The sequence below is a fragment of the Prauserella flavalba genome (assembly GCF_003202235.1).
Taxonomy (GTDB): domain Bacteria; phylum Actinomycetota; class Actinomycetes; order Mycobacteriales; family Pseudonocardiaceae; genus Prauserella_A; species Prauserella_A flavalba.
Window position 1 is genome coordinate 1 of the sequence record NZ_MASU01000014.1, and the last position, 114,687, is coordinate 114,687.

101 protein-coding genes, 1 tRNA gene, 1 pseudogene and 1 riboswitch (1 of these 104 only partly in view) are annotated in these 114,687 nt (G+C 71.0%); of the genes and pseudogenes, 33 read left to right on the forward strand and 70 right to left on the reverse strand.

Annotated features, from left to right (window positions below):
* Positions 1-92: 92 nt before the first annotated feature.
* Positions 93-1,751: an IS4 family transposase gene (locus BA062_RS30920; RefSeq protein ID WP_425452904.1), complete on the forward strand. Its 1,659-nt coding sequence runs from the start codon at positions 93-95 to the stop codon at positions 1,749-1,751.
* A 34-nt stretch (positions 1,752-1,785) separates the two neighbouring features.
* Here BA062_RS30920 and BA062_RS30925 read toward each other — a convergent pair.
* Positions 1,786-2,445, reverse strand: a pseudogene (locus BA062_RS30925) (IS256 family transposase); the annotation flags it as partial.
* A 121-nt stretch (positions 2,446-2,566) separates the two neighbouring features.
* Between BA062_RS30925 and BA062_RS30930 the strand changes: the two are divergent.
* On the forward strand, positions 2,567-2,746 hold the full coding sequence (locus BA062_RS30930) for a helix-turn-helix domain-containing protein (RefSeq protein ID WP_110342666.1): 180 nt from the start codon (positions 2,567-2,569) through the stop codon (positions 2,744-2,746).
* Between the two features lie 11 nt (positions 2,747-2,757).
* Positions 2,758-3,252: a hypothetical protein gene (locus BA062_RS30935; protein ID WP_146240105.1), complete on the forward strand. Its 495-nt coding sequence runs from the start codon at positions 2,758-2,760 to the stop codon at positions 3,250-3,252.
* Between the two features lie 202 nt (positions 3,253-3,454).
* Here BA062_RS30935 and BA062_RS30940 read toward each other — a convergent pair.
* A protein-coding gene (locus BA062_RS30940; protein WP_370588921.1) for an IS3 family transposase occupies positions 3,455-4,626 on the reverse strand; the annotation gives its coding sequence in 2 pieces (ribosomal slippage) (positions 3,455-4,338 and positions 4,338-4,626; 1,173 coding nt in all).
* Between the two features lie 72 nt (positions 4,627-4,698).
* Here BA062_RS30940 and BA062_RS30950 point away from each other — a divergent pair.
* Entirely contained in the window at positions 4,699-5,241 is a 543-nt protein-coding gene (locus tag BA062_RS30950) for a site-specific integrase (RefSeq protein ID WP_110342670.1), read from the forward strand.
* 78 nt (positions 5,242-5,319) lie between these two features.
* Here the strand turns inward: BA062_RS30950 and BA062_RS30955 are convergent.
* A tRNA-Asn gene (locus BA062_RS30955) sits at positions 5,320-5,392 on the reverse strand.
* Positions 5,393-5,552: 160 nt separating this feature from the next.
* On the opposite strand from BA062_RS30955, the gene BA062_RS30960 reads away from it, so the two are divergent.
* On the forward strand, positions 5,553-5,804 hold the full coding sequence (locus BA062_RS30960) for a hypothetical protein (RefSeq protein ID WP_110342671.1): 252 nt from the start codon (positions 5,553-5,555) through the stop codon (positions 5,802-5,804).
* Between the two features lie 34 nt (positions 5,805-5,838).
* Here the strand turns inward: BA062_RS30960 and BA062_RS30965 are convergent, their stop codons facing one another.
* Genes BA062_RS30965 through dnaG form a run of 3 tightly spaced genes read right to left on the reverse strand, consistent with a single transcriptional unit; the run spans position 5,839 to position 9,090 of the window.
* The gene (locus BA062_RS30965) at positions 5,839-6,603 is read right to left on the reverse strand and encodes a trans-aconitate 2-methyltransferase (RefSeq protein ID WP_110342672.1); all 765 of its coding nucleotides are present in this window, start codon (positions 6,601-6,603) and stop codon (positions 5,839-5,841) included.
* Positions 6,604-6,628: 25 nt separating this feature from the next.
* Entirely contained in the window at positions 6,629-7,150 is a 522-nt protein-coding gene (locus BA062_RS30970; RefSeq protein ID WP_110342673.1) for a hypothetical protein, read from the reverse strand.
* Complete coding sequence (gene dnaG / locus BA062_RS30975; RefSeq protein ID WP_110342674.1) at positions 7,150-9,090, reverse strand: DNA primase; 1,941 nt, start codon at positions 9,088-9,090, stop codon at positions 7,150-7,152. The genes BA062_RS30970 and dnaG overlap by 1 nt, the downstream gene beginning before the upstream one ends.
* Positions 9,091-9,099: 9 nt before the next feature.
* On the opposite strand from dnaG, the gene BA062_RS30980 reads away from it, so the two are divergent.
* A complete protein-coding gene (locus tag BA062_RS30980; protein WP_110342675.1) occupies positions 9,100-10,026 on the forward strand; it encodes a sigma-70 family RNA polymerase sigma factor in 927 nt (308 codons plus the stop codon).
* A 12-nt stretch (positions 10,027-10,038) separates the two neighbouring features.
* On the opposite strand, the gene BA062_RS30985 is transcribed toward BA062_RS30980, so the two are convergent.
* From BA062_RS30985 to BA062_RS31025, 9 genes are all read right to left on the reverse strand, one after another.
* Positions 10,039-11,316: a serine/threonine protein kinase gene (locus BA062_RS30985; RefSeq protein WP_110342676.1), complete on the reverse strand. Its 1,278-nt coding sequence runs from the start codon at positions 11,314-11,316 to the stop codon at positions 10,039-10,041.
* 473 nt (positions 11,317-11,789) lie between these two features.
* On the reverse strand, positions 11,790-12,371 hold the full coding sequence (locus tag BA062_RS30990) for a carboxymuconolactone decarboxylase family protein (RefSeq protein ID WP_110342677.1): 582 nt from the start codon (positions 12,369-12,371) through the stop codon (positions 11,790-11,792).
* A gap of 49 nt (positions 12,372-12,420) precedes the next feature.
* Positions 12,421-14,190, reverse strand: coding sequence for a glycosyl transferase (locus tag BA062_RS30995; protein WP_110342890.1), 1,770 nt, complete (start codon positions 14,188-14,190; stop codon positions 12,421-12,423).
* Between the two features lie 14 nt (positions 14,191-14,204).
* Positions 14,205-15,317: a serpin family protein gene (locus BA062_RS31000; RefSeq protein ID WP_110342678.1), complete on the reverse strand. Its 1,113-nt coding sequence runs from the start codon at positions 15,315-15,317 to the stop codon at positions 14,205-14,207.
* A 28-nt stretch (positions 15,318-15,345) separates the two neighbouring features.
* Entirely contained in the window at positions 15,346-16,623 is a 1,278-nt protein-coding gene (locus BA062_RS31005) for a deoxyguanosinetriphosphate triphosphohydrolase (protein ID WP_110342679.1), read from the reverse strand.
* Positions 16,624-16,641: 18 nt separating this feature from the next.
* Positions 16,642-17,283, reverse strand: a complete 642-nt coding sequence (locus BA062_RS31010; RefSeq protein WP_110342680.1) for a YdcF family protein — start codon at positions 17,281-17,283, stop codon at positions 16,642-16,644.
* A gap of 7 nt (positions 17,284-17,290) precedes the next feature.
* Entirely contained in the window at positions 17,291-18,679 is a 1,389-nt protein-coding gene (locus BA062_RS31015) for a glycine--tRNA ligase (protein WP_110342681.1), read from the reverse strand.
* A 90-nt stretch (positions 18,680-18,769) separates the two neighbouring features.
* Entirely contained in the window at positions 18,770-19,429 is a 660-nt protein-coding gene (locus tag BA062_RS31020) for a class F sortase (RefSeq protein ID WP_110342682.1), read from the reverse strand.
* A gap of 2 nt (positions 19,430-19,431) precedes the next feature.
* Complete coding sequence (locus BA062_RS31025; RefSeq protein WP_110342683.1) at positions 19,432-20,469, reverse strand: hypothetical protein; 1,038 nt, start codon at positions 20,467-20,469, stop codon at positions 19,432-19,434.
* Positions 20,470-20,665: 196 nt separating this feature from the next.
* Between BA062_RS31025 and BA062_RS31030 the strand changes: the two genes are divergently transcribed.
* Positions 20,666-21,061: an ArsR/SmtB family transcription factor gene (locus BA062_RS31030; protein WP_110342684.1), complete on the forward strand. Its 396-nt coding sequence runs from the start codon at positions 20,666-20,668 to the stop codon at positions 21,059-21,061.
* Positions 21,058-21,489: a Fur family transcriptional regulator gene (locus BA062_RS31035; protein ID WP_210407049.1), complete on the forward strand. Its 432-nt coding sequence runs from the start codon at positions 21,058-21,060 to the stop codon at positions 21,487-21,489. Before BA062_RS31030 ends, BA062_RS31035 begins: the two co-directional genes overlap by 4 nt.
* 150 nt (positions 21,490-21,639) lie before the next feature.
* On the opposite strand, the gene BA062_RS31040 is transcribed toward BA062_RS31035, so the two are convergent.
* From BA062_RS31040 to BA062_RS31115, 16 genes are all read right to left on the reverse strand, one after another.
* Positions 21,640-22,365 carry a TIGR03943 family putative permease subunit gene (locus BA062_RS31040; protein ID WP_110342685.1) on the reverse strand — a complete coding sequence of 242 codons (726 nt, stop codon included), beginning with the start codon at positions 22,363-22,365 and terminating at the stop codon, positions 21,640-21,642.
* Positions 22,362-23,369 carry a permease gene (locus BA062_RS31045; protein WP_110342686.1) on the reverse strand — a complete coding sequence of 336 codons (1,008 nt, stop codon included), beginning with the start codon at positions 23,367-23,369 and terminating at the stop codon, positions 22,362-22,364. The genes BA062_RS31040 and BA062_RS31045 overlap by 4 nt, the downstream gene beginning before the upstream one ends.
* The gene (locus tag BA062_RS31050) at positions 23,370-23,786 is read right to left on the reverse strand and encodes a hypothetical protein (protein WP_110342687.1); all 417 of its coding nucleotides are present in this window, start codon (positions 23,784-23,786) and stop codon (positions 23,370-23,372) included. It lies immediately after the preceding gene.
* Entirely contained in the window at positions 23,783-24,619 is an 837-nt protein-coding gene (locus BA062_RS31055; RefSeq protein WP_110342688.1) for an isoprenyl transferase, read from the reverse strand. Before BA062_RS31055 ends, BA062_RS31050 begins: the two co-directional genes overlap by 4 nt.
* Complete coding sequence (gene recO / locus BA062_RS31060; RefSeq protein WP_110342689.1) at positions 24,552-25,415, reverse strand: DNA repair protein RecO; 864 nt, start codon at positions 25,413-25,415, stop codon at positions 24,552-24,554. The genes BA062_RS31055 and recO overlap by 68 nt, the downstream gene beginning before the upstream one ends.
* A gap of 97 nt (positions 25,416-25,512) precedes the next feature.
* Complete coding sequence (gene era, locus BA062_RS31065; protein ID WP_110342690.1) at positions 25,513-26,412, reverse strand: GTPase Era; 900 nt, start codon at positions 26,410-26,412, stop codon at positions 25,513-25,515.
* Positions 26,409-26,744, reverse strand: coding sequence for a cytidine deaminase (locus tag BA062_RS31070; RefSeq protein ID WP_110342691.1), 336 nt, complete (start codon positions 26,742-26,744; stop codon positions 26,409-26,411). The genes era and BA062_RS31070 overlap by 4 nt, the downstream gene beginning before the upstream one ends.
* A complete protein-coding gene (locus BA062_RS31075) occupies positions 26,737-28,065 on the reverse strand; it encodes a hemolysin family protein (RefSeq protein WP_110342692.1) in 1,329 nt (442 codons plus the stop codon). The genes BA062_RS31070 and BA062_RS31075 overlap by 8 nt, the downstream gene beginning before the upstream one ends.
* Entirely contained in the window at positions 28,062-28,613 is a 552-nt protein-coding gene (gene ybeY / locus BA062_RS31080) for an rRNA maturation RNase YbeY (protein WP_110342693.1), read from the reverse strand. The genes BA062_RS31075 and ybeY overlap by 4 nt, the downstream gene beginning before the upstream one ends.
* A gap of 97 nt (positions 28,614-28,710) precedes the next feature.
* Positions 28,711-29,757 carry a PhoH family protein gene (locus BA062_RS31085; protein ID WP_110342694.1) on the reverse strand — a complete coding sequence of 349 codons (1,047 nt, stop codon included), beginning with the start codon at positions 29,755-29,757 and terminating at the stop codon, positions 28,711-28,713.
* Positions 29,758-29,852: 95 nt separating this feature from the next.
* Complete coding sequence (locus BA062_RS31090; protein ID WP_110342695.1) at positions 29,853-30,221, reverse strand: histidine triad nucleotide-binding protein; 369 nt, start codon at positions 30,219-30,221, stop codon at positions 29,853-29,855.
* 381 nt (positions 30,222-30,602) lie between these two features.
* Complete coding sequence (locus BA062_RS31095) at positions 30,603-31,355, reverse strand: 16S rRNA (uracil(1498)-N(3))-methyltransferase (protein WP_110342696.1); 753 nt, start codon at positions 31,353-31,355, stop codon at positions 30,603-30,605.
* A complete protein-coding gene (dnaJ, locus tag BA062_RS31100) occupies positions 31,352-32,512 on the reverse strand; it encodes a molecular chaperone DnaJ (RefSeq protein ID WP_110342697.1) in 1,161 nt (386 codons plus the stop codon). Before dnaJ ends, BA062_RS31095 begins: the two co-directional genes overlap by 4 nt.
* A 40-nt stretch (positions 32,513-32,552) precedes the next feature.
* The gene (hrcA, locus tag BA062_RS31105) at positions 32,553-33,578 is read right to left on the reverse strand and encodes a heat-inducible transcriptional repressor HrcA (protein WP_110342698.1); all 1,026 of its coding nucleotides are present in this window, start codon (positions 33,576-33,578) and stop codon (positions 32,553-32,555) included.
* Positions 33,579-33,636: 58 nt separating this feature from the next.
* Positions 33,637-35,133, reverse strand: coding sequence for a CoA-acylating methylmalonate-semialdehyde dehydrogenase (locus BA062_RS31110; RefSeq protein WP_110342699.1), 1,497 nt, complete (start codon positions 35,131-35,133; stop codon positions 33,637-33,639).
* Positions 35,134-35,150: 17 nt separating this feature from the next.
* Positions 35,151-36,446 carry an aspartate aminotransferase family protein gene (locus BA062_RS31115; protein ID WP_110342700.1) on the reverse strand — a complete coding sequence of 432 codons (1,296 nt, stop codon included), beginning with the start codon at positions 36,444-36,446 and terminating at the stop codon, positions 35,151-35,153.
* A gap of 114 nt (positions 36,447-36,560) precedes the next feature.
* Here BA062_RS31115 and BA062_RS31120 point away from each other — a divergent pair, with 114 nt between their 5' ends.
* On the forward strand, positions 36,561-38,207 hold the full coding sequence (locus tag BA062_RS31120) for a PucR family transcriptional regulator (protein ID WP_110342701.1): 1,647 nt from the start codon (positions 36,561-36,563) through the stop codon (positions 38,205-38,207).
* Between the two features lie 35 nt (positions 38,208-38,242).
* On the forward strand, positions 38,243-38,620 hold the full coding sequence (locus BA062_RS31125) for an SSI family serine proteinase inhibitor (protein ID WP_110342702.1): 378 nt from the start codon (positions 38,243-38,245) through the stop codon (positions 38,618-38,620).
* Positions 38,621-38,682: 62 nt separating this feature from the next.
* Here the strand turns inward: BA062_RS31125 and BA062_RS31130 are convergent, their stop codons facing one another.
* Positions 38,683-40,929, reverse strand: a complete 2,247-nt coding sequence (locus tag BA062_RS31130) for a tetratricopeptide repeat protein (protein ID WP_110342703.1) — start codon at positions 40,927-40,929, stop codon at positions 38,683-38,685.
* Positions 40,930-41,077: 148 nt separating this feature from the next.
* On the opposite strand from BA062_RS31130, the gene BA062_RS31135 reads away from it, so the two are divergent.
* The 6 genes from BA062_RS31135 (at position 41,078) to BA062_RS31160 (ending at position 47,816) form a co-directional block, all read left to right on the forward strand.
* Positions 41,078-42,664 carry an NCS1 family nucleobase:cation symporter-1 gene (locus BA062_RS31135; protein ID WP_110342704.1) on the forward strand — a complete coding sequence of 529 codons (1,587 nt, stop codon included), beginning with the start codon at positions 41,078-41,080 and terminating at the stop codon, positions 42,662-42,664.
* Positions 42,615-43,457: a nitrilase-related carbon-nitrogen hydrolase gene (locus tag BA062_RS31140; RefSeq protein WP_110342705.1), complete on the forward strand. Its 843-nt coding sequence runs from the start codon at positions 42,615-42,617 to the stop codon at positions 43,455-43,457. Before BA062_RS31135 ends, BA062_RS31140 begins: the two co-directional genes overlap by 50 nt.
* Positions 43,458-43,470: 13 nt before the next feature.
* Positions 43,471-44,856, forward strand: coding sequence for a dihydropyrimidinase (gene hydA / locus BA062_RS31145; protein WP_110342706.1), 1,386 nt, complete (start codon positions 43,471-43,473; stop codon positions 44,854-44,856).
* Positions 44,857-44,865: 9 nt separating this feature from the next.
* The gene (locus tag BA062_RS31150) at positions 44,866-45,861 is read left to right on the forward strand and encodes a TIGR03842 family LLM class F420-dependent oxidoreductase (RefSeq protein ID WP_110342707.1); all 996 of its coding nucleotides are present in this window, start codon (positions 44,866-44,868) and stop codon (positions 45,859-45,861) included.
* A gap of 4 nt (positions 45,862-45,865) precedes the next feature.
* Entirely contained in the window at positions 45,866-46,828 is a 963-nt protein-coding gene (locus BA062_RS31155) for an alpha/beta hydrolase (RefSeq protein WP_110342708.1), read from the forward strand.
* Between the two features lie 193 nt (positions 46,829-47,021).
* Positions 47,022-47,816, forward strand: a complete 795-nt coding sequence (locus tag BA062_RS31160; protein WP_110340576.1) for a transposase family protein — start codon at positions 47,022-47,024, stop codon at positions 47,814-47,816.
* A 369-nt stretch (positions 47,817-48,185) separates the two neighbouring features.
* Here BA062_RS31160 and BA062_RS31165 read toward each other — a convergent pair whose 3' ends face one another.
* From BA062_RS31165 to BA062_RS31195, 7 genes are all read right to left on the reverse strand, one after another.
* Positions 48,186-49,418 carry a serine hydrolase domain-containing protein gene (locus BA062_RS31165; protein WP_110342709.1) on the reverse strand — a complete coding sequence of 411 codons (1,233 nt, stop codon included), beginning with the start codon at positions 49,416-49,418 and terminating at the stop codon, positions 48,186-48,188.
* A gap of 10 nt (positions 49,419-49,428) precedes the next feature.
* Complete coding sequence (locus BA062_RS31170; protein ID WP_110342710.1) at positions 49,429-50,253, reverse strand: siderophore-interacting protein; 825 nt, start codon at positions 50,251-50,253, stop codon at positions 49,429-49,431.
* Between the two features lie 162 nt (positions 50,254-50,415).
* The gene (locus BA062_RS31175) at positions 50,416-51,432 is read right to left on the reverse strand and encodes an aminotransferase class IV (protein WP_110342711.1); all 1,017 of its coding nucleotides are present in this window, start codon (positions 51,430-51,432) and stop codon (positions 50,416-50,418) included.
* Between the two features lie 56 nt (positions 51,433-51,488).
* Positions 51,489-53,006 carry an APC family permease gene (locus BA062_RS31180; RefSeq protein ID WP_245960089.1) on the reverse strand — a complete coding sequence of 506 codons (1,518 nt, stop codon included), beginning with the start codon at positions 53,004-53,006 and terminating at the stop codon, positions 51,489-51,491.
* A 130-nt stretch (positions 53,007-53,136) separates the two neighbouring features.
* Complete coding sequence (locus BA062_RS31185) at positions 53,137-54,066, reverse strand: LysR family transcriptional regulator (RefSeq protein WP_245960090.1); 930 nt, start codon at positions 54,064-54,066, stop codon at positions 53,137-53,139.
* Positions 54,067-54,184: 118 nt separating this feature from the next.
* Entirely contained in the window at positions 54,185-56,065 is a 1,881-nt protein-coding gene (locus BA062_RS31190) for an FtsX-like permease family protein (protein WP_110342712.1), read from the reverse strand.
* Positions 56,066-56,068: 3 nt separating this feature from the next.
* Complete coding sequence (locus BA062_RS31195) at positions 56,069-56,839, reverse strand: ABC transporter ATP-binding protein (RefSeq protein WP_110342713.1); 771 nt, start codon at positions 56,837-56,839, stop codon at positions 56,069-56,071.
* 127 nt (positions 56,840-56,966) lie between these two features.
* Between BA062_RS31195 and BA062_RS31200 the strand changes: the two genes are divergently transcribed.
* Positions 56,967-58,676, forward strand: coding sequence for a GMC family oxidoreductase N-terminal domain-containing protein (locus BA062_RS31200; RefSeq protein ID WP_110342714.1), 1,710 nt, complete (start codon positions 56,967-56,969; stop codon positions 58,674-58,676).
* Positions 58,677-58,689: 13 nt separating this feature from the next.
* A complete protein-coding gene (locus BA062_RS31205) occupies positions 58,690-59,316 on the forward strand; it encodes a TetR/AcrR family transcriptional regulator (protein WP_110342715.1) in 627 nt (208 codons plus the stop codon).
* Between the two features lie 105 nt (positions 59,317-59,421).
* On the opposite strand, the gene BA062_RS31210 is transcribed toward BA062_RS31205, so the two are convergent.
* The 5 genes from BA062_RS31210 to BA062_RS31230 form a co-directional block, all read right to left on the reverse strand.
* The gene (locus BA062_RS31210) at positions 59,422-60,969 is read right to left on the reverse strand and encodes a DHA2 family efflux MFS transporter permease subunit (RefSeq protein WP_245960091.1); all 1,548 of its coding nucleotides are present in this window, start codon (positions 60,967-60,969) and stop codon (positions 59,422-59,424) included.
* A 123-nt stretch (positions 60,970-61,092) separates the two neighbouring features.
* Positions 61,093-62,028, reverse strand: coding sequence for an SMP-30/gluconolactonase/LRE family protein (locus BA062_RS31215; protein ID WP_110342717.1), 936 nt, complete (start codon positions 62,026-62,028; stop codon positions 61,093-61,095).
* 9 nt (positions 62,029-62,037) lie between these two features.
* On the reverse strand, positions 62,038-62,700 hold the full coding sequence (locus tag BA062_RS31220; RefSeq protein ID WP_110342718.1) for a histidine phosphatase family protein: 663 nt from the start codon (positions 62,698-62,700) through the stop codon (positions 62,038-62,040).
* A gap of 1 nt (position 62,701) precedes the next feature.
* On the reverse strand, positions 62,702-63,454 hold the full coding sequence (locus BA062_RS31225) for an SDR family oxidoreductase (RefSeq protein WP_110342719.1): 753 nt from the start codon (positions 63,452-63,454) through the stop codon (positions 62,702-62,704).
* A gap of 81 nt (positions 63,455-63,535) precedes the next feature.
* Positions 63,536-64,723: a S8 family peptidase gene (locus BA062_RS31230; protein ID WP_110342720.1), complete on the reverse strand. Its 1,188-nt coding sequence runs from the start codon at positions 64,721-64,723 to the stop codon at positions 63,536-63,538.
* 222 nt (positions 64,724-64,945) lie between these two features.
* Here BA062_RS31230 and BA062_RS31235 point away from each other — a divergent pair, with 222 nt between their 5' ends.
* Complete coding sequence (locus BA062_RS31235; RefSeq protein WP_110342721.1) at positions 64,946-65,797, forward strand: hypothetical protein; 852 nt, start codon at positions 64,946-64,948, stop codon at positions 65,795-65,797.
* Between the two features lie 19 nt (positions 65,798-65,816).
* Here the strand turns inward: BA062_RS31235 and BA062_RS31240 are convergent, their stop codons facing one another.
* Positions 65,817-67,442 (reverse strand): acyl-CoA synthetase, encoded by a 1,626-nt coding sequence (locus tag BA062_RS31240; RefSeq protein WP_110342722.1) that lies wholly within the window; start codon positions 67,440-67,442, stop codon positions 65,817-65,819.
* 95 nt (positions 67,443-67,537) lie between these two features.
* Between BA062_RS31240 and BA062_RS31245 the strand changes: the two genes are divergently transcribed.
* A complete protein-coding gene (locus tag BA062_RS31245; protein ID WP_110342723.1) occupies positions 67,538-69,214 on the forward strand; it encodes a bifunctional 3'-5' exonuclease/DNA polymerase in 1,677 nt (558 codons plus the stop codon).
* 185 nt (positions 69,215-69,399) lie between these two features.
* On the opposite strand, the gene BA062_RS31250 is transcribed toward BA062_RS31245, so the two are convergent.
* Entirely contained in the window at positions 69,400-70,842 is a 1,443-nt protein-coding gene (locus BA062_RS31250) for an amidohydrolase family protein (protein WP_110342724.1), read from the reverse strand.
* A 139-nt stretch (positions 70,843-70,981) separates the two neighbouring features.
* On the opposite strand from BA062_RS31250, the gene BA062_RS31255 reads away from it, so the two are divergent.
* Positions 70,982-72,412, forward strand: a complete 1,431-nt coding sequence (locus tag BA062_RS31255) for a Na+/H+ antiporter NhaC family protein (protein ID WP_110342725.1) — start codon at positions 70,982-70,984, stop codon at positions 72,410-72,412.
* On the opposite strand, the gene BA062_RS31260 is transcribed toward BA062_RS31255, so the two are convergent.
* Positions 72,409-72,819: a DUF1304 family protein gene (locus BA062_RS31260; protein ID WP_245960092.1), complete on the reverse strand. Its 411-nt coding sequence runs from the start codon at positions 72,817-72,819 to the stop codon at positions 72,409-72,411. The two genes, BA062_RS31255 and BA062_RS31260, sit on opposite strands and share 4 nt — an antisense overlap.
* Positions 72,807-73,262: a cupin domain-containing protein gene (locus BA062_RS31265; RefSeq protein ID WP_110342726.1), complete on the reverse strand. Its 456-nt coding sequence runs from the start codon at positions 73,260-73,262 to the stop codon at positions 72,807-72,809. Before BA062_RS31265 ends, BA062_RS31260 begins: the two co-directional genes overlap by 13 nt.
* Positions 73,263-73,348: 86 nt before the next feature.
* Here BA062_RS31265 and BA062_RS31270 point away from each other — a divergent pair, with 86 nt between their 5' ends.
* Entirely contained in the window at positions 73,349-74,380 is a 1,032-nt protein-coding gene (locus BA062_RS31270) for a helix-turn-helix transcriptional regulator (RefSeq protein WP_110342727.1), read from the forward strand.
* Here BA062_RS31270 and hrpA read toward each other — a convergent pair.
* Complete coding sequence (gene hrpA / locus BA062_RS31275; protein ID WP_110342728.1) at positions 74,377-78,258, reverse strand: ATP-dependent RNA helicase HrpA; 3,882 nt, start codon at positions 78,256-78,258, stop codon at positions 74,377-74,379. The genes BA062_RS31270 and hrpA overlap by 4 nt on opposite strands.
* A 23-nt stretch (positions 78,259-78,281) precedes the next feature.
* Here hrpA and BA062_RS31280 point away from each other — a divergent pair, with 23 nt between their 5' ends.
* The 3 genes from BA062_RS31280 (at position 78,282) to BA062_RS31290 (ending at position 83,135) form a co-directional block, all read left to right on the forward strand.
* Entirely contained in the window at positions 78,282-81,323 is a 3,042-nt protein-coding gene (locus tag BA062_RS31280) for an AfsR/SARP family transcriptional regulator (protein ID WP_110342729.1), read from the forward strand.
* A gap of 91 nt (positions 81,324-81,414) precedes the next feature.
* Positions 81,415-81,951 (forward strand): carboxypeptidase, encoded by a 537-nt coding sequence (locus BA062_RS31285; protein WP_245960093.1) that lies wholly within the window; start codon positions 81,415-81,417, stop codon positions 81,949-81,951.
* On the forward strand, positions 81,951-83,135 hold the full coding sequence (locus BA062_RS31290) for a GH25 family lysozyme (RefSeq protein ID WP_245960094.1): 1,185 nt from the start codon (positions 81,951-81,953) through the stop codon (positions 83,133-83,135). Before BA062_RS31285 ends, BA062_RS31290 begins: the two co-directional genes overlap by 1 nt.
* Positions 83,136-83,181: 46 nt before the next feature.
* On the opposite strand, the gene BA062_RS31295 is transcribed toward BA062_RS31290, so the two are convergent.
* On the reverse strand, positions 83,182-84,345 hold the full coding sequence (locus BA062_RS31295; RefSeq protein WP_110342896.1) for a lactate 2-monooxygenase: 1,164 nt from the start codon (positions 84,343-84,345) through the stop codon (positions 83,182-83,184).
* A 96-nt stretch (positions 84,346-84,441) separates the two neighbouring features.
* Between BA062_RS31295 and BA062_RS31300 the strand changes: the two genes are divergently transcribed.
* A complete protein-coding gene (locus BA062_RS31300) occupies positions 84,442-85,470 on the forward strand; it encodes a DNA polymerase III subunit beta family protein (RefSeq protein WP_110342730.1) in 1,029 nt (342 codons plus the stop codon).
* The gene (locus tag BA062_RS31305) at positions 85,467-86,123 is read left to right on the forward strand and encodes a hypothetical protein (protein WP_210407050.1); all 657 of its coding nucleotides are present in this window, start codon (positions 85,467-85,469) and stop codon (positions 86,121-86,123) included. Before BA062_RS31300 ends, BA062_RS31305 begins: the two co-directional genes overlap by 4 nt.
* A gap of 26 nt (positions 86,124-86,149) precedes the next feature.
* Here the strand turns inward: BA062_RS31305 and BA062_RS40015 are convergent, their stop codons facing one another.
* Complete coding sequence (locus tag BA062_RS40015) at positions 86,150-86,293, reverse strand: hypothetical protein (protein WP_168214145.1); 144 nt, start codon at positions 86,291-86,293, stop codon at positions 86,150-86,152.
* Between the two features lie 224 nt (positions 86,294-86,517).
* Here BA062_RS40015 and BA062_RS31310 point away from each other — a divergent pair, with 224 nt between their 5' ends.
* Positions 86,518-87,132: a hypothetical protein gene (locus tag BA062_RS31310; protein ID WP_110342731.1), complete on the forward strand. Its 615-nt coding sequence runs from the start codon at positions 86,518-86,520 to the stop codon at positions 87,130-87,132.
* Between the two features lie 48 nt (positions 87,133-87,180).
* Here the strand turns inward: BA062_RS31310 and BA062_RS31315 are convergent, their stop codons facing one another.
* Positions 87,181-88,362 carry a PucR family transcriptional regulator gene (locus BA062_RS31315; RefSeq protein WP_110342732.1) on the reverse strand — a complete coding sequence of 394 codons (1,182 nt, stop codon included), beginning with the start codon at positions 88,360-88,362 and terminating at the stop codon, positions 87,181-87,183.
* 321 nt (positions 88,363-88,683) lie between these two features.
* On the opposite strand from BA062_RS31315, the gene BA062_RS31320 reads away from it, so the two are divergent.
* Positions 88,684-89,886 (forward strand): multidrug effflux MFS transporter, encoded by a 1,203-nt coding sequence (locus tag BA062_RS31320; protein ID WP_110342733.1) that lies wholly within the window; start codon positions 88,684-88,686, stop codon positions 89,884-89,886.
* Here the strand turns inward: BA062_RS31320 and BA062_RS31325 are convergent.
* Positions 89,854-91,077, reverse strand: a complete 1,224-nt coding sequence (locus BA062_RS31325; protein WP_110342734.1) for an NAD(P)/FAD-dependent oxidoreductase — start codon at positions 91,075-91,077, stop codon at positions 89,854-89,856. The genes BA062_RS31320 and BA062_RS31325 overlap by 33 nt on opposite strands.
* Positions 91,078-91,260: 183 nt before the next feature.
* On the opposite strand from BA062_RS31325, the gene BA062_RS31330 reads away from it, so the two are divergent.
* Positions 91,261-91,482 carry a hypothetical protein gene (locus tag BA062_RS31330; RefSeq protein ID WP_110342898.1) on the forward strand — a complete coding sequence of 74 codons (222 nt, stop codon included), beginning with the start codon at positions 91,261-91,263 and terminating at the stop codon, positions 91,480-91,482.
* Between the two features lie 56 nt (positions 91,483-91,538).
* A complete protein-coding gene (locus BA062_RS31335; RefSeq protein ID WP_110342735.1) occupies positions 91,539-92,201 on the forward strand; it encodes an O-methyltransferase in 663 nt (220 codons plus the stop codon).
* A gap of 190 nt (positions 92,202-92,391) precedes the next feature.
* Here BA062_RS31335 and BA062_RS31340 read toward each other — a convergent pair whose 3' ends face one another.
* The 9 genes from BA062_RS31340 to BA062_RS31380 all read right to left on the reverse strand — a co-directional run bounded on the left by BA062_RS31340 (position 92,392) and on the right by BA062_RS31380 (position 103,230).
* The gene (locus BA062_RS31340) at positions 92,392-93,141 is read right to left on the reverse strand and encodes a FadR/GntR family transcriptional regulator (protein ID WP_245960095.1); all 750 of its coding nucleotides are present in this window, start codon (positions 93,139-93,141) and stop codon (positions 92,392-92,394) included.
* Between the two features lie 46 nt (positions 93,142-93,187).
* The gene (gene glyA, locus BA062_RS31345) at positions 93,188-94,459 is read right to left on the reverse strand and encodes a serine hydroxymethyltransferase (protein ID WP_110342736.1); all 1,272 of its coding nucleotides are present in this window, start codon (positions 94,457-94,459) and stop codon (positions 93,188-93,190) included.
* Between the two features lie 7 nt (positions 94,460-94,466).
* On the reverse strand, positions 94,467-94,841 hold the full coding sequence (gene gcvH / locus BA062_RS31350) for a glycine cleavage system protein GcvH (protein WP_110342737.1): 375 nt from the start codon (positions 94,839-94,841) through the stop codon (positions 94,467-94,469).
* Between the two features lie 33 nt (positions 94,842-94,874).
* A complete protein-coding gene (gene gcvT, locus BA062_RS31355) occupies positions 94,875-95,954 on the reverse strand; it encodes a glycine cleavage system aminomethyltransferase GcvT (protein WP_110342738.1) in 1,080 nt (359 codons plus the stop codon).
* Positions 95,955-95,957: 3 nt separating this feature from the next.
* Positions 95,958-98,786, reverse strand: coding sequence for an aminomethyl-transferring glycine dehydrogenase (gene gcvP, locus BA062_RS31360; RefSeq protein ID WP_110342739.1), 2,829 nt, complete (start codon positions 98,784-98,786; stop codon positions 95,958-95,960).
* A gap of 49 nt (positions 98,787-98,835) precedes the next feature.
* Positions 98,836-98,935, reverse strand: a riboswitch (glycine riboswitch).
* 104 nt (positions 98,936-99,039) lie between these two features.
* Positions 99,040-99,807, reverse strand: a complete 768-nt coding sequence (locus tag BA062_RS40340) for a 3-oxoacyl-ACP reductase (RefSeq protein WP_110342740.1) — start codon at positions 99,805-99,807, stop codon at positions 99,040-99,042.
* Positions 99,808-101,178, reverse strand: a complete 1,371-nt coding sequence (locus BA062_RS40345) for an aldehyde dehydrogenase family protein (protein ID WP_110342741.1) — start codon at positions 101,176-101,178, stop codon at positions 99,808-99,810.
* Positions 101,175-101,885 carry a gamma-glutamyl-gamma-aminobutyrate hydrolase family protein gene (locus BA062_RS31375; RefSeq protein ID WP_110342742.1) on the reverse strand — a complete coding sequence of 237 codons (711 nt, stop codon included), beginning with the start codon at positions 101,883-101,885 and terminating at the stop codon, positions 101,175-101,177. Before BA062_RS31375 ends, BA062_RS40345 begins: the two co-directional genes overlap by 4 nt.
* Positions 101,866-103,230, reverse strand: coding sequence for a glutamine synthetase family protein (locus tag BA062_RS31380; RefSeq protein ID WP_245960096.1), 1,365 nt, complete (start codon positions 103,228-103,230; stop codon positions 101,866-101,868). Before BA062_RS31380 ends, BA062_RS31375 begins: the two co-directional genes overlap by 20 nt.
* Before the next feature lie 172 nt (positions 103,231-103,402).
* Between BA062_RS31380 and eat the strand changes: the two genes are divergently transcribed.
* Both eat and BA062_RS31390 read left to right on the forward strand, forming a co-directional pair.
* Positions 103,403-104,842 (forward strand): ethanolamine permease, encoded by a 1,440-nt coding sequence (gene eat, locus BA062_RS31385; protein ID WP_110342743.1) that lies wholly within the window; start codon positions 103,403-103,405, stop codon positions 104,840-104,842.
* Between the two features lie 151 nt (positions 104,843-104,993).
* Positions 104,994-105,416: a DUF6098 family protein gene (locus BA062_RS31390; RefSeq protein ID WP_245960097.1), complete on the forward strand. Its 423-nt coding sequence runs from the start codon at positions 104,994-104,996 to the stop codon at positions 105,414-105,416.
* A gap of 7 nt (positions 105,417-105,423) precedes the next feature.
* On the opposite strand, the gene BA062_RS31395 is transcribed toward BA062_RS31390, so the two are convergent.
* The 8 genes from BA062_RS31395 to BA062_RS31435 form a co-directional block, all read right to left on the reverse strand.
* Positions 105,424-106,488 carry an NAD(P)-binding domain-containing protein gene (locus tag BA062_RS31395; RefSeq protein WP_110342744.1) on the reverse strand — a complete coding sequence of 355 codons (1,065 nt, stop codon included), beginning with the start codon at positions 106,486-106,488 and terminating at the stop codon, positions 105,424-105,426.
* A 289-nt stretch (positions 106,489-106,777) separates the two neighbouring features.
* Positions 106,778-107,491 (reverse strand): SRPBCC family protein, encoded by a 714-nt coding sequence (locus tag BA062_RS31405; RefSeq protein WP_110342746.1) that lies wholly within the window; start codon positions 107,489-107,491, stop codon positions 106,778-106,780.
* Between the two features lie 95 nt (positions 107,492-107,586).
* Positions 107,587-108,441, reverse strand: coding sequence for an FAD binding domain-containing protein (locus BA062_RS31410; protein WP_110342747.1), 855 nt, complete (start codon positions 108,439-108,441; stop codon positions 107,587-107,589).
* Positions 108,438-110,879 carry a xanthine dehydrogenase family protein molybdopterin-binding subunit gene (locus BA062_RS31415; protein ID WP_110342748.1) on the reverse strand — a complete coding sequence of 814 codons (2,442 nt, stop codon included), beginning with the start codon at positions 110,877-110,879 and terminating at the stop codon, positions 108,438-108,440. The genes BA062_RS31410 and BA062_RS31415 overlap by 4 nt, the downstream gene beginning before the upstream one ends.
* Positions 110,880-111,425: a (2Fe-2S)-binding protein gene (locus BA062_RS31420; RefSeq protein WP_110342749.1), complete on the reverse strand. Its 546-nt coding sequence runs from the start codon at positions 111,423-111,425 to the stop codon at positions 110,880-110,882.
* Between the two features lie 251 nt (positions 111,426-111,676).
* On the reverse strand, positions 111,677-112,801 hold the full coding sequence (locus BA062_RS31425) for an XdhC family protein (RefSeq protein ID WP_110342750.1): 1,125 nt from the start codon (positions 112,799-112,801) through the stop codon (positions 111,677-111,679).
* Entirely contained in the window at positions 112,794-113,912 is a 1,119-nt protein-coding gene (locus BA062_RS31430; protein ID WP_210407051.1) for a vWA domain-containing protein, read from the reverse strand. The genes BA062_RS31425 and BA062_RS31430 overlap by 8 nt, the downstream gene beginning before the upstream one ends.
* Before the next feature lie 35 nt (positions 113,913-113,947).
* A protein-coding gene (locus BA062_RS31435; protein ID WP_110342752.1) for an alpha/beta hydrolase family protein crosses the window boundary here: on the reverse strand, positions 113,948-114,687 show its 3' portion. The gene runs 646 nt beyond the window's last position; 740 of the gene's 1,386 nt are visible here — the last part of the coding sequence; the start codon falls outside the window, past its right edge; it ends in the stop codon at positions 113,948-113,950.

A 114,687-nucleotide genomic window follows, 5' to 3' on the forward strand; every position in this document is an offset into this window, starting at 1 on the left:
TCGGGCGGGGCCTGTCAAGTGCTCCGCAGGTGTGTTGCGCGGCGAGGTGATCGAGGCTTCTGGTAAGGCAGGGATCGACCAAGATCATCCTGCTGCGAGAGGTCCCGTTGCGCGATCAGTGTGCCCTTTCTTCGTCCCGGCTCACCGGGGAGGATGCCCGATTCCGGATGGCGCCGGGGCATCTGGGCGAGTTGACTCGTTACCTCCCCGTGGAGCTCGTCGACGCCGTGTTGGCCGAAACCCGAACCGTGGAGCGGAGACTGCGGTGCCTGCCGTCTCGGGTCGGGGTGTACTTCGTCTTGGCGCTCACGCTGTTCCCGTCGTTGGGGTACTCGCGGGTGTGGGACAAGCTGACCGCCGGGCTGCGGAGTTATGTCCGCCTCTGCCCGAGTGAGAAGGCTCTTCGTGACCTCCGTCGGCGGCTCGGGCCCGCGCCGTTCAAGGCCTTGTTCGAGATCGTGGCTGGTCCTCTGGCGCAACCGACCACGGCAGGGGTGTGCTACCGGCGCTGGCGGACCGTCGCCTTCGATGGCTGCAGCGCGGTGAAGGTCCCCGACTGCGAGCGCAACCGCGCCTGGCTGGGGAGGATCCAGGCGCGGCTGGGTTGGGCGGGCTATCCCATGCTTCGGCTGATGACATTGTGCGAGACAGGGACGCGCGGCGTGCTCGGCGCCGCGTTCGGACCGATCAGCCAGTACGAAACCGGGTATGCACGCCAGTTGCTGCCGCTATTGGACGCGACCATGCTCGTACTAGCCGACAGAGGCTTCGACGCCGACGACTTCCTCGCCGACACCGCCGCGACTGGCGCCCAGCTCCTTATCCGTGTGACCGCCCGACGCCGGCCGGCGATCCTTGCCGCACTACCCGATGGTTCCTACCTGACCCGGTTGGGCCGCTTGAAGCTCCGCGTCATCGACGCGGAGATCACGATGACTGCGAGCAGCGGTGAACGGGTTGTGGAGCACTACCGGATCGCCACCACGCTGCTGGACTGCCGTCGTGACCCCGCCGAGACGCTGGTGCGGCTCTACCACGAACGGTGGGAGGTCGAGTCCGCCTTCTACGCCCTGCGGCACACCCTGCTGCGCGGAACCGTACTGCGGTCACACGATCCCATCGGTCTCGAGCAAGAACTGTGGGCCCAGCTCACCGTCTACCAGCTCCTACGCACGGCCATGGTCGACGCGGTGGAGTCCCGGCCAGGCTCCGATCCCGACCGCGCCAGCTTCACCATCGCTCTGGAGGCCGCGCGAGATCAGCTAACCCTTGCCGCGCCGGCACAAGACGCCGCGCGCGACGCACTGATCGGTGTCGTCGGCACCGCGATCCTGGCCGGTCTGTTGCCTCCTCGACGTCGCCGCACCAGCGCCCGAGCGGTCAAGGCAGGTCGCACCCGCTATCCCGTCAAACCGGATGAGCGTCGTCCCCGCCGCAGTCGCCCGATCACGAGCCTGGTCCTCATAGTCCGGCCCGCTCCTACCAGCCCACCGTCGACCAGATCAGACGACCCCGTAGATCGCCGCAAGGCTGTCCGCGGGACCAGGCCGATGGGCGCAGGGCACCGCAACCGCGTCTTCCACCTGATGTCCCGTCAGCCGGACCGTGTCTGGCGCCCGATCGAAGTCGCCGCGCACCTGGACGTCCCGAACATCGCGACGCAGATGAACCAATGGGCCACCGAAGGCGTGCTCCGCAAAGTCGGCTACGGCAAATACACCCTGGCCGACGAATGGAAAACAGCCCATTGACAGGCCCCGTCCCGGCTTAACTTCGTGGCCTTGCTCGGACGCCGCGGTTTTTCAGGTCGACCAGGACGCTCATCCAGAACTTCGCGCCCTCGCCGCCGGTACCGGCCCACAGCCCCAGGACGTCCCTGCGGCCGTCGACGGTGACCCCGATGGCCGCGTAGAAGGGCCGGTTCGCGACCTGGCCGTCACGAACCTTGACCACGATGGCGTCCACGAACACCGCCGCGTACACCGACTCCAAGGGCCGTGAGGCCCAGTCCTGCATCTCGGCGATCACCTTGTCGGTGATCCGGGAGATCGTTTCTTTGCTCACCGAGGCCCCGTAGATTTCCGAGAAATGAGCCGAGATCTCCCCAGTTGTCATGCCCTTCGCGTACAGCGACAGCACGACCTCGTCCACGTCCCGCAGGCGACGCTGGCGCTTCTTGACGATCGTTGGCTCGAATGTGGATTCCCGGTCACGTGGAACGTCGATCTCGACCTCGCCGACAGCATCCGAAACCACGGTCTTCTTCCGCGTTCCGTTCCGAATATTTGTGGACTCCCGATCCGAATCGACACGGTTCTTCTCGTGTCCGAGGTGGTCGGTCATCTCCTCGTTCAGCGCTGTTTCCAGCACGTTCTTCGTGAAGAGTTTCAACAGCCCGTCCGGGCCGGTCAGCTCCAGCCCACGGTGCCGCGCCTCGGCCACCATCGCCGCCGCAGCGGCCTGCTCCGGCGACAACCCGGATTCCGACTTCCTGATCTCCTTCTCTGCGCCCACGGCGTCAGATGCCATCACTCACAGTGCCCATCCCGCCGGACCTCAGCCCGGCGTGTCGGGCCAGAAACACCGTTCACGACACAGTCCCTACCTCGGCGTGCCGGTCAAGACGCTGTACGACTGGCGCACCAAAGGCTACGGCCCCGAGGGCAAACGAGTCGGCAAGTACGTGCCATACAAGCCAGACGACGTGATCGCCTGGTTCGAATCGCTGGACGATCACGCAGCTTGACAGGAGCGAAGATGGCACGACCACCAACGCCGGTCGGCACCTACGGGGTGATCCGGACGAAGCGGATCGCCACGAAGACGTGGGAGGCCACGGCCCGGTTCCGTATGGCTGATGGCCGGTTGAAGCGGGTCGGCCGAACGGGCCCGAGCAAGGCAGCCGCCGAGTCACGGTTGAAGGAGGCCATGGCCGAGCTGTCCGCCGAGGTACGCAGCGACGAGCTGTCCGGCGACACGCGCATGGCGAAAGTGGCCGACCTGTGGGTCAAGGAGTTGTTGCGGGAAGAGGCATTGGGCGATCGCTCGCCCAACACGGTGCGCCTGTACCGGGGGCAGCTGCGCAACTGGGTACTCCCCCACCTCCGCGAACTGCAAGCACGTGAGGTCACCGTATCGACCTGCGACCGGCTAGTGAAGAAGGTGCACGACGCGACCAGCTATGACAACGCGAAGAGCGTCCGTGCCGTGCTCACGGGTCTGTGGCCTATGCTGTGCGTCATGGGGCGATGACCGTCAACCCGGCGCGGTCCATCGGTCGGCTGGCTCGGGGAGAGCAAAAGGAGGTCGCAGCGCTCGACCTGGCACAGCGGTCGGATCTCCTCACCAGGCTGGAGACGCTGGCGCAGAAGAAGCAGACCGACAGCAGGGGACGAAGGCTCGGCGTTCGAGTTCATGAGCTTGGCCCTGTTCGTCGGACACATCGGGTGTGGGGTCAGTGGTGTTGGTCTGACTCCGTGTGCAGGGCTTCAAACGTGACGGGGCTGTGCATTCCGATGCGGGAGTGTCTCCGTTTCGGGTTATACCAGAATTCTATCCATTCGAAGATTGCGTTGGCAAGTTCCTCGCGGGTTTTCCACTGTTTAGCGTCGAGGAGTTCGAGTTGCAGGGTGCCCCAGAAGGATTCCATCATGGAATTGTCGTAGCAGTCTCCGACGGTGCCCATCGAGGCGAGCAGGCCGGCGGCCCGGAGTCGCTGGCCGAACGCCCAGGAGGTGTATTGCGCGCCGTGGTCGGAATGTAGGATTGTTGTCCCGGTTTCGGGGTTTCGGCGCAGGATGGCCATGCCGAGGGCGTCGGTGACCAGTTCGGAGCGCATGTGGTCGGCGATCGACCAGCCGATGATGAGGCGGGAATAGGAGTCCATCACCGCGGCGCAGTACACCTTCCCGTCGCCGGTGGGGTGCTCGGTGATGTCGGTGATCCACAGGCGGTTGGGCTCCTCGACGGCGAAGTTGCGATTGACCAGGTCGGTGGCTGGATCTGCGGCGGGGTCGCGCACGGTGCAGCCACGCCGGCGGCGCCGGTAGAGGCCCTGGATGCCGGCCTGTCGCATGAGTCGTGCGACCCGTTTGTGGTTGACCGGCAGGCCCAGCCCGAGCGTGAGTTCGGCGTGCACCCGCGGCCAACCGTAGGTGCCGCGGGACTCGGCGTGAATCTGGCGGATGTGCTTGAGTAACAATTCGTTCTCCTCGTCACGGGCCGAGGGCGGCCGGGTGGACCACTCGTAATAGCCGGAACGGGAAACCTTCAACACCCGGCAGGCCACCGCGACGTCAATACCGTCGTCGGCCAACTCACGGACCAGCGGGTAGATTACTTTGGGAGTATGTTTTCCCGGGCGAAATAGGCCGCTGCTCGTTTAAGGATCTCGTTTTCCAGCTCGAGCTGCCGGTTCTTTTTACGCAGCTCGGCCAGTTCCTTCTTCTCCGCACTGGTCAGCCGCGCCGAGTCACCGTCCTCATCGGCGTCCGCCTGGGCCATCCAGTTCCGCAGACACGACTCGCTGATGCCCAGGTCCTTGGCCAGCGCGGCGACCGGTTTGTCGCCCAGACGAGCCAACTCGACGGCACGCTGACGAAACTCAGGCGGGTGTGGTGCAGGCACCGCAACATCCTCCCTGGTGACCGACGGTCACCTCAGGTCAGGTGTCCGGGCCACGGGGCCAAGCTCATTCACGTGTGGCTCGATCTGCCGGACATCGTGCGCACCATGCTCGCAACCGGCGTGCGGCTCGGTGAGCTGCTAGCGCTGGCTGGCGATGACGTGGACCCCGCTCAGCGGCTCGTGCACGTGGATCACCACATCGTGCGAGTGAAGGGTGTCGGTCTCGTGCGGGTCGCCAAGCGCAAGGGCAAGCGGGCAGGCCTGACGTTGCAGGTTCCGGAGTGGTCGGTACCGATGCTGCGGCGGCGCAAGCTCGCCTCGGGCGGCGGCCCACTGTTCCCCTCGGCGAACGGCGAGTGGCTGGACCCGAGCAATGTGATTCACCGCATTCAGGAAGCGTTCGCGGCCGTCGGGTACGGCTGGGTCACCTCCCACGTGTTCCGCAAGACGGTGGCGACCGTGCTCGACGAGGCGGGCCTGCCGCTGAGCGCGATCGCGGACCAGCTCGGCAACACGCAGAACGTGGCGGACAAGCGCTACCGTCGTCGGCGCGTCGCCAACAAGGCCTCGGCGGACGCGCTGGAAGGCATGTTCACACAGGAAGCCGGAGCCTGAAAATGGCGGGTTTCTGGCGGGTTGGCGGTTCCTGGCCCCGCAAAACAAAGAACCCCAGGCCGCTGACCTGGGGTGAAGCTCCCCCGGTTGGACTCGAACCAACAACCCTTCGGTTAACAGCCGAATGCTCTGCCAATTGAGCTACAGGGGATCGCTGTCGTCGGCTGGATCGCTCCGGCCAACGGGTTAACACTCTAGCCCATGCCCGATCACCGCCTCGCACCACCCCCGCACCACGCGCCACGAGCGTTCCGCGCCCGGCTGCGGGACAATGAACCACCAGGTCGACAGCGACGAGGAGGCATCGAGAGATGAAGACGTTCCTGCTTGGCGCAGCCGTGGGGTACGTCCTGGGCGCCCGTGCCGGGCGTGCGCGATACGAACAGATCGTGCGGACCTACCGCAAGATCGCCGACCACCCCGCCGTGCAGGGCGCCGCGGGCGTCGCCAGGGCGAAGGTCGGCGAGAAGGTCGGCGACAAGCTGCCCTTCGGCCAGCGGTCGCACACCCCACAGGGCACGAACGGGCAGTACACGACGGAGCCCAACGCCAGCCAGGCCTGATCGGTGGGGGCGCCGGTCCGCCCGGCGCCCCCAGCTAGGGCACGCGCGCGACAGCGAACACGCGACGGAACGGGAACCACGTCGTGCCATCCGCGCGCGGCGGGTACGCCTCGTCCAGCAACGTCGCCAGCTGCGCCCGGAACGCCTCCCAGTCCGCATCCGGCAACGCCGCCCTCACCGGCCGCAGCGCGGTCCCGCTGATCCACTCCAGTACCGCGTTCTCGCCGGTCAGCCGCTGGTTGTAGGTGGTCTCCCACGCGTCGACCGCACAGCCGAGATCGGCGAAGAGGTCCGCGTACTGCCTCGGGGTGTCCACGGCGTCGTCCTCGCGCAGCACCACGCCCTCCAGCCGCTCGGCCCACTCGGGGCTCGCCGCGAGCCGCCTGGTGAGCGTGTGGGACGGGGCGTTCATGTTGCCGGGGACCTGCATCGCCAGCCACGCGCCCGGTGGCAGCTCCGCGACCCACCGCCGCAGCAGTTCCCGGTGCCCGGGCACCCAGTGCAGCACGGCGTTGGTCACGACCACGTCCGTGTCGGGCGCAGGCGTCCACTCCGTCACGTCGCCCTCGCGCGCCGCCACGCCGGCCTCACGCGCGGCGGCGACCATCTCCGGCGAGCTGTCGATCGCCTCCACCACCGCGGCGGGCCAGCGCCGCGCGAGCGTCGCCGTCAGGTTGCCGGGGCCGCAGCCCAGGTCGACCACCCTGCGCGGGGCCTCCGCCTCCACGCGCGCCACCAGCTCGAAGAACGGCCGCGCGCGCAGGTCGCCGTAGTCGAGGTACTTCGCCGGATCCCACATATCGCCTCCCAGTACGAGCGTACTGTTATGGCGCTCCACCCGCGAGCTTCGCGGCGGCCTCCTCCGCCATGCTCGCCAGTACGTCGGTGTCGGCACCCCGATCGGGCCGCACCTGGAGCACGGAGGTGTCGGTTCCGGGCACCTTGCGCACCACGAACCAGGCTCCACCACCGTCGAGCTCCTTGCGGTAACGCTGGCGGATGGAACCCTCCACGCGCTGACGCACGAGCTGCGGGATCTTGCCCGGCTTCGGCAGCACGTGCCGCACCGGCTCGCGGTCGGCCAGCAGCACGGCCCCGCCCGCGGTGCGCGCCTCGGTGGCCTCGGTCACCGTCAGCGCGTCGCCCTTCCACACGGCCTTGCTGATCAGGTGCCAGCCGATACGGCGCACGCCGGTGCCCTCCGGCAGCCACAGCCCAAGCGCCGTCACGGCCACGTGCCCGCCCGTACCGCTGGGCGCGACCGCGAGCACGTGCTCGTCCTCGGCGAGCGCCTCCCGCAGCGCCTCCGGCAACGGCTCGCCGAACAGGCGGCTGAGCAGCCCCATCAGTCGAGCCCGCCCACGGCCTGCTCGCGCAGCGCCTTCCGGTACTGCTCGAGCGCCACCAGGTCACCGAACAACGCGCGGTAGTCGTCCGCGGCGTCCACCGGCGAGAGCCGCTGCAACTTGGACTTCAGCTCCCCGATCTGCCTGCCCACGAGGTTCTCCTGCACGGCGGCCAGCATCACCGACACGTACCGCATGTCGGCCTCGCCCTTGGCCTGCATCGGCTCCACCGCGAGCTCGGAGAGCAGGGAGCCGATCGTCCCTTGTGGAGCGTGCTGCGCGGCGGCGTCGATCAGCGCGGGACCGGTGAGCCCGGACGCCGTGCCGCCCGCGGCCAGCACGGCGCGGTGCACGGCCACGTACGCCGGGTGGGTGAAGGCGTCCTCGGGCAGGCTGTCGTAGGCCGGCCCGGCCAGCGCCGGCTCCTGCAACGCCGCCTTGAGCACCTCACGCTGGGCGCGCAGCACGGGGTCCCGGGGGTCGGGCCGCTCCACGTCGTTGGCGCCGGCCTCCGGCGCCGAGCCGTTGCGGGCGGCCGGCCTGCGGCCATTGAGCTTCACCGGCACGCCGCTGCTCTCCCGCACGCGGCGCACGACCATGGCCTCGTCCTGCCAGCCGACCCACCACGCGAGCTTCGTGGCGTAACCGTCCCGCTTGGCGCGGTCCTTGATCTGCGCGACCAGCGGAACGGTCCGTTGCAGCGCCGACACCTGGCCGTCCACGGAGTCGAGGTCGTACTCGGCGAGCAGGCTGCGGATCGCGAACTCGAACAGGGGAATCCGGCGCGCCACCAGGTCGCGCACGGCCGCGTCGCCCTTGGCCAGCCGCAGCTCGCACGGGTCCATACCATCGGGAGCCACCGCGATGTAGGTCTGGCCGGCGAAGGTCTGGTCGCCCTCGAACGCCTTCAGCGCCGCCTTCTGCCCCGCCTCGTCGCCGTCGAAGGTGAAGATCACCTCGCCGCGGAAGGCGTCGTCGTCCATCATCAGCTGCCGCAGCACCCGCATGTGGTCCTCGCCGAACGCGGTGCCCGACGACGCCACGGCGGTGGGCACGCCCGCCTCGTGCATGGCCATCACGTCGGTGTAGCCCTCGACCACCACGACCTGGTGCCGCCTGGCGATCTCCCGCTTGGCGAGGTCGAGCCCGAACAGCACCTGCGACTTCTTGTAGATCGGGCTCTCGCTGGTGTTGAGGTACTTGGCCTGGATCGGGTCGTCGTCGAAGATACGCCGCGCGCCGAAGCCGACGATGTCGCCGCCGCGGTCCTTGATCGGCCACACGAGCCTGCGGTGGAACCGGTCGATCGGGCCCTGCCTGCCCTCCTTCGAGATCTGCGCCTTGTAGAGCTCGGCCAGCTCGAAACCGTTGTTCAGCAGGTGCTTGGTGAGCCGGTCCCAGCCGCCCGGCGCGAACCCGCAGCCGAACCTCGCCGCGGCGGCCTGGTCGAATCCGCGCTCGGTGAGGAACTCCCTCGCCGCCTGCGCCTCGGGGGTGGCCAGCTGCTCGGCGTAGTACGCCTGCGCGGCCTTGTGCACCTCCACCAGCCGCAGCCGCGTCCCGCGGTCGCGCTTGACGCTGCCCCCGCCGCCCTCGTACGTCAGCCGCAGGCCGATGCGGTCGGCGAGCCGCTCGACCGACTCGACGAAGCCGAGATGCTCGATCTGCATGATGAACTTGATGACGTCGCCGCCCTCGCCACAGCCGAAGCAGTGGAACGTGCCGTGCGTGGGGCGCACGTTGAACGACGGCGTCTTCTCCTCGTGGAAGGGGCAGAGGCCCTTCAGCGCGCCGCCGCCCGCGCGGCGCAGCGCGACGTACTCGCCGACGACGTCGTCGATCCGACTGCGCTCGCGCACCTGCGCGATGTCGCTCTCCCGGATCCTTCCCGCCACGGGACCCACTCTAGTGTCCTCCGCGGCACGGAGGTCTTCGGCCATACTCGGCCTATGACCGCCACCGGGAACGCACTCGCCGAGGAGTTCTCCGCGCACCGCTCCCACCTGATCGCGGTGGCCTACCGGCTCACCGGCTCGCTCGCCGACTCCGAGGACGCCGTGCAGGAGGCGTGGCTGCGGCTCAGCGCGCTGCCGCAGGAGAAACGGGACGAGATCCACGAGCTGCGCGCGTGGCTCACGACGGTCGTGGGGCGCATCTGCCTCGACCGGCTGCGCTCGGCCACCGCGCGCAGGGAGCAGTACGTCGGCGAGTGGCTGCCCGAGCCGATCGTCACCCCGCTGGGTGCCCCGCCCAGCGAGGACCCGCTGGATGCCGTGGTGCGCGACGACGGCGTGCGCATGGCCGCGATGGTGGTGCTCGACAAGCTCAGGCCCGAGCAGCGCGTCGCGTTCGTGCTGCACGACGCCTTCTCGGTGCCGTTCTCCGAGATCGCGGACATCCTCGGAGTCTCGTCCGACACGGCCCGGCAGTACGCCTCGCGCGGACGGCGGGCGCTGGCCGACGCCGACCCGCCGTCCCGCGAGAGCCTCGACGAGCAGCGGGAGATCCTCGAACGCTTCCTGACCGCCGTGCTGAGCGGCGACGTGCACGCCGTGGCCGAGATACTGCACCCCGACGTGGTGCTCATCGGGGACTCCAACGGCAAGGCCAGGACCACCCGCCGGATCATGGTCGGCGCCGAGAAGATCATGCGCTTCTTCGAGGGCCTCCTGCGCACGTACAAGCCCGGCGCGTTCGACACGGCGCGCCCGGTGCTGGTCAACGGCGACCTCGGGGTGTACGTCCCGCCCGCGCCGGGCGAGGGCTATCGCGACCTCGACGCGCACGTGCAGACCTTCTCGATCCGCGACGGCAAGGTCGTCACGATCTACGACCAGGCCAACCCGGACAAGATCGCCCGCGCCGTGGGCCGGTGAGCGGCTCGTGAGCTAGGTCACGAGCCGCTTGATCGTGGGCGAAAAGCTCCCCTCGCGGATTCTGTCGGAGACCATGTCGATCTGCTGTCTCGTCGCGGGAATCATGATCGGCGTACCCTTCACCATGCACCGCTGAGCCAGTTCGATGAAGATGTCCGTGACCGCGACGCGGTTGTACCGATGGGCGAGTTCGAGCAGTTCTTGCAGGCACACCTCCCGCAGCTCGAGGTCGGGAGAACATACGAACACGCGCCGCGCCAGCACCGCGACGGAATCGGCGTACTCCGGCGAGATCGGTACCTGGTCGACCCACCGGAAGTAGGCACGGACGATCTCGTTGAGGTCGGGCCCGTGTGTGAGCGCCAGCGCCCGAAGCGTCGGCCCGACCAGCCGGGGAAGCGTGGTCAGATAGAGCTCGAGATCAGCGGAGTAACGCCGAAGCGTTGTGGCGATCGTGGCCGCCGCCGACAATTCACCGGCGAGGAGTTCGGTCTGGGCGCGCTGGACGACGTCCACGGCGGCCGAAGCCCCTGGTTGCGGCCGCGCCGCACGACCGGCGTGCACGAGCGTGACCTCGGCCAGCAACTCGCCGGCGTCGCGATAACGCCGGGACGGCTGTCCCTGCGTGCTCTTCTCGACGATCCGCCGGAATGGCCACGGCACTCTGTCCAGCTCGACAACCGGCAGAGGTACTTCTTTGGTCAGGATCGTGAAGAGAATCGTGCCCAGACTGTAGATGTCCGACGCCTCGCTTACTGCGTTCGGCTTCTCACGCCGCTCGGGCGCGGAGTACCCATAATCCATCGCACCGGGCTCCCCAGCCGCACACTGAGGCGAGATCGCCCGCCACAGCCCGACATCCGATAACGCCCACCTGCCTCGGTACCGAAGCGCGTTCGCGGGTTTGAGATCTCCGTGTACCAAACCCCGAGAATGGAGGAACGCGACCCCTCGGACGAGCTCGGCGAAAATGGCGGCCGCCTTGTCGAGCGTGTCCGCCGCACCGGAACAGACATAGGCACCGAGAGAGTAGTCGGCCATGGGCATGAGGTAGTACGGCGGATCCGCTCCGAAGTCGATCCCGTAGACGGGCAGTACGTAAGGACTCGTCAGTCCACGTTGAATAGCTATTTCGCGCTCGAAACGCCTTCGCTCGTCCGCGCGCAGCGGCCTCCCGATCGAATCGCGAAATTCCTTGATGAGCACCGACTCCACATCGTTCCCAGATTTTGCCAGATAGATGATCGAATTATTGGTGATTGCGTGTATCCTGCCCCTCGGAATGAACATCACGGTTCCTCAGCGGTTTTCGACCCCGACGATCTGCCATTACGAAAACGTCAACTGACCTCAAGGAGGCTTTTCCGCGCGGATCACGACGCGGGCAGCCGCAGCCGGCACGATTCCCCATCGGTGCCGCTCGCCGGCATTCGGCCGAGCGCCACGGGGCAGGCCAACGAGACCGTTGCCCAGCAGTGTGGGGATCCGCGCAGCACATGACCTGCCTCCTCGCTGAGACCTGTCCACCGTGCAGTCGCCCGCTGCGCATGCCCTGTTACGGTACGAATTGCGGCGAGTCCGAATCGTGACACCGGTTTCTGGAACGCAACCGTCGCGCCTGACCGCAGTGACACGAGGGGCCCCGGCGCGCGACAGCCCGCGCCGGGGCCCCGGTACGGAGCACCGGATACGCCCCCGGCCGGCACCGGCCGTCATCCGGCAAGCGGCCCGGATCCGGCTACATCGTGGCGGGGTGAGTCCGGTCAGGAGGGCTGATCGGCGGGCACCGGGACCCGGCAGGCGTCGCCGGAGGTGAAGCCCTGGTCGGTGATGTCGAGGGCGCTGTTGATCCTGGCCCGCATGTTCTCGAGCCCGATCTGGTAGGTGAGCTCGACGACGCCCTTGCGGCCGAACTCGCGCTCCAGCTCCGCGACCTGCTCGTCGGTGACGCTCACCGGGCTGTCGGTCATCGCGTCGGCGTAGGCGAGCGCGAGCCGCTCCTGGTGGGTGAACCTCGGTGACGTCGCGTAGTTGTCGATGTCCTTGAGGCGGTCGATGTCGAGGCCCTCGTGCTTCTGCAGCATCGTGCCGAAGTCGACGCACCACGAGCAGCCGAGCCGCACGGCCGTGCGGTAGACGGCCAGCTCACGCACGGTGACGGGAAGTGACCGCGACGCCTTCTCCGCCAGCATCTCGTGTGTCGCGTACGTCCACAGCAGCGGGCGATGGTGGGCGCAGACGGTCATCGGCTCGGGCACGGCACCGTAGCGCTTGCGGGCGAACCGGTAGCTCAGGCGGACGAGCAGGCCTGCGTCCCTGGTGGGCACTCCGGAAATGCGGGGCATCGGTCTCCTCCTGTGGTGACTGACGGGGTCACCAGCTGGACGAGACAGCTCAGCCGGGTGTGACAGCACGGACGTCCCACACCCACATGCCGCCGACCGGCCGGGCGTTCTGGTCCAGCAGCCGGTCGACCGTGGTGCGCAGGGCGTCGGCCTGGTCGGCCCTCATGGGCAGCACCACGACGTCGGCCTTCCAGTACCGCAGATCCGCCGCCGCCTGCCGCCTGCCCGCCGGGGAGATGGCCGGCGCCACGCCCGTGTCGGCGACCTGTTCGAGCAGCTCCGACACCGGGCGCCGCACGGCGCCGTAGGTGCCGCGGCCGTCGGTCGACGGGCCGACGAAGTAGCCCTCGGCGAGCGGGAAGCCGAACCCGGCCTCCACCTGCCAGTGCAGGGCCTCGGCGTCGCCGGTGTCGGGCAGTGGCACCACGACCACCGACCCGCCGGGTTCCACGTACTGGCGCCAGGTGTCGTCGGCGAAGAACTGCGGCACCGGGTCGCGCTCGTGCACGCGCAGCTCGGTGGGGGCGATCGGCACGAGCGCGAACGCGAGGGCGCCGAACCAGCCGATGCGCGCGGCGTAGCCCCAGTCGCGTGCCAGGTCGAGCCGCAGCACCCGCTCGGTGGCCAGCGCCAGCAGGATCCCCGCGGGCACCACGGCGCCCAGCGCGAACCGGGACTCCAGCACCGACTCGTACAGCGGCAGGTCGAACATCAGCATCCAGGGACCGGGGATCGACGTGGCCTCGCCGTTCACGACGAGCAGCACGCCCATCGAGATCCACGCGAGCGCGAACATCGCGACCGCCAGCGCCCTGGCCGCCGCCACCCGCCACAGCGCGATGGTCACCGCGGTGAGCAGCAGCACCAGCGGCCAGCCGAAGAAGGCGTTCTCCTCGGTGCGGTTGAGCGAGAACTCCTTGGCGACCTCCGGGTCGCCGACCACCGACTCGGTGGAGAACGCCGTGAACGCCGCCGCGTCGTTGCCGAGCAGACCGTGCTCGATGCTGCCGTAGCTCTGCGGGCCCGCGAACTGCCACCACAGCGGGAACGCCACGAGCGCGAACGTCACTCCCGCGCCGACGAGGATCCCGGTGCCCAGCGGCCTCGCCATCGCGAGAGCCTCCTCGGGCCGCGACAGCGCGTAGACGATCGCGAACACCGCCATCGTGGTGGCCGCGATCAGCAGCGGCTCCTCGCCGAGGAACACCTGGTAGGTCACGAGGAGCCCGAGCAGCACGCCATTGCGTACGGGCCGCTGGCCGCGCGCGAGCTTGAGCAGCCGCAGCACGATGAACGGCAGCAGGAACAGCGCGACGAAGTTCGGGTGCGCGTTGGCGTGGGAGATGATCGACGGGGCGAACGCGCAGAACGCCGCGCCGATCGCCGCACCGGCACGGGTGTCGACGACGTGCCGGGAGAGCACCCAGTACCAGGCGCCTGCCGTCGCGGCGAGGCCGCCGGTGAGGGTCAGCACCCACGTGGTGGTGGGCCCGAACAGCACGGTCACGGGCGTGAGCGGGATACCGACGCCGAGCATGGCCGTGTTGGCCATGAGGTTCACGCCCAGCGGATAGTTCTGAAAGTCCGAGAAGAGCGGGTTCTCCAGGTGCAGCACGGAGCGGGCCGTGACCGCGAAGAACCACTCCCACATGTTCTGGTCCTGCACGCTGCTGCTGAGGTACCCGCTGCCCAGGTTCATCCACAGTGGACGGTAGATGAGGAAGGCGGCGAGCACGTAGGCCGCCAGCACCGCGAGGTCGGCGACCCGGCCCCGGTGCGGCCACCGGACGCGCGGGACCTCGGCGGCCGGCGACCGCATGTCGGCGGCCGCCGTCACGGCTCGACGACCCGGGCCAGGAAGTAGACGGCCCCGGTGCCGCTGTGCCGGACGAGGAGCAGGAACGGACGGTCGACGGTGACCGTCACGGGCTCGCCGACCGGCATGGAGACCATCCGCATCGTCACCGCGGTGGCGGCGGCGCCCTCCAGCCCGCCCTCGTCGAGGCGCAGCACGGCCTGGTGCAGCACGTCGGACACGAGCAGCCTCGGATCGTCGGTGAGCCCGCTGAAGTCGGCCTCCGGCGTGAACATCGTGTGCACGCCGAGCGAGTGCAGCGCCGGCTTGAGCCTGGTGCGCACGTCCAGCGACACCCGCGGCAGCGACAGGTTCACCATGCCCCCGCGCCGGGCGGCCAGTAGCTCGGCGAGCAGGTTCTCGTCCATCGTGGACTCCCGCTCGGCGAGGTCGCCGTCGGGCAGCAGCACCACGGCCTCCACGCCGCCGACCGCGGGCAGCGACACCAGGCGCCAGCCCGCGTGCTCGGCGTAGCCGAGGCGCTCGGACTGCCGCATCGTCGGCACCCGGCGGGTGCCGGAGGGCGCGTGGAAGTCCGCGTCGGCGGTCTCCGCCTCCCGGAAGGGGTAGGTCCAGGCCACGCGCAGGTACAGGGCGTTGACCAGCGTCGCGACGGTGTCCTCCCCGACCGTGCCCGGCGGCAGCAGCTCGGGGATCAGCTCGCGAGTCGCCTTCGCGACGTCGCCGTTGATCGCGGCGCGGGCGGCCTCGGGGTCCTCGACGAACGGCGCGCCCGCGACCCCGCCCGACGGCCAGGTGGCCAGCTCGGTGAGGAAGTCACGCCTGAGCGGCAGCCCGTCCCACGCCCACAGCGTGTTGGCCACCTCCAGCACGGGCTCCTCCTGGCCCGCCCGAGGTGTCAGCTCCGCGGCCTCGCGCAGCATCCGGGCGTGCTCCTCGGCGCCCTCGGCCGACCCGGCGAGCAGCGCGGCGGTCTCCTCGGCGGCGGGTCCGCGGGCGGCGCTGGTCACCAGGCCGAGCGCACTCGCCGCGGAGTACGGCGAGAAGCAGGCGTCACCGGCTCCGGCCGCGGCGCGGTGCACCGCGAGCGCGAAGCGGAGATGTGCGCGTTCCCTGCCGGAGACGGACATTCCCCGACGTTACCGCGTTTACTGTGCGCTAACTGTGCCGCCCCGTGTGCCACGCGTGCCAGGCATGGGCCTGTGCGTCGGTGAGCGAGGCGAGCTGGTCGATCACCACGCGCAGCTTCGCCGCGTCGTCCCCGGCCGCCTCCCACGCGGGCAGGAAGATCGGGTCGAGCGACTCGGGCGCACGCCTGGCCACCACGTCGACCAGCTCCGCGAGCAGCTGCCGCTGGCCCTCCTGCATGGCCAGCCTGCGCCGGTCGCTCATCACGTAGCGCAACGCGAGCGCCTTCAGCAGGGCCACCTCGGCGCCGACCTGCTCGGGCACGGCCAGCCGCGCCTCGTAACGGCGCAGCGGTCCGTCGCCGTGAGCATCGCGGGTTCCGGTGACGGCGGCCGAGGCGAAACGGCCCACCAGCTCGCTGGTGAGCCGTTTGAGCGCGACCTGCGCCGACAGCGACGAGTCGTAGCCGTTGGTCGCGAGAGCGGCCACCACCGGCAGGTTCAGCAGCTCCTTCGCAGCACGTTCCACAGTGGACACCGGGCTGCTCGTGAAGTGCCGCGCCGCGAGCTCCGCGACGGCGGTGCGCTCCTCGGCGTCGGCGAGCACGCTCAGTGAGATACGGCCCGCGAGCACCCCGTCCTCGACGTCGTGCACCGAGTACGCCACGTCGTCGGCCCAGTCCATGATCTGCGCCTCGAGGCACGTGCTCCGGCCAGGCGTGCCGTCGCGCATCCAGCGGAAGACGTCGAGGTCGTCGTCGTACACCCCGAACTTCGCCGTGCCCTCCTCGCGCGGCCACGGGTACTTCGTGGCCGCGTCGAGGCACGCGCGCGTGAGGTTGAGGCCCGCGGTCTCGTCGCCGTCGCCGAGCACCTTCGGTTCGAGCCGGGTGAGGATGCGCAGCGTCTGCGCGTTGCCCTCGAAGCCCCCGCACGCCCGCGCCGCCTCGTCGAGCGCCTGCTCGCCGTTGTGGCCGAACGGCGGGTGCCCGATGTCGTGGGCGAGGCCCGCGGTGTCGACGAGGTCGGGGTCCGCGCCCAGTTCGGCGGCGATGCCCCTGCCGATCTGGGCGACCTCCAGCGAGTGGGTCAGCCGCGTGCGCGGGACACCGCTCACCTCGGCACCCTCGCCCGGCCCGACGACCTGCGTCTTCCCGGCGAGCCTGCGCAGTGCGGCCGAGTGCAGCACCCTGGCCCGGTCGCGCGCGAACGGGCTGCGCCCGTCGCCACGGGCGCCGGGCAGCGCGGCCCGTTTCGGGGGCTCGGCGTGCCTGCGCTCGCGGTCGTGCTCGCTGTAGACGGCGTTCATCGAACGCCACTGTATGCGCTACCGCAGGCCGGTGCCGCCGATGTTGTCGGCCGGGTTCTTCGACAGCCGGTAGTACAGCAGCGCCCCGGTCTCGCGGAAGATGTAGCGCGCCTGCGTCTCGCGGGTCTGCACGATCGGCCCGGTGTGGGTCGGCGACGTGAACGCCTCCAGCCCCACGTCCTCGGCCATCGTGCCCGCACGCAGGGAGTGCCACGGGTCGCTCACGATCACCGCGGTGCTCCAGCCCCTCGCGTGGATCGCGCCGGCCACGGCCCGCAGCGAGCGCAGCGTGTCGCTGCCCTCCCCCACCGCGATCGTGCTCGCGCTCGGCACGCCGTTCTCCACGAGCCAGTTCGCCCCGGCCTCAGCCTCGGTGTAGGCGTCGCCCTCGCGGTTGCCGCCGGAAGTGACGATGTGCCCGGCGACGCCCTCGTCGTACAGGTCCTTGGCGTGGGACAACCTGGCCTCGAAGATCTTCGACGGCACGCCGTTGTACTGCGCCGCACCGAGGACGACGATCGCATCGACGCGCGGCCGCTCGTCGGCACGGGCCACGTACCAGACCCGGAACGCGGTACCGCCGAGCACGAGCAGCGCGACGAGCACGACCCCGAAGACCGCCCTCCGGATCCAGCTCACCGCGGGAGCGTGGGAGGTCATGGGTGCCTCAGCAGCCGAGGAGCCGCGCGGCCAGGTAGGACTCCAGCTTGTCGATCGCGATGCGCTCCTGCGCCATCGAGTCCCGCTCGCGGACCGTGACGGCCTGGTCCTCCAGCGAGTCGAAGTCGACCGTCACGCAGAACGGCGTGCCGATCTCCTCCTGGCGGCGGTAGCGCTTGCCGATCGACTGGGCGTCGTCGAAGTCGACGTTCCAGTGCTTGCGCAGCATCGCGGCGATGTCGCGGGCCTTCGGCGTGAGGTCGGCGTTGCGCGACAGCGGCAGCACCGCGACCTTGAACGGCGCGAGCCTCGGGTCGAGCTTGAGCACGGTCCGCTTGTCCACACCGCCCTTGGCGTTGGGCACCTCGTCCTCGGTGTAGGCGTCGAGCAGGAACGCCATCATCGGCCTGCCCACACCCGCCGCGGGCTCGATGACGAACGGTCGGTACCGCTGTCCGGACGCCTGGTCGAAATAGGACAGATCCACGCCGGAGTGGTTGGAGTGCGTGGTGAGGTCGAAGTCGGTGCGGTTGGCGATGCCCTCCAGCTCACCCCACTCCTGGCCGGCCGAGAACTGGAAGCGGTACTCGATGTCCACCGTGCGCTTGGCGTAGTGGGAGAGCTTTTCCTTGGGGTGCTCGTAGGTCCGCAGGTTCTCCCGCGCGATGCCGAGGTCGGCGTACCAGTCCATGCGCAGGTCGATCCAGTACTGGTGCCACTTCTCGTCCTCGCCGGGCTCGACGAAGAACTCCATCTCCATCTGCTCGAACTCGCGCGTGCGGAAGATGAAGTTGCCCGGTGTGATCTCGTTGCGGAACGACTTGCCGATCTGGCCGATGCCGAACGGCGGCTTCTTCCGCGAGGTGGTCTGCACGTTCAGGAAGTTCACGAAGATGCCCTGCGCGGTCTCCGGGCGCAGGTAGTGCAGGCCCTCCTCCGACTCCACCGGGCCGAGGAAGGTCTTGAGCATCATGTTGAACTCACGCGGCTCGGTGTACTGGCCGCGGTTGCCGCAGTTGGGGCACGGCACCTCGGAGAGGTCGTCCTCGTTCACCGGCGTGCCCGTGCGCTCGGCGTACTCCTCGGCCAGCTGGTCCGACCGGAACCGGCGGTGGCACGACAGACATTCGACGAGGGGGTCGTGGAAGGCGTTGACGTGACCCGAGGCCACCCACACCTGGCGCGGCAGGATCACCGAGGAGTCCAGGCCGACGACGTCGTCCCGGTTCTGCACCATGGTCTTCCACCACTGGCGCTTGATGTTCTCCTTGAGCTCCACACCGAGTGGTCCGTAGTCCCACGCCGACCGGGTACCGCCGTAGATCTCCCCGGAGGGGAAGACGAAGCCACGACGCTTGCACAGATTGACGACGGTCTCGATGGTGTTGGCGGGCACTCAACGCTCCGGGGCATGCGGAATCGGCTATGACAGTGAGCTACCAGCGTAGCCCGCGTGTCGCACCGCACGTCCCCGGGGATGGGCCGTTCACGGACGGGTGACGAGCTCCGCGATGACGATCCGGTTGTCCTCGTAACCGTCGGTGCCGCCCACGTAGTCGCCACCGCACGTGACCAGCACGAGCCGGTGCGGACCGTCCTGCGCGAACAGCCGTTGCGCGTGCGCGGGCAGGTCGTTCTTGTGCAGCGTCAGCACCTCGGTGACGCGGTAGCCCCACCGGCCGCCGCCCGGGTCGACGACGGTCACGTCCTGCCCCGCGTGCGAGCGCCACAGCTGCTCGAACGGCCCCGTCCGGCCCGCCCAGTTGACGTGCCCGGACAGCAGGGCGACCCCGCGCTCGGCGCCGAGCTCCGCGCCCCACCACGTCGCCTCCTCAAGCCCGTCCGGGATCGGGAGCGTGCCGTCGGAGGTCACCTCACGGCGCACGAGCGTCGCCGTACTGCCCTCGGGCAGCCGCACCGTCCCGGGCGGCTGCGACACCGGCGTGTGGCGCACGGGCACCGCCTCGGGCCGCAGTGCCGTGCTCGACGCCGTCGTCGTGCTCGACGGCGGCGGGCTGTGCGTGGTGGTGACCGGGGGCGGTGCGGCGGCCGGCTCGCCACCGTTGGTCAGCACGAGCGTGCCGGCCACGACGGCCGCGACGGCGAGCAGCCCGAGGGCCGCCGCGGCGAGGCCGTGTCGCGGCACGGCTACTCCTCCCCCTCGAGGGCGGTGGCCTGCCTGCGGCTCCTGGCCAGCAACAGCGCGGCGACGCCGAGCACGACCCCGCCGCCGACGAGTGCCCAGCCGAACGGCTCGCCAGCACCCGTGTCCGCCTGTGCCCCGGCGGGGATCTTCACCGGCACCACGGGGTCGGCGCGGTCCTCACCGGGGTCGGACGTCACCGGCGTGAAGCCGTCCGGCAGCGAGCAGCTGACGCCGCCGAGCACGAAGCGGGTGGTCACGTCGCGCAGGTCGGCGCCCTCGGCGTCGCGCACGTGCGTGACGATCTCCAGCTGCCAGCCCGCGGCGGTGGTGACCGGGCCGGAGCGCCACTGGTCCTGGCGCACGAGCTGGTCGAACGACGTCACCCTGCTGATCGTGACGTCGGAGACCGTCTGCGCCGGATCGGCTCCCTCGACCTCGGTCGGCGGGCCGAAGGGCAGGTTCTCGATCCGCAGCGGCTCGTCGCCCGCGGGCGCCGCCCGCTCCTCGCCGAGCACCCACAGGCGGCCGGTGGTGGTCTCGGCGGTGAGCGCGTCCGGTGCGGCGCACTCGACGGTGCTCCTGGCGCGCTCGAACGCCACGACGGTGGTGTCGGAGGCGAGGTCGCGCAGGGCGTAGTCGGCCTCGGCCGTGGCGGTGGGCACGGTGGTGTCCTCGAGCGTCGCCGTGACCTCGTGGTCCCCGCCGGTGACGCCGCCGGGGAACGGGCTCTCACCGCCGGTGACCGTGCCGAAGCGCAGCAAGTAGTGCGGGCCGACGGCCTCGCGTTCGCCGTCGGATCCGGGCAGCGCCGAACGGCTCTGCGCGAGCCGGGACGTGCCAGGCAGCAGCGGCGAGCGCTGCGTCTCGCTGATCACCGACCCGCCGTCCTCGCCGATCCGCACGGCGGCGACGTTGGCGAACGCGACCGGTCCCGTGTCCTCGTCGACGGCGCGATCCTGCGCCTGCGCCACGACGGGTGCGACCGCGAACGCGGCCACCACGGCACCACCGACGGCCAGCTTGGTGACGAAACGACTCATGCTTCCCCTCAGCCAGGTCAACGCGACTGCGATTCACCTTTGCCCACGAACCCGGTCGAATCGGGCAGACCGGCACCCAGCTCACTCGATCGGAGTAGAGCGGACGTGCCGATCACGAGGCCCAGATCACCATCGCCAGCGCATTAGGATGGTATGCATCCGCTGGCCACCCGTGACGACCAAGGCTGGAGATCACATGTCGACGGTGAGTTCGAACGCGGCTCCCTCGGGGCTTCCCGGCGGCGCCGAGTCGCACGAACACTCGCCGTCGCGGGAGAACCGGCCCGCCCCGCCGCCGCTGCCCGCGGCGACGCTCGCCGACGCCGGTGAGCTGCTGCGCGCGCTCGCGGCACCGGTGCGGATCGCGATCGTGCTGCAGCTGCGTGCCGCCGACCGCTGTGTGCACGAGCTGGTCGACGCGCTCGACGTCGCCCAGCCGCTGATCAGCCAGCACCTGCGGGTGCTCAAGGCCGCCGGTGTGGTACATGGTGAACGACGTGGCCGGGAGGTCGTCTATCGCCTGGTGGACGATCACCTGGCGCATATCGTGGTCGACGCCGTCGCCCACGTGCAGGAGGAGGGTCAGGCATGAGCTCACCGGCGACTCGCGGCCGCGCGCCGATGCCAGGGCGGAGGGCGACGAAGCAGCGTGCCGCGGTGGTCGAGCTGCTGGCCGAGGTCGACGACTTCCGGTCGGCGCAGGAGCTCTACGACGAGCTGCGCAAGCGCGGCGAGGGCATCGGGCTGACCACGGTGTACCGCACGCTCCAGTCCCTGTCGGAGGCCGACGAGATCGACGTGCTGCGCACCGACTCCGGCGAGGCGCTGTACCGCCGCTGCTCGGAGCACCACCACCATCACCTCGTGTGCCGCCGCTGCGGGTTCACCGTCGAGGTCGAGGGCCCCGCCGTCGAGCGGTGGGCCGAGAAGATCGCCGCGGGCAACGGCTTCTCCGACATCAGCCACACCATCGAGATCGTCGGCACCTGTTCCACCTGCGCCCAGCGCAACGGCGCCTGACCCGACCGCAGCCGCAGTGAAGGCCACCATGCCTGCGTTGAACGCAGTGAAGGTGGCCTTCACTGCTGACTCGACTGGCCCCCAAGGCCACCTTTGTTGCGTTGAACGCAACAAAGGTGGCCTTGGGGGCAGGTAGGCGGGCCCTCTGGATCAGTACTCGTACGGGTCCTTGGGGGCGGGGACCTCCTGGAGGGTTCCCACCGTCAGCGCCGGGACGTAGCCGCTGTCGGCCGTGTTCACCCCCGGCACCACCTTGCCCGTCACCCGTATCCACGTGTCGGTGGGCAGGGCGGCGGCGTTGCCGCCGTCGAGACGCACTCGCACCGGGTAGGCGTCCGCGGCGCAGCAGCCGATCACCAGCCGTGCCAGCAGCGTCTCGCCCTCGTCGTGCACCACGAAGCCCGTGAGCGACACCGTGCGCCCGTCCACCGACCGCGCCTCGTCCCAGCCCGCCCTGCTGACGAAGTCCGTGACGGTCATCGGCAGCGGGTCGCCCCGCGGCAGCGGCGGGAAACTCGCACCGGCCCCGGCGGGGGCGAAGCCCTCGGCCGTGCCGCCGCGGGTGCGCGTCACCGAGTCGGAGCCGAGCGCGGGCGGCGCCACCAGGAACACCGCGAGCACCGGCACCATCAGCAGCCACGCCGAGCGCGCCGGGTGGTGATGCTCGTGCCCCGGTTCCTCGACGGCCCGGCGGCGCGCCGCGAGCACGTCCCGCACGATCGCGACGGCTCCGAGCGCGACGGTCACCGCACCGGCGCCGAGCAGCCACGGCTGGTGCGCCGGCTTGACGTAGCGCAGGTAGTCGCCGGTGATGGCGATCTTCAGCAGCGCCCCGCCGAGCAACAGCAGCAGGATGTTCTGCGTCTCCCGCCTCATCGCACACCCCCGAGGAACAGCAGCCCCGCCCCGACCCCGCACAGGACCGCCACGACGAACGTCACCGGCGCGAACCGCAGCGCGAACGGCCTGCCGAACGTCCCGGCCTGCAAGGCGAACAGCTTCAGGTCGATCGCGGGCCCCACCACCAGGAACACGAGCCTCGGCAGCAGCGGCAGCGCCGAAAGCGACGCCGCGACGAACGCGTCCGCCTCGCTGCACAGCGACAGCACCACGGCCAGCACCGCCATCACCAGGATGCCCAGCACGATCTGGTCGCCGAGCGTCCCGAACCACTCCCCCGGCACCAGCACGCCGAGCGCGGCCGACACGAGCGCGCCGAGCACGAGGAACCCGCCCGCCTCCACCAGGTCGGCGCGCGACGTCTCGGCGAAGACCTTCCAGCGGTCCCTGCCCTCGACCTCGGGCAGCCTGCGCAGCGCCCGCTCGGCGATCCATTCGAGCTTGCCCCAGCGGATCCACAGCCAGCCCATGATCATCGCGGTGAAGAGCGAGCCGACGAACCGCGCGAGCACCATCCCCGGTTCGCCGGGGAACGCCACGGCCGTCGAGACGATCACCACCGGGTTCACGGCGGGCGCCGCCAGCAGGAACGTCAGCGCCGCGGCCGGGGCGACGCCCTGCCCGATGAGCCTGCGCGCCACCGGAACCGACGCGCACTCGCACCCGGCCAGCGCGACCCCGGAGAGTCCCGCCACGCCCACCGCCGCGCTCTCCCTGCGCGGCAGCACCCTGCGCAGCACGCGAGCCGGGACGAACGCCGCGATCGCACCGCTGATGAGCACGCCGAGCACCAGGAACGGCAGCGCCTGCACGCACACCGCAACGAACACCGTCGCGCCGGTACGCAGCGCGGGCACGTCGAGCACCGACCGCAGCCACGACTGGCCGAGGATCGCGACCACCAGCACCACGCAGAGCACCTCGACCGAGGTGATCCGCAGGCGCCCCGAGCCGGGCCGCGCCTGCGTGCTGCTACCCACTCACGCTCCCGCGCCGAGCAGCTCGGAACGCACCTGCGAGGCCGTGGACACCACGAGCATCAGCAGCGTCCCGAGCGGTGCGACGTCGAGGCCCTGCGCGGGGAAGGCGTAGCGCAGCGTGAGGTCCATGCCGCGTTCGGAGTGCACGAGCCCCAGTGTGCCGAAGAGCCCCTGGCCGGCGCGCTCGGCGACCGCGACGGCGAGGCCGGGGTCGTCGGGCAGGTCCCAACCGACCACACAGGTCATGCTGAGCACGGCGAGTCCGTCGGCCAGCCGCATCGCCTGCACGACGCACGGCACGTCGGAGTGCGAGAACGTGAGCGTGCCGTCGTCGTCGACCTTGACCTCCAGGTAGCGCTCCAGCGCCCGCTGGGCGGCGGTGAGCAGCTCTGCCGTGTCGGCTGCCTCGGATGTCATGAGCGGGCCTCCTTGGCCGCGGCGTCGACCGCTCCGCCGAAGCGCCGGTCCCGCTTGGCGTACTCGAGGCACGCCTCCCAGAGCTTGCGGCGGTCGAAGTCGGGAAACAGCGTGTCCTGGAAGACGAACTCGGCGTAGGCCGACTGCCACAGCATGAAGTTCGACGTCCGCAGCTCTCCCGAGGGCCGCAGGAACAGGTCCACGTCGGGCATCTCGGGCTGGTACAGGTACTTCGCGAGCGTGCGCTCGTCCACCTTGTCCGGGTTGATCTTGCCCTCGGCGGCGAGCTGGGCGATGCGCCGCGCGGCGTCGCCGATCTCGGCCCGGCCGCCGTAGTTCACGCACATGGTCATGTTGAGCAGCGTGTTGTGCCTGGTTTTCTCCTCGGCAGCCTGCAGCTCCTTGATCACGCTACGCCACAGTTTCGGCGTGCGGCCCGCCCAGCGGATCCGTACGCCGATCGAGCCGAGGTAGTCGACCTGGCGGCGGATCGTGTCGCGGTTGAAGCCCATGAGGAAGCGCACCTCGTCGGGGCTGCGCTTCCAGTTCTCGGTGGAGAAGGCGTACACCGAGAGCCATTTGACGCCGAGCTCGACGGCGCCGCTGGCCACGTCGATCATCACGGCCTCGCCGCGTTTGTGCCCCTCGATGCGGGGCAGCCCACGCTGGTTGGCCCACCGGCCGTTGCCGTCCATCACCAGCGCGACGTGGTTCGGCACCAGCTCGGCCGGGATCCGCGGCGGGCACTCGCCGGAAGGATGCGGGTCAGGCGCCCGCACCGCCCCCTGCGACGCCCTCAGTGACGTCGCCGCCTCGCGTCCCCTGCGCCGCACCTGTCACCTCCGTGTCGCCGGACATCGCGTCCGACCCTAACGCGCCGGTGATCGGGGCCTCGCGGGCACGGCGTTCGACGAACGGCAGGGAGCGCAGCTGCCGCTCCAGATGCCACTGCAGGTGCGCCGCGACCAGTCCGCTCGCGTCGCGGCGCACGCTGGAGGTGGTCTCCTCGGCCACGGGCCAGTCGCCGTGCAGCAGCGCCGCGAGCAGCACCAGCACCTCGGGCGCGGGGTGCACCGAGCCGGGCACGCGGCAGCGGCCGCACAGGGAGCCGCCTGCCTGGACGTTGAACGCGCGGTGCGGGCCGGGCTCGCCGCAGCGCGCGCACTCGGTGATGGCCGGCTCCCAGCCCGCGAACGCCATCGCGCGCAGGAAGAACGCGTCGAGCACCAGCGACGCGTCGCGCCGCCCTTCGGCCAGCGCCCGCAGCGCGCCCGTCACCAGCAGATACAGCTTCAGGGCGGGCTCGCCCTCCTCCGCGCTGAGCCGGTCGGCGGTCTCGGTGATGGCGACGGCCGCGGTGTAGCGCGGGTAGTCGCCGACGATCGGCAGCGCGAACGCGTCGACGGTCTCGACCTGCGTGATCACGTCGAGCGTGCGGCCCGTGTAGAACTGCGTGTCGACGTTGTTGAACGGCTCCAGCCGGGCACCGAAGCGCGACGTGATGCGCCGCACGCCCTTCGCCACGGCGCGGACCTTGCCGTGCCGCCGGGTGAGCATGGTGACGATGCGGTCGGCCTCGCCGAGCTTGTGCAACCGCAGCACCACGCCGGTGTCCCGATACAGACTCACGTTGTCATGGTCCCACGTCTGCAGTGAAGGCCACCTTCACTGCGTTGAACGCAGTGAAGGTGGCCTTCACTGCGGTTGGGTGCCGCGGGCCGCGGGCTCAGAAGCCGAGGCGGCCCAGCTGTTTCGGGTCCCGCTGCCAGTCCTTGGCCACCTTGACGTGCAGGTCGAGGTACACCTTCGTGCCGAGCAGCGCCTCGATGTGCTTGCGCGCGTCCGCGCCGACCTGCTTGAGCCTGCTGCCGCGGTGGCCCAGCACGATGCCCTTCTGGCTCGGCCGCTCCACGAACACGTGCGCGTAGACGTCGATGAGGTCGTCGCGGCCCTCGCGGGGCTGCATCTCCTCCACGACCACCGCGATCGAGTGCGGCAGCTCGTCGCGCACGCCCTCCAGCGCTGCCTCCCTGATCAGCTCGGCGACCAGGGTCTGCTCGGGCTCGTCGGTGAGGTCGCCGCCCGGGTAGAGCTGCGGCCCTTCCGGCAGCCGCCGCACGAGCACGTCGGCGAGCGTGCCGACCTGGTAACCGTCGACAGCGGACACGGGCACCAGGTCGGCGAACTCCATGACCTCCTGCAGCGCCACGAGCTGCTGCGCGACCTGGTCGGGCGTGGCGAGATCGGTCTTGGTGACGATGCCCACGACCGGGGTATGCCTGGCGATCTTGGCGAGCTCACTGGCGATGAACTTGTCGCCGGGGCCCACCTTCTCGTTGGCGGGCACGCAGAAGCCCACGACGTCCACTTCGGACCACGTCGAGCGCACGACGTCGTTGAGCCGCTGGCCGAGCAGCGTGCGCGGGCGGTGCAGGCCGGGGGTGTCGATGATGATCAGCTGCGCGTCGTCGCGGTGCACGATGCCGCGGATTGCGTGCCGCGTGGTCTGTGGCTTGCTCGACGTGATGGCGATCTTGGTGCCGACGAGGGCGTTGGTGAGCGTCGACTTCCCCGCGTTGGGGCGCCCGACGAAGCAGGCGAACCCGGACCGGTGCTCGTCGGTCACCGAAGGATCTCCTGTACGGCGCCGGACGGGTCGGCCCGCAGGATCGGCGCGCTCGGGGTGAGGTCGTGCACGGCCTGCACGGACGCGCCCTTGATCATGACCTCGCTCGTGACCACGGCGGCGGCCTCGAGTCCCTCGGCTCCGCTGGACACGGCGGCGGCGACGGCGGCCTGCAACGCGGTCAGCTTGAACGAGGGCAGGTCGACCGTGGCGGCGGCGTAGGTGCGCCCGTCGGTGTCGCGCACGGCGGCCCCTTCCTCCGCCTGGATACGGGCTCGGGTGGAGCGCGCGAGGATGATGATCTTCTCGTCCTCCGGGTCAAGGTCAGGCATGTTCGACGCTCCTATCGCGCTCGTCCGTTCCGTTCTGCCGGGGCGGCGCCCACTCCTCGTCGGTGGGGCGTACCACCACCGTCGTGATGCGCATCCTGCCGCGCCGGTCCTTGCCGCCCTCGGCCCGCAGCCGCAGGCCCTCGATCTCGGCCTCCGCGCCGGGCAGCGGGACGCGGCCGAGCCGCTGCGCGAGCAGCCCGCCGACGGTCTCCACGTCGTGGCCGGAGAGGTCGACGTGGAACAGCTCGCCGAGGTCGTCGATGCCGAGACGCGCCGACACGCGCACCACGCGCTCGCCGAGGTGCTCGACGGGCGGGCGCTCGCCGGTGTCGGACTCGTCGGTGATCTCGCCGACGATCTCCTCCAGGATGTCCTCGATGGTGAGCAGGCCCGCCGTGCCGCCGTACTCGTCGACGGCGATCGCCATGTGGTGGCGCGACACCTGCATCTCCTTGAGCAGGCTGTCGAGCCGCTTGGAGTCGGGCACGAAGCTGGCAGGGTTCATCAGCTCGCCCACCTGACGCGCGCTGCCGCCGTCCGCCATCGACGCCCGCACCAGGTCCTTGAGGTTCACCACGCCCACGATGTCGTCAACGGACTCGCCGATCACCGGCAGCCGCGTGAACCCGGTGCGCATCGACAGGGCGAGCGCCTGGCGCAAGGTCTTGCCCTGCTCGATCCAGACGATCTCCGTGCGCGGCACCATCACCTCGCGCGCGACGGTGTCCCCCAGTTCGAACACCGAGTGGATCATTTCGCGCTCGTCGGTGCCCACGACGCCGCGCTCGCCCGCGAGGTCGACCAGCTCGCGCAGCTCGGTCTCGGTGGTGAACGGGCCCTCGCGGAACCCCTTTCCTGGCGTGATCGCGTTGCCGAGCACGATGAGGAGCTTGCTGAGCGGGCCGAGGATGGTGCCGAGTACGCGCACGGGTCCGGCGACGAGCGTGCCGACGCGGTAGGGGTGCTGCCTGCCGATGGTGCGCGGGCCGACGCCGACGAGGACGTAGCTGACGAGCACCATGATCAGCCCGGCGGCGAGCACGGCGAGCGGGACCGGCTGGAACCACCGCACGCTGACGATGGTGACGAGCACGGTCGCGGTCAGCTCGCAGCCCATGCGCAGCAGCAACAGGAGGTTGATGTGCCTGCTGCGCTCGCCGATCACGGCGAGCAGCTGGCGGGCGCCGACGCGGCCGAGCCGGACGAGCCCCTCGACGCGGGCCTGCGAAACGGTGCTCACGGCGGCGTCGGCGGCGGCGAACACACCGCCGAGCAGCACCAGCAGCGTGGCGATGACCAGCAGTACGGCGGAGCTGGTCACGGTGCCTCCGGGTCGTTCCCCCCGTCGAGCCCGGCCGCCCCGAGCAGACGGTCGTCGTTGCTGCGCTGGACGTCCTGCCGCTGCGCGGCGAGTGCCGCGGCGCGGAAGTCGGCCAGGATCCGCCGCTGCAGCGCGAACATCTCGCGCTCCTCGGCGGGCTCGGCGTGGTCGTAGCCGAGCAGGTGGAGCACGCCGTGGACGGTCAGCAGGTGCAGCTCCTCGATGAGCGAGTGCCCGGCCGTGCGCGCCTGGTCCCTGGCGAACGCGGGGCACAGCACGATGTCACCCAGCAGCGCGGGTGAGGCCTCGGGCGCGTCCGGCCGCCGGGTGGACTCCAGCTCGTCCATGGGGAACGCCATGACGTCGGTGGGGCCCGGCAGGTCCATCCAGCGCTCGTGGAGGTCCTCCATCACGTCGAGGGTCACCAGCAGCACGGACAGCTCCGCGAGCGGGCTGACCTCCATGCGGTCCAGCGCGAACCGGGCGGCCGAGACGATCGACGCCTCGTCGACCCCGACACCGGACTCGTTGGCGATTTCGATGCTCACGGGTGTTTTCGCCTCCTTCGTCCCTCATCCGGCGAGAACGCCCGCGAGGCACGAACGCATTGTGTCCAATAGAGCGATTCCTCGCGCTCGTGATCGCTCATCGACCGCTGACGGCCCTTCCGTTGCCCGCGGTGGCGTCCTGGGTGGCCTGCCACTTCTCGTACGCGTCGACGATGTCGCCGACCAGCTTGTGCCGCACCACGTCCTGGCTGTTCAGCGTGGCGAAGTGCAGGTCTTCGACGCCCTCGAGGATGTCGCGCACGATCCGCAGTCCGCTGCGCTGCCCGCTCGGCAGGTCGACCTGGGTGACGTCACCCGTGACCACGACCTTCGAGCCGAAGCCGAGGCGGGTCAGGAACATCTTCATCTGCTCGGGCGTGGTGTTCTGCGCCTCGTCGAGGATGATGAACGCGTCGTTGAGCGTGCGGCCGCGCATGTAGGCCAGCGGCGCGATCTCGATCGTGCCCGCCTGCATCAGGCGCGGGATCGAGTCGGGGTCGACCATGTCGTGCAGGGCGTCGTACAGCGGCCGCAGGTAGGGGTCGATCTTCTCGTAGAGCGTGCCGGGCAGGAAGCCGAGCCGCTCCCCGGCCTCGACGGCGGGCCTGGTGAGGATGATGCGGTTGACCTGCTTGGCCTGCAGTGCCTGCACCGCCTTCGCCATCGCGAGGTACGTCTTGCCGGTACCGGCGGGGCCGATGCCGAACACGATCGTGTGCTTGTCGATGGCGTCGACGTAGCGCTTCTGGTTCAGCGTCTTGGGCCGGATCGTCCGTCCCCTGCGGGACAGGATGTCCATGCTCAGCACGTCGGCCGGCGACTCCGAGGTGCCCGTGGAGAGCATCGTGACGGTGCGCCGCACGGTGTCGGGCCCGACCTGCTGGCCCCGGGTGGCGAGGGTGACGAGCTCGGCGAAGACGCGCTCGGCGAAGGCGACGTCGGACGGCGCACCGGTGAGGGTGACCTCGTTGCCCCTGACGTGCACGTCGGCGTCCAGGAGGTCTTCCGCGGCGCGGAGGTTCTCGTCACGAGAGCCGAGCAGAACGAGCGCGGCGGCGTCGGGGATCGGGAACTTCGACTGTGCCGACTGACCCGCTGGTTGCGAGACGGCGTCTGCTGGTTGCTGCGGAACGGTTCCGGCCACGTGGCCTCTGGCCTGCTTTCTGCACGTACGTGCCACTCGTCATTGCTGCTTGCCCTGTCGATGTTAACGGCATCGACGCGTCCGGGGCGGCTAGATTACCCGGCCTCACCCGAGTAACGCCCGAAGTGGCCGAGCTGTTCCCCTCCGAGCACGTGCGCGTGCACGTGGAACACCGTCTGACCTGCGTGGGCGTCGGTGTTGAAGACCACCCGGTAGCCGTTTTCGGTGAGCCCTTCCAGTTCGGCGACCTTGGCGGCGGTGCCGATGACGTCGGCGAGCAGCTGCGGGTCGGCGGCGGCGAGCTCGGCGACGTTGCGATACCGCTTCTTGGGCACCACGAGCACGTGCGTGGTGGCCTGCGGCTGGATGTCGCGGAAGGCCAGCGTCGTCTCGGTCTCGTGCACGATGTCGGCGGGAATCTCCCGGGCGATGATCCGCTCGAACAAGGTATCGGCATCACTCATGGCCAAACCCTAACGGCAACGGCAACCAACAAGGGCAGACGCCAGAAACGGCAACCCCACAACCACATGCCGCGAGGCGGTTCGGGGGGCGTGGGGGGTGTCCCCCCAGAGAACACAGCGAAACCGCCGACAGGGAGCGGAGGGCCGAAGGCCCGGAGCGACTAAGAAGCCGCGGGGCGGTGAAGCCTGGGGGTCGCTCCACTCGCCACCGCGGCGCCGCCGGACCGAGGGGGGAGGTGTCCGGCGGGGTCGTCAGCACACGGCCATGCGTGTGTGTCCGATCGTTAACAACAGTAACGGTTGGTTGCCGAGGTACGCCAGGAAACGCCGGGAAAAGCGGCCGAATAGTCGTGTGGGCAGTACTGCCCGCGTCCGTTCGGGCTACCGCCACCGCGCAGTCAGGGCACCGAGTGCACCGAGCGCGACCGCGCCTGCCGTGGAGGTGCGCAGCACGGTGGATCCGAGCCGTACTTCGACGGCACCGGCGGCGCGGAACGCCGCGAGCTCGTCGGCGGTGATGCCGCCCTCGGGTCCGACGACGAGGTACAGCTTTCCTTGCTGCGGAAGGGGTACCTCGGTGAGCGGGTGCTCTGCGCCGGATTCCAGCACGAGTGCACCGTCGGCGTCGGCGAGCAGCGCCGCGAGCTGCCGGGTGCTCACCGGCTCGCCGACGTCGGGCACCCGGCCCCTGCGGGCCTGCTTGGCGGCCGCGCGGGCCGTGCCGCGCCAGCGGGCGAGCGCCTTGGCGCCGCGGGGACCGTCGTCCCAGCGCGCGATGCTGCGTGCCGCGCGCCAGGGCAGCACGGCGTCTGCCCCGGCCTCGGTGGCCAGCTCGACGGCCAGCTCGCCGCGGTCGCCCTTGGCCAGTGCCTGCACGATCGTGACGTGCAGTGCGGGCTCGGGCTCGTCGCGCCTCGCCTCCACGGTGAGCTCCAGCCGGGCGTCCCTGCCCGGGTGCACGGCGTCCACCACGCAGTCGGCGACGCCGCCGTTGCCGTCGGACAGGGTCAGCCGCTCGCCGACGCGTGTGCGGCGGACGGTGACGGCGTGGCGGCCCTCCTCGCCGTCGAGGACGACGTGCCCGCCCGCCGGCAGCGTCTCGACCAGGAAGACCGGTGGGGTGGTCTCGGTCACCGGCTCTTGGCGCGCAGCTTCGAGAACAGGCCGCCGTGCTTGGTGCCGTTGCCCGCGAGCATCGGCGCCTCCTCGCCCCGCAGCTGGGCCAGCTCACGCAGCAGGCCGGACTGCTCGTCGTCGAGCTTGGTCGGCACGACCACCTCAACGTGAACGTGCAGGTCACCCCTGCCGTCGACGCGGCCGGACGAACGCAGCCTCGGCATGCCCTTGCCGGTGAGCACGAGTTCGGTGTTCGGCTGTGTGCCCGGCTCGATGTCGATCTCCTGCTCGCCGTCGATCAGCGTCTCCAGCGGCACGACGGCGCCGAGCGCGGCGCTCGTCATCGGGATGCGCAGGTGGCAGTGCAGGTCGTTGCCCTGCCGGACGAACACGTCGTGCGGTTCCTCGTCGATCTCCACGTAGAGGTCGCCCGCCGGGCCGCCGCCCGCGCCGACCTCGCCCTGACCGGAGAGCCGGATGCGCATGCCGTCGCCGACGCCCGGCGGGATCTTGGCGGTGACGTTGCGGCGCGCGCGCACGCGGCCGTCGCCGCCGCACTGCTGGCAGGGGTCGGTGATGACCTCGCCGAAGCCGCGGCACACCGGGCAGGGGCGCGCGGTGACCACCTGGCCGAGGAACGAGCGCTGCACGGACTGGATCTCGCCCTGGCCGTTGCAGGTGTCACACGTGGTGACGGAGCCGCCCTCCGCGGTTCCGGCGCCGCGGCAGCGGTCGCACAGGATCGCGGTGTCGACGGCGATCTCCTTGTCGACGCCGGTGGCGCACTCCTCGAGCGACAGGCTCAGCCGGATCAGCGCGTCGGAGCCGGGCTGTACGCGGCTGCGCGGCCCACGGCCCCTGCCGCCGCCCGCGGCGGCGCCGAAGAAGGCGTCCATGATGTCGCCGAGCCCGCCAAAACCGGCGAACGGGTCAGCGCCACCGCCGCGGCCTGCCCCGTTGTCCATCGGGTCCCCGCCGAGGTCGACGATCTTGCGCTTCTGCGGGTCGGAGAGGACCTCGTACGCGGTGGTGACCTCGCTGAACTTGTGCTGCGCGTCCTCGGACGGGTTGACGTCGGGGTGCAGCTCGCGGGCGAGTTTGCGGTACGCGCGCTTGATCTCCTGGTCGCTCGCGTTCTTCGGCACGCCCAGAATGCCGTAGTAGTCCCTCGCCACCGTCTTGACGTCCTCCTAGTAACGAACCACAACGGTCCGGCTACTTGCCGGACAGGATCTGGCCCACGTAGTTGGCCACCGCGCGTACCGCGGCGATCGTGCCCGGGTAGTCCATCCTGGTCGGACCGACCACACCCATGCCCCCCAGCAGCAGCTGGTCGGAGCCGTACCCGATCGACACGATCGAGGTGCTCCGCATCTGCTCGTCCTCATTCTCCTCACCGATACTCACGGTGATGGCACCGGGGTTGCGGGCGGCGGCGAGCAGTTTGAGCACCACCACCTGTTCCTCCAGCGCCTCCAGTACCTGCCGCAGTGAGCCGGGGAAGTCGGCGACGTTGCGCGTGAGGTTGGCCGTGCCGCCGAGGACCAGCCGTTCCTCGGGATGCTCGACCAGTGACTCGACCAGCACCGTGCACACCCGCGTCATCACGTCCCGCAGCTCGCTCGGGCTCGATTCGGGCAGTTCGGAGACCTTCGCGGCGGCCTCGGCGAGCCTGTGCCCCGCGAGCGTGCCGTTGAGGACGTCACGTAGCCGCGCCACGGCGTCGTCGGTGACGACGTCGCCGAGGTCGACGGTGCGCTGGTCGACCCGGCCCGTGTCGGTGATCAGCACGAGCATGAGGCGGGCGGGCGTCAGCGGGACGACCTCGACGTGGCGCACCGTCGAGTTGGTCAGCGTCGGGTACTGGATGACGGCGACCTGGCGAGTGAGCTGCGCGAGCAGCCGTACCGAGCGGCGCAGGACGTCGTCGAGGTCGATCGCGCCCTCCAGGAACTGCCTGATCGCCCTTCGTTCGGCTGGCGACAGCGGCTTGATCTCGGAGAGGCGGTCGACGAACAGCCGGTAGCCCTTGTCCGTGGGGATACGGCCGGCGCTGGTGTGGGGCTGCGTGATGTAGCCGTCCTCCTCCAGCGCAGCCATGTCGTTGCGGACAGTGGCGCTCGACACACCGAGGTTGTGGCGATCGACCAGTGCCTTGGAGCCGACGGGCTCCTGGTTCGACACGTAGTCGGCCACGATGGCGCGCAGGACCTCGAAACGCCGCTCGTCAGCGCTGGCCACGGCACCTCCTCTCGTCGCCTGTTGACAACGAGTTTACGGTGCCCGAACGCCTCCTCGCCTAGACGTTGCGCGGGAAGCCCAGGTTGACGCCGCCGTGGGACGGGTCGAGCCAGCGCGAGGTGACGACCTTGGTGCGGGTGAAGAAGTGGAAACCCTCCGGCCCGTATGCGTGGCTGTCGCCGAACAGGGAGTTCTTCCAGCCGCCGAACGAGTAGTAGGCCACGGGCACCGGGATCGGCACGTTCACGCCGACCATGCCCACCTCGACCTCGTTCTGGTACCGCCGCGACGCGCCGCCGTCGTTGGTGAAGATCGCGGTGCCGTTGCCGTAGGGGTTGGCGTTGACCAGCTCCAGCGCGGCGTCGTAGCTGTGGGCGCGGGCGACGCACAGCACGGGCCCGAAGATCTCGTCGGTGTAGATGGACATGCCGGGCTCGACGTGGTCGAACAGCGTGGGGCCGAGCCAAAAGCCGCCCTCGCCGCCGTCGACGCCGGTGTCCCTGCCGTCCACCACGAGCCGCGCCCCGGCCTCGACACCCGCGTCGAGATAGGACGCCACGCGCTCGCGGTGGGCCGCCGTCACCAGCGGTCCCATCTCGGAGTCGGGATCGCGGCCGTCGCCGACCCGCAGCTTGGCCATGCGCTCGGTGATCTTGCTCACCAGCTCGTCGCCGACGGGGTCCACGGCCACGATGACCGACACGGCCATGCACCGCTCCCCCGCCGAGCCGAACCCGGCCGACACCGCGGCGTCGGCGGCGAGGTCGAGGTCGGCGTCGGGCAGCACGACCATGTGGTTCTTCGCGCCGCCGAGCGCCTGCACGCGCTTGCCGGCCGCGGTCCCGGTCTCGTAGACGTAGCGCGCGATCGGCGTGGAGCCGACGAACGAGATCGCCTTCACCACCGGATGCGTCAGCAGCCCGTCGACGGCCACCTTGTCGCCGTGCAGCACGTTCAGCACGCCGCTGGGCAGCCCGGCCTCGGCGAACAGCTCCGCGATGAAGTTGGCGGCCGAAGGGTCCTTCTCGCTCGGCTTGAGCACCACGGTGTTGCCGCATGCGATGGCGTTCGGCACGAACCACAGCGGCACCATCGCCGGGAAGTTGAACGGCGAGATCACGCCGACGACACCGAGCGGCTGGGCCAGCGAGTACACGTCGACCCCGCGCGACGCGTTCTCGCTGTACCCGCCCTTGAGCAGCTGCGGCGCGCCGCACGCGTACTCGACGTTCTCGATCGCCCGCTGCACCTCGCCCGCGGCGTCGGAGAGCACCTTGCCGTGCTCGCTCGTCACGATCGCGGCGAGCTCGTCCTTGCGCGCGACGAGCAGCTCGCGGAACGTGAACATGATCTTCGTGCGCGCGGCGAGCGAGGTGTCGCGCCAGCCGGGGAACGCCGCGGCCGCGGCGTCCACCGCCTCGGCGATCTGCCCGTCACCGGCGAAGTCCACCAGTGCGCGGACTTCGCCGGTGGCGGGATCGAACACCTCCCCGGTCCGTTCGGCGACCCCAGCCCAGTTCTTGCCGTCGATCCAGTGACTGATCCGGTTCGTCACGCGAGCGTTCTCCTTCGTCAGCGGTGGTCAGCGGCGGTGATGGCCTCGCCGAGGATGTCCAGTGCCTGTTCCGCCTCGTCGTCGGTGAGGGTCATCGGCGGGGCGAGGCGGATGACGTTGTTGTACAGGCCGCCCTTGCCGACGAGCAGCCCCCGGCTCCGGGTCTCCTCCAGCACCTCCGTCGCGGCGGGCGGGTTCGGCTCGGTGCCGCCGGGGCGCACGAGCTCGATGCCGATCATCAGGCCCTTGCCCCTGACGTCGCCGACGATGTCGTGCCGGGCACCGATCTCGTGCAGCCCGGACAGCAGCCGGTCGCCGAGCTTCGCGGCGTTGCCCTGGAGGTCGTGCTCCAGCAGATAGTCCACAGTGGCCTTGGCTCCCGCGGTGGCGACCGGGTTGCCGCCGAAGGTCGAGATCGAGTTCGCCTGGAGACAGTCCATGATCTCGCCGCGGGCGATCACGCCGCCGATGGCGAGGCCGTTGCCGACGCCCTTGGCGAACGTCATGATGTCGGGTTTCACGCCGTGTGCGTCCATGCCCCAGAAGTGCTCGCCCGTGCGGCCCCAGCCGGTCTGCACCTCGTCGGAGATCAGCAGGATGCCGTGTTCGTCGAGAATTTCCTTGAACGAGGCGAAAAGCCCGTCCGGCGGCGTGGAGAACCCGCCGACGCCCTGGATCGGCTCGGCGATGAGCGCGGCGACGTCGCCGGACGTGGTGGTCTGGAGTACGTCACGCAGGTCGTCGGCGCACGCGGCGATGTAGCCGTCGTCGGACAGGTGCGCGAAGGGGCCCCGGTAGCGGTATCCGCCGTGCACGTAGCTGACCTTCACCGGTGAGAGCGAGCTGGCCGACCAGCCGCGGTTGCCGGTGATTCCGACAGTGCCGAAGGCCCTGCCGTGGTAGGAGTTGCGCATCGCCAGGATCTGGTTGCTGCGGCGGTATTGCGTGGCCAGCAGCAGCGCGGTCTCGTTGGCCTCGGTGCCGGAGTTGGTGAAGAACACCTTCGCGTCGGCGATTCCGGACAGCTCCGCGATCTGCTCGGCCAGCTCCACCTGTTTGCGGATGAGGTACAGGGTGGACGTGTGCAGCACGCCGGTGTCGAGCTGGCGGCGGATCGCGTCGGAGATCTCCGCGACGTCGTAGCCGATCGCGTTGGTGAGAATGCCCGCGAAGAAGTCGAGATAGGTGCGTCCCTGCGAGTCGGTGACGTGCCTGCCTCGGGCGCTGACGATCTCGATGGGGTCCGAGTAGTACAGCGCGAGCCAGTTCGGCAGCACGGCCCGGTGGCGGCGGAGGAGGTCCGATTCCGTCATGCGTCCGAGTCTCACGGGGGGCTCGGGCGGAACGCCACCGACAATATGTACCGAGTACCGCTCATCGCCGTACAGTCTGCTTTCGGCCCGTGTGTTCCGGAGGACAGGAGCGGGATGTACCCGACCGTCGCGGAGGTGCTAGCACTGCCCGTGGTGCGCCACGGCGGTCCGCGCGTCGTCGCGGGTGCCGCCGGGCTCGACGGGCGGGTGCGCTGGGTGCACGTCGCCGAGGTCGCCGACATCGCCCACCTGCTCAAGGGCGGCGAGCTGGTGCTCACCACGGGCATCGCGTTACCCGACGACGACACCGCGCTCGCCCGCTACGTCGGCGAGCTCGCGGAGGTGGGCGTGACCGGGCTCGTCGTCGAGCTGGTGCGGCACTGGAACGACCGGCTGCCCGCCGCGCTCGTCGAGGCCGCCGACAAGCACGGCCTGCCGCTGGTGACGCTCTCCCGCGAGACCCGCTACGTCACGATCACCGAGGCCGTCAACGGGCTGATCGTCGACGCGCAGGTCGCCGAGCTGAAGGCCGCCGAGCAGGTGCACGAGACGTTCACCGAGCTCACCGTGTCCGGCGCCGAGCCGCACGTCGTGCTGCGCGAGGTGGCGAGGCTGACCGGGCAGCCGGTGGTGCTGGAGACGTTGTCGCACGAGGTACTCGCCTACGACGCGACCGGAGCCGACGCGACCGAGCTGCTGGCGGACTGGCAGCCGCGCTCGCGCGCGGTGCGGCTCGGCGAGCGCACCGGGTACGACGCGAAGGCGGGCTGGCTGGTGACGATCGTGGGCGCGCGCGGCCACGACTGGGGACGCCTGGTGGTGGCGTGCGCGGAGCCGCCGCCGCACCGGTACGTGGTGGTGGCCGAGCGGGCGGCGTCGGCACTCGCCGTGCACCACCTGCTCGCGCGCGAGGGCGACACGCTCGAACGGCAGGCCCACCGCGGCGTGCTCGCCGAGCTGCTCACCTCCCCCGCGACCCCGGCGGAGCTGGCCGCGCGCGCGTCGGCGCTGCGGGTGCCGCTCACTGGCCGCAGGCTCGTCGGCGCCGCGATCAGGCCCCGGCTCACCGGCACCACGGGCCCGCCGTCGTCGGCGTCGTCCCAGCCGCTGCTGCGGGAGCTCGCCGAGGCGACCGCGCTGGCCACCCGCCGAGCTCGGGTGTCGGCGCTGGTGGGCAGCGTCGACGACACGAGCGTGCGCGCGCTGCTGTCGCTGTCGCCGCAGGCCAACACCGGTGCGGTGCTGCAGCGCCTGGCACGGGAGATCCAGCAGGCCAGACCGACGGTGCCGGTGGTGATCGCGGTCGGCACCGCGGTCGACTCGGCCGCCGACGCGGGTCGCAGCCTCACCGAGGCCGCCCACGTCGCGGCCGCGGCACTCCAGCGCGACGACGAGCCGCGGTGCGGCTACCACCGGCTGGAGGACGTGCGCCTGCGCGGGCTGCTGCACCTGCTCGGCGACGACGACCGGCTGGCGGCGTTCGCCGCACGCGAACTGGGCCCGCTGCTGGCGCGCGACGCGGCGTCGGGCAGCAGGCTCGTGCAGGCGTTGCGGCACTTCTGCGAGCACGGCGGCAACAAGTCGGCGGCGGCCGCGGCGGCGCACACCTCGCGCACGGCCTACTACCAGCAGCTGGCCCGCGTCGAGCAGGTGCTCGGCGTCCAGCTGGAGGACCCGGAGTCGATGTTGTCGCTCCACATGGCACTGCTGGTACACGACGTACTCGCCCGATCGAGCGACCCCGACCACCCGGCCGAGTAACACATGTCGCGAGCGGCCCTGCCGATATCCGAAGCATGCCCATGTTCGCCGCCGGATCGCTCGCCGCCTGCACGCTCACGATGCTGTGCGCCGGAGGGCCCGCACCGGTCACCCCCGAATCGTCACTGACGCTCACGCTCCTGACCTCCGACGGCGCCGCGCGTGCCGTGCAGCTGGTGTGCGACCCCGACGCGGGCACGCACCCGAAGGCCCGCGACGCGTGCGAGGCGCTGGAGCGCGCGGACGGCGACTTCGGGCGCCTCGCCCCGAAGAACCAGCCGTGCCCGATGATCTACGCGCCGCTGGAGGCCCGCGCGCACGGCCACTGGCGCGGCGAGCCCGTCGACTTCCGCACCGAGTACTCCAACGACTGCGTCGCCGACGCCGAGTCGGCAGGCGTCTTCGCCTTCTGACCCTCCACCCCGGTCTGCAGTGAAGGCCACCTTCACTGCGTTCAACGCAGTGAAGGTGGCCTTCACTGCGGTTGGCCGCCGTTCAACCGCCGCAGGAGGTTCTCCTTCGCCTCGCGCGCGCCCTCGTCCTGTGGTTCCAGCCGCAGCGCCGTGTCGTAGCAGACGAGCGCGTCGCCCAGCCTGCCCAGCCGCGTCAGGGCCAGCCCCTTGTTGCGCCACACGAACGCCCGTCCCGGCTCGAGCTGGAGCGAGCGCGTGAAACACGCGAGGGCCTCGGCGAACCGGCCCAGCTCGCACAGCACGATGCCCCGGTCGTTCCAGTTCTCGCCCGTGGGCGCCAGCTCGAGCGCCCTGTCGTGACACGCGAGCGCCTCGGCCGGCCTGCCGATACCCGAGTACGTGAGCCCCTTGCCGTTCCACGCGGCGCCGGTCTCCTCGATCCGCAGCGACCGGTCGAAGCACGCCATCGCCTCGTCGTGGCGCCCCAGTTCACCCAGCGCCCGCGCCTTCGACACCAGCACCAGGTGCCGCAGCGGCTCGATCTCCAGCGCCCGGTCGTAGGCGGCCACGGCCTCCACCAGGTCGCCGAGCGTGAACAGGACGTCGCCCCGCAGCACCCAGGCCCCGCCGTGCCGAGGCGAGATCCGCAGCACCGCCCTCGCACCGTCGAGGGCCTCGCGGTGGGCGCCGAGCGCGTGCCACAGCACGGCCTGCTCGTACACCACCTCGGGGTCGGCGGGAAGCAGCCGGGCCGCGCGGCGCAGGGCCCGCTCCGCCTCGCCGTGCCTGCCGGACATCCGCAGCAGCCTGCCCCTGGCGAGCCACAGGTGACCGTCCTCCGGCGCGTGCGCGAGGCCGTTCTCGTAGCACCGCAACGCCTCCTCGGGCCACCCCGCGCGGTGCAGCGCCACTCCCCGCGACAGCCACAACCTCGGCTCCGCCGGGTTGAGCCGCAGCGCGCGGTCGAAGCTCACCATCGCGTCGGCGTGCGTGCCCTGGTCGGTCTGGGCGAGCCCGAGCACGTGCCACAGCTGCGACTCCACCTCCGGCCGGTCGCCGGGCACGGCCCGCAGGCCGCGGACCGCACACGTCACGGCGTCGTCGAACCGCCCCAGGTGCCGGAAGCCGAGGCTCTTGTCCACCCAGTCCTGCGGCACCGGGCCGCTCGCGCGGGCGGGCGACGGCGCGGGCGTGCCCACGACGGTGCGGTACACGTCCTGCAGCCGCGCCCGCACCTCGGCGAAACCGGCGGGCCGGTCGCCGGGGTCCGGCCGGACGCAGCGGGCGATCAGCCCGGCCAGCGGAGCAGGCAACGCGCCGGAACATTCCTCCACGTACTCCGCGGCCCTCTTCGGCGGTGGGGTCGTGGCGGTGAGCAGGCACAGCAGCAGCACGCCGAACGCGTAGACGTCGCTGCGCGTGTCGAGCACGGCGCCGGGCCGGAACTGCTCGGGCGCCATGTACGAGGGGGTTCCGACGATCGTGGTGTCGGCGCCCTCCCCGGTCGTGGGCACCGTGGGACCGTCGGCGCGGCCGAACGCGCGGGCCAGCCCGAAGTCGGTGATCATCAGCACGCCGTCGCGGGAGAGCAGGCAGTTGGCCGGCTTGATGTCGCGGTGCACCAGGCGGAGCTGGTCGTGGGCGTGCCGCATCCCGTCGCAGAACTGCAGGCCGAGCAGCATGGCCCGGTGCGGCTCCAGCGGCCCGCTCTCGAGGAGCGTGCCGAGGTCGCCGCCCTCAGCGAAGTCCATCACCAGGCACGGGAAACCCTCGACGTACTCGAGCCAGCGCGCGGTGACGATGTTGGGATGCGGGTCGAGCATGAGCCACGTGACGGCCTCGCGTTCGAACCGCCTGCGGTCCTCGTCGCTCCACAGCAACCGCGCGTCGAACGTTTTGAGAGCGCGCAGCTGCCCGGTGCCCTCCTCGGTGACGGCGTAGACGACGCCGAAGCCGCCCTGCTTCACGCCGTGCACGAGCCAGTGACCGTCGCGCCCTCCGCGCAGTCGCTGGCCGGCCCGGAAGTTGGCCCTTCCGGGCGGCTCCGGCGGCAGCGCCGCCAGCCCCGCGAGCGCCGTCGAGTTCACCCGATCGATCTCGAGCGCGCCGCGGTAGGCGAACCGCGCCGCCTCGAACCGGCCCCCGGCGTGGAAGGCGAGCCCGAGGTCGCAGTGGGCCTCGGGCCGCCACGGCGCCACCCGCGCGGCCTGGCCGAACGCCTCGACCGCGCGCTCGACGTCCCCCGCCGCGAGTGCCTCGTGCCCCGCGCGCCGCAGCCGGTCGTAGCGGGTGCCGCCAGTCGCCACCACTTCTTCATCTCATTGTTTCGCCGGTATTGCACGGGCACGACAACCACCGCGGCGACGGCGGCGCAATCGACAGAATGTCATTCGCCACCGGCAAGAGTGAACACTCTGCCAATGCCGGGCGCGTGCACGAGGCGAGCAGGATGCCGCAATGGAGCCGACCACCGCACAGCTTCGGCACCCGGACGGCCGGGTGGAACTACGCGATGTGTCGTCTCTCCACGGCAGCCGGTACTTCAACGCCGAACTCGCCCCGGTGCCCGTCGAGCGACGAACCTGGACCACCTACAACTATTTCGCACTGTGGATGGGAATGGCCCACAACATTCCCTCGTACCTGCTCGCCTCCGGCCTGATCGCCATCGGGATGAACTGGGTCCAGGCCTTTCTGACGATCACACTCGGCAACCTCATCGTGCTCATTCCCATGCTGCTCAACAGCCATGCGGGAACGAAGTACGGCATTCCCTTCCCCGTGTTCGCCCGCGCGTTCTACGGCGTGCGCGGCGCCAACCTCGCCGCGCTGCTGCGCGGTTTCGTCGCGTGCGGCTGGTTCGGCATCCAGACCTGGGTCGGCGGGCAGGCGATCTTCGTGATCCTCGGCGAACTGGTCGGCGACGGCTGGACCGGCGCGCCCGCGGTGCTGGGCCAGCCGTGGACCATGTGGCTCGGCTTCCTCGCGTTCTGGGCGTTCCAGATGCTCATCATCTGGCGCGGCATCGACGCGGTGCGTCGCTTCGAGAACTGGACGGCACCGCTGGTGACGGTCGGGTTCCTGATCCTGCTCGGCTGGGTTCTGGTGGAGGCGGGCGGCTTCGGGCCGATCTTCTCGCAGCCGAGCCAGCTGGGCTGGGGCGCCGGTTTCTGGTCGGTGTTCGCGCCCTCGCTGATGGGCATGATCGCGTTCTGGGCGACGCTGTCGCTGAACATGCCTGACTTCACGCGCTTCGGCATGAGCCAGCGCAAGCAGGCGTGGGGGCAGGTCCTGGGCCTGCCGACCACGATGTCGTTCATGGCGATCGTGTCGATCATGATCACCTCGGGTGGCATCGTGATCTACGGCGAGGCGATCTGGGACCCGGTGCTGCTCGCCGCGAGGTTCTCCTCGCCGGTCGTGGTCGTGATCGCGCTCATCGGACTGACACTGGCCACGGTGTCGGCCAACCTGGCCGCGAACGTCGTGAGCCCGTCCTACGACTTCTCCAACGCCTTCCCCAAGAAGATCAGCTTCCGGGTAGGCGGGCTGATCACCGGGGTCATCGGCATCGCGATCCAGCCGTGGAACCTGATCTCCGACCCCAACATCTACATCTTCGCGTGGCTGAACTTCTACGGCGGCATCCTGGCCGCGGTGGCGGGCGTCCTCGTCGCGGGCTACTGGGTGCAGACGCGGACCCGGCTCGCGCTGGCCGACCTCTTCGCCGACCGCGACGGCCGGTACTGGTTCAACGGCGGCTGGAACTGGCGCGCGCTGGTCGCCACCGCGGTGGGCGCGCTACTGGCCGTCGGCGGTGCCTACTCCGCGCCCGGCGCCGGCCCGTTCCCCGAGAACGGCCTGATCCCGGCGATCAAGGCGCTTTACGACTACAGCTGGGTCGTCGGCCTCGCCGGCGCGTTCGTGGTGTACCTGGCGCTGATGCTGCCGAACATGCGGCAGGCGCACGTTCCCATTCCGGAGGAGGAGACAAGTGAGCGAACTGGTGAGAGCCGGCTTGGTCCAGCAACGGTGGACGGGTGACAAGGACTCCATGATCGCCGGCGCGGTCGACGCGATCGCGAAGGCGGCGTCGCAGGGAGCGCAGGTGGTGTGCCTGCAGGAACTGTTCTACGGCCCCTACTTCTGCCAGGTGCAGGACACCGAGTACTACTCCTACACCGAGGGCATCCCCGACGGCCCGACGACCAGGCTCATGCAGGAGGTCGCCGAGCGGCACGGCGTGGTGCTCGTGGTACCGATGTACGAGCAGGAGCAACCCGGCGTCCTGTACAACACCGCCGCGGTGATCGACGCCGACGGCACGTACCTCGGCAAGTACCGCAAGAACCACATCCCGCAGGTGAAGGGGTTCTGGGAGAAATTCTACTTCCGGCCCGGCAACATGGGCTATCCGGTCTTCGACACGGCGGTCGGCCGGATCGGCGTCTACATCTGCTACGACCGGCACTTCCCCGAGGGCTGGCGGGCGTTCGGGCTGGCCGGGGCGAAGATCGTGTTCAACCCGTCGGCCACGAGCAGGGGCCTGTCGCAGTACCTGTGGCGGCTGGAGCAGCCCGCCGCGGCGGTCGCCAACGAGTACTACGTCGGCGCCATCAACCGCGTCGGTGTGGAACCGTTGGGCGACAACGACTTCTACGGCCAGACCTACTTCGTGGATCCACGGGGCGAACTCGTGGGCGACGCGGCGTCGGACACCGAGGACGAGGTCGTGGTGCGCGACCTTGACATGGACAAGCTCGCCGAGGTGCGGGAACTGTGGGCGTTCTACCGCGACCGCAGGCCCGACTCCTACACCACGCTCGTCAACCCGTGAGGCGGTGACCGGGATGCGGACACTCATCAAGGGCGGCACGGTGCTGAGCTCCACGGGCGCCGTGGCCGCCGACGTGCTCGTGGACGGCGAGACCATCGCCGCCGTCACCGCGCCGGGCATGTTCACCGAGGCCGACACGGTGCTCGACGCGACCGGGAAGTACGTGCTGCCGGGCGGCATCGACGCACACACCCACATGGAGATGCCCTTCGGCGGCACGTTCTCGGCCGACACGTTCGAGACGGGCACGCGCGCGGCCGCGTTCGGCGGGACGACGACGATCATCGACTTCGCCGTGCAGGCCAAGGGGACCTCACTGTTGTCCACACTGGACAAATGGCACGAGAAGGCCGACGGCGACTGCGCGATCGACTACGGCTTCCACATGATCGTCTCCGACGTCAACGACGCGACGCTCAAGGAGATGGAGTCCTGTGTGGACGCCGGGGTGAGCAGCTTCAAGATGTTCATGGCCTACCCCGGCGTGTTCTACTCCACCGACGGCGAGATCCTGCGCGCCATGCGCAAGGCCACCGAGACCGGCTCCACGATCATGATGCACGCGGAGAACGGCATCGCGATCGACCAGCTCGTCGCGCAGGCGCTGGCCGAGGGCAGGGGCGAGCCGGTGCAGCACGGCTACACGAGGCCACCGGAGCTGGAGGGCGAGGCCACGTCGCGGGCCATCACGCTGGCGAAGGTCACCGGTGCGCCGCTCTACATCGTGCACCTCTCGGCGGCGCAGGCGCTCGCGGCCGTCGCGGGTGCGCGGAACGAGGGGCAGAACGTCTTCGCCGAGACGTGTCCGCAGTACCTGTACCTGTCCATCGAGGACCTCGCGAAGCCGGACTTCGAGGGCGCCAAGTACGTCGCCTCTCCCCCGCTGCGCGAGAAGTCCCACCAGACCGACCTGTGGCGGGGACTGCGCACCAACGACCTGTCGGTCGTGTCCACCGACCACTGCCCGTTCTGCTTCAAGGACCAGAAGGAGCTCGGCCGCGGCGACTTCTCCAAGATCCCCAACGGGATGCCGGGGGTCGAGCACCGGATGGACCTGCTGCACCAGGGCGTGGTGGCTGGGGAGATCTCGCTGGCCCGCTGGGTGGAGACGTGTTCGACCACGCCGGCGCGGATGTTCGGGCTCTACCCGCGCAAGGGCGTGCTCGCACCAGGATCCGACGCCGACATCGTGGTCTACGACCCGAAGGCGGAGCAGACGATCTCGGCGGCCACACACCACATGGCCGTGGACTACTCCGCGTACGAGGGCATGCGGATCACCGGCGCGGTCTCGACGGTGCTCTCGCGCGGCCGCGTGGTGGTCGACGGCGGCGAGTACCACGGATCGGCGGGGCACGGCCGGTTCCTCTCCCGCGACCTGTGCCAGTACCTCAACTAGGGGGCGACCGTGGACTTCGGTGTGGTGCTGCAGACCGACCCGCCGGCGAGCGAGGTCGTGCGGCTGATGACGGCCGCCGAGCAGCAGGGCTTCGGCTACGGCTGGACGTTCGACTCGGTGGTGCTGTGGCAGGAGCCGTTCGTGATCTACTCGCGGATACTGGCGGCGACGTCGTCCATGGTGGTGGGGCCGATGGTGACCAGCCCCGGCACCCGCGACTGGTCGGTGCTGGCCTCGCTCTTCGCGACGCTCAACGACATGTACGGCAACCGCACGGTGTGCGGAATCGGCCGGGGCGACTCCGCCCACCGGGTCGTCGGCAAGCCACCGTCCACTTTGGCCACGCTCGCCGACTGCATGCACGCGGTCAAAGAGCTGGCAGAGGGCCGGGAGGTTGCGTTCGGCGACGCCCCGGTGCGGATCCCGTGGGTCCGCCAAGGGCGGCTGGAGATGTGGATGGCCGGCTACGGCCCGAAGGCTTTGAAGCTGGCAGGCGAGCAGGCGGACGGGTTCATCCTGCAGTGCGCGGACCCGGCGATCGCCCGCTGGACGATCGGCTCCGTGCGGGAGGCGGCCCGCGCCGCGGGCCGCGACCCGGCCGGGATCACGGTGTGCGTCGCCGCGCCCGCCTACGTCGGCGACGACCTGCCGCACCAGCGGGAGCAGCTGCGCTGGTTCGGTGGGATGGTCGGCAACCACGTCGCTGACCTGGTGGCGCGCTACGGCGACTCGGGACCCGTGCCGCACGAGCTGACCGACTACATCGCGGGCAGGCACGGCTACGACTACGCCCACCACGGCAAGGCGGGCAACCCGTCGACCGACTTCGTACCCGACGAGATCGTCGACCGGTTCTGCCTGCTGGGCCCGGCGGCCGCGCACGTCGCGAGGCTGGAGGAACTGGCCGCGCTGGGGGTCGACCAGTTCGCGGTGTACCTGATGCACGACCAGCGCGAGCAGACGCTCACCGCTTACGGCGAGGAGATCATCGGAAAACTGGAGTGATCACATGAGCGTCCGGTTTGGACCTCCCCCCGCCTTCGATCCGGAGGCCGCGACGGTGCTCGGCACGGTCGACGACTGGGCCCCGGCTGCGCTCCGGCCCGAGCAGGTGCCCGCGGTTCGCGAGCGGTTCAACGCGCACGTGCTCTCCGACGAAGAGCTGCGGCAGGGAGGGCGGATCGACCTGTGGGACCAGCGGGTGTCGGACGAGGTGTCCGTGGTGGTCGGCCGTCCGGCGGAGCTGAAGGTGCCCGCGCCCGCGGTCTACTGGATCCACGGTGGCGGGATGGTCATGGGGACCAACCGGGGCGGGATCGGCGATCCGCTCGCGTGGGCGCTGGAGCTCGGGCTCGTCGTGGTGTCGGTCGAATACCGGCTGGCCCCCGAACACCCGCACCCGGTGCCGGTCGAGGACTGCTACGCCGGGCTGCTGTGGACTGATCGGAACGCGGACGAGCTCGGTATCGACCCCGCCGGGCTGGTCGTCGCGGGGGCCAGTGCGGGCGGCGGCCTCGGCGCGGCACTCGCGCTGATGGCCCGCGACCGGGGCGGGCCGCGGCTCGCCGGTCAGCTGCTGCTCTCGCCCATGCTGGACGACCGCAACGACTCCCCGTCCACACTTCAGCTGACCGGCGTCGGCGTGTGGGACCGGACGGCGAACGACACCGGCTGGACGGCCCTGCTCGGTGCGGCGCGGGGCGGCCCTGACGTGTCCCCCTACGCCGCGCCTGCCCGCGCGGAAGACCTGTCGGGACTGCCACCCGCGTTCATCGACGCCGGTTCCGCGGAGTCGTTCCGGGATGAGGACGTCGCGTACGCAAGCCGCATTTGGCTCGCCGGTGGCGCCGCCGAGCTGCACGTGTGGCCGGGCGGGTACCACCGGTTCGACGCGCTCGTGCCCGACGCGACGCTTTCCCGGGACGCGAAAGCCGCGCGGGTGCGCTGGCTCCGGCGGATCCTCACCACGTGACGCTGCCGGCAGGTCCGTTCCCAGCCGCAGTGAAGGCCACCTTCACTGCGTTCAACGCAGTGAAGGTGGCCTTCACTGAGCCTTTTCCATCTTGATCTTTGTGTGGTTTGGCGTGTTGGTGTGCCGAACGTAGTGAAGCTCCTGGTAGATGGATCGTCGACCAAGATCAACCCAGGACCACCAGGAGCTTCGCGTGTTGTTGTATCCCGGCACGATCGACCTGTCCACCACCCACCTGCGGTATGTCGCCACCGTGGTCCGCGTCCACCGCCGCCGGATCGGCAGCCGCTGGCGTCGGCTCTCGGCCGGCCAGCAGGCCCTGCTGGTGCTGGCCCACCTGCGCAACGGCGACCCCTACGCGCGGCTGGCCGCCGGATTCGGCATCGGGATCGCCACCGTGTACCGCTACATCCGCGAAACGGTCCACCTGCTCGCCGCCCGCGCACCCACCCTCACCGACGCACTCCGGCGCCTGTCCCGCCACGGCGACAACTACGCCATCCTCGACGGCAGCGTCATCCGCACCGACCGGCTCGCCGCCGACCGACCGTTCTACTCCGGCAAACACCGCCACCACGGCATCAACCTGCAAGCACTCACCGACCCGCGCGGCACCCTGCTCTGGGTCTCCGACGGCCTACCCGCAGCGGTCAACGACACCGCCGCAGCCCGCCACCACAACATCCCCGACGCCTGCCGCCAAGCCGGCATCACCGTGCTGGCCGACAGCGGCTACCACCACATCGCCGACGGGGTGATCACCCCCTACAAACGCGTGGGCGGCGGCCACATCACCACCCGGGAACTCAACCCCGGCCAACGCGTAGCCAACACCGCCCTCGCCCGCGTCCGCGCCCCCGGCGAACGCGCCTTCGCCACCCTCAAAGCCTGGCGCATCCTCACCCGCGTCCGCTGCAGCCCCCACCACGTCACCACACTCGCCAAAGCCATCCACACCCTCGAACACCACCCCCACCACCAAGGATGAAAAAGGCTCACTGCAGGTCGCTCGGGCGGATGCGAAGCGTGCGTGGGCGCGGCGGCGACCACCACCTCGTTGCCGCTGTCGGTGAGGACGGCTGCGCAAACGGATGGGCGACCGCGCGCCCGTCTGGACCGAAATCGGCGTCGCGGCCCTGGGCGCGCCGAGGATGCGCGTCGAGATCCGGGCCACCGCGATCGTCGGCTCGGCCTAGGAGCGCACTGAACCACCGCTGCCCTACTGCGCGACGCCCAGACGGCGCCTCGCTGCGTTGTCGGAAAGCCCGAGTACGACCCGGTACGAGGGCTTCCCTCCGCCTTGCGAAGCCGCCGCCTGGATCGCCGCTCGCTACGGGCGGGGTCGTTCAGCACGCTCCTAGACCAGCGCCTGGTAGACGAGCTGGCGTAGTTGCTGGCGCAGCGGATGGGTGCTGGAGGGCAGCAGCTGGGTGAAAAAGAGCACGGTCAGCTCCTCGGCGGGGTCCACCCAGAACGCCGTGCTGGCCGCGCCGCCCCACGCGTACTCGCCGACGCTGGAGAGGGTCTTGGCCTTCACCGGGTCTTGCAGCACCGAGAACCCGAGCCCGAAGCCGAAGCCGTCGAACGGCATCTCGGCGAACAGCGGGCGCCCGAACGCCTCCAGGTCCGCCCCACCGGGCAGGTGGTTGCTCGTCATGGCCCGCACCGTGCGCGGGCTCAGCAGCCGCACGCCGTCCAGCTCGCCGCCGCGCAGCAGGAACTGCGTGAAACGGTGGTAGTCGGCGGCCGTCGAGGCGAGCCCCGCGCCGCCCTGCAGGCACACGGGCCTGCGCTTGATGCCGTCGCCGAACGCGTCGTTGCGGACCGCGCGGCGGGTGCCGGGTGCGGGGACGTACAGCGCGGCGAGCTGCTCCTGCGCCTCGCCTTCGACGGAGAACGCCGTGTCGGACATCCCGAGCGGGCCGAAGATCCGCTCGGCGAAGAACTCGTCGAGTGACCGGCCCGACACCACCTCGACGAGCCTGCCGAGCACGTCGGTGGCGACCGAGTAGTTCCACTCCGAGCCCGGCTGGAACACCAGCGGCAGGCTCGCCCACGCCTCACAGCACGCGGCGAGGTCCTTGCCGGGCGGCGTGCTCCACTCGAACCCGGCGGTGCGGTAGAGCGCGTCCACGGGGTGCGCGTGATGGAAGCCGTAGGTGAGCCCCGCGGTGTGGGTGAGCAGGTGCCACACCCGGATGGGCTCGGTCGCGGGCTCCGTGACCGGCCGCAGCGACGAGCCCTTGGCGTAGACCCGCGGCTCGGTGAACTCGGGCAGCCAGCGGTGGATGGGGTCGGTGAGGTCGAAGGCGCCCTCCTCGAACAGCATCATCGCCGCGACCGACGTGATCGGCTTGGTCATCGAGAAGATCCGCCAGCGGGTGCCGGCCTCGACCGGAAGCCCGGCCTCCACGTCTCGCTGCCCGTAGGCGGACACGTGGGCGATCTTGCCGCGCCGGGCGACCACGGTGAGCCACCCGGGCAGCAGGCCCTCGTCGACGTAGCGGGACATCCGGCGGTCGACGCGGAGGAGGCGGTCCGCGTCGAACCCGAGCTCTGCGGGGTCGGCCTCGACCTTGAGATCCGTCATGCCACCGGTTCTACCGGACGGCGGCCGCTTCCTCCTGCGCCCGTTCGGCTGCTTTCTCCTGCCGCCAGACCTCGTCGGTGCGGCCGCGGCGCCAGTAGCCGGAGATCGAGAGCCGGTCCTTGGGCACGCCGCGCTCGTCGAGCAGGTGCCTGCGCAGCTCCTTGACGAACCCGGCCTCGCCGTGGACGAACGCGTGCACGTTGCCCTCGGGGAAGTCCAGCTCGCGCACGGCGGCGACGAGGTCGTCGCCCTCGGCGCGGTGCAGCCAGCGGATCTGGGCGTCGCCCTTGGTCGCCAGCGGCTGCTCCTCGGCGGCGTCCTCGACGAGCACGAACGCGCGCACAGTGGCTCCCGCCGGCACCGCCTCCAGGGCCGCGCCGATGGCAGGCAGCGCGCTCTCGTCGCCGACGAGCAGGTGCCAATCGGCGTCGGCCGAGGGCGCGTAGGCGCCGCCGGGACCGAGCAGCCACACCTCGTCGCCGGGCCGCAGGTTCGCGGCCCACGGCCCCGCGAGGCCCTCGTCGCCGTGGTGCACGAAGTCGATGGAGAGCTCACCGGCGGCCGCGTCGTAGTAACGCACCGTGTACGTCCGTAGGCGGGGCCAGTGCTCGCTCGGCAGCTCCGCCTTGATGGTCCGCATGTCCAGCGGCTCCGGATAGGTCACCCCTGGCGACGGGAAGACGACCTTGACGTAGGCGTCGGTGAACTCGTTCGGCCGGAAGGCGGCGAGCCCCTCACCACCCGACACGACCCTGATCATGTGGGGTGTGATGCGTTCGGTGCGCAGCACCCGCAACCGGATCACCGGGCGGTTGCGATCCCGTGGCTCCGCCATGCGTGACTCCTCTGCGGCGCGGAAAGCGTCAGTAGATAAGGCTAGCCTAACATCTTCCAGCACGAGCTCAGCTGAACTGCGTGTCCGGTCGCGCGACCGCACCCGTGACGCTACTCCGCGGCGAGCACTGAGCCGGCGGACACCCGTCCGCGCCGCGAGCGGTCAGTAGTCGATCGCCTCGACGAGCGGCGACGGCTCGTCCATCAGCGCCCAGAACCGGTCTCGCAACGCGACAGTGACGGAGCCAGGGGTTCCGTCCGCCACCGGTGCGCCGTCCAGGGACGTGATCGGGGTGACGCCTCCTGCGGTTGTGACGGCGATCAGCTCGTCCGCGTCGTAGAGCTCCTGGCTGGTCACGTCACGCAGGTCGGCGTCGATGCCCATGGCCTTCGCGATCTCGAACACGGTTCGGCGCGTGATACCGGGGAGTGCGTTGCGCGACGGCGACACGAGCCGGCCGTCCTTCACGATCACGACGTTGAAACCCGGCCCCTCGGCGACGCAGCCGTCCGCGTCGAGGAGAATCGCGGTCCGCACACCGCGATCCTTGGCCTCGAAGCTGGCGGCGGTCAGATCACCCCACTGGTAGTTCTTCACGGTCGGATCGATCGTGTTGCGGCCCGCCCGTCGCACGTGCCGGGGAACGATGGCCGATGTCCCGAAGATCTGCTCATGTGGCGGGAAGGCCCACAGGTACGGGATCGCGTAGACGTACACCTGCGTGGTCAGCTTGGACAGGTCCTTTTCGCCCTTGCGCGCGCCGAAGCCGCGAGTCAGCGTGATGTTCACATAGGACTCACGAAGCTGCGACAGCGCGACGCAACGCTTCGCGATGCTCGCCAGCTCTTCCTTGGTCAGCGGCGATGGCAGCCGAAGCTTCCGTGCGCCGTCGAGCAGCCGGTCGAGGTGGTCGCCGAGGCGGAAGATGTTGCCGTGCCAGACGTGCGCCACGGTATAGGTCAGGTCGGAATGGCCGAATCCCGTGTCGAAGATCGAGATCCGGGCCTCCGAGGCCGGGACGTACTCGCCCTCGATCCACGCCGCTCCCCCGGCGAACCGGCTGGAGGTGTCCAGTGCGTAGTCGCTGTACTGGATGACCGAACCCGCGGGGGTGTCCTCGCGGATGGCTCCGGGTTCCACGCTGACGAGGTTGGTGGTGGCGGAGTCGGTGATCGCCATGATGAGTCCTTTCCTGAAACGTGCGGATGTCAGCGAACAAGGGAGATCGGTGGGGGTCAGGTGGCCTGGTCGTCGCGGACGACACCGGCGCCGGCCACGCGGCGACGCAGCCGGCCGCGCAGCCCGAACGCCCACCAGGCCGCTGCGACGACCAGGACGCCGAGGAAAACCCAACCGTTGCCCGCGAACTGCGGAAGAACGATCAGGACCGCGGCAACGACCAGGAACACGGCCAGGCTCACCACGTACAGCGGCATCCGGAGGCGACCCAGGTCGAAGGTGCCGGGGTCACCTGCCGGGATCGTGCCGCGGCGCGCCCCGATGATCAATCCGATGGTCTGCAGGATGAAGACCGTGAAGAAGGCCAGCGACGCGATCCCGATGATGTAGGTGAACGCCGTCTCGTTGATCAACGCTGACAGCAGCAGCATCGTGGAAAGGCAGCCGAGACCGATGACGGCGTTGGTCGGCGTGAGGCTGGTCGGCGACACGTGCCGCCAGACCCGCGAGAAGGGCAGCATGTTGTCGCGGGCCATCGAGTAGGTCAGCCGCGTGGCGACCAGGATGTTCGCCAGCAGGCACGCGAGGATGTTGGTCAGTGCGACCGCTACGACGATCTTGGTGACCACCGGTCCGGCCTGCTGGGTGATGATCTCCTCGATCGGGGCCGAGGGGCGGGCGAGCACCGCGTCGCTGTCCCGGATGGCCAGCACATAGACGATGTACATCAGCAGCTCGATCACGATGGACGAGGCCAGCGCGTAGAACATCGTCCTGGGGATGACACGTCGGCTGTTCTTCGTCTCCTCGGCGACGTCGGCGCACGACTCGACGCCCAGCAGTCCGAAGAACGGCCCGAGTGCGGCAGCCAGCCAGGCGATCGCGTAGCTGCCCTCCTCGCCGGAACCGCCGGCGGTGAACAGGACGGACAGTGGTTGATGCCGGTCCGGGGCCGAGAACGCGAGCACCCCGACCAGGATCGTCGCACCGATGGTGACGGCGAGTTCGAGACTGACACCGATGTTGTTGACCATCGTCGCGAACCGCACACCGTAGATGTTGATCAGGACGCAGACCGCGACGACGCCGATGGCCAGCAGGATCTGCGCCGCCTGGCTCATGTCCCAACCGAACAAGCCGCCGAGGTATCCCGAAAGGACGTAGCCGACGCCCGTCATGCCACAGATCCATCCGACGAGCGCGATGGATCCGGTGAACCACCCGAGGGTCGGGCCGTTGATCCTGCTCGTCCACTGGTAGGCGTAGCCGGCAAGCGGGATCTTCGCCGCCAGGTCGGCTGCGATGGCGGCCCAGACCGCGAACACCGCGCCCGCGATCAGGAGCGTCCAGACGAAGGGCGCGCCGGCGCTGGTGTATCCGGCGCCGAAGCCGGTGAAGACCGCGGTCGTGGCGCTGATCGTGGCAAACCCGATGGCGAAGGAGGCAAGTGGGCCGACGGACCGATCGAGCTTCTGTGTGTAGCCGAACTCCGCGAGGCGGGCGTCTTCGTCGTCCGCGCCATCGGCGGCGCTGGAGGACGGCGCGCCTGCCGGGAACATCTCGGCCTTGCTCATGGTCGCTCCAGTTCGGACGGGCGGACCGCGTCGGGCGGCCGCTTCTGCTGACTGGAGTCAGCACACCGGAGACTCAGGCGCGAGGGAAGTTCCTAATTCTCATGGGATCAATAGCCTGGGTTTATCGGCCTCAGTGCTCTTCGAGCCCGTCGCTGCCCCAGTTCTGCTGAACGTGCCGCACGAACAAGTCACCTTCCCGGGTCAGCAGGCCCGGATCCCAGACCAGAGCGGTATCGCTCGAGGGCCGTCCCGTGATGGGCACGTAGACCACACCCGGTCTTTCGTACAGTCGCGCACAGGCCTCGGTCGTGAAGCTGATGCCCAGGCCCCGGGCGACGTACGTGGTCTCCGCCTCGTATGTCGCGGCCGTGGCGGCGATCGTGGGCGCGCGCCCGCCCCTGGCATCCATCGCGAGCCAGTGTTCGCGCCAGCTGCCCGCCGTGTCCGGTGCGGCGACGATCGGTTCGTCGAGCAACTCGCCGATCTCGACCTCGTTCCGGCCCGCGAGGCGATGGTCGCGGGGCAGGCACGCCACCCAGTGCTCCGAATCGACGACGTGTACGCGATGACGGGGAAGGTCCACCGGCGGACGGATGAGGGCCAGCTCGACCGTCCCGTCCGCCAAACCCGCCGTCGGATCCGAGAAGTCGAACTCCGTCGCCTCGACGGTGATCTCGGGATGCGCGATCTCGAAGTGTCGAACCATCCGGAACAGGAGGTCCGCTCCGGTACCGATCAGATAGCCGAGCCTGATGCGACCGGCTCCGGGATGCGCGAGCGCGACGAGCTGGTCGACGGCGGCGTCGACATGCTGCAGCGCTTCACGGGCGGTCGGCAGCCACGCCGCGCCGACTTCCGTGAGCGATACCTCCCTGGTGTTCCTGGCGAACAACACGACGTCGAGCTGGCGCTCCAGCTGTTTGATCGCAGTCGAGAGGGCGGGCTGCGTGATGAAGAGCCTGTCGGCAGCCCGGCGATAGTTCAGCTCCTCCCCGAGGACGACGGCGTATCGCAGCTGCCTCAGCGTGACCGCGGCGTTGTTGACGACTTCCTCCCGCACGGCTCGAAATCCGATCCGCCCGATATTACCTGTTCAGGGCCTTCTGGCGACGCTCGAGCTGCTGATCCTAACGCCCGATGCGCACTCGGCGACGAGTCTCGCCGTCGAACACGTCGACTCACTCGCCCGCACCAACAAGGGCTACGGGCCGCGACCGCGTGGCCGCCAGCGTCGTCCACACGTTGGTGCCGCCGACGACCAGCAGCGCACCGGCGACGGTGAGCCCGAGCAGCTCCCACGGCACCACGACCGTCGCCGAGCCGGAGATGCGGGCCGTGGCCGCCGCGATGCCCACAAGGGTTCCCGCGGCGGCGACCCCGCCGAGCAGCAGCCCGACCGCGGTGACGGCCCAGGACTCCACGAGCGCCATGCGCACGACCTGTCCCCTGCTGAGCCCGCTGACCCTCGCCACCGCGAACTCCCGGCGGCGCTCGGCGGCCGCGATCACCACGGCGTTGATCACCGCGATCAGCGCGTACAGGCCGGAGAGGCCGAGCACGACCGCCATGATCCCGGAGCTGGTGTCCTGCTGCCTGCTCGCCGAGGCCGTGATCCACTCGTCGAGCGTGCTGACCTCACCGAGCCCGCGCGCCCCGATCGCCGTGGCGAGGTCGCGGGGGTCGGCGCCGGGCTCGGCCCGCACGATCGTCTCCGACGTGGCCGCCGAGGCGACCGGACCCGGCACCACGCCCGGCGGCAACAGAATCTCCTCGCCGCCGCCCATGGTCTGCGGCAGTACGGCGACCACGCGCAACGGCACCGTGCGCCCGCCGATACCCGCCTCCAGCTCGGCGCCGAGCGGGTAGAGGCCGGAGCCGACCGCCACGGTGTTGCCGTGCAGGTCGGCCAGCGAACCCGCCTCGGGCGCGCGGCGGTAGGTCTGCGCGTAGGCCGCCGGATCGACCACGGTGGCGTCGACGTCCTCGACCTCGGTCTCCACCTCCCCGTCGTCAACGGTGCGCGTGGTGACCGTCATCGGCACCCGCAGCCGCTCGGCGGCCACCGCGACACCGGGCACCGAAGCCAGCTCGGCCGCACCCGGCCCGGTCGAGGTGACCACGAGGTCGCCGGCGAGGTCACGGCGCAGTTCGTGCTCGGTGGCCTTGTCGATCGACGCGAGCACCCCGGTCTGGCCGACGAGCAGCGCGACGAGCACGAGCAGCGGCGCCGCCGTGGAGGCGCTGCGCCGCACGCCGTCACGGAGGTTGGCCTGGGCGAGCGTGCCGAGGGTGCTGCCGCGCAGCAGGAGCCCGAAGAGTCTGCCGACGAACGGGACCACCAGCGGGCTCAGTGCGCTGAGCGCGACCGAGGCGGTGAGCGCGGCGTTGATGGTGAGCGGGATGGCACCCTCGGGCCCGACGAACGACGCGACGGTGATGAGCGCGACCGTGCCCGCGAGGAACAGCAGCCCGAAGAACCACCGGGCGGCGGTCATCACGCGGGCGCCCTCACCGGTGTCCCGCAGCGCGTCGAGCGGGCGGACCTTGCCCGCCCTGCGGGAGGCGGCCAGCACCCCGGCCAGAGAGACGCCGACCCCCACGCCTGCCGAGGCGCCGAGGATCCAGTCCTGCCAGTGCGCTGCGAAGTCCGGTGGCACGAAGCCGAGGGAGGTCAGCAGCGACGTCTGCGCGTCCATCGCCACGAGGCCGAGCGGCACGCCCGCCGCCGTGCCGAGCAGGCCGAGCAGCAGCGCCTCCGACAGCAGGAGCCTGCGCACCTGTCCCCTGCCCGCCCCGACGAGCCGCAGCAGCGCGAGGTCACGCCTGCGCTGGGCGACGGTGAAGGCGAACGTGGAGCTGACGATGAAGACGGCGAGGAACGTCGAGACGCCCAGGGTGACCGCGAGCAGCGTGATCGCCTCGATGAGCCCGGACGTCGCCGCGGTGACGAGGATCAGCAGCGAGGACTGCACGAGCGCCACGCCGAGGCACACGGTGACGATCGCGCCGATGAACAGCTGCCAGCGTTCGCGGAAGGTGCTCCAGGACAACCGCAGCACGGTTCAGCCCTCCAGCCGCGCGAGGCGCTCGGCGACCCCGGCCGCGCTCGGCGCGTGGGCGTGGTCGACGATGCGGCCGTCGGACAGGAACAGCACGGAGTCCGCGCTCGCGGCGGCGGCCGGGTCGTGGGTGACCATGACGATGGTCTGGCCGGCGCCGTCGACCAGCTCGCGCAGCAGGCGCAGCACCTGGCGGGCGGAGGTCGAGTCGAGCGCGCCGGTGGGCTCGTCGGCGAAGAGCACGCGGGGCCGGGTCACCATCGCGCGGGCGATCGCCACGCGCTGCTGCTGACCGCCGGAGAGCTCGCGGGGCCGGTGCCGCCTGCGCTCGTCGAGGCCGACGCTCGCGAGGACCCGCCGCACGGCCTTCGCCGAGACCCGCTGCCCGGCGAGCTTGAGCGGCAGCGTCACGTTCTGCTCGGCGGTGAGCGAGGCGATGAGGTTGAAGCTCTGGAAGACGAAGCCGATCTCGCTGCGCCGCAGGGCCGTCAGCTCCGCGTCGCCCGCGGCGGTGAGGTCGTGCTCGCCGAGCAGCACCTGGCCCGCACTCACGCGCTCCAGCCCGGCAGCGCAGTGCAGCAGCGTCGACTTGCCCGAGCCGGATGGGCCCATCACGGCCGTCCACGAGCCCTGCGCGAACGCGACGCTGACGTCGTCGAGCGCGCGGACCTGGGCGTGCTTGCCGCCGTAGTGCCTGCTCACGCCTCGCAGCTCGACGGCGGCGGGCGCGCGGGCCTCCGTCTGCTGCCACTGGATCCCTGCGGGTGCTGTCATGTCTTCCATCTCAGCGCCGGCAAGCGCCCCGGTCAGCGGTGTCCGCCCCCGAGATCGGGGTGGGGCCCGCCCTACCTCAGGGGTGACGCCTCTTGACAGGTTGCCAACAAGCGGTCAACGTGTCCGCATGACGCAGTTCGACTACGACGTCCTGGTCATCGGCTCCGGCTTCGGCGGCTCCGTCAGCGCACTGCGCCTGACGGAGAAGGGCTACCGGGTCGGTGTGCTCGAGATGGGCAGGCGGTTCACCGACGAGGAGCTGCCGAAGACGTCGTGGCGGCTGCGGGACTACGTCTTCGCGCCCGCACTCGGGTGCACGGGCATCCTGCGCATGACGCCGCTCAAGGACGCGCTCGTGCTCACCGGCGCCGGTGTGGGCGGCGGTTCGCTCGTCTACGCCAACACGCTCTACGAGCCGCCGGACGCCTTCTACGCCGACCGCCAGTGGGCGCACATCACGGACTGGAAGGCCGAGCTCGCGCCGTACTACGACCAGGCCAAGCGCATGCTCGGCGTGACCCGCTACCCGCTTATCTCGCCCGCGGACGAGGTGATGCGCGAGGTCGCCGAGGACATGGGCATCGGCCACACCTACGGCCCGACACCCGTCGGCGTGTACTTCGGCGAGGAGGGCACGAAGCCCGGCGTGCGCGTGCCCGACCCGTTCTTCGGCGGCGTGGGGCCGCAGCGGCGGACGTGCACCCACTGCGGCGAGTGCATGACCGGGTGCCGCCACGGTGCGAAGAACACGATGGTGAAGAACTACCTCTACCTCGCCGAGCAGGCCGGCGCGCGTGTGCACCCGATGACCACCGTCACCGAGGTCCGTCCCCTGCCCGGCGGCGGGTACTCCGTCGCCACCGTCCACACCGGACGCCCGTGGCGGCGCACGACCTTCACCGCCGAGCAGGTGATCTTCTCCGCCGCGGCACTCGGCACCCAGCGGCTGCTGCACAAGATGCGCGACCGCGGCGTGCTGCCCCGGCTCTCACCGAGGGTCGGCGTGCTCGCGCGCACCAACTCCGAGGCCATCCTCGCCGCCCGCACCACGCGCAAGGACACCGAGTACCACCGCGGCGTCGCGATCACCTCCTCCATCCACCCCGACGAGGTGACCCACGTCGAGCCGGTGCGCTACGGCAAGGGCAGCAACCTGCTCGGCCTGCTCGGCGCCGTGCTCACCGACCCGGTGCCCGGCAAGCGGCGCTGGGTGCTCGGGCTCAAGCAGATGTGGAAGCACCGGAGGTCGCTGCCCGCGTTGCACAACCCGAGGCGCTGGTCGGAGCAGACCATCGCGCTGCTGGTTATGCAGACGCTCGACAACTCCGTGACGACGTACACCACACTGGGGCTCTTCGGCAGGCGCCTGAAGACGAAACAGGGCATCGGCGAGCCGAACCCGACGTGGATCCCGGCGGGACACGAGGTCACGCGCCGGGTCGCGGACAAGATCGGCGGCCTGCCCGGCGGCGGCTGGAACGACCTGGCGAACATCCCGCTCACCGGGCACTTCATCGGAGGGTGCGCGATCGGCGACTCCCCCGACACCGGCGTGGTGGACCCGTACCAGCGGCTGTACGGCTACGAGGGCCTGCACGTGGTGGACGGCTCGACGATCACGGCGAACCTCGGCGTGAACCCGTCGCTGACCATCACCGCGCAGGCCGAGCGGGCCATCGCGATGTGGCCGAACAAGGGCGAGGAGGATCCGCGCCCCGCACTCGGAGAAAGCTACCGGCGAGTCGCTCCGGTGACTCCGAAACACCCGGTCGTGCCTGATTCGGCGCCGGGCGCACTACGGTTGCCACTCTTTCCGGCGAAATCGGAACCGGCGTGAGAAACTGCACGACATGACCGCGGAATCGGCACCCAAATGGCGACGGCTCGAACCGGACGAGCGCCGGGAACAGATCTTCACGTGCGCGGCGCAGTTGTTCGGTGAACGGCCTTATGCCGAGGTGTCCACATCGGACATCGCGGCCAGGGCGGGCGTCGCGCGTGGTCTGATAAACCACTATTTCGGGACGAAGCGCGAACTTTATCTGGCAGTTGTCAAAAGGGCACTCACCGTGCCCTATGTCGCGGTGGCACAGTTACCGTCCGGTTCGGTGGAGGAACGGACCAATGCCGCGGTCGAATGGTTCCTCGACATGGTGAGCAAACAGGAGAAGATGTGGCTCGCCGCGATCACGCCCGAAGGCATCGGACGCGACGTCGAGGTGGAGCGCATCGTGGACGAGGCCGACCGCCGCTCCGCCGACCGCGTGCTGCAGGCGATGGGCTTCGCTGAGGACGACCCGCGCTGGGAGCAGCTCAACGCGCTCGTGCGCACCTACGGCGGCATGGTCAAGGCGGCCGGTCGCGAATGGCTCGTACGCGGCACGCTGAGCCGCGAACAGGTGCGCACGCTCCTGAGCACCCAGCTACTGACCCTGGTGAAGGACGTGCTCCCCCAAATCACCCCTGCCCCCCGCTAGCCGCCGCCAAACCGCACCCCGAGAAGCGGCCCCCAAGGCCACCTTTGTTGCGTTGAACGCAACAAAGGTGGCCTTGGGGGCCGGTGACGCGAGCCTGGGCGTGGGTCAGTGGGCGAGCATCGGCGGGGTGGGAGCGCCCTCGTCGTCGCCGACCGGCGGGGCGGCGGGCGGGCGCTTCGGCAGGAACAGCGCCGGGATGATGCAGAGCGCCACCAGCAGCAGCGACCACACGAACGTGGACGCGAACGAGTCGGCCGCCAGCACCGCCGCCGCGTCGTGCGTCTGCGGGTTCTGCAGCGCCGCCGTCGCCGCGACCTGACCCTGGCTGGTCTCCACGCCGAACTTCCCGGCCAGCAGCGCGGCGAGAATGATCGACATCACCGCCGCGCCGATGGCCCCGGCCGTCTGCTGGATGATGTTCAACGCGCTCGACGCCTGCGCCACGTCCTTCTTCGTCAGCGTCTGCAGCGCTGCCGACATGATCGGCATCATCGACGAGCCCATGCCGAGCCCCAGGACGAACAGCGACACCATCAGCAGCCAGTACGGCGTGTCCGCGGCGGCCTGCGCCCATACGGCGAGGCCCGCGAGGATCACGACGAGACCCGGTAGCACGATCTTGCCCGCGCCCGTGCGGTCGGCGAGCCTGCCCGCGATCGGCATCATCACCATCGCGCCGAGACCCTGCGGCGCCAGCAGCAGGCCGGCCTGCAACGCCGTCTCGCCGCGCACGAGGATGAAGTACGTCGGCAGCAGCAGCATCGCCCCGAAGAACGCGATCGCGAACAGCGACATGGTGATCGCCGCGATGGAGAACGTCCTGTCACGGAAGAGCTTCAGGTTCACGAGCGGGTTCTCGACGCGCAGGGCGCGGACGATGAACCCGGCGATCAGCACGATGCCGAGCGACATCGGCAGCCACACGCTCGTCTCACCGATCCCGCCCGCCGCCGGGATGTCGGACACGCCGTAGATCAGCAGCGCCAGACCGGGCGAGAGCATCAGCATGCCGGGGAAGTCGAACCTGCCCGCGGGCTGCGGCTCGTCCTTCGGCAGCAGCCGCCACGCGAGGTACAACGCGACCGCGCCGATCGGCACGTTGATGTAGAAGATCCAGCGCCAGCTCACCGAGTCGACCAGCCAGCCGCCGAGGATCGGGCCCGCGATCGGGCCGAGCAGCATCGGCACACCGAGCACCGCCATGACGCGGCCGACGCGCTGCGGGCCCGCCGCCCTCGTCATGATCGTCATGCCCGCGGGCATCAGCATGCCGCCGCCGAGGCCCTGCACGACCCGGAAGGCGATCAGCGACTCGATGCTCCACGCCATGCCCGCCACCACGGAGCCGACGAGGAACAGCACGATCGCGAGCATGTAGAGGCGCTTGGTGCCGAACCGGTCGGCGGCCCAGCCCGTCACCGGGATCACCGTGGCGAGTGCCAGCATGTAGCCCGTCGCGACCCACTGGATGGTGTCGAACGACGTCTCGAACTCCAGCGTCAGCTGCTGCAGCGCGACGTTGACGACGGTCGTGTCAAGGATCGCCATGATGGCGCCCACGACCACGACACTGGCGATCTTCAGGACTCCCCGGTCGAGCTTGTCGTCGGCCGGCGACGGTCTGTCACCGGCACTCATTTCCGAAGTCGTCATCGAAACCGTTTCTCGTGAAAAAGGCACCAGAAAAGCGAGGCGCCAAGAAGAATTCCCCCACTTCAGTGCACAATCGTACCCGCGCCGGAATTCGGTCTACAACGCGGTAAAACGTGTCCGGGGTCACTTACGAGGTACGCGCGTGACCGCGAGGCACCTCAGCACGAGGCTGCCGAAGTACAGCTGACCGGCGCGTTCCCGCACTCCCGTGAGCATGTGGAAGCCCTCGATCTCGCCCTCGAGCCGGTGCACGATTTCGCCGAGGGCGGACACTCCGAGCACGCCGCACGTGCGCGCGGGCGACGGCTGCAGCCACGTGGGCAGCTTGCGCACCACGGCCCTGGCAGGCGAGGGCAGCTTGCGGACCCGGCCCAGCGACGCCACCTTCGGGCTCGCCTGAGTCACCCAGATCAGGCCGTCGCTGCCCGTGGAGATGTTGTCCGGATATCCCGGAACATCGTCGAGAAAAAGGTCCTCCGTGCCCGTTTTCGGCCCGGTGAGCCAGATTCTCCGCAACCGGAAAGCCCCGGTCTCGGCCACCGTCACGAACGACTCGTCGGGCGCGAGCGCCACGCCGTTGGCGAACTCCAGCCCGTCCGCGATCCGCTCCACGGCACCGTCCGGGGTGCGGCGGAACAGCCTTCCCGCGCCGGTCTGCTCGATGAGGTCGTCACGCCACTTCTCGATGGGGAACACCGTGGAGCTGTCGGTGAAGTAAACCGTGCCGTCGCCGGCGACCGCCGCGTTGTTGCAGAACAGCATGGGCGCGCCCTCGACCTCGCCCACCAGCGTGCGGACCGTGCCGTCCGCTACCGACACCGCGAGCACCCCCTTGCGCGCGTCGCAGACGAGCAGCTCGCTCTCGTCGCCGAGGAACTCCAGCCCCAGCGGCCGCCCGCCGGTGTCGGCGACGGCGTCGATCCGCCTGCCGCCGGGGCCCACGCGGATGATGCGGCCGTCATCGAGTCCGGTGTAGACACCGCCGTCGGCGTCCACCAGCACGTCCTCCGGCCCGCGACCGTTGACCTGGATGAGCTCGACCTTGCCGAACCGCGCCATGCCGTCCTCCTAGCGGTAGCTGAGTAGCTTCCTGGCCTCTCCCTCGAAGTGTCCGTGCTCGTTGAACGACAGCAGCGTCGTTCCCGACCGGCCCGTGACGAACTTCGTGATGCCCGCGTTCACCACCACGCGGTTGAACGTGATCAGCCCCTCCGCCGGGTCGCCGGTGAGCAGGCCGCAGAGCGTGGCGATCACGCCGCCGGAGGTGAAGACCACCGCTTGCTCGCCCTTGCCCACCCGCGCGGCCAGCTCCTCGAAGGCGCCACGCACCCGCGCGAGGAAGGCGGGCCACGTCTCATCGGCGCCGGAGCAGGCGCCCGCGGCGGTCCACGCGGCGAGCGCGGACTCCAGCGCGGCCTGGTACGCCCTCGGGTCGGCGCTGTCCTGGGCCGCTCCCCCGCCGTGGTGGGCGGCGATGTCGACGTGGTCGTACTCGTTCCAGCGCGGGTCCTCCTTGGCGACCACGCCGGGTGCGAACCCGGCGAGCGCCTCGGCCGCGGTCGCGCGCTGGCGCGAGAGGGTGCCGCACCACGCCTCGTCCGCGCGGACGCCCCGCCTGCCGAGCTCGGCGCCCGCCAGCCGCGACTGCTCGTGGCCGCGCTCGGAGAGCACGTCGTAGTCGGCGGCGCCGAAGGACGCCTGCCCGTGCCGCACCAGGTAGATGGCGCCCATGTCAGGTGAACCTCCGCAGCAGCCCCGTCGGCAGCACGCGCAGCACCACGCTGAGCGGTGCCCACGGCACCGTCGGCACGTAGGCCTTGGCCTTCTCGCTCTCAATGGCCTTGACCAGCGCCTTCCCGCCACGCTCCGCACTCGCGAGCAGCGGCGTCCGGCCGGCCCTTCCGGTCATCTCGGAGGCGATGTAGCCGGGCAGCAGCGTCGTGACGGCGATGGGCGTGCCGTGGACGTCGGCCCTGATGCCGTCGGCGAGCGTTGCGACGCCCGCCTTCGACGCGGCGTAGGCGGTGAGGTTGCGTGGCAGGCCCCGCAGGGCGCTGAACGACGACACCACGACAAGGTGGCCGGCACGCTGCTCGCGGAAGATCTCCAGCGCCGCCTCGCACTGGGCGAGCGCGGCGACGAGGTTGGTCTCCACGGTCTGCCGGTTCGCTGTGAAGTAGCCGGTGCCGATGGGCTGGCCCTTGCCGAGCCCCGCGTTGACGATCACGCGGTCGAGGGAGCCGAGCTCGTCGCGGAACTCGCGGAACACCGTGAAGACGCGGTCGTGGTCGTTGACGTCGAGCTCGCGGGTGACGACCCGGATGCCGGGGTACGCGGCGGTCAGCTCCTCGGCGAGCGCGTCGAGCCGGCCGGTGCGCCGCGCACACAGCGCGAGGTTCCTGCCGTCGGCGGCGAACCGCCTGGCCATGCCCTCGCCGAGGCCCGCGCTGGCGCCGGTGATCACGATGTTCTTCCGGTAGACCATGCGCTGACCCTACCGCCTGGTAACACGCCGGTGGCCCGGCGCGAAGCTCGCGCCGGGCCACCGGATCCGACTGCTGTCAGCTCATTCGCCCACGAAGAGCAGGCGGTTCGGCGTGCCCGCGCTCGGGTTGGTGATCTTGTCAGGGGTGGCGGCCGAGGTCAGGGCGCTCTCCACGTCGGCCGGGGCGGCGTCCGGGTTGGCCGAGAGGTACAGCGCGGCCGCGCCGACCACGTGCGGCGTGGCCATCGAGGTGCCGCTGATGGTGTTCTCGCCGCCGTCGTTCCAGGCCGAGGTGATGTCCACGCCCGGGGCGTACAGGTCGACGACCTCGCCGTAGTTGGAGAAGTCGGCCTGGGCGTCCTGGTTGTCGCTCGCGGCGACCGTGATGCCCTCGGTGACCCTGGCGGGCGAGGTGTTGCCGGCGTCCTGGCCCTCGTTGCCCGCCGCGATGCCGAACGTGACGCCCGCGGAGATCGCGCCGCGCACGGCGTCGTCGAGCGCCTGGTCGGCGGTGCCGCCGAGGCTCATGTTGGCGACGGACGGCCCGCTCGCGTTCTGCGCGACCCAGTCGATCCCGGCGACGACCTGCTCGGTGGTGCCGCTGCCGTTGGCGTCGAGCACGCGGACAGGGACGATCTGCACACCCTTGGCCACGCCGTAGGTCTCGCCGCCGATGGTGCCCGCGACGTGGGTGCCGTGGCCGTTCTCGTCGGTCGGGTCGTCGTCGTTGTCGATGAAGTCCGCACCGCCGGTGACGCGGCCACCGAAGTCGGGGTGGTCGGCGGTCACGCCGGTGTCGATGACGTAGGCCGTGACGTTGTCGGCCTTGTTGGTGACGTTGTAGGCGTCGTCCAGCGGCAGGTCCGTCTGGTCGATGCGGTCGAGTCCCCACGAGGCCGTCTGCTGCGTGTGGATCCGCTGGTTCTGCACGACGTAGGCCACGTCGCTGTCGGCGGCGAGCCGCTTGGCCTCGGCCTCGCTCGCCTTGATGGAGAAGCCGTCGAGCGCGCTGCCGAAGGTGCGCGTGACGCTGGCGCCGTAGTCACCGGCGAGTGAGTTCGCCAGCGAGGAGACGGTGGAAGTGACGACGTTGTCCTTCAGGACCACGATGTAGCTGTCCGAGACCGCGTTCGGCGTGTCGGCCGACAGGATCGTGCCTTCGGCCGGGGCCGCCTGTGCCGCTCCCATGTTGACGGCGACCACGCCCGTGATGCCCGCGAGCACCGCTCCCGTGGTGAGGCTCCGCCGTAGCTTCCGTGAGTTGCCCATTGGCTTCCTTCCTCGTCCCCAGCAGTACGTGAGCCATGCAAACTGGACGGGATGCAGTTGGGCAATAATTCACAGTTACCAGTTGTAGGCTGTTTGGCCCACACGTGGGTAGACCGTTAGGGTGTATGGTCACCCTGCGCAGCCAGACCCACGGTCGTTACAGAGCGCTGCTAACCTTGTCCATATCGTTATGGCCGCTATCGTCGGGGGGCGAGCCGGAAATTGGGTGGCACCGCATTCTCGTCGGCCCTCAGAGGGGCCATTTCGACGAGCGGCCTCGGACTCGACCGCATTCAGGCCCGGCTGCAGGAACACGGTATTACCGTGAGCGTCACCGCCTTGAGCTACTGGCAGTCCGGAAAACGTCAACCGGAACGGCAGAGCTCCATTTCCGCGGTCCGCGCGCTGGAACAGATCCTCGAACTGCCCTCAGGCGCCCTGCTCGGGCTGCTGCCACCGCCCCGGCCGCGGGGCACGTCGTCCTCCCGCAGGCGCGCGGAGGACACCGCGCGCCCGCTGACCCTCGACGCGCACTCCGACATCACCCTCGTCGGGCTGCACGACCGATGCGAGATCTCCGCCGACGGCGGGCAGAGCGCGGTCACGGCCACCGCCGTCTTCAAGGCAGGCGCCGACGGGCAGGACCGCTGGCTGCTCGCCTACCGCCAGGACGGCTCCGGCGAGCGCGCACCGGCGCTGAAACCCCTGCGCAACTGCAGCATCGGCAGGGTCGAGGTCGACGCCGACGCGGGGCTCACCCTCGCCGAACTGCTTTTCGGCCACCCCATCGACACCGGCGAGACCTACCTCGTCGAATACGCCCTCCGCTACCACCACGCGCCCGGACCGGAATCCCACAAAGCGCATTTCCGCGAATTCTGGCACCCCATTCCGGAATACCTTCTGGAGGTGCATTTCGGAATGGGGGCGACGCCCTCACAGTGCTGGCAGTACGCCCGTCCCGAGGACACCGAGGAGGCCGAGTCGCGCGCGCTCAAGATCGACGAGGGCAACAGCGTGCACGCCATCGCGCTGGACTTCGGCCCCGGCGTCTTCGGGATCGGCTGGGCCTAGCGACTTTCGTCGGGCACGCTCAGCTCAGCTCACCGCGCAGCAGCTTGCCCGTGGCGTTGCGGGGCAGCTCGGCGAGGAACTCGACGTCGCGCGGCACCTTGTAGCGGGCCAGGTTGCGCTTGACGAAGTCGCGCACGGCGTCGGCGTCCAGCGAGGCGCCCTTGGTGAGCACCACGAACGCCTTGAGCCGCTGCCCGTACTCCTCGTCGGGCACGCCGATCACGGCGGCCTCGGCCACGTCCTCGTGCTCGACCAGCAGGTTCTCCACTTCGACGGGGTACACGTTCTCGCCGCCGGAGACGATCATCTCGTCGTCGCGGCCGTCGATGAACAACAGGCCGTCCTCGTCGAAGTGCCCGACGTCGCCGCTGGAAAGCAGGCCGTCGATGATCTCCTTGTGCCTGCCGTCGGTGTAGCCCTCGAACGCGAGCCCGCTGCCCACGAACACCCGCCCGGTGACGTGCGGCTTCGTGATGCGGTTGCCCTGCTCGTCGTACAGGGCGACCCGGCAGCCGACCGGCGGCCTGCCCACGGTGCCCGGTGCCTTGCGCCAGTCCTCGGGCGTGGCCACGGTGGCCACGGCGACCTCCGTGGAGCCGTAGAGGTTGTGGATCACGGGGCCGAAGATCTCGGTGGCGCGGTTGCCCACGTCGGGCGGCAGCGCCGAGCCCGCGACGAAGATGATCCGCACGCTGGAGGTGTCATAGCGGCCGATGACCTCGGGACCGAGGTCGATGATCCGCTGCAGCATCGTCGGCACCAGTACGACCGCCGTGCACCTGTGCTCGGCGACCTGGCGCAGCGTCTCCTCGGCGTTGAACCTGCGCCGCAGCACCACCTTGCAGCCGAGCGCGAGCGACAGGATGAACTGCGAGATGCCGGTGCCGTGGAACAGCGGCGCGCCCATGAACGTCGCCTCGCCGACCCGCAGCGGGATGCGGTCGAGGAACTGCGCAGAGTGCAGCGGCGAGATCCTGGGCCGCGGCGCGCCCTTCGGGGTGCCCGTGGTGCCGCTGGTGAGCAGCACCAGCCCACCCGGCCTCTCCGGCGCGGGCAACGGCCGGTCGTCGGTGCTCGCGATGATCTCCTCGAGCACCGGCAGCTGGTGCCCCGCCAGGTCGGAGTCGGTCCCCGCGAGGTAGCGGTCGACGCCCTCGATGCCGTCGAGCAGCGCGGTGAACTCCTCGTCGTAGACCAGCACCTCCACCTTTTCGCGCGCGGCGACGTCGGCGAGCTGCGGTTTGGCGAAGCCGGTGTTCATCAGCAGCAGCGGCGCGCCCAGCTTGCCGGCGGCGAGCATGGTGACCACCAGGCCGCGGTGGTCGCGGCACAGCGCCGCGATGGCCGAGCCCGGCCGCACGCCGCGCTCGGACCACGCGCGGGCGAGCGCGTTGGACTGCTGGTCGAGCTGGGAGAACGTGAGCGGGCCGCGCTCGTCGACGATGCCGACGGCCAGCGGGTCGCGGTGGGCCGCGATGCGCACGGCACCGGCGAGCGGGCCGTAGCGGCGGGTGGCGAACAGCGAGCGGATGCCCTCGTCGACCCGTGGGATCGGGACGAGTCCCGCACGCCACAGCACCTCGACACTGCGGGCCGTCTCCGAAACCCGGCCTGCCAACTCGGCCACGGTGGGCGGCCTTCTCATCAGGGCACCTCCTCGAGCTCGACGAGCACAACCTACCGGCTAGTAGCCACGACCGTCGACCGTAACCTGTCGGTGCCCGCACGCAGAATCGGACCGTGCAGCTGATCGTCGCGCGGGAAGCGGAGGGTGTCCATGCCGTGCGCGCACTCGAGGGAGAGCTTCCCGTCCCACCCCGGCTCTCGCCCGGTGAGCTGGTGGAATACGCCGCCCGCTGGGAGCGGGAGCTACGCCCGCGCTGGGTGTTCGCGTCGGTCGAGCACGACTATCCGGTACTGCTGGAGGGCGGCGTCCGGGTGCGCCGCTGTCATGATCTTTCCCTGATCGAGGGAATCCTGCTGGCCCACGAGGGCCGGCACGAGCAATCTCGCAGCCTGGCCGCCGCCTACGCCAGGGCCCGAGGGCTCGAACCGCCCGCCGAACCGAGGGCGGCTCACCCGGATCTCGACGAGCAGCCGACGCTGTTCGACCCGCGCGGCTCGGGGCTCCCGCCCGGCGTCAGCGCGCTGGAGGCGATGGAGGTGGTACTCGCCGAGCAGGAGCGCCGGATCGGCCTGCTCCCCCACCCCGAGCGGATCCGCCTGCTCGTGGCCGCGGAGGCGGCGAGCGCGCTCGCGGCGGCGGAGATGTCGGCCGACGGGCTGCCGTGGCGGGCCGACCTGCACGACGCGCTGCTGACCGAGCTGCTCGGGCCGCGCGTGCCCAGCGGGCAACGGCCGCGCAGGCTGGCCGAACTCGCCGAGCGGGTCCAGGACGCCTTCGGCGGCCGGGCGCTCAACCCCGACCACCCCGGCAGCGTCGTGCGCGCGTTCGGCCGGGCCGGAATCGCGATCCCCTCGGCGAGGGCCCACGTGCTGCGCGGCGTCGACCACCCCGCCGTCGCTCCGTTGCTGGAGTACAAGGAGCTCGCGCGGCTGCACTCGGCGCACGGCTGGGCGTGGCTGGAGCAGTGGGTGCACGGCGACCGGTTCCGCCCGGTGTACGTCGTCGGCGGCGTGGTGTCGGGGCGCTGGGCCAGCCGGGGCGGCGCCGCGTTGCAGATCCCGCGCGTGCTGCGTTCGTGCGTGCGCGCGGACCCTGGCTGGAAGCTGGTGGTCGCCGACGCCGCGCAGCTGGAGCCGCGCATTCTCGCCGCGCTGTCCGGCGACCGGCAGCTCGCCGACGTCTCCGCCTCGGCCGACCTCTACACGAGCCTCGCCGAGGCGATGTTCCCCGGCAAGGGGGCCGACGGCGAGAACAGGGGCCGCGCGAAGATCGCGATGCTCTCGGCGATGTACGGCGGCACGGCGGGCGAGGCCGCGTCGCTGCTCGCCCTGCTGCGGCAACGGTTCCCAGCGGCGGTGTCCTATGTGGAGCACGCCGCGCTGGCGGGCGAACGCGGTGAGATCGTCCGCTCGCGGCTGGGCCGCACCTCGCCTCCGCCCTCGGCGGCGTGGCGGGCGCTGACGGGTGGCACGGCGAACGAGGACCAGGCGCGCAGGGCCGCGCGCGACTGGGGCAGGTTCACGCGCAACTTCGTCGTGCAGGCGAGCGCGGCGGACTGGACGGCGGTGCTGCTGGCCACCCTGCGCCAGCGGCTTCCCGAGCCCGCGCACCTGGTGTTCTTCCAGCACGATGAGGTGCTCGTGCACACCCCGGCCGCACTGGCCGAGCGCGTGGGCGCGTGCCTGGCCGACGCGGTCGCGGAGACCACGGCGCGCGTGTTCGGCGCCGCCTGCCCGGTGCGCTTCCCCATGCCGGCGGCGATCGTGGACGCCTACTCCGACGCGAAGTAGCCGTCTCCCGCCCGACTGCAGTGAAGGCCACCTTCACTGCGTTGAACGCAAGCATGGTGGCCTTCACTGCGTGGAACCCGGCACAGCGGCGCGGAGCCTCCGGTTGGGTGCCGGTGGGAGCCCGGCGGGCGCAGTGAAGGCCACCTTCACTGCGTTGAACGCAGGCAAGGTGGCCTTCACTGCGGTCAGGCGACGGGCGTGCCGCGCGTGAGGAAGTCGCTGTCCGCCAGGTCGAGGACCCGGTGCGGGATGCGGCGGGCCCGCAGCGCGGCTGTGCCGTGCTCGGTGGTGAGCACCGTGCCGCCGGTACCCACCACGCGCTCGCCGTCGAAGATCACCTGGCCCATCGCGACGGTCAGCCGCACCGACCTCCGTCCACTGTCGACGGCGACGAGGTCGGCGTCGAAGCCGGGTGCGATGCGGCCCTTGCCGGGCACGCCGAACAACGCGGCGGGCGCGCGGCTCGTCTTGTGGGCCAGCTGCGGCAGGCTCAGCGCGCCAAACTGGACGAGCGCGAGCCCCTGGTCCAGCACGAGGTTTCGCCAGTAGCCGCCGTCGGAGGAGATGGCGTCCACCACGAAGTCGCCCGCACCGTCGAAGCGCAGCGTCCCGTTCGCGTCGCGGCGGGCGCAGCTCTGCATGAACCCCGACAGCCGCCGGTTCACCGGGAAGCACAGCGACGCGCGGGCGGGGTCGCTCTCCCACACCTCCCGCCCGGCGTCACCGGTGACGGGCACCGCCTGCCCCGCCTCCTGCCGCAGGCAGTGGGCGAAGCCGTCGGCGAACGCCCGCACCAGGCCCGCCCTGTCCGTGGAGTAGCCGCCGATGCGCAGGCAGTTGACCACGATGTGGTCGGTGAAGCGGTCGCCGTCGAGCCCGCCGAGGCACAGGTTGAGCGGCGCCAGGTGCGCCTCGCTGACCACCTCGGGATGCTCCTGCAGCAATGCGAGCGCGATCCGGTTCTCCTCGACGAGGTCGGTGACGGCGCCGCGCAGATAGGCGTTGGTGTGCGCGAGGTGCAGGGGCCTGCCGTCGGCGAGCCGCAGGGCCTCGCGCATGCCGTCGAGGTTGCTGCCGTTGGCGGTGGTGCCCGCGTGGAAGGCGACGTAGCAGCCCGCGTCGGCGCCCTCCGCGATCGCGCGCGCCGAGGCGTCCGGCGTGCTCGGGAAGTGCCCGCCGAGCAGCTTGATGCCGATGGCGCCCTCCCGCAGCGCGGCGCCGACGTCGTCGCGGATGCGGCCCGCCGGGGTGCCGTCGGTGTAGGCGGGCAGCCCCTGCAGGCCGAGGATCGTGAGGCCCGCTGCCGAGGCGTGCCACTGGTCGAGCACGGTGCGGAAGTCGAAGAACTCGACGGCCGTGGTCACGCCCGCCCGCGCCAGCCGCTCGTGCGCGGGTGAGCGGCCAGCCGGATCGCTGCCGGCGAGGTCGGTGAGGTGCACATGGCTGTCCACGACTCCCGGCAGCAGCACGAGCCCGTCGGCGTCGACCTCCCTGGCGGCGGTGGCTGACAGTTCCGGCTCGACCGCCGTGATCATCCCGTCCGCGACGCCGACGTCGGCCACCCCCCGCTCTCCTTCGGCGTCGGCGACGTGGGCGCGGCGGACGATCAGGTCGAGCGTGCGGGTCATGCGGATCCCTCCTGTTGCGTCGAGGTGACGCTACGGCAGCCGGAAACAAGAATGCAATATCTGTTGCGTAGCTTCTTGCAGACGCAACTTTAGCCAGCTAACGTCCCCGTCCAGCAACCGAACCGAGGGAGACCACCTCATGTCCGACGTCCAGCAGCAGGCGGCACCGCCGCAACCCGAGAGCGGCGAACGGATCTCCCCCGCGCGCAGAGCGACCCAGATCGCACTCACCGCGCTCGCGCTCGGGATGAGCCTGGTGGTCGGGTTCACTGTGGACGGACCGACGCTGTGGGGGCTCGCCCCGATCGCGATCTACGCGATCCTCGTGCTCGTCGGCCTCGACATCATGCTCGCCAGCGTCGCCGCGCTCGTGTCCGGTTTCCTGCTGCTCCACAGCGATCCGATCGACGCGGCCGGCATACTCGGCACCGCGCTCGGCTCGGACATCGTCGAAATCGGACTCATCATCATGCTCGGCGCCGGGCTGGGCGAGGTGCTCACCCGCACGCGCGGCGCGACGTATCTCGTGCGCATGATCGTGGACCGGTTCGGGGTGGACACCGCCGTCCGCGCCCAGCTGAGCATCATGATCGCCTCCGGCGTGCTGGTGATCGCACTGGGCACGCTCATCGGCGCGTTCGCCATCGCGGCGCCGATCGTGATCCCGATCGCCGCCCGGCTTGGCTTCACCCGCTCCAGCACCGCGCTGATGATGTTCATCGGCGGCGCGTGCGGCATGTTCGTCGCCCCGTTCGTGGGCTCGATGGTCGCGATCCGCGAGTACTCCGGCGTGAGCTACCCCGAGTACGTGCTCACCGCGGGCGGCCCGCTGACGATCGTGTGCTTCGCCGTCGGCTTCGTGGTGATCCGCTGGTGTCAGCGGCATCCCGTCTCGGCCGACGACTACTACGACGAGCGCGAGATCGGCGACCAGGACACGGCACTCCCGCCGAGCGCGCGCCGGAGCACGATCGCGTTCCTGCTGACCTTCGCGGTGCTCGTGGCCTACGGCGTCGTCACGCGCGCGGGCACGTCGTTCGCCGTCGTCGCCCTCATCGTGATGGCGGTGGTCACCGGTGTCGCGGCCCGCATGCCCGTCAACGAGATCCTCAAGGCGATCTACGAGGGCTGCGGCCGCCTTGTCGACATGTTCCTGTTGTTCTGGATGCTGGCCGCGCTCCTTGCCGTGGTCGAGGAGCTCAAGCCCTACGACGTGCTGCTGGAGCGCTTCGGCGCGGACCTCAGGGCGCTCGGGGTGCTGGGCTTCCTCATCGTGGTGGCGCTCATCGGCTGGCTCGGCATCTCCGGTGCGTCGGCGGCGCAGGTGATCGTGATCGACCGCGTGTTCGGCCCCACCGCGGAGGCGCTGGGCGTGCCGGTGCAGGCGTGGGCGGTGGTGCTGCTGTGCTCGTGCCAGGCCGACACCTTCGGCCCCTTCCCCGGGCCCAACATGATCTCGCCGATGGCGTTCGCGAGGTCCACGGCGCTCAAGCGCATGATCTACTGCGGCTGGATCCTGCTCGCCGCGTCGCTCGCCGTGTACGTCATCCAGCTCGCCCTGCTCTCCTAGAGAAACGCCGTGGCGAAGACGACGAGCGGCGGCCCGAGCTGCCCGGCGGCGCCGCTCAGCCCCGCTCCCCTCGGCCTCCCGAGCGCCATCCGGTCGGCGGCGAACAGCACGACACCGGAGAGCGCCATGAACCCGCAGGTATAGAACACCAGTGCTCTGCCGACCGCCTCGTCGCCGGTGTTCACCAGCACCAGCCCGAGCACCGTGCCCGAGGCGAGGAACAGGTTGTAGAAGCCGACGCCGAACGACCACAGCAGCACCGCGGGCACGTCCTCCCCGGCGACCCGGAAGATGCCCTGGTGCACCGAGGGGCGGCGGAACAGCAGGGCCTCCCACACGAACACCAGCACGTGCGTGAACGCGGCGAGCCCCGCGAAGGCCTGCGCGACCACGTTCACGGCGACCACTCCGCGAGCGTCACGCCATGCCGGGCGACGACCTCGCCCAGCAGTTCGGCGGCCTTCTCCAGCGGGGTGCCGCGCGGCACGGTCTCGTGGACGTCGCGGAAGAAGCGGCTCATCGCCTCACCCGTGCTGAGCGCGAGAAAGCGCACCGACGGCGTGTGGACGGTGAAGGTGTGCGGCGTGCCCGCGGGGATGGTGACGGAGGAGCCGGGGCCGAGGTCGTGGATCTCCCCGTCCACGAACACGCCCATGCGCCCGTGCAGGACGTAGTGGGTGACGAGCCACGGCGTGCGGTGAGGCGGCACGGTCGGGCCCCTCGGCGCGTCGATCTCGAACAGCTCGTAGGCGCCACCGGTGTGCTCGGCGCCCACCTTCACGGTCACGGTCGCGTCGGGTGAGTCGAGTTCGGCACCCTCGCCTGCCCCGGAGAGGTATATCGTGGTCATGGGCCGACGGTAGGAACCACTCAGAGCAGGCTCCATCCCGGAAATGTGGGGTGCCGCTGGGCGCGCGCGAGGCGCATACTTCGGCCATGTGGGAGGGTCGGGCGCTCGGCGCGCGGCGCGACATCGCCGCGCTGGCGACCACCGGACTCGGGGTCACCGAGCTGCACAAGGCGGCCATCGAGCTGGTCGGCCGGGTCGTGCCGGCCGAGCTGACCTGCTGGGCTTCGCTGGACCCCGACACCACCGTGATCAGCTCGATGACCAGCGGCCCCGCCCTCATCCCCCGCCGGTACGAGCCGCTGCTGGCGACCTACGAGTACGACGGCACCGAGCCGCACACGTTCGCCGAGCTGGCCACCCGGCCGGTTCCCGTGGCGAGGCTGTCGGAGCTGCCCCGCCGCGACCGCGAACGCAGCGGCCGGGTCAACGAGGTGTGGCGGCCGCTGGGACTGCACCACGAGCTACGCGCCGTGTTCCGCGTCGACGGCACGTGCTGGGGCGGGGCGGGCATGGTGCGGCGTGGGGATTTCACCGAACGCGAGGTGGAGTTCGTGACCTCGGTGGCTCCCGCGCTCGCGACGGCCACGCGTGTCGCGGCGCGCGCCGGAAGCTCCCGCGGCCCGGACGAGCAGGCGATCTTCGTCGTCGGCGCCGACGGTGTCCCGCGTTCGGCGACGGCGGCGGCCGGCTCGTGGCGGGTGGAGCTGGACGAGATCGCGCCGGGCCGGTGTGCGGTGCTGCTGCGCGCGGTCGTCGCGGGGGCGCGGGCGGCGGCCACGGGCACGTTCCGGGCCAGGGCGCGCGACGCCTCCGGCGGCTGGATCCTGTTGCGCGCCAGCACGTTGCTGTCCGACGACGAGGGCGCCGAGACCGTGGTGACCGTGGAGCGCGCGTCCGGCTCGGAACTGCTCGGCCTGCTGCTGGCCGCGTACGGCCTCACCGCGCGCGAACGCGACATCTGCCACGAGGTGATCGCCGGAAGGTCCACATCGGACATCGCGGACCACCTGGCCATCTCCGCCTACACGGTCCAGGACCACCTCAAGTCCGTCTTCGCCAAGGCAGGGGTACGCAGCAGGGGCGAGCTCGTCGCGAAGCTCCGGCCCGAGCTCGACTAGGTCGCTGCGTCGTCGAGCGCGCGCAGCACGCGCTTGACCGACACCGGGTAGGCCGTGCGCAGCGTCTGCGCGAAGAAGCTCACCCGCAGTTCCTCGATCATCCAGCGGATCTCCGCGAGCTCGGGGCTCGGCGCGGTGCGCGGCGGCACCGTGTCGAGCACCGCCTGGTACTCCTGGCGCAGCCAGTCGACCTCCCGCAACCGCTCGACGTCGCGTGCCGGGTCGCTCGGCAGCTTCTCCAGCCTGCGCTCGATCGCGCGCACGTATCGGACGAGATCGGGCAGCCGGTCGTAGCCGGTCTCGGCGATAAAACCCTTGTGCACCAGAGAGTCCAGCTGCGCGCGGACGTCGGCGAGGGACTCCCGCAGCGCGTCGCCGCGCGTGTCGGCGAGCCGGGCCTCCACGTCGTGGGCGGCGCGCAGCACGTTCTCGACCTCGCGCAGCACGGTCAGCACCGTCCCGTTGAGACTCGTGCGCACCCGCTCCAGCAGCGCGGCGAAACCGGCCTCGTCCCACACCGGGCCGCCGCCCTCGGCGATGAGCTTGTCCACCGCGCAGTCCACGCAGTCCTCCAGCAGCCCGGCGACGCTGCCGTGCGGGTTGCGGGTCAGCACGAGCTTGGCGGTGTTGCTCAGGTTGCGGTTGAGGTACTTCATCGGCGAGGGCACGTTGAGCCGCAGCAGCCGTCGCGTGCCCTCCCACATGGCCTTGCGCTGCTGGCCCGGGGTGTCGAGCATCCGCACGGCGACGCTGTCGCCCTCGTCGACCAGCGCGGGGTACGCCTTCACCTCGTGCCCTCGGCGTTTCGCCTGGAACACCTGCGGCAGCTCACCGAACTTCGCCGTGGTGAGCCCGGTCCGCTCGACACTGTCGGCCGCGGCGGAAATGGTCTTGCGCAGGCGGTCGCCGAGACGCTCACGCAGGGCCTCCAGGTCCTTGCCCTCGGCGAGCGTGCGTTTGCGCTCGTCGACCACGCGGAACGTCATGCGCAGGTGCGGCGGTATCGCCTCCGGCTGCCACGCGTCGAACGGCACGGCCACGCCGCGCAGCGCCTCCAGTTCGTGGGCGAGCACGTCCAGGAGCGGTCCCCGCGAAGGGTCCACACGCGACAGTATCTCGCGCGCCGTGTCCGGCGCGGGCACGAAGTTGCGCCGCAACGCCTTCGGCAACGACTTGATGAGCGCCGTCACCAGTTCCTCGCGCAGACCCGGCACCTGCCAGTCGAAACCGTCAGCACTCACCTGGTTCAGCACCGGCAGTGGAATGTGGACGGTCACGCCGTCGGCGTCGGCACCCGGCTCGAACTGGTAGGTCAGCGCGAAGCGCAGCTGCCCCTGGCTCCACGTGTCCGGGTAGTCGGCCTCGCTCACCGCGTCCGCGGAGTCGTTGATGAGCATGGCCTTCTCGAAGTTGAGCAGGTCCGGCTGCTCCCGGCGCGTCTTCTTCCACCACGTGTCGAAGTGCCGAGCCGACACGACCTCGGCACCGACGCGCTCGTCGTAGAAGGCGAACAACGTCTCGTCGTCGACGAGGATGTCGCGCCGCCGCGCCCGGTTCTCCAGGTCCTCGACCTCGTCGAGCAGCGCCAGGTTCTCGCGGAAGAAGCGGTGGTCGGTGTCCCAGTCGCCCTCCACGAGCGCGTGCCGGATGAACAGCTCCCGCGACAGCTCGGGGTCGATGCGGCCGTAGTTCACCTTGCGGCCCGCGACGAGCGGGATGCCGTAGAGCGTCACGCGCTCGTTGGCCATCACCGCGCCCTGCTTGCGCTCCCAGTGCGGCTCCGAGTAGTTGCGCTTCACCAGGTGCTGCGCGAGCGGCTCGATCCACTCCGGCTCCACCCGCGCGTTGACGCGGGCCCACAGCTTCGAGGTCTCCACCAGCTCCGCGGAGGCGATCCAGCGCGGCTGCTTCTTGAACAGCGCCGAGCCGGGGAACACCGAGAACCGCGTACCACGCGCGCCGAGGTAGTCGCCCTTCGCCGGATCCTTGAGCCCGACGTGCGAGAGCAGCCCGGCCAGCAGCGACGTATGGATGTGCTGCGGGTCGCCCGGAACGCTGTTGAGAGTGATGTCGAGCTGCTTGGCGAGCTGACGCAGCTGGCTGTAGATGTCCTGCCATTCCCGCACGCGCAGGTAGTTGAGGAACTCCGCGCGGCACCGTTTGCGGAACTGGTTGTTGGACAGCGTCTTCTGCTGCTCGCGCAGGTAGTCCCAGAGCTTGAGGTAGGACAGGAAGTCCGAGTTCGGGTCGGCGAAGCGCGCGTGCTGCTGGGTCGCCGCCTGCTGCTGCTCAGCGGGCCGTTCCCTCGGATCCTGGATGGACAGCCCGGCGGCGATGATCATGACCTCGCGCACGCAGCCGTTCTTCGCCGCCTCCACGATCATCCGGCCCATGCGCGGGTCCACGGGGAGCTGGGCGAGCTGCCTGCCCACCGGGGTCAGCCTGCCCGCAGCGGTGTCGAGAGCGCCGAGCTCCTGCAGCAGCTGCACACCCGCGGTCACCTGGCGGCGGTCGGGCGGCTCCACGAACGGGAACGCCGCGATGTCACCGAGTCCGAGCGAGGTCATCTGCAGGATCACCGACGCGAGGTTGGTGCGCAGGATCTCGGGGTCGGTGAACTCGGGCCGCGATTCGAAGTCGTCCTCGGAGTAGAGCCGGATGCAGATGCCGTCGGAGGTGCGCCCGCAGCGGCCCTTGCGCTGGTTGGCCGACGCCTGCGACACCGGCTCGATCGGCAGCCGCTGCACCTTGGTGCGATGGCTGTAGCGGGAGATACGCGCGGTACCGGGGTCGATCACGTACTTGATGCCCGGCACCGTCAGCGACGTCTCGGCGACGTTGGTGGCGAGCACGATGCGGCGCCCGCGATGCCGCTGGAAGACCCGGTGCTGGTCGGCCGCCGACAGGCGCGCGTACAGCGGCAGCACCTCGGTGTTCGGCAGCCGCAGCGCCGTGAGCGCCTCGCTCGTGTCGCGGATCTCGCGCTCCCCGGACAGGAACACGAGGATGTCGCCCGGCCCCTCGGCCATCAGCTCGCGCGCCGCGTCGACGATCGCCTGCACCTGGTCCCGGTCGGGATCACCGTCCGGGTCGTCGGGGTCCACCACCGGCCGGTACCGCACCTCGACGGGATACGTGCGGCCCGAGACCTCCACGATCGGCGCGTCACCGAAGTGCCGGGAGAACCGCTCCGGGTCGATCGTCGCCGAGGTGATGATCAGCTTGAGGTCTGGCCTGCGCGGCAGCAGCTGCTTCAGGTAGCCGAGCAGGAAGTCGATGTTGAGGCTGCGCTCGTGGCCCTCGTCGATGATGATCGTGTCGTACTGCCGCAGCATCCGGTCCTGCTGGATCTCGGCGAGCAGGATGCCGTCGGTCATGAGCTTGACGAGCGTGTCGTCGCCCGAGGTGTCGGTGAAGCGCACCTTGTAGCCGACGACGGTGCCCGGCTCGGTGTCCAGCTCGCTCGCGATGCGCTCGGCGACCGTGCGCGCGGCGAGCCGCCGGGGCTGGGTGTGCCCGATCTGCCCGCGCACGCCGAGGCCCAGTTCGAGGCACACCTTGGGCAGCTGGGTGGTCTTGCCGGAGCCCGTCTCCCCCGCGACGATCACGACCTGGTGGTCGCGGATCACCTCGGCGAGGTCGTCCTTGCGCTGGCTGACCGGCAGCTCGGCCGGGTACTCGATCTTCGGCACCACCGCGCGGCGCCGCTGGACCCGCTGCTCGGCGGTGTCGACGTCGGCGGCGATCCGGGCGGCCACCGCGTCGCGGTCCCGCGCCTTGCGTGCGCCGTCGATCCGGCGGCGGAGCCGGTGCTCGTCGCGCAGCGTGAGTCCGGGCAGCCGGGACCGCAGCTCATCGAGGGGGGATCGTGTGGACATACCGCGTCCCAGCTTAACGGGAAGTGTTGCGACCACCGGCCCGCTGGGACACGCTCGATGCGGAAGATCACGGAAAACCGGACGCTGGGGGCCACGTGATCCGCTACGGCGTTCTCGGGCCGCTGACGGCCGACGGCGAGAGGGTGTCGCCCGGCCAGCACCGCACCGTGCTCGCCACCCTGCTGATCCAGGCCAACGAGGCCGTGCCCACGAGCACGCTCGTCGACGAGCTGTGGCCGGACCGCGCGCCCGGCTCCGCCACGGTGATGGTGCAGATGTGCGTGTCCGGGCTGCGCAAGCTCCTCGCTCCCGGCGTGCCGGCGCGCGACCCGCGCCAGGTGCTGCGGACGTACCGGGGCGGCTACCGGCTGGAGGTACCGGACGATGCACTCGACCAGGCGAGCTTCCTCGCACTGGCCGAACGCGGGCACCGGCTCGCCGCCGAGCGCGATCCGAAGGGAGCCGCGCAGGCGCTGCGGGAGGCGCTGGAGCTGTGGCGGGCACCCGCGCTCCAGGACGTCACCGGCGGCGCCGTGGTGAACGCGCACGCGACGTGGCTGGACGAACAGCGCGCCGCCGTGCTGGAGCAGCGCATCGCGCTCGACCTCACGCTCGGCGCCCACCGCGCGGTGATCGCCGAGCTGCGCGGGCAGGTGGCCGCCGAGCCGACCAACGAGGCGCTCGCCGCGCACCTCGTCACCGCGCTCGCCGCCGTGGGCCGTCAGGGTGAGGCGCTGGCGGTGTTCGAACGGACGCGGGCCGCGCTGGCCACGGAACTGGGCGTGCGGCCGGGGCGCAGGCTGCTCGGCGCCGTCGCCGGGCTGCGCCCCCGGGTCACCGCGGGCCGCCCGAAACGGGTCGTCCCCGCCCAGCTGCCGCCCGACATCGCCGACTTCACCGGCCGCACGGAGATCGTCGCCGAGATCGGGCGCGCGCTCACCGCACCGGCGAGCGCGCCGAGGGTGCTCGTGCTGTGCGGCCAGGGCGGGCTCGGCAAGAGCGCGCTCGCCGTGCACGTCGCCCACCTGCTGCGCGAGCGGTTCCCCGACGCGCAGCTCGTGGCGGGCGACGGGAGCGCGGCCGAGGTGCTGGGACAGTTCCTGCGCGCGCTCGGGGTCACCGACGACGAGCTGCCCTCGGCACTGGTGGACCGGCAGCACCTGTGGCGCACCCGCACGGCGTCCTCCCGCGTTCTCGTGCTCGTCGACGGCGCGCGGGACGAGCAGCAGGTGCGGGCACTGCTGCCCGGCGGCAGCGGCTGCGCGGTGCTGGTGACCAGCCGCAGGCGCCTGCTCGGCCTCGAGGGCGCGCGGACCGTGGAGCTGCCCGAGCTGGCCGAGTCCGAGGCGCTCGACCTGCTCGCCGCACTGGCCGGGCGGGCCCGCCTCGACGCGGAACCCGGCGAGGCACGCGAGCTGGTGCGGCTCTGCGGTGGGCTGCCCCTGGCCGTGCGGATCGTCGGCGCGAAGCTCGCCGCCCACGCGCACGAGCCGATCGCCGACCTCGTGGCGAGGCTGGCCGACCGACACCGAGGGCTCGGGGAGCTGCGCGCCGGCGACCTCGACGTGCGCGCGACCGTGGACGTGAGCTACGCCGAATGCCCGGAACCGCAGCGGCGGGCGCTGCGGCTGCTCGGCCACGCCGGGCTGCCGACGTGCACGCGCTGGACGGTCGCGACGCTGCTCGACAGCGCCGCCGACACCGCGAGGGACGTGTGCGAGGGGCTCGTCGACGCCCAGCTGCTACAGGTCGGTGGACGCGACGCGGCCGGGCTCGTGCGCTACCGGCTGCACGACCTCATCGCCGCGTTCGCCGCCGAGCAGGAGGAACCCGGCGCCGCCGACGCGATGGAACGGCTCGTGCACGGCTACCTCGCGCTCGCGGGCCGCGCGCACGACAAGCTCAGGGCCAGCCGGTTCCCGCCCGCCGCGCCACCCGCTCCCGCGACATCGGCGACCGAGCGCGCCGTGCAGGCCGATCCGGGCGGCTGGCGGCACGAGGAGAGCGGCAACCTCGTCGCGCTGACCCGCTGGACCTACCGCACCGGCTGGTGGCGGCACACGTGGCAGCTCGCGGACGCGTTCGCGGGGCTGGCCGAGCGGCGCCCCGACGACCCCGGCGTGCGCGACGTGGCCGTGCTCGGGCTGCTCGCCGCCCGCCGCACCGGCGACCGCAGGGCCGAGGCGATGAGCCTGTGCGCGCTGGGCGACCTGCGCTGGGAGAGCGGGCGCGCCGGGGTCGCGGCGCGGTACTACGCGCTCGCGAGCACCGCCTTCGAGGAGCTCGGCGACGACCGCGGGCTCGCGCGGGTGCTCACCGCCCGCGCCGACGTCGACATCGAACGCGGCAGGCTCGACCGGGCCCGCGAGGACCTGCGCAGGGCGCTGCTGCTCGCGCAGTTGTGCGGCGACCGCCAGTGCCGGGCCGACGCGCTGGACCAGCTCGGGTCGCTGCTGGCCGACATCGGTGACCTCGCCGCGGCCGAGGACTGCTTCACCAACAGCCGCCAGGTCGCCGAGTCTCTCGGCTCGCTGCGCGGGGTCGCGCGCGCCGAGAAGCGGCTCGCCGACGTGCTGCGCTGGCGCGGGGAGCACGAGCAGGCACGGGAGCGGCTGGAGACGGCGCTGGAGATCTCGCGCGAGCACGCCGACGTGCACTGGGAGGCCCACGTGCTGCGCTCGCTGGGCGAGCTGGACCGCGCCACCGGCGACCTCGCCGGCTCGGAACGGTCGCTCACGCGCGCGTGCGAGCTGTTCACGGAGCTGGGACACCGGCACGCCCGCGCGTACGTCCTGTACTCCCTCGGCGAGTTGTACGCCGACCAGGAACTGCCGGAACGCGCGGAGCTGAGCCTCGCCGCGTGCAGGCAGGTGTTCCAGGCTCTCGACGACCGGCGCGGGCAGGGGTACGCGCTGCTCGGGCTCGGCAGGCTGTGGGCGCGGCACGGCGACGGCGACGCCGCGATCGCCACCCTGCGTGCCGCGGCCGGGATCTTCGCCCGGCTCGGCCACCGCCGGTGCGAGCGCACCGCCCTGTCCGCGCTCGCCGCGGTGACAACGGTCTGACCAGCGGGTTTAAAGAAGCTTTAGGTTTCGTTTAGCGCCAGCCCCTTCTCTGGTGATCGCCGGCACACCGCGACAGAGAAAGGAGAGAAGCGTGCGCAAGACAGCGATCACCACCGCGGCGTCGATCACGGCCGCCGTCGTGCTGCCCTTGCTGGCCGCGGAACCTGCCGCGGCGGCCTCGCGGCAGGACCTGGCGAAGGACGTACTCGCCGACGACGGCATCACGCTGCTGGACAGCCACGTGAGCGGCAACGACCACCCGGAGTCCACCGCGAAGCGGAACGTCACCGACACCTCGGAGGGCGACCCGGCCAGAACCAGCCCGTGGAGCGACGTCGGCGTCACCGAGGTCCAGCTGTCGGCCGACATGCTCCGGGGCATGGTCTCGCTCGGCAAGGACTACTCGTTCCGCGTCACCACGATCGCGGGAGGCGACCACAGCTCCACGTCCTACCACTACGCGGGCACCGCGTTCGACGTCGACCGCATCGACGGCGAGGCCGTGGGCTCCGGCAACGGCAAGGTCGGCGACTTCCGGAAGGCGTGCGAGGACCTGGGCGCCACCGAGGTGCTCGGGCCTGGCGACGCGGGCCACGACACACACATCCACTGCGCTTGGGGGTCCTGATGGCCGGCAAGAAGCAGCTCTTCGCGCTCGGCTCGGCGACGGCCGTGCTGTTCGGGGTGCTCGGCGTGCCGGGCGCGCGGGCCGTGGGGAACGCGGAGGACGCGCCCGGCATCGACGTGTCCAACCACAACGGCACGGTCGACTTCGAGGCGGTCAAGGCCGACGGGCAGGAGTTCGCGTTCGTGCTCGCCACCGACGGCACGTCGTTCACCAGCCCCGAGTTCGACACCCAGTACCAGGGCGCCGCCGACGCCGGGCTGATCCGCGGCGCGTACCACTTCGCCAGGCCGGGCAGCGGCGCCGCGGCCGACCAGGCCCAGCGGTTCCTGGAGACCGTGGGCTACTCGGCCGACGGCACGTCCCTGCCGCCGGTGCTGGACATGGAGGCCAACCCGGACGGCGCCGCGTGCTACGGCCTCAGCGCCGGCGAGATGCGCGACTGGATCAAGGCGTTCCTCGCCGAGGTCAAGGAGCAGACCGAGCGCGACGGGATCATCTACACCAGCCCGGGCTTCTGGAAGGACTGCACGGGCGACACGAAGGAGTTCAGCGAGAATCCACTGTGGATCGCCGACTGGGGCGTGGACGAGCCGTCCTCGATCGGCGGCTGGGACGCCCACACGTTCTGGCAGTACAGCGACTCCGGCTCGGTCGACGGCGTGGACGGCCCGGTGGACGTCAACCGCTTCAACGGCACCGTCGACGAGCTGAAGGCGCTGGCGGCGGGCGCGGCGGCGCGGGGCTCGGCCGCGCCGGGCGGTGACGTGGCGACGACGGCGGCGATCACGCGCGACGAGGTGATCGACCGGGCGAAGAAGTGGTCCGACGATCCGGTGCCGTACAGCATGGAGAACTACCACGACGGCTACCGCACCGACTGCTCCGGCTACGTGTCGATGGCCTGGCAGCTGGACACCAGCCTGAGCACCGTGACGCTGCCCGACGTCTCGCACCCGATCGAGAAGAGCGAGCTGAAGAAGGGCGACATCATCGGCAACCTCGGGCCGGGCACCGGCGGGGCCGCCGGGCACGTCGTGATCTTCGAGAAGTGGGCCAACGACGACAAGACCGAGTACTGGGCCTACGAGCAGACGCCGCCGGAGACGGTGCACCGCAAGCTGACCTACCCGTACCCGGGCAAGGACGACTTCGCGCCGCACCGCTTCGACGACATCACCGACTGAGTGAGGCCGGGGGTGCGCGGCGGGTCCCTCCGGGCCCGCCGCGCTCTCACGCCTTGCGCAGCACGGAGCCGCTCAGCTCGGCGACCCGCCGATGCCCGGAAAGCCCCATCGTCAGGTCGAAATCGGCGAGCAGGCTGCGCAGCACGTGCCGCACGCCGTCCTCGCCGCCGTGCGCGAGCCCGTAGACGTACGGCCTGCCCAGCAGCACCGCCCTCGCACCGAGCGCGAGCGCCTTGAGCACGTCGGCACCGGTGCGGATGCCCGAGTCGAACAGCACCTCGATGCGGTCGCCCACCGCGGCCACGATTTCCGGCAGCACGTCGAGCGACGCGACCGCCCCGTCCACCTGGCGCCCGCCGTGGTTGGACACCACCACGCCGTCCATTCCGGCGTCCACCGCCCTGCGGGCGTCGTCGACGTGCTGGATGCCCTTCAGCACGATCGGCCCGTCCCAGTGCTCGCGCAGGAACGGCAGCGCGTCCCAGGCGCGGTCGGTGCCCGTGATCATGCCGATCCAGCGCAGCACCGCGGAGGGCAGATCGTCCTCGGGCGCCTTGTCGAGCCGCGAGCGGAACACCGGGTCGGTGAGCGCCACCGCCATGCCCTCACCCTTGAGGAACGGCAGGTAGCCGCTGTCGAGGTCGCACGGCCGCCACGCGAGCGTCCACGTGTCGAGCGTGACGACGAGCGCCGTGTAGCCGGACTCCTTGGCTCGGCGCAGGATGCTGCCGCACACCTCGGGGTCGTTCGGCCAGTACAGCTGGAACCAGCGCGGGCGCTCGCCAGAGGCGGCGGCGACGTCCTCGATGCTCGTGGACGAGGCCGTGGACAGGATCATGGGCAGCCCGAGCGCGGAGGCGGCCCTCGCGGTGGCGCGCTCCGCGTCGGGGTGCACGATCGACTGCACGCCCACGGGCGCGAGCAGCACCGGCGCCGGCATCGGCGTGCCGAGCACGGTGGTCGACAGGTCGCGCTCGGTGGCGTCGGTGAGCATCCTCGGCACGATCTTCCAGCGGTCGAACGCCTCCCGGTTGGCCCGGTTGGTCGCACCGGAGCCCGCGGCACCGGCCACGTACCAGAACGGCTCCGGTGCCATGACCTTCGCGGCCGAGTCCTCGAGCCGGGTGGCGTCGGTGGTGAACGCGGGCGCCGTCCCGCCGTAGCCCTGCAGGTAGATCTCGTTCTGGTAGAAGCCGAACCGCTCGGCCACGTGCACCTCCCGCGTCGCCCACGTCCTCGTGTGGCGCGATCCTACGCGGAAACCGCCTGTTGACCTTCGAGTCGGTCGAACGCCCAGAATCACCGCATGCACAGCATCAGCGCGTTCGCGCGCCGCGTCGGCCTCACCCCGAGCGCCCTGCGCTTCTACGACGACTGCGGTGTCCTCGCCCCCGCCAGGGTCGACCCGCTCACCGGCTACCGCTACTACAGCGACGACCAGGTGGAGCGGGCGGTACACCTGCGCGGGCTGCGGGCCGCGGGGGTTCCGCTCGCCGACGTCACGGCGGTGCTCGACGGCTCTCCCGGGACGGCACGGGAGGTGCTGACCGCGCACGCCGAAAGGCTGCGTGCGGAGTCCGACGCCGCGCACGCCGCGCTCGGCGCGTTGCTGCGTGGCCTGCCGCCGTCCGGCCCGGTCCGCGTCCGCGTCGGCGGCCCCGAGCTCGCCAGTGCCGTGCGCCAGGTCGTGCCCGCCGCGGCCCGCGACGGGGAGTTCCCCGAGCTGCGGTGCGTGCTCGTCGAGCTCGCGGACGCCCAGGTGCGCCTGGTCGCCACCGACCGTTACCGGCTCGCCGTGCGCGAACTACGGCCGCTGGCCGCCGACGGCGGACCGGCCGAGCTGCTGGTGCCCTCCGGCGCGCTCGTGACGGCCGCGGCGTGGGCGACCCGCAGGCCCGAGGTGACGATCGAGGCGGGACCGGACCCGTGTCTTCGCGCCGATGGCGAGGCCCACCCGCTGCCCGGCGCCGACGGCGTCTTCCCCGCCTACCGCGAGATGCTGCGTGCCCTCCACGCACCGGTGCACCGCGTGCTCACGGGCCGCGCCGCTTTGCGCGACGCGCTCGCGGGTCGCGTCCGCTCTGTCCTGCTCGATGTTCGCGCCGACGAGCTCGTGGTCGGCGACGTGACGCTGCCCGCCGTGTGCGCGGGGCCGGTGCGGATCGCGTTCGACCCGGCGGTGCTCGGTGCCGCGCTGGAGGCGGGTGTGGGGCCGGACGTCCTGCTGGAGATCGCCGCCCCGGACCGCCCCGTGGTGGCGCGCTCGGCCGACCAGGGCAGCTTCACCACCCTCGTCATGCCCGTCGCCCTTCCCGGAAAGGACAACCGCCCGTGAACCCGGACAACCCCGTCGTGCGCCTCTGCGCAGAGGGCATGGCCGCCGAGGCGAGCGGTGACGACGACGCCGCCCGAGCCCTGTTCGAGCAGGCGTGGGCCGCCGCGACCGACGACTACGAGGCGTGCGTCGCCGCGCACTACCTCGCCCGGCACCAGCCGACACCCGAGCTGACGCTGCACTGGAACGCGGAGTGCCTGCGGCTGGCCGACCGCGTCGGCGACGAGCGCGTGGCAGGCTTCTACGCGTCGCTGCACGCCAACCTTGGCCGCTGCCACCGCGACCTCGGCGACCGGGCGGCCGCAGGCGAGCACTTCCGCCTCGCCGCACGCCACCTCGCCGACGTGCCGGCCGGGCCCTACCGCGACTGGCTGCGCTACAGCATCGCCGACGGCCTGCGCGGCACCGGCGCGCTCGAACCGTCGGCCGCGTCGGCCGGTGCCGAGGCGCTGCTGCGTGACCTCTGCGCACGCGGCGACCTGCGGTCCCTGTGCCTGTTGCTGCCCGCCTACTACGGCGACACGGGCTCCGCAGGCGACCGGCGGCACCTGGCGGAGGCGGCGCGGATGCTGCACGCCGAACGGCGCCTGCCCGCGAGCGACCAGCAACGGCTGGGCGAGATCATCGGGCTGGCTACGTCTACTGTGGATTGACCTCCTGACGATCTCGGCACAGGTCGTCAGTCGCCGGAGACCTCTCCCGTGAGGAACAGCAGCACGAAGGCGATGATGCCGAGGAAGAACCACCACGCGTCGGAGGCGACGATGGCCGCGACGATGCCGAGCCCCACGGCGGCGAAGGCGAGGATGCGGGAATGCTCCATCGGAGTGCCCTCCCCTGGGCGAACTGGGACGCGTCCCTCCAGTCTGCTCCTATTTCGGCGCGCGTGTCGGCGGCGCGGCGGCGGGCACGGGGGAGGCGGGCTCGGCGGCACCCCATCGGGCTAGGCTCGCAACCGGCGATCGCGCGCCGGAAGGTGGCGCGCCTGAGGACGGGAGGCGTCGGTCCGTGCGGCACAACGCGCTGAGGTGGGGGCCAGGGCTCGCGATGCTGCTACTGGTCCTGGCCGCCTGCACCGGCAACGACGAGCCGCCGCGCGCCACGGCACCGGTCACGGCCACGCAGGCGATCGTGACCAACCCGTTCACCGAAACCGGTGAGATCTCGCCGGAGCTGACGATCCTGGAGGACGTGCGGGCGATCTGCTCGCCCTCGGTGGTGGTGGTCGCCAACCCGGTCGCGCGCCGCTGCACCAGCGAGCTGCAGGTGCTGCACGACCCGTGCTTCCTCGGGCCCCCGCAGGTGCCCCAGGTCGCCGTATGCGTGCAGAACCCGGCGCGCAAGGAGGCCGTGCGCCTGACGCTCATCGAGGACAACACGCCCGTGGTTCCCGGCGTCCCGCCCGCCGCCGCGCCGGCGGCGCCCGCGCCGGAGGCGACGCCGTGGTTCATCGAGCTGGCCGACGGCCGCGAATGCGCGCGCGTGATCGGGCTGAAGGGCGACCCGCCGTCGCTGGAGGGTGACCCGCCGACGTACGGCTGCGGTCACGCCGACTTCCTCTACGGGCTGCCCGACGTCGCCGAACCGGTGTGGACGATGCCCAACCGGAAGGGCGCCACGGCGAAGGTGCGCCCCGTCGACGTCCGCACCGCCTGGTACTGAGCCCGCGCCGCCGACCGCAGTGAAGGCCACCTTCACTGCGCCCCGGTGTCAGCGCGCGCCGTCGCGGTGGGCGATCAGGGCGAGCGACAGGGCCAGCGCGGTCCGGTGGTCGTCGAGCGAGTGCCCGAACACGGCCTCCAGCCTGCGCAGCCGGTTGAGCACGGTGTTGCGGTGGCAGTAGAGCCGCGCGGCCGTGGCCGCCGCGGAGCGGTTGGTCTCCAGCCAGGCCGCGAGCGTCTCGAGCAGCACGTCACGCTCGTTCCCCGGCAGCCGCAACAGCGGACCCAGCACGCCCGCACGGAGCCGCCGCGCCAGCTCGGGTGAGCGGGCGACGAGCGCCTCGGGCAGCCGCTCGTCGAGCACGGCGAGCCCGGCCGCTCCGGACGGGAGCGTGCGCAGCGCCAGCAGCGCCAGGTCGTGCGCGACGCCGATCTCCGCGAGCCCCTGGACCTCCGGACTCACGCCCACGCGGGCCCGCGCCCCTCCGCGCAGCAGCCCCAGCACGCAGCCCACGGCGCGGCGTTCGAGGGCCACCAGGCCGACCGTGTGCCGGTCCCTCGGTTCCCAGACCGACCGGATCCCGTAACCGGCAAGGGTGTCCTGCGGCATGGCGAGCCCGGGCGTGCCGTCGGCGGCCGAGTCGGCCACGAACACCACGTAGGCGCCGTCGGGGGGAAGGCCCAGCTCGGCGGCGGCCTGCGCGGCGAAGCCGGCCTCCCGGCCACGGCCGCGCAGCAGGTCGCCGACCAGCGACTGCCGCCGGTGGTCGTCGAGCCTGCGCAGCTGCAGCTCGGTGTCGCGGTAGGCGCGCGCGACGACGGACGACGCCTCGTCCACCACCGTCCACAAGGTGGTCGCGAGGTCGAGCAGCCGGTCGCGGTCGATGTCGTCGCTCTCCTTCCCGATCCGCACGAGCCCCCGCCACAGGACGCGCCCGCCGAGCCGGAACGAACGCAGCACGGAGTCCAGCGGCACCCGCTGCTCGGCCCTGCGCGAGCCGGTGACGGCCGCCGCGTCGTAGGCGTCCTCGCCCCGGGGAACCGTGTCGCCGAGCAGTTGCAGCACGCGCTCCAGGTTGGCGCGGCACGACCTGTGCAGCTCGGCGAGTGTGACCAGCGCGGCGTCGTGGTAGCCGGGGTTCTCCGCGAGGATGTCGGCGACGAGCTCGTCAGCGAGCTGGTCGAGCCGGCCGACGAGGGCTCGCGCCAGCTGCTCGGCGAGATCGGCCACGCGGACTCCTCGGTTCGGCATCGCAACGGGCCATCGACGATAGGACACCTCGCCGGGCGGCCGCCCCCGCCACGGTCAGAAGGCCACCGGCACGTCAGCCCATTCATCGAGAACCATCGCGCGCCTCCTCGCCGGGGTCGTTCGCTCGAGGTGCCCCCACGGGTCCAAACGTGCTAGACAATGAACCCGAGGTTTCATTAACTCAATAGGCTGAACGGAGTATCTCGGCCTCCCCCGGAATATTTAGTACCGGCACGCAAGTTCTTTACTCCCGTGAGCGCGAGCACGGACGTCGAACAGCCAGTGACCTCCCCGAAACGAATGCGCACCGCACGCTACGCGCTCGTGCTCGGCGGGCTCACCGCGTTCGGCCCGCTGTCGATCGACATGTACCTGCCCGCGCTGCCCGCGATGGCGCGGGACCTGCACGCCGGCGACGCCACGCTGCAGCTGACGCTCGCCGCGTTCGTGCTCGGCGTCGGCGCGGGTCAGCTCGTGCTCGGCCCGCTGTCCGACGCGTTCGGCAGGCGCAAACCGCTGCTCGCCGGCGTCGCGCTGTTCGTCGTCGGGTCCCTGTTGTGCGTGGTGAGTCCCTCGGTGGAGCTGCTGATCGCGGCCAGGGTCCTCCAGGCGTTCGGCGCCTCGGCCGGCATGGTGATCGCCCGCGCGGCCGTGCGCGACCTGTTCTCCGGCATCGCGATGGCCCGGTTCTTCTCGATGCTCATGCTGGTCACCGGGCTCGCCCCGATCCTCGCGCCCGTGCTCGGCGGGCAGCTGCTCTCGCTGACGTCGTGGCGGGGCATCTTCGGAGCGCTGGCCGCGTTCGGCGCGCTGCTGCTCATCGTCGCCGCGTTCGCCCTGCCCGAGACGCTGCCCGCGCACCGGCGCAGGCCCGCGAGACCCGCGAGCGTGCTGCGCGGCTACCTGAGCCTGCTGCGCGACCGCGTCTTCGTCGGCTACGCGCTCGGTCTCGGGCTGTCGTTCGCCGCGATGTTCACCTACATCTCGGCGTCGTCGTTCGTGCTCCAGGGCGCCTATGGCCTCAGCCCGCAGCAGTACAGCCTCGTCTTCGGCGGCGGCGCCGTCGGGCTCGTGCTGGCGAGCCAGGTCAACGGCAGGCTCGTCGGCCGGTTCCGCCAGCACACGCTGCTCGTCACCGGGCTGCTGGCCGGCACCGTGGGCGCGCTCGCGATGGTCGTCGCCTCACTGTCCGGGCTCGGGCTGGGCGGGGTGCTGCCGCCGCTGTTCGTCGCGGTCGCCGGTGCCGGGTTCGTGATGCCCAACGCGACGTCGCTCGCGCTCGCCGACCACCCGGAGCTGGCCGGGTCGGCGTCGGCCCTGCTGGGCGTGCTGCAGTTCACCGTCGGCGGGCTGACCTCGCCCCTCGCCGGGCTCGCCGGCGGGGACTCGGCACTGCCGATGGCGCTGCTCATGGCCGCACTCGCCGGGCTGGGTCTGCTCAGCGTCGGCACGCTCGCCCGGCGGCGTGGCTCAGACCAGCTCGCCGAGGTCGGCGTCGCGTAGCCGCCCTGCCGACACGGCGACGCGGCCGTCGACGAGCTTCTGCAGCTCGTCGCCGTAGTCCCACACGTTCACGTTCATCGCCGCGGTCACCTGCCCGTCGCGCAGCCAGAACGCGATGAACTCACGGCTCGCGAGGTCGCCGCGCACCACCAGCTCGTCGGTGGCGGGGTCGGCGATGCCGCGGTACTCGCAGCCGAGGTCGTACTGGTCCGTGAAGAAGTACGGGCTGCGCAGGTACGGCTCGTTCTCGCCGACCAGGTTCGCGGCGACGTGCGCGCCCTGGTTCTTGGCGTTGGCCCAGTGCTCGACGCGGATCCGGTGGCCGTAGCGCGGGTGGAAGTGGGAGGCGATGTCGCCCGCGGCGTAGATGTCGGGCGCCGCCGTGCGCAGTCCCGCGTCGACCGCGACCCCGCGGTCGCCGGTCAGCTCGAGCCCCGCCGTCTCGGCCAGCTCCACCCTCGGCGCCACGCCCACCGCGAGGAGCACCACGTCCGCGGGCAGTTCCGTGCCGTCGCCCAGCCGCACGCCGCGCACACCGTCGGCGTCGCCGGTCAGCTCGGCGAGCGTCGCACCGAGGCGCCAGTTCACGCCGTGCTCGGTGTGCAGGTCACGGAACACCGTCGCCACCTCGTCGCCCAGCACCGTGCGCAGGGGCAGCGTGACCTGGTCGACCACCGTCACCTCGGCGTCGTGCTTGCGTGCCGCGGCCGCGGCCTCGGTGCCGATCCAGCCCGCGCCGATGATCACCACCCGCGCGGCGTCCTGAAAGGCCGAGCGCAGGGAGAGCGCGTCGTCGAGGGTCCGCAGCGTGCGCACCCCGGGCAGGTCCACGCCCGGCACGGGCAGCGAACGCGGGCGCGATCCGGTGGCCAGCAGCAGCCGGTCGTACCGGTGCTCACCGCCCTCGGCGTCGAACACGATCCGCTCCCCCGGGTCGACGCGCGTGGCCGTGACGCCGCCGCGCAGGTCGATGTCGTGCTCGGCGTAGAACTTCTCCTCGCGCACCCAGTCGGGCTCGTCGGTGTCACCCAGCAGGAGCCCCTTGGACAACGGCGGTAACTCGTACGGGCGATGGGTCTCCGAACCCAGCACGAGCACCTCACCCGCGTAGCCGCGTTCCCGTAGCCGGGCCGCGGCCGTGGCACCCGCGAGTCCACTACCGACGATGACGATGCGCTTGGGCTCGGACATCCCTGTTCCCTCCCCGATGGAAGCCGTGACGTGGGCCACTCGACGCTACACCCGCGGCGCGTAACACCGGAGCCTGAAAAACGGATATGTCAGTTTCGCGGTTTTCGCGTCATGGTCGCGGGGCACGCCCGTCGCACAGTCGCACGCACGAAGAACACCGGGACGAGACGAGAGGCGATCGACGTGGCGGTGCGGGATGAATGGGCGATCTCCTGCCGGGACCTGGCAGGCAGGAAACGGGAGCTGACCGTCTTCGTCAGCAGCGAGCGGGTGGTGCTCGTCGCACCACCGGGTGAGGCCGCCGTCCTCGCCCCGCTGGACGTCGGGCGCCTGCGCGCCGCACTGCGTGACGCGGTGGTCCAGGTGGCGCGCTCCGGCGAGGAACCCGAGACCGAAGACGAGTGACCAGCGCGTTCCACTGTGGACGCTCAAGGCGTGCCCCGGTCCCCTAGGCTCGCCCCATGACGCAGGAAATCTGGGACGCGGTGGACGGCTACTTCAGTGCGCGCCTCGCCCCGCCCGACCCCGTACTCGACGACGCGCTCCGTGCCTGTGACGCCGCCGGACTCCCGCCCATCGCCGTCGCCCCCAACCAGGGCAAGTTCCTCTACCTCCTCGCCCGCATCGCCCGCGCCCGCTCGGTGCTGGAGATCGGCACGCTGGGCGGCTACAGCACCATGTGGCTCGCCAGGGCCCTGCCGGCCGGCGGCAAGATCGTCACCCTTGAGGTCGACCCGGCGCACGCGGAGGTCGCGCGCCGCAACTTCGCGAACGCCGGGCTTTCCGAGGTCGTCGATCTGCGGGTCGGCCGCGCGCTCGACACCCTGCCTCAGCTCCAGGGTGAGGCGCCCTTCGACCTCGTGTTCGTCGACGCCGACAAGCCCAGCAACCCGGAGTACTTCCGGTGGGCGCTGGAGCTGACCAGGCCCGGCAGCGTGATCGTGATCGACAACGTGGTGCGTGGCGGCGCCGTCGCCGACGAGCGCAGCGAGGACCCGTCCGTGCGCGGTACCCAGCACATGACCGAGCTGATCGCCGCGGAGCCGCGCGTGGACGCCACCGCACTGCAGACCGTCGGCGTCAAGGGCTACGACGGCCTGGCCATAGCCCTGGTCACCGGCTGACGCCCGCGAGTCGTGCGCTCAAGACCGCGAGTCGTGCGCCCAGGACCGCGAGTCGTGCGCCCAGGACCGCGAGTCGTGCGCTCAGGACGGCGAGTTGTGCGTTCCGGCGCCGGAGAGCGACCCGGAACGCACAACTCGGCGTCGGGAACGCACGACTCGCGAACGGGAACGCACGACTCGCGAACCGGAGTCACTCCAGGAAGCCGCGCAGCAGCGACGCGGTGCCCTCCACGTGCTCGGCCATCGCGCCGCGCGCGGCGGCCGGGTCACCGGCCAGGATGGCGTCGACGATCGCCTCGTGCTGGGCGTTGGAGTGCTCCAGGTTGGGCTCCAGGAGCGGGATCTCGTCGAGCAGCTGGTTCACGCGCATGCGCACGTCGGCGAGCGCGGAGGTCAGCGACGCCGAGCCGGTGACCTCCGCGATCGCCAGGTGCAGGCGCGAGTCGCGGCGCCGGTAGTCGTCGATGCTGGTGGTGCACGCCTCGGCGAGCGTGCCCGTGAGATGCCGCCGGTCGGCGGGCGAGAGCGAGCGCGCCGCCGCCAGCTCCGCCGCGCCGGTTTCCAGGACGTGCCGCAGCGCGAGGGTGTCCTCCAGCGCGCCAGGGTCCCGCTCGCGCGTCGGCGAAGGGGGCACGGGCAGGACCTCGTTGACGAACGTGCCGCCGTAGCGGCCGCGCCGCGACTCCACGTACCCGGCGTCGGCGAGTGCCCTGATCGCCTCGCGCAGGGTCACCCTGCTGACACCCAGCCGTTCGGCCAGCTCACGCTCGGCCGGCAGGCGCTCGCCCGCGCCCACCACCCCGAGCCGCACCGCCTGCAGCAGCCGCTCGACGGTCTCCTCGAAGGCGTTGCCGGCCCGCACGGGGCGGAACAGCGCCTCGCCGGCGCTGATCCCGCCCTCGGCACCGTGGGCGACGTCCCTGCCGGGCTGAGCGCTCACGGTGCCTCCTCGCGGTGTTCTTCCTCCCCGCGAGTGTAGGGCGGACTCAGCCCTTGTCCGCGTACAGCGGGTGCTTCTCGGCCAGCACGTCCACGCGTGCCCGCAGGTCCCGCTGGGCCGCCTCGTCGAAGTCGGGGCGCAGCGCCAGCGCGATCACGTCGGCGACCTCGGTGAAGTCGTCGGCGCCGAAGCCTCGCGTCGCCAGTGCCGGCGTTCCGATCCGCAGGCCTGAGGTGACCATCGGCGGGCGCGGGTCGAACGGCACCGCGTTGCGGTTGACGGTGATCCCGATCGAGTGCAGCCGGTCCTCGGCCTGCTTGCCATCCAATGTGGACTCGACGAGGTCGACAAGCACGAGGTGCACGTCGGTTCCTCCGGTGAGCACGCGAACCCCGGCGTCGGAACAATCCGGCTGGGACAGTCGCTCGGCGAGGATACGGGCGCCCTCCAGCACGCGCTGCTGCCGCTCGCGGAACTCCTCGCTCGCGGCGATCTTCAGCGCCACGGCCTTGCCCGCGATCACGTGCTCGAGCGGGCCGCCCTGCTGGCCGGGGAACACCGCCGAGTTGATCTTCTTGGCGTACTCGGCGCGGCTGAGGACGATACCGCCGCGCGGGCCGCCGAGCGTCTTGTGCGTCGTGGTGGTCACCACGTCGGCGTGCGGCACCGGGCTCGGGTGCAGGCCGGCGGCGACCAGGCCGGCGAAGTGGGCCATGTCCACCATCAGCTTGGCGTCCACGGAGTCGGCGATGCGCCGGAACTCGGCGAAGTCGAGCTGCCGGGGGTACGCGGACCAGCCCGCGATGATCAGCTTCGGCTTGTGCTCGGCGGCCAGGCGCTCGACCTCGGCCATGTCGACGAGACCGGTCTCCTTGTCGACATGGTAGGCGACCACGTTGTAGAGCTTGCCGGAGAAGTTGAGCTTCATGCCGTGGGTCAGGTGCCCGCCGTGCGCGAGGTCCAGCCCGAGGATCGTGTCACCGGGCTGCAGGAGCGCGACCATCGCGGCGGCGTTGGCCTGCGCGCCGGAGTGCGGCTGGACGTTGGCGTGCTCGGCGCCGAACAGCTCCTTGGCCCGCTCGATGGCCAGCGTCTCGATCACGTCGACGTGCTCGCACCCGCCGTAGTACCGCTTGCCGGGGTAGCCCTCGGCGTACTTGTTGGTGAGCACGGAGCCCTGCGCCTCCAGCACGCCGGCGGGCGCGAAGTTCTCCGAGGCGATCATCTCCAGCGTCGACTGCTGGCGGTGCAGCTCGGCGGCGACGGCCGCGGCCACCTCCGGGTCTACAGTGGACAGATCGGCGTCGAACGAGCTCATGTCTTCCTCAGTCCTCCTGGGTCAGTGCGGCGTAGGCGGCGGCGTCCAGCAGCTCGGGCAGGTCCGCAGTCCGCACGCGGAACAGCCAGCCCTGATCGTACGGGTCGGCGTTGACGGCCTCGGGACCGTCGACGACGGACTGGTTGATCTCCGTCACCTCACCGCTGACGGGCGAGAACAGCTCGCTGACCGACTTCGTCGACTCGATCTCGCCGCAGGACTCGCCCGCGGTCACGGCGTCGCCCACCTCGGGCAGCTGCACGAAGACGACGTCGCCGAGCGACTCGGCGGCGAACGCGGTGACGCCCACGGTCGCGACGTCACCGTCGAGGCGGACCCACTCGTGTTCCTTGGTGTAGCTGAGGTTCTCGGGAATGCGCATGACGACCTTTCGGGGGAAGGAAGAAAGAAAGACTCAGGAGCGCCGGTAGAACGGCAGCGGGACGACCTCGACGGGCTCTTCCCGCCCGCGCACGTCCGCGGACAGGGCCGTGCCCGGCTCGGCGTGGGCGGGCAGTACGTAAGCCATCGCGATGGGGTAGCCGAGCGTCGGCGACAGGGCGCCGCTGGTGATCTCGCCCACGTCCTCGCCGTCGGCGAGCAGCCGGTAGCCGTGCCGGGGTGCGCGACGGCCGCTGCCCTTGAGGCCCACGAGCACGCGGTCCGGGTCGCGGCGCGTGTCCAGCGCGGCCCTGCCGACGAAGTCGCCGGGCTTGTCGAACTTCACCACGCGGCCGAGGCCGGCGTGGAAGGGGGTCAGCTCGGTGCTCAGCTCGTTGCCGTACAACGGCATTCCGGCTTCCAGCCGCAGCGTGTCGCGGCACGCGAGACCCGCGGGCAGCAGCCCGTGCGGCTCGCCCGCCTCGGTGAGCACGCGCCACACGGCGGCGGCGCGCTCGCCCGGCACATACAGCTCGAAGCCGTCCTCGCCGGTGTAACCGGTGCGGGCCAGCAGCACGTCCTGCCCGCCGACCACGGCGGGCGTGCTGGCGTAGTACTTCAGCGAGGAGAGGTCCGCGTCGGTGAGCTTGCCGACGATGTCGACGGCGGCGGGACCCTGCACCGCGATGAGCGACGTCTCGGCGGAGCGGTCGGTCACCTCGGCGTCGAAGCCGCCTGCCCGCGCGGTCAGCTCGGCCGAGACGACGGCGGCGTTGCCCGCGTTGGCCACCACGAGGTAGTGCTCGTCGGCGAGCCGGTACACCACCAGGTCGTCGAGCACGCCGCCCTCGGCGTTGCACATCATCGTGTAGCGGGCGCGGCCGGGCCTCACGGCGGAGAGCCTGCCGACGAACGCGTAGTCGAGCGCGTCGCCTGCCTGCGGGCCGGTCACCTCGATCTCACCCATGTGGGAGAGGTCGAACAGCCCGGCCGCCTCACGGACGGCGCGGTGCTCGGCCAGCTCGCTGGAGTAACGCACGGGCATCGACCAGCCCGCGAAGTCGGTGAAGGAGGCGCCGAGTCCGGTGTGGACCTCGTGCAGTGCGGTCTTCATGTATCAGCCCTCGTAGGAAGAGATCGGCGGGCACGAGCACACCAGGTTGCGGTCGCCGTAGGCGCCCTCGATGCGCCGCACCGGCGACCAGTACTTGCCCTTGGCCGCGGTCTTGCCCGGGTACACCGCGAGCGACCGATCGTAGGGCAGGTCCCACTCCCCGGCGAGTTGCTCGGCGGTGTGCGGCGCGCCGCGCAGCGGGCTGCGCTCCACCGGCCAGCGGCCCGCGGCGACCTCGTCGATCTCGCGGCGGATGGAGATCATCGCGTCGCAGAAGCGGTCGATCTCGGCGAGATCCTCGCTCTCCGTCGGCTCCACCATCAGCGTGCCCGCGACGGGGAACGACATCGTGGGCGCGTGGAAGCCGTAGTCGATGAGCCGCTTCGCGACGTCCTCCACGGTCACGCCGGTCTGCTTGGTCAGCGGGCGCAGGTCGAGGATGCATTCGTGGGCGACGAGCCCGTTCTGTCCCGTGTAGAGCACCGGGTAGTGCGGGGCGAGCCGCGCGGCGACGTAGTTGGCGGCGAGCACGGCGACCTGCGTCGCGCTGGTGAGCCCCTGCGCGCCCATCATGCGCACGTAGGCCCACGAGATCGGCAGGATCGACGCGGAGCCGTACGGCGCGGCCGAGATCGGCCCCACCCCGGTCTCCGGGCCCGCGGCGGGCAGCAGCGGGTGGTTGGGCAGGTACGGCGCGAGGTGCGCGCGCACGGCGACCGGGCCGACGCCGGGTCCGCCGCCGCCGTGCGGGATGCAGAACGTCTTGTGCAGGTTCAGGTGCGAGACGTCGCCGCCGAACTCGCCGGGCTTCGCCAGGCCGAGCAGCGCGTTGAGGTTCGCGCCGTCGACGTACACCTGGCCACCGGCCTCGTGGACGATGCGGGACAGCTCGGAGATGTCGGTCTCGTACACCCCGTGCGTGGACGGGTAGGTGACCATGATGGCCGAGAGCGTGTCGCGGTGCTTGTCCACTTTGGAACGCAGGTCGTCGAGGTCGACATCGCCCTGGTCGGTGCAGGCGACCACGACCACGCGCATCCCGGCGAGCACCGCCGACGCCGCGTTGGTGCCGTGCGCCGACGACGGGATGAGGCACACGTCGCGCTCGGGCTGCCCGGCAGCGCGGTGGTAGGCGCGGATCGCGAGCAGGCCTGCCAGCTCGCCCTGGCTGCCCGCGTTGGGCTGCAGCGAGACGCTGTCGTAGCCGGTGACCTCGCACAGCCAGCGCGAGAGCTGGCCGACGAGCTCGTGGTAGCCCTCGGCGTCCTCGGCCGGGGCGAACGGGTGCAGGCCCGCGAACTCCGGCCAGGTGATCGGCTCCATCTCGGTGGTGGCGTTGAGCTTCATCGTGCACGAACCGAGCGGGATCATGCCCCGGTCGAGCGCGTAGTCGGAGTCGGCGAGCCCGCGCAGGTAACGCAGCATCGCGGTCTCCGAGCGGTGGGTGTGGAACACCTCGTGCGTCAGGTACTCGCTCGTGCGCGAGAGGCCCTCGGGCAGCGCGCTGCCGCCCTGCACGGTCCCCTCGGCACCGAAAGCCCGCAGGACCTCGTCGAGCACCGCGGGCGTGGTGGTCTCGTCGACGGCGACCCGCACGTGGTCGTCACCGTCCCGGCCGAGGTTGATCCCGGCCTCGCGGGCGGCGGCCACCACCGACGCCGCCCGGCCCGGCACGCGCGCGAGCACGGTGTCGAAGAAGTGCTCGTGCACGACGTCGATCCGGGCGCCGCGCAGCGCGGCGGCGAGCCCTGCGGCGTGGCCGTGCACGCGCTCGGCGATGCGCTTGAGGCCGTCGGGGCCGTGGTAGACCGCGTACATCGAGGCGATCACGGCGAGCAGGACCTGCGCGGTGCAGATGTTGCTCGTGGCCTTCTCGCGGCGGATGTGCTGTTCCCGCGTCTGGAGGGCGAGCCGGTAGGCGGGCGCGCCGCCCGCGTCGATGGACACGCCGACGAGGCGGCCGGGCAGCGAGCGCTCCAGTCCGGAGCGCACCACGAGGTAGCCGGCGTGCGGGCCGCCGTAGCCGAGCGGCACGCCGAAGCGCTGGGTGTTGCCCGCCGCGAGGTCGGCGCCGAACTCACCGGGAGGGGTCAACAGCGTGAGCCCCAGCAGGTCGGCGGCCACGCAGTACAGCGCACCGGCGGCCTTCGCGGCCTCGCCGATGCCGGTGTAGAAACCCGGCTCGCGCAGCACGCCCGAGGCGCCCGGGTACTGCACGACCACGCCGAAGAACTCCTCGGGCAGGCCCTGGGTGAGATCGCGGACGTCCACCTCGATGCCGACGGCCTCGGCCCGCGTGCGCACCACGGCGATCGTCTGCGGCAGACACTCGGCGTCCAGCACGACGACCTGCGACTTCGCCTTCGACGCGCGGCGCATGAGCATCATGGCCTCGGCGACGGCGGTCGACTCGTCGAGCATCGAGGCGTTCGCGGTGGTCAGGCCGGTGAGGTCGGCGACCATGGTCTGGAAGTTCAGCAGGGCCTCGAGCCTGCCCTGCGAGATCTCCGGCTGGTACGGCGTGTACGCCGTGTACCAGGCGGGGTTCTCCAGCACGTTGCGCCGGATGACGGCGGGGGTGATCGTGTCGTGGTAGCCGAGGCCGATGAGCTGCGTCATCGGGCGGTTGCGGGCCGCGAGGGCACGCAGTTCGGCGATGGCCTCCTCCTCGGAGGCGGCGGGCGGGAGGTCCAGTTCTCCCGAGGTGCGGATGGCCGAGGGTACGGCCGCCGCGACGAGTGCGGGGAGGCTGCCGTACCCGCATTCGGCCAGCATCTTGGCCTGCTCGGGCTCACCGGGGCCGATGTGCCGGGCGGCGAAGGTCGACGACATGAGGAGCTCCTTGTCTCGCGCACGGTTGGGATACCCGTCCCGTGCTGGGAACTCCCCCTCTGTCATGGCACCTGAGAGTTTCACCGCACGTGAGCACGGCTTTCACCTTGGGTGAGGCTTACGAGAGCCTGCTTTCCAGAGTGGCCTCACCATGGGCGGTAGCGGTACCTGAGAGATTGTGGGGAGTTTGCTCCTTCGGTGCCCCGTCGCACGGGGGCTCTCCCGCCCTGGCTCGAACAGCCTCGATATGGACTTATAGGGGAGTAACGTACGCGCCCGAGATGCCACCGTCCACCAGGAACTGCGACGCAGTGATGAACGACGCGTCGTCGCTCGCGAGGAAGGCCACCGCGGCGGCGATCTCCTCCGGCTCCGCGAACCGCCCCATCGGCACGTGCACGAGCCGCCGGGCCGCCCGCTCGGGGTCCTTCGCGAACAGCTCCGTCAACAGGGGCGTGTTGACCGGACCGGGGCACAGCGCGTTGACCCGGATGCCCTCGCGCGCGAACTGCACACCCAGCTCGCGGCTCATCGACAGCACCCCGCCCTTGGACGCGGTGTAGGAGATCTGCGAGGTCGCCGCGCCCATCACCGCCACGAACGACGCGGTGTTGATGATCGAGCCCTTTCCCGCCCGCCGCATGTGCGGGATCGCGTACTTGCAGCACAGGTACACCGAGGTCAGGTTGACCTCCTGGACCTTGCGCCACGCCTCCAGCCCGGTGGTGAGGATCGAGTCGTCCTCGGGCGGCGAGATGCCGGCGTTGTTGAACGCGATGTCCACCGAGCCGAACCGGTCTGCCGCGGCCTGGAACAGCGCCTCGACCTCGCTCTCCACCGTGACGTCGGCCTGTACGAACTCGCCGCCGACCTCCTCGGCGGCCGCCTTGCCGGTGGCGACGTCCACGTCGCCGATGACGATCCGCGCGCCCTCGCTCGCCATGCGCTTCGCCGACGCGAGCCCGATGCCGCTGCCACCACCGGTGACCACGGCGACCCTGCCCTCCAGCCGCTGAGACATCTACTGCTCCTCCGTGCTGATGAAAACGTTCTTCACCTCGGTGAACGCCTCGACGGCGTCCGGACCCAGCTCCCGGCCGAGGCCGGACTGCTTGAACCCGCCGAACGGCGTCCAGTACCGCACCGACGCGTGCGAGTTGACCGAGAGGTTGCCTGCTTCGACGCCGCGGGAGACCCGCAGCGCGCGCCCCACGTCGCGGGTCCAGATGGAGCCGGAGAGCCCGTAGGCGGTGTCGTTGGCCATCGCGACGGCCTCGGCCTCGTCGGCGAACGGCACCACGGCGACGATCGGTCCGAAGATCTCGTCGGTCACCAGCGGGTCGGTCGCTGATCTCGGCGTGACCACGGTGGGCGGGAACCAGTACCCGGCACCGTCGGGCGCGCTGCCGCGGAAGGCGACGTTCGCGTCGTCGGGCAGGTACGCGCGGACCCGCTCGCGGTGCTCCGCCGAGATCAACGGACCCATCTCGGTCGACTCGTGCGAGGGATCGCCCACCACGACGCCCTTGACGGCGGGTTCGAGCAGCTCCAGGAACCGGTCGTACACCGAGGCCTGCACGAGGATGCGCGAGCGGGCGCAGCAGTCCTGGCCGGCGTTGTCGAATACGCCGTAGGGCGCGGTCGCGGCCGCACGCTCCAGGTCGGCGTCGGCGAAGACGATGTTGGCGTTCTTGCCGCCCAGCTCCAGGGTCACGCGTTTGACCTGCGCCGCACAGCCCGCCATGATCCGCCTGCCGACCTCGGTGGACCCGGTGAAGACCACCTTGCGCACCAGCGGGTGCTCCACGAACCGCTGCCCCACCACACCGCCCTTGCCGGGCAGTACCTGGAAGACGTCCTCGGGGATGCCGGCCTCGCGGGCCAGCTCCGCCAGCCGCAGGGCCGTGAGCGGGGTGAGCTCTGCGGGCTTGAGCACCACGGTGTTGCCGGCCGCGAGCGCGGGCGCGAAGCCCCAGCCCGCGATCGGCATCGGGAAGTTCCACGGCACGATCACGCCCACCACGCCGAGCGGCTCGGCGAACGTGACGTTCACGCCGCCCGGCACCGGGATCTGCTTGCCGATGAGGCGCTCGGGCGCGGCGGCGTAGTAGTGCAGGACGTCGCGGACGTTGCCCGCCTCCCAGCGTGCGTTGCCGATGGTGTGCCCGGAGTTGGCGACCTCCAGCCGGGCCAGGTTCTCGACGTCGGCGTCCACAGCGTCGGCGAAGCGGCGCAGCAGCCTCGCCCGGTCGCCGGGCGCGACGGCCCGCCAGGCAGGCAGGGCCGCGTGCGCGCGCTCGATCGCCGCGTCGGTCCGCTCGGCCGAGGTCAGCTCCACCTCGCGGAGCACCCGCTCCGTCGCGGGGTTGCGCACCTCGAACGTCTGCGTCATGCCTTCGCCGCCTCCCTCACCAGCGCGGTGAACAGCCTCAGCTCCTTGGCGTCTTGTTCCGGATGCCACTGCACGCCGACCACGAAGCGCTCCCCCGGCAACTCGACGGCCTCCACGGTCCCGTCGCCCGCCCAGCCGACCGCCCGCAGGCCCGGCGCGAGCACGTCGACGGCCTGGTGGTGGTAGCACTGGCACGTGGTCTCCTCGCCGAGGATCCCGGCGACCCTGCTCCCCGGCTCCAGCGTCACGACCGTGCTGCCGTAGACGCCCGGCGAGGGCTGGTGGTCGCTCGCGCCGATGCGCTCGGGCAGGTGCTGGGCGAGTGTGCCGCCGAGCGCGACGTTGAGCACCTGCAGGCCCCGGCACACGGCGAGCACGGGAATGCCGCGGTCCAGTGCCGCGCGCAGCATCGCCAGCTCGGCGGCGTCGCGCTCGGGGCGGGACACCGTCGCGGGATGTGCCGTGGCGCCGTAGTTGCCGGGGTCCACGTCGGCGCCCCCGGCGAGCACGAGCCCGTCCACGGCGGCCACCGCGCGCTCGTGGCCCTCGCCCACCGGTGGCAGCAGCACGGGCACCCCACCGGCCCTGACCACACAGTCCACATAGGTCCGCGGCAGCAGCGCGGCCTCGGTGTCCCACACGCCCCAGGCCGCGCGCTCGGAGTAGGTGGAGATGCCGATGACGGGGTCAGAGCCGCTCGAAGCCACGGAGGCGCTCCCAGTCGGTCACCGCCGCGTCGTAGGCGGCCTGCTCGATGCGGGCGGCGTTGAGGTAGTGCTCCACCACGTCGTCGCCGAACGCCGCGCGGGCGATCTTGCTGTCGCCGAGCAGTTCCGCGGCGTCGCGCAGGGTCGTGGGCACGGTCGGCCTGTCGCTGTCGTAGGCGTTGCCGTGGAACTCGGGCTCCAGCGGCAGCTCGTTCTCGATCCCGTGCAACCCGGCCGCGACGAGCGCGGCGACCGCGAGGTAGGGGTTGACGTCGCCGCCGGGTACCCGGTTCTCCACGCGCAGCGAGTCGCCGTGGCCCACCACGCGCAGCGCGCACGTGCGGTTGTCGGTGCCCCACGCGACCGCCGTCGGCGCGAAGCTGCCACGCACGTACCGCTTGTAGGAGTTGATGTTGGGCGCGAAGAAGTACGTCAGCTCCCGCAGGCACGCGAGCTGCCCGGCGAGGAAGTGCTCCATCAGCGGGGAGAAACCGCCCGGCCCGGCCCCGGCGAGCACCGGCTCGCCGTCGGCCGAGCGCAGGCTGATGTGGATGTGGCAGGAGTTGCCCTCGCGCTCGTTGTACTTCGCCATGAACGTGAGGCTCTTGCCCTCCTGCGCGGCGATCTCCTTGGAGCCGGTCTTGTAGATGCTGTGGTTGTCGCACGTGGACAGTGCCTCGGCGAAGCGGAACGCGATCTCATGCTGGCCCGGGTTGCACTCGCCCTTGGCCGACTCCACGTACAGTCCCGCCCCGCTCATGGCGTTGCGGATGCGCCGCAGCAACGGTTCCACGCGCGCCGTGCCGAGCATCGAGTAGTCCACGTTGTACTGGTTGGCGGGCCGCAGCTCGCGGTAGCCGCTCTGCCAGGCGCTCTCGTAGGAGTCGTCGAAGACGATGAACTCCAGCTCCGTGCCGACGTACGCGGTGAGCCCGCGCTCGGCGAGCCTCGCCAGCTGGCGGCGCAGGATCTGCCTCGGCGAGACGGTGACGTCGCCGCCCCCGACCCATTCGACGTCGCACAGCACCATCGCGGTGCCTTCGTGCCAGGGCACGAGCCGCAGAGTCGCGAGGTCGGGCCGCAGCACGCAGTCGCCATAGCCGCGCTCCCACGAGGAGATCGCGAAGCCGTCCACCGTGTTCATGTCGACGTCCACGGCGAGCAGGTAGTTGCACGCCTCGGTGGCGTGGTCCACGACCTCGTTGAGGAAGTACCGCGCGGCGCAGCGTTTGCCCTGCAGCCGGCCCTGCATGTCGGTCATCGCCACCAGCACGGTGTCGACCGTGCCCGCGTCGACGAGTGCGCGGAGGGTGTCGAGGGTGAGCATGCCGTCGCTGTTGCCCATCGAAACACCTTCCCGCACGGCCGGAATGAACTCAAAGGCTCAAAAACGATCCATTGAAGCATTCCTACTGGGTGGCCGGATCTCGCGTCAACCCTTGACAACTCTACCGGCCTGCACCACCCTCAGCACACTCAAAGGACTGGCGAAGTACCCATTGCCGAGGAGCCTGGTTATGGCCAAGCACGTGGAGTACAGCGAGGTTGACGAGAACTACCTGAAGGAACGCCAGCTCAAACGGGGCGCCGCGGGCTGGCTGCTGCTCGCGGGACTCGGCGTGTCGTACGTGATCTCCGGTGACTTCGCGGGCTGGAACTTCGGCCTCGACGAGGGCGGCTGGGGCGGGCTGCTCATCGCGACCGTCCTCATGGCCGTGATGTACAGCTGCATGGTGTTCGGCCTCGCCGAGATGTCCTCGGCCATGCCCGTGGCCGGAGCGGGCTACGGCTTCGCGCGCAGGGCGCTCGGCCCGCTCGGTGGCTTCGCCACGGGCGTCGCGATCCTCATCGAGTACGCGATCGCGCCCGCCGCGATCGCGGTGTTCATCGGCGGCTACATCGAGACGCTCGGCCTGTTCGGGCTCACCAGCAGCTGGCCGGTCTTCCTCGCCTGCTACGTGATCTTCATCGGCATCCACCTCTACGGCGTGGGCGAGGCGCTGCGGCTGATGTTCGCGATCACCGCCGTGGCGGTGCTCGCGCTCGCCGCGTTCGTCATCGGCATGATCCCGAAGTTCTCCGTCGACAAGCTGTTCGACATCGTGCCCGACGACGCTGCGGCCGGGGCGAGCGAGTTCCTGCCGTTCGGCTTCGCCGGCGCAATGGCCGCACTTGTGTACGGTATCTGGTTCTTCCTCGCGATCGAGGGCGTCCCGCTCGCGGCCGAGGAGGCGCGCGACCCGGAGCGCGACATGCCGCGCGGCATCATCGCGGGCATGGCCGTGCTCGTGGTGTTCGCGGCACTGATCCTGCTCATCGCACCCGGGGCGGCCGGGTCGAGCGCCATCGCGACGTCCGACAACCCGCTGCCGGAGGCCGTGCGCGCGGCGTACGGCGGGGACAACGCGCTGGCCCAGGTGATCAACTACGTCGGCCTCGCCGGGCTCGTCGCCAGCTTCTTCTCGATCATCTACGCGTACTCGCGGCAGCTGTTCGCGCTCTCGCGGGCCGGGTACCTGCCGCGCTGGCTCTCGCGCACGGGCAGGCGCAAGACGCCGTACCTCGCGCTGCTCGTGCCGGGCACGATCGGCTTCGTGCTGGCCGCCGCCACACAGGACGGCGCGCTGCTGATCAACATCGCCGTGTTCGGCGCGACGGTGTCGTACGTGCTGCTGAACCTCTCCCACATCGTGCTGCGAGTGCGGGAACCGGACCTGGAGCGGCCCTACCGCACGCCGGGCGGCGTGGTGACCACGGGGATCGCGCTGGTGCTCGCCGTCGCCGCCGTGATCGCGACGTTCCTGGTGGACAAGGTCGCGGCGGCCATCACCGCCGCCATCTTCGTGGCGGCCGTCGGGTACTTCTGGTTCTACAGCAGGCACCGGCTGGTCGCGGCCGCGCCCGAGGAGGAGTTCGCCGTGATCGCGAGCGCCGAACACGAACTCGACCGGGAGTAGCCGCACCGCCCGCAGCCACCGACCGCAGCCACCGACCGCAGTGAAGGCCACCTTCACTGCGTTGAACGCAGGCATGGTGGCCTTCACTGCGGTCAGGTGTGCCCGACCTGGCGAGGGGTTTGGCTGGAGCGCCGCAGGGAAATCGGGCGGCATGCCCTCGGAGATGTTCACCGTGCACACCCTGCGGGAGCTGAGCGAGCTCGTCGGGCTCGGCGTGGCGCCCTATCTGCGCTACTCCCCCGGCCCGGAGTCGGACGCCTCGCACCCGAGCACCGACCACGAGAGCGGGCTGCTCATGCCGGGCGTGTCAGTGAACCCGCTCGCCGCGCCCGAGTGGTGGAGCCTGCCGCTGGAGGACTGGCTCGCCCGGCGCGTCTGCCAGTACCTGCGGGAGCTGCGCGAGGGCGCGCGGCCGTGGGTGCTCGACGGGAAGCAGGTGGACTTCGGTCCCGACAACGAACCGCTCCTGGTGGATCTCCAGCCGGTCGCGTGGATCAGTCCCGACCTGCTGGAGGAGGCGCGCGAGCGCTACCACGCGCGGCTGGACGCCGGGGCGGCGACGCACGAGGCGTGACCCGCGGTCAGCCGAGCGTGTCCAGCAGCTCCCGCACGGCGGTGCGGCCCGCGCGGTTGGCGCCGACGGTGCTCGCGGAAGGCCCGTAGCCGACGAGGTGCAGGCGCGGCTCGTCCACCGCCCGCGTGCCGTCCATGCGAATGCCCCCACCCGGCGTACGCAGGCGCAGCGGCGCGAGGTGGTCGAGGGCGGCGCGAAAGCCCGTGGCCCACAGGATCACGTCGGCCCGCTGCGTGGTGCCGTCGGCCCACTGCACGCCGTGCGGGGTGATGCGCTCGAACATGGGCTTGCGGTCGAGGATGCCTGCGTCGCGGGCCGCCCGGACCTCGGCTGTCAGGGGCAGGCCGGTGACGCTGACGACGCTGCGCGGTGGCTTGCCCTCGCGGACCCGCTCGTCCACCTTCGCGACGACGGACCGGCCGTACTCGGGGGTGAACTCGTGCTCGTGGAAGACGGGCGGCCTGCGTGTCACCCACGTGGTGCCCGCAGCGACCGGGGCGATCTCGAGCAGCTGCTGGACAGCGGAGGTGCCGCCGCCGACCACGACGACGTGCTTGCCGCGGAACTCGGCGGCACCGGTGTAGTCGGCGGTGTGCAACTGCCTGCCGAGGAAGGTCTCCTGGCCCGGGTAGTACGGCCAGAACGGGCGGTCCCACGTGCCGGTGGCGTTGATCAGCCACCGGGCGGCCCACGACTCGGTGACGCTCTCGACGAGGAACCGGCCGTCGGCGCCGCGGCTGACGGAACGCACGTCCACGGGACGGTGAACGGGCAGGTCGAAGGTGCGTTCGTACCGGTCGAAGTAGGCGGACACCACCTCGGAGGCGGGCTTGTCGCGGTCGGCGGGCGTGTCGCCGAGCGCGAGGCCGGGCAGGTCGTGGATGCCGTGAACCTTGTCGAGCTTCAGCGAGGGCCAGCGGTACTGCCACGCGCCGCCCGCGCGCTTGCCGTGGTCGAGGACCACGAACCCACTCTCGTTGGCGAGCCCGGCCCTGCGCAGGTAGAAGGCGGCCGAGAGCCCGGCCTGCCCCGCGCCGATGACGGCGACGTCCGTCTCGTGATCAGCCCGCATACCGGGTACAACCGCCACCCCGGCCGAGCCCTTCCCCGGCCGCGAGTGGCCCACCCCACGCGAGTCGTGCACTCCCGACCGCGAGTCGTGCACTCCCGACCGCGAGTCGTGCACTCCCGACCGCGAGTCGTGCACTCCCGACGGCGAGTCGTGCACTCCGGAACGCGGGTCCCTGTCCCCGTTCCGCCTTGCGCACTCGCGAACGCACAACTCGCCGTTCCGAACGCACGACTCGCGAGCAGGAACGCACGACTCGCGAGCCTGAGCGCACGACTCGCGGACCGGGGCGTCAGCGGCGGCGGAGCGCCCTCACGATGGCGACCACGCCGAGCAGCGCGGCGAGACCGGCGAGCACGGGGGCGAGCCGCTTGGCCACCGAGGCGCCCGCGTAGTCGAAAAGGTCGATCGCCTCGGCCTCCTTGGCCGGCTTGACGGCCTCGAGCTTCGGCTTCTCGGCGTCGGCGGCGGTCGCCGCCGCACCGGCTCCGCTCGCGGCCGCCGAGGACGTGTCGGCGGGCTTCTCGCCCGCCGGCGCCTGGCCCGGGGTGGTGTCCTCGCCCTTGGCGCCGAGCTCCTCGGCGAGGTTGCCCGCGAAGGTGTCGAGGATCTTGCCGCCGACCTCGGAGATCATGCCGCGGCCGAACTGGGCCGGGCGGCCGGTGACGTTCAGGTCGGTGGCGACGGCTCCCTTGGTGGTGTCGCCTTCGGCCGCGAGCGTCACGGTGACCGTGGCGGCCGCGGTACCCGCACCCCGCGCGTCCTTGCCGGACGCCTTGATCTTGATCTGCCGGGCGCCCTCGTCCTTCTCCAGGAACTCACCGGAACCCTTGTAAAGCAACGAGACCGGGCCCAGCTTGACCTTCACCGTGCCCTTGAACGTGTCGCCCTCCACGGACGTGAGCGTGGCTCCCGGCATGCAGGGCGCGACCCGTTCCGGATCCAGCACCGCCTTCCACACCTCGTCGATGGGCGCCGGGACGGTGAACTCGTGGTCGAGCCGCACGGGCCGACCTCCTTCCTGAGTCGCGAACAAGCTGCCCCCAAGGGCACCTTAGTTGCGTTGAACGCAACTAAGGTGCCCTTGGGGGCCGGAGAACTTCAGCCTGCCATGGCCGCGGAGATCGCGCGGCCCGTGAGGACGCGGGCGAGGTGCTGCCGGTACTCGACGTCGGCGTTGGCGTCGACGGTCGGGTTGGTGCCCTCGGCCGCGTGCTCGGCGGCGGCGCGGATCGCCTCGGCGGTGGCCGGCTGCCCGACCAGCGCCTCCTCGACGCCGCGGGCCCGCACCGGCACCGCCGACATGTTCGTCAGCGCCACCCGGGCCTCGGCGATGGTGTCACCGTCGGTGCGCACCGTCGCCGCGACGGCGACCATCGACCACGCCTGCGCGACGCGGTTGAACTTCTCGTAGTGCGCGGGCCAGCCCGTGTGCTTCGGCACCCGGACCTCGACGAGGATCTCGTCCGGCGCCAGCGACGTCGTGAAGAAGTCCTCGAAGAAGTCGGCCGCCGCAACCGTGCGCCTGCCGTCCATGCCCTGGATGACCATCTCGCAGTCCAGCGCGAGCGCCGGGGCGAGCAGGTCACCCGCCGGGTCGGCGTGCGCGATGGAACCGCCGAACGTGCCACGGTGCCGCACCTGCGGGTCGGCCACCGTGTCGGTGGCCCGCGCGAGCAGCGCCGCGTGCTCGGCGATGAGCGAGTCCCGCTGCACGTCGTAGTGCGTGGTCATGGACCCGATCACGAGGTGGTCGCCCTCCTCGCGCACGCCGCGCAGCTCGGCGATCTTGCCGAGATCGATGATCTTCGTCGGAGCGGCGAGCCGGACGCGCAGCACCGGAAGCAGGCTCTGCCCGCCCGCGAGGACCTTGGCGTCCTCGCCCGCGTCGGCGAGCGCCCGGACCGCGTCGTCCACAGTGGACGGCGCGACGTAGTCGAACGGAGCGGGAATCACTGAGCACCTCCGTGTGCCGCGTCGATCGAACCGAGACCGCCCCCGGCCTCGGCACCGGGTCCGCCCGCGGCCTTCTCGCCTGTGCGGATCGCCTGCCACACCCGCATGGGGCTGAGTGGCATCTCGATGTCGTTCACCCCGAAGTGGCGCACGGCGTCGACCACGGCGTTCACCACGGCCGGGGTCGAGGCGATCGTGCCCGCCTCGCCGACGCCCTTGACACCGAGCGGGTTGGTGGTCGACGGCGTCTCGGTGCGGTCGGTGGTGAACGACGGCAGGTCGGCCGCCGAGGGCAGCAGGTAGTCGGCGAACGTGCCCGACGTGAGCGTGCCGCTCTCGTCGTACACGGCCTCCTCGTACAGCGCCTGCGCGATGCCCTGGGCGAGCCCGCCGTGCATCTGGCCTTCCACGATGATCGGGTTGACCACCTTGCCGACGTCGTCCACGCAGACGTACGAGCGAATGCGCACCCGCCCGGTCTCGGTGTCCACCTCGGTGGCGCACAGGTGCGTGCCGTGCGGGAACGAGAAGTTCTCCGGGTCGTACACGGCCTCGGAGTCGAGCGTCGGCTCGACCCCCTCCGGCAGGTCGTGCGCGGCGAACACCGCGAGCGCGATGTCCCCGATGCCGGTGGAGCGGTCGGTGCCCTTCACCGTGAACTTCCCGCCGCTGAACTCGAGGTCGTCCTCCGAGCACTCCATCATGTGCGCGGCGACCTTGCGAGCCTTATCGATGACCTTCTCCGCCGCCTTCACCACGGCGATGCCGCCGACGGCCAGCGACCGGGAGCCGTAGGTGTCGAGGCCCTTGTGCGACGACTGCGTGTCGCCGTGCAGCACCTCGACGTCCTCGAACGGCACGCCCAGCTGGTCGGCCACGATCTGGCTCCACGCCGTCTCGTGTCCCTGCCCGTGTGCCGAGGCACCCGTGATCACCTCGACCTTGCCGGTCGGCAGCATGCGGATCGCCGCGTGCTCCCAGCCGCCCGCACCGTAGTCGAGCGAGCCGAGCACCCGCGACGGCGCGAGGCCGCACATCTCGGTGAACGTCGAGATGCCGATGCCGAGCTGCACGGGGTCATTGCGCTCACGGCGCTCCCGCTGCTCCTGACGCAGTGCCTCGTACCCGAACAGCTCCATGGCCTTCTGGGTGGCGGCCTCGTAGTTGCCCGAGTCGTAGGTCAGCGTGGAGACCGTGGTGTACGGGAACTCCTCGTGCTTGATCCAGTTCTTCTCGCGCAGCTCCATCGGGTCCATGCCCAGCTCGGCAGCCAGCTCGTCCATCATCCGCTCGATGGCGAACGTGGCCTCCGGCCGCCCGGCACCCCGGTAGGCATCGGTGAGCGTGGTGTTGGTGAACACGTTGGTGCACGCGAAGTGGTAGGCGGGGATCTTGTAGATCGCGTTGAACATGAACGCGCCGAGGATCGGCACGCCCGGCCCGACGAGGCCGAGGTAGGCGCCCATGTCGGCGAGCAGCTCGACCTTGAGCCCGGTGACCGTGCCGTCGCGGTTGGCCGCGATGGTCAGGTCCTGGATCTGGTCCCGGCCGTGGTGCGCGGCGACCATCGTCTCCGAGCGCGACTCGGTCCACTTGACCGGCTTGCCGAGCTTCTGCGCCACGAGAAGGCACATGATCTCCTCGGGCAGCACGGCGATCTTGCCGCCGAACCCGCCGCCGACGTCCGGCGCGATCACGCGGACCTTGTGCTCGGGCAGGCCGAGCGTCAGCGCCGACATCGTCTTGAGAATGTGCGGGATCTGGGTCGCCGACCACATGGTGAGCTGCGCGGCGGTCGGGTCGACCATGCACGCGCGCGGCTCCATGAACGCCGGGACGAGCCGCTGCTGGCGGAACCGCCGCTTGACGACCACCTCGGCGTCGGAGATCGCCTGCTCCACGTTGCCGCCGGAGCCCGCCTCGCCGGAGTCGAACACCCACAGCGCGTTGCGGTTGGTGCCGAGCTCCTCGTGCACGAGCGGAGCGCCCTCGGCGAGCGCGTTCTCCAGCCCGAGCACCACGGGCAGGTCCTCGTACTCGACGTCGATCTCGGCGAGCGCGTCCTGGGCCTCGCCCGCACTACGGGCCACGACCACGGCGACGCCCTCACCGGCGAAGTTCACCGTGCCCTGCGCGAGAACCGGCCTGCGCGGCGACTTCATGTCCGGCGTGACCGGCCACGCGCACGGCATGCCGATCTTGCCCTCGGGGTCCAGGTCGTCGCCGGTGTAGACGGCGAGCACGCCCGGCATCTCCTTGGCGGCGGAGGTGTCGATGCTGACGATCTTGGCGTGCGCGACGGTGCTGCGCAGCACCGCGAGGTGAACCAGGCCGGGCAACGTCAGGTTGTCGGTCCAGCGGGTGCGGCCGGTGATGAGCCGCTCGTCCTCCTTGCGAAGCCGGCCCTTGCCGACCTCCGGTTCGATGGTGGCGGTCATCTACTCGCCACCCCCTCCGACGCTCGAGGCGGTCCTGCTGCCGGTATCGGCACCTGCCACGCGCTCGGCCTCCGGACCCGCGCCGGGGCGCATGTGGTGTGCCGCGTCACGCACGGCCTTCACGATGTTCTGGTAGCCGGTGCACCGGCACAGGTTGCCTTCAAGGCCCTCCCTGACCGCGTGCTCGTCAGGGTCGGGGTTGTCGGCGAGCAGGTCGATCGACTGCATGATCATGCCCGGGGTGCAGAAGCCGCACTGCAACGCGTGGTTGTCGTGGAAAGCCTGCTGCACGGGGTGGAGCTGACCGTCGCGGGCGAGGCCCTCGATCGTGGTGACCTCACTGCCGTCGGCCTGCACGGCCAGCACGGAGCAGGACTTGACGCTGTGCCCGTCGAGATGCACGGTGCAGGCTCCACAGTTACTGGTGTCGCAACCAACCACCGTGCCGACCTTTCCGAGCCGTTCGCGCAGGTAATGCACGAGCAGCGTGCGAGGCTCGACGTCGTCGGTGTAGCTGGTGCCGTCGACTGTGACGGTGATGCGCATTGGGCCTCCTGTGGTGGCTCGGCCCGCCAGGCGGGCCGCTGGGGAACGGCCTGAGCCGATCACCGTCGCCGGTGATCGGCCTCACAGGGCGAGCCTGCTACTTTCGGCCCAATGGGACAACCCCCCGTCTGGAGAGGGAACCCGGCTCGATCCGCATCTGCGGCGCGACGTCCATGATCATTTCCCGATCCGCGGAACGTGTCCCCCGATCGGTCACCAACTTTCCAGACGCACGCCATGTCCGCGTGGAATCAGCGTTCCTGTTCGCCGTGAATGCGGCCGTCGAGATCGGACAGCCGTCGCCCGCCGCCGCCCCACCGCAGCGCGATGATCTCCGCCCCGATCGACACCGCGGTCTCCTCCGGCGTGCGCGCGCCGAGATCGAGTCCGATCGGCGAGGCGAGCCGTTTCAGCTCGGCGTCGGTGATCCCGGCCTCGCGCAGCCGCGCGATGCGGTCGTCGTGGGTGCGCCGCGAGCCCATCGCCCCGACGTAGCCGACGTCCAGCCGCAGCGCGACCTCCAGCAGCGGCACGTCGAACTTCGGGTCGTGGGTGAGCACGGTGACCACGGTCCTGCCGTCGATCCGGCTCGCCTCGGCCTCGGCCTTGAGGTAGCGGTGCGGCCAGTCGACGACCACCTCGTGCGCCTCGGGGAACCGGGTCTTGGTCGCGAACACGGGCCGCGCGTCGCACACGGTGACCTCGTAGCCGAGGAACGTGCCCATCCTCGCCATCGCGGCGGCGAAGTCGATCGCGCCGAACACGAGCATCCTCGGCGGCGGCTCGAAGGTGTTGACGAACACCGCCATGCCCTCGCCCCTGCGTTGCCCGTCCGGACCGTAGTGCAGGGTCCCCGACCGCCCGCCGGCGAGCAGCCCGCGCGCGTCGTCGAGCACGGCGTCGTCGATCCGGTCCGAGCCCAGCGAGCCGCTCGCGCGGTCGGGCCACACGAGCATGCGCCTGCCCCGCAGCGCGGAGTCGGTGTGCTCGATCGTGGTCACGACGGCGACCGGCCTGCCGTCGCGCACGGACGTCACCAGCTCGTCCAGCTCGGGCATCGACTCGCGGTCGACCCGCTCCACGAAGATGTCGATGATCCCGCCACAGGTCAGCCCCACGGCGAAGGCGTCGTCGTCGCTCACGCCATAGCGCTGGAGCACGGGCGTGCCGTCCTCCACCACCTGCTGTGCCAGCTCGTAGACGGCGCCCTCGACGCAGCCGCCCGACACGCTGCCCACCGCGGAGCCGTCGGCCGCCACCAGCATCGCCGCGCCGGGCGCCCTCGGCGCCGACGAGAACGTGGCCACGACTGTTCCCACACCCACCGTCTCGCCCGCCGACCAGCGGCGGTGGAGCTCGTCCAACACGTCATGCATCTCGGATCTCCCGGAGAAGTCGTTCCAAGGTGGCCAGGCTGTGGCCTGCCAGCAACCGGTCCACGTGCGGGAGCGCGGCGGCGATCCCGGACTGCACCGGAGCGTAACCCTCGTGGCCCGCGTGCGGGTTCACCCAGAACACGCGGTGGGCGAGCCTGCGCAGCCGAGCGGCCTGCTCACCGAGCAACGACACGTCGCCGCGTTCCCAGCCGTCGGAGAACAGCACCACCACCGCGCGCCGGGCCAGCCCGCGCTGGCCCCAGCGGTCGAGGAAGCCGCGCAGGGTCTCCCCGAGCCGCGTGCCGCCCGCGAAGTCGGCGACAGCGTGTGCCGCCGAGAGCATCGCGCGCTCGGGGTCGCGCTGGCGCAGCTGCCGCGACACCCGCGTCAGTCGCGTGCCCAGCGTGAACACCTCGACGCGCGCGGGCGCGGCGCGCACCACGACGTGGGCGAAGCGCAGCAGGGAGTCGGCGTAGGGCTTCATCGAGCCCGACACGTCGATGAGCAGCACGAGCCTGCGCGGGCGCGGACCGTGCCGGGAGTAGGCGAGCCTGCCGGTCTCGCCGCCGTCGGCGAGCATGGCGCGCAGCGTGCGGCCGGGGTCGAGCCGTCCCCGGCGGGCGGGCCGGTAACGCAGCGACGACCGGGACGGCAGCACCGGCCGCAGCGTGCTCATCAGTTCCCGCAGGTGCCTGCGCTCCGCCGCGGTCAGCTCGCCGAGGTCCCGTTCGCGCAGCACCTCGGCGTCGCTGGCGGCCACGGCAAGCTGCTCGCCCGCCTCACCGCCCTCGCCGTCGTCCTGCTCGCGGGCGATGAGCGCGGCGATGGTCGCCCGCTGCGGCTGCGGCACGGACGCCCGTTCCCGCAGCGGGGGCGCGGCGTTGAACCACGCGTCGAACGCCTCGTCGTAGCGAGGCAGGTCGTCGGGGTCTGCGCACAGCGTGAGCCTGCCGGCCCAGTAGACCTGCGCCGGCTCGCTCGCGTCGAGACGCTCGACGGCGGAGAGGTAGGCCTGCACCCGGTGTGCGTCGCAGGGCAGCCCGGCCTCGCGCAACACGGCGGCGAAGCCGACGAGGCCGGGCAGCGGGTCAACGGTCACCGGTGTGCCCATACCCGCCATTGTGCCCTGGATCCCGCTCCAGGTGCTCAGGCCGAGGGCCGCAGGAACCGGGGCGGAAGGAAATGCGTGAACCCCGGCGGCATCGCCCTGGTCTCCAGGCTGACCAGGTCGAACACCTGCTGGTACGGCTCCACCGGGAACCCGCCGACCGCGCGGTTCAGCTCGCGTGGCCGCAGGTCCGGCCAGTGCCCGGACTCGACGCGGCGCAGCAGCGAGCGCAGCGCCACGATCTCGTCGGCGGCGCTGAACGAACAGTGTCCGCCCCGGTCGACGTAGAGCTGCCGCAGGTTCTTCGGGTCACCGAACCGACGCACCTGCCCGGCGTACCACCGCACCTGGTCGGCGACCGCGCCGCCGTCGCCGGTGGTGTGCATGGTGAGCACGGGTGCGGGCGTGGCGCCCCTGGGGTTGAGGCCGGTCAGCCACGCCCGGGCGCCCGGGTCCGCCGCGATGCGCGGGGCCGCGTCGAGGCGGGCGAGGTCGGCGCGCAGGTCCAGCCCGGCGGCCCGGTAGGCCTTCCTGGCCAGGCCGGCGTAGGCGGAGCGGGCGAACTGACGCGAGTAGTCGACGCCGGTGTTCCACGACGGGTTGCCGCCCGCGCGGGGCTCGAGGTCGGCGCGGCCGTTCGGCCCGATGCCCCAGAAGTACGCGTCCCTGGTCCAGCCTGCCTGCTGCGTGATCCGCTCGACCAGCCCTGCGGGCTCCGGGTCGTGCGAGGAGTACCACGGCGGGATGTTGCCCAGCGCGCCGGCGAGCGCGAGCTTCG

Excerpts from the sequence above, each read along its gene's own strand:
- BA062_RS31125 (WP_110342702.1), top strand. The coding sequence starts at position 38,243 with ATGCCCATGTTCGCCGCCGGATCGCTCGCCGCCTGCACGCTCACGATG.
- BA062_RS31290 (WP_245960094.1), top strand. The coding sequence starts at position 81,951 with ATGGCCGGCAAGAAGCAGCTCTTCGCGCTCGGCTCGGCGACGGCCGTG.
- BA062_RS31425 (WP_110342750.1), bottom strand. The coding sequence starts at position 112,801 with ATGCATGACGTGTTGGACGAGCTCCACCGCCGCTGGTCGGCGGGCGAG.
- BA062_RS31025 (WP_110342683.1), bottom strand. The coding sequence starts at position 20,469 with ATGAGTCGTTTCGTCACCAAGCTGGCCGTCGGTGGTGCCGTGGTGGCC.
- gcvT (WP_110342738.1), bottom strand. The coding sequence starts at position 95,954 with ATGAAGACCGCACTGCACGAGGTCCACACCGGACTCGGCGCCTCCTTC.
- BA062_RS31035 (WP_210407049.1), top strand. The coding sequence starts at position 21,058 with ATGAGCTCACCGGCGACTCGCGGCCGCGCGCCGATGCCAGGGCGGAGG.
- BA062_RS30980 (WP_110342675.1), top strand. The coding sequence starts at position 9,100 with ATGACCGCCACCGGGAACGCACTCGCCGAGGAGTTCTCCGCGCACCGC.
- BA062_RS31200 (WP_110342714.1), top strand. The coding sequence starts at position 56,967 with ATGACGCAGTTCGACTACGACGTCCTGGTCATCGGCTCCGGCTTCGGC.
- BA062_RS31230 (WP_110342720.1), bottom strand. The coding sequence starts at position 64,723 with ATGGGCAACTCACGGAAGCTACGGCGGAGCCTCACCACGGGAGCGGTG.
- BA062_RS31395 (WP_110342744.1), bottom strand. The coding sequence starts at position 106,488 with ATGCGGGCTGATCACGAGACGGACGTCGCCGTCATCGGCGCGGGGCAG.
- BA062_RS31390 (WP_245960097.1), top strand. The coding sequence starts at position 104,994 with ATGCCCTCGGAGATGTTCACCGTGCACACCCTGCGGGAGCTGAGCGAG.
- BA062_RS40345 (WP_110342741.1), bottom strand. The coding sequence starts at position 101,178 with ATGACGCAGACGTTCGAGGTGCGCAACCCCGCGACGGAGCGGGTGCTC.
- BA062_RS31195 (WP_110342713.1), bottom strand. The coding sequence starts at position 56,839 with ATGACAGCACCCGCAGGGATCCAGTGGCAGCAGACGGAGGCCCGCGCG.
- BA062_RS31005 (WP_110342679.1), bottom strand. The coding sequence starts at position 16,623 with ATGAACGCCGTCTACAGCGAGCACGACCGCGAGCGCAGGCACGCCGAG.
- BA062_RS31010 (WP_110342680.1), bottom strand. The coding sequence starts at position 17,283 with ATGACCTCCCACGCTCCCGCGGTGAGCTGGATCCGGAGGGCGGTCTTC.
- BA062_RS31300 (WP_110342730.1), top strand. The coding sequence starts at position 84,442 with ATGCACAGCATCAGCGCGTTCGCGCGCCGCGTCGGCCTCACCCCGAGC.
- BA062_RS31165 (WP_110342709.1), bottom strand. The coding sequence starts at position 49,418 with ATGACGGATCTCAAGGTCGAGGCCGACCCCGCAGAGCTCGGGTTCGAC.
- hydA (WP_110342706.1), top strand. The coding sequence starts at position 43,471 with ATGCGGACACTCATCAAGGGCGGCACGGTGCTGAGCTCCACGGGCGCC.
- BA062_RS30995 (WP_110342890.1), bottom strand. The coding sequence starts at position 14,190 with ATGCGGTCGCCGGCCGCCGAGGTCCCGCGCGTCCGGTGGCCGCACCGG.
- gcvH (WP_110342737.1), bottom strand. The coding sequence starts at position 94,841 with ATGCGCATTCCCGAGAACCTCAGCTACACCAAGGAACACGAGTGGGTC.
- BA062_RS40340 (WP_110342740.1), bottom strand. The coding sequence starts at position 99,807 with ATGTCTCAGCGGCTGGAGGGCAGGGTCGCCGTGGTCACCGGTGGTGGC.
- BA062_RS31335 (WP_110342735.1), top strand. The coding sequence starts at position 91,539 with ATGACGCAGGAAATCTGGGACGCGGTGGACGGCTACTTCAGTGCGCGC.
- BA062_RS30990 (WP_110342677.1), bottom strand. The coding sequence starts at position 12,371 with ATGCCCCGCATTTCCGGAGTGCCCACCAGGGACGCAGGCCTGCTCGTC.
- BA062_RS30935 (WP_146240105.1), top strand. The coding sequence starts at position 2,758 with ATGGCACGACCACCAACGCCGGTCGGCACCTACGGGGTGATCCGGACG.
- BA062_RS31090 (WP_110342695.1), bottom strand. The coding sequence starts at position 30,221 with ATGAGTGATGCCGATACCTTGTTCGAGCGGATCATCGCCCGGGAGATT.
- BA062_RS31030 (WP_110342684.1), top strand. The coding sequence starts at position 20,666 with ATGTCGACGGTGAGTTCGAACGCGGCTCCCTCGGGGCTTCCCGGCGGC.
- BA062_RS31430 (WP_210407051.1), bottom strand. The coding sequence starts at position 113,912 with ATGGGCACACCGGTGACCGTTGACCCGCTGCCCGGCCTCGTCGGCTTC.
- BA062_RS31040 (WP_110342685.1), bottom strand. The coding sequence starts at position 22,365 with ATGAGGCGGGAGACGCAGAACATCCTGCTGCTGTTGCTCGGCGGGGCG.
- BA062_RS31310 (WP_110342731.1), top strand. The coding sequence starts at position 86,518 with ATGCTGCTACTGGTCCTGGCCGCCTGCACCGGCAACGACGAGCCGCCG.
- glyA (WP_110342736.1), bottom strand. The coding sequence starts at position 94,459 with ATGAGCTCGTTCGACGCCGATCTGTCCACTGTAGACCCGGAGGTGGCC.
- BA062_RS31155 (WP_110342708.1), top strand. The coding sequence starts at position 45,866 with ATGAGCGTCCGGTTTGGACCTCCCCCCGCCTTCGATCCGGAGGCCGCG.
- BA062_RS31225 (WP_110342719.1), bottom strand. The coding sequence starts at position 63,454 with ATGGTCTACCGGAAGAACATCGTGATCACCGGCGCCAGCGCGGGCCTC.
- BA062_RS31175 (WP_110342711.1), bottom strand. The coding sequence starts at position 51,432 with ATGGCGATCACCGACTCCGCCACCACCAACCTCGTCAGCGTGGAACCC.
- BA062_RS31120 (WP_110342701.1), top strand. The coding sequence starts at position 36,561 with ATGTACCCGACCGTCGCGGAGGTGCTAGCACTGCCCGTGGTGCGCCAC.
- BA062_RS31135 (WP_110342704.1), top strand. The coding sequence starts at position 41,078 with ATGGAGCCGACCACCGCACAGCTTCGGCACCCGGACGGCCGGGTGGAA.
- BA062_RS31415 (WP_110342748.1), bottom strand. The coding sequence starts at position 110,879 with ATGACCGCCACCATCGAACCGGAGGTCGGCAAGGGCCGGCTTCGCAAG.
- BA062_RS31325 (WP_110342734.1), bottom strand. The coding sequence starts at position 91,077 with ATGTCCGAGCCCAAGCGCATCGTCATCGTCGGTAGTGGACTCGCGGGT.
- BA062_RS31180 (WP_245960089.1), bottom strand. The coding sequence starts at position 53,006 with ATGAGCAAGGCCGAGATGTTCCCGGCAGGCGCGCCGTCCTCCAGCGCC.
- BA062_RS31265 (WP_110342726.1), bottom strand. The coding sequence starts at position 73,262 with ATGACCACGATATACCTCTCCGGGGCAGGCGAGGGTGCCGAACTCGAC.
- BA062_RS31050 (WP_110342687.1), bottom strand. The coding sequence starts at position 23,786 with ATGACATCCGAGGCAGCCGACACGGCAGAGCTGCTCACCGCCGCCCAG.
- BA062_RS31420 (WP_110342749.1), bottom strand. The coding sequence starts at position 111,425 with ATGCGCATCACCGTCACAGTCGACGGCACCAGCTACACCGACGACGTC.
- BA062_RS31115 (WP_110342700.1), bottom strand. The coding sequence starts at position 36,446 with ATGACGGAATCGGACCTCCTCCGCCGCCACCGGGCCGTGCTGCCGAAC.
- BA062_RS30970 (WP_110342673.1), bottom strand. The coding sequence starts at position 7,150 with ATGGGGCTGCTCAGCCGCCTGTTCGGCGAGCCGTTGCCGGAGGCGCTG.
- BA062_RS31320 (WP_110342733.1), top strand. The coding sequence starts at position 88,684 with ATGCGCACCGCACGCTACGCGCTCGTGCTCGGCGGGCTCACCGCGTTC.
- BA062_RS31205 (WP_110342715.1), top strand. The coding sequence starts at position 58,690 with ATGACCGCGGAATCGGCACCCAAATGGCGACGGCTCGAACCGGACGAG.
- BA062_RS31380 (WP_245960096.1), bottom strand. The coding sequence starts at position 103,230 with ATGGGCAACAGCGACGGCATGCTCACCCTCGACACCCTCCGCGCACTC.
- hrpA (WP_110342728.1), bottom strand. The coding sequence starts at position 78,258 with ATGTCCACACGATCCCCCCTCGATGAGCTGCGGTCCCGGCTGCCCGGA.
- BA062_RS31220 (WP_110342718.1), bottom strand. The coding sequence starts at position 62,700 with ATGGGCGCCATCTACCTGGTGCGGCACGGGCAGGCGTCCTTCGGCGCC.
- BA062_RS31240 (WP_110342722.1), bottom strand. The coding sequence starts at position 67,442 with ATGAGAAGGCCGCCCACCGTGGCCGAGTTGGCAGGCCGGGTTTCGGAG.
- BA062_RS40015 (WP_168214145.1), bottom strand. The coding sequence starts at position 86,293 with ATGGAGCATTCCCGCATCCTCGCCTTCGCCGCCGTGGGGCTCGGCATC.
- BA062_RS30960 (WP_110342671.1), top strand. The coding sequence starts at position 5,553 with ATGAAGACGTTCCTGCTTGGCGCAGCCGTGGGGTACGTCCTGGGCGCC.
- eat (WP_110342743.1), top strand. The coding sequence starts at position 103,403 with ATGGCCAAGCACGTGGAGTACAGCGAGGTTGACGAGAACTACCTGAAG.
- BA062_RS31000 (WP_110342678.1), bottom strand. The coding sequence starts at position 15,317 with ATGTCCGTCTCCGGCAGGGAACGCGCACATCTCCGCTTCGCGCTCGCG.
- BA062_RS31170 (WP_110342710.1), bottom strand. The coding sequence starts at position 50,253 with ATGGCGGAGCCACGGGATCGCAACCGCCCGGTGATCCGGTTGCGGGTG.
- BA062_RS31210 (WP_245960091.1), bottom strand. The coding sequence starts at position 60,969 with ATGACGACTTCGGAAATGAGTGCCGGTGACAGACCGTCGCCGGCCGAC.
- BA062_RS31070 (WP_110342691.1), bottom strand. The coding sequence starts at position 26,744 with ATGCCTGACCTTGACCCGGAGGACGAGAAGATCATCATCCTCGCGCGC.
- dnaG (WP_110342674.1), bottom strand. The coding sequence starts at position 9,090 with ATGGCCGAAGACCTCCGTGCCGCGGAGGACACTAGAGTGGGTCCCGTG.
- gcvP (WP_110342739.1), bottom strand. The coding sequence starts at position 98,786 with ATGTCGTCGACCTTCGCCGCCCGGCACATCGGCCCCGGTGAGCCCGAG.
- BA062_RS30985 (WP_110342676.1), bottom strand. The coding sequence starts at position 11,316 with ATGTTCATTCCGAGGGGCAGGATACACGCAATCACCAATAATTCGATC.
- BA062_RS31215 (WP_110342717.1), bottom strand. The coding sequence starts at position 62,028 with ATGGCGCGGTTCGGCAAGGTCGAGCTCATCCAGGTCAACGGTCGCGGG.
- BA062_RS31255 (WP_110342725.1), top strand. The coding sequence starts at position 70,982 with ATGTCCGACGTCCAGCAGCAGGCGGCACCGCCGCAACCCGAGAGCGGC.
- BA062_RS31250 (WP_110342724.1), bottom strand. The coding sequence starts at position 70,842 with ATGACCCGCACGCTCGACCTGATCGTCCGCCGCGCCCACGTCGCCGAC.
- BA062_RS30965 (WP_110342672.1), bottom strand. The coding sequence starts at position 6,603 with ATGTGGGATCCGGCGAAGTACCTCGACTACGGCGACCTGCGCGCGCGG.
- BA062_RS31270 (WP_110342727.1), top strand. The coding sequence starts at position 73,349 with ATGTGGGAGGGTCGGGCGCTCGGCGCGCGGCGCGACATCGCCGCGCTG.